104 protein-coding genes, 1 other RNA gene and 3 pseudogenes (1 of these 108 only partly in view) are annotated in these 112473 nt (G+C 61.2%); 52 read left to right on the top strand and 56 right to left on the bottom strand.

Annotated features, from left to right (window positions below):
* On the bottom strand, positions 1-657 hold the beginning of the coding sequence (locus tag M5C56_RS06625) for a NorM family multidrug efflux MATE transporter (RefSeq protein WP_152736681.1). The gene continues 747 nt to the left of window position 1, outside the view; 657 of the gene's 1404 nt are visible here — the first part of the coding sequence; its start codon is at positions 655-657; the stop codon falls past the left edge of the window.
* Positions 658-809: 152 nt separating this feature from the next.
* Between M5C56_RS06625 and M5C56_RS06620 the strand changes: the two genes are divergently transcribed.
* The 3 genes from M5C56_RS06620 to M5C56_RS06610 all read left to right on the top strand — a co-directional run bounded on the left by M5C56_RS06620 (position 810) and on the right by M5C56_RS06610 (position 5240).
* Positions 810-1730: a LysR substrate-binding domain-containing protein gene (locus M5C56_RS06620; RefSeq protein WP_103497704.1), complete on the top strand. Its 921-nt coding sequence runs from the start codon at positions 810-812 to the stop codon at positions 1728-1730.
* A 181-nt stretch (positions 1731-1911) separates the two neighbouring features.
* Positions 1912-3888 (top strand): methyl-accepting chemotaxis protein, encoded by a 1977-nt coding sequence (locus M5C56_RS06615; RefSeq protein ID WP_103497702.1) that lies wholly within the window; start codon positions 1912-1914, stop codon positions 3886-3888.
* 137 nt (positions 3889-4025) lie between these two features.
* On the top strand, positions 4026-5240 hold the full coding sequence (locus tag M5C56_RS06610) for an aldose 1-epimerase family protein (protein ID WP_103497701.1): 1215 nt from the start codon (positions 4026-4028) through the stop codon (positions 5238-5240).
* 66 nt (positions 5241-5306) lie between these two features.
* Here the strand turns inward: M5C56_RS06610 and M5C56_RS06605 are convergent.
* A pseudogene (locus M5C56_RS06605) lies at positions 5307-5852 on the bottom strand (ATP-binding protein); the annotation flags it as partial.
* 39 nt (positions 5853-5891) lie between these two features.
* On the opposite strand from M5C56_RS06605, the gene M5C56_RS06600 reads away from it, so the two are divergent.
* A complete protein-coding gene (locus M5C56_RS06600; RefSeq protein WP_103497697.1) occupies positions 5892-7652 on the top strand; it encodes a recombinase family protein in 1761 nt (586 codons plus the stop codon).
* Between the two features lie 174 nt (positions 7653-7826).
* Here the strand turns inward: M5C56_RS06600 and M5C56_RS06595 are convergent, their stop codons facing one another.
* Together M5C56_RS06595 and M5C56_RS06590 are read right to left on the bottom strand one after the other, a co-directional pair.
* Positions 7827-8663 (bottom strand): metal-binding protein, encoded by an 837-nt coding sequence (locus M5C56_RS06595; RefSeq protein ID WP_103497696.1) that lies wholly within the window; start codon positions 8661-8663, stop codon positions 7827-7829.
* A gap of 156 nt (positions 8664-8819) precedes the next feature.
* Positions 8820-9362: a recombinase family protein gene (locus tag M5C56_RS06590; RefSeq protein ID WP_103497695.1), complete on the bottom strand. Its 543-nt coding sequence runs from the start codon at positions 9360-9362 to the stop codon at positions 8820-8822.
* Between the two features lie 353 nt (positions 9363-9715).
* Between M5C56_RS06590 and M5C56_RS06585 the strand changes: the two genes are divergently transcribed.
* Positions 9716-10396 carry a hypothetical protein gene (locus M5C56_RS06585; RefSeq protein WP_103497693.1) on the top strand — a complete coding sequence of 227 codons (681 nt, stop codon included), beginning with the start codon at positions 9716-9718 and terminating at the stop codon, positions 10394-10396.
* A gap of 710 nt (positions 10397-11106) precedes the next feature.
* A complete protein-coding gene (locus M5C56_RS06580; RefSeq protein ID WP_247263074.1) occupies positions 11107-11691 on the top strand; it encodes a hypothetical protein in 585 nt (194 codons plus the stop codon).
* A gap of 624 nt (positions 11692-12315) precedes the next feature.
* Here the strand turns inward: M5C56_RS06580 and M5C56_RS06575 are convergent.
* From M5C56_RS06575 to M5C56_RS06520, 12 genes and pseudogenes are all read right to left on the bottom strand, one after another.
* Entirely contained in the window at positions 12316-13038 is a 723-nt protein-coding gene (locus M5C56_RS06575; RefSeq protein WP_247263073.1) for a hypothetical protein, read from the bottom strand.
* Positions 13039-13560: 522 nt separating this feature from the next.
* A complete protein-coding gene (locus M5C56_RS06570) occupies positions 13561-15033 on the bottom strand; it encodes a hypothetical protein (RefSeq protein ID WP_103497689.1) in 1473 nt (490 codons plus the stop codon).
* A complete protein-coding gene (locus M5C56_RS06565; protein ID WP_103497688.1) occupies positions 15034-16134 on the bottom strand; it encodes a nucleoid-associated protein in 1101 nt (366 codons plus the stop codon).
* A gap of 123 nt (positions 16135-16257) precedes the next feature.
* Positions 16258-17232: pseudogene (locus M5C56_RS06560) on the bottom strand (YifB family Mg chelatase-like AAA ATPase); the annotation flags it as partial.
* A gap of 335 nt (positions 17233-17567) precedes the next feature.
* Positions 17568-18155: a mobile mystery protein B gene (locus tag M5C56_RS06555; protein ID WP_103497687.1), complete on the bottom strand. Its 588-nt coding sequence runs from the start codon at positions 18153-18155 to the stop codon at positions 17568-17570.
* Positions 18146-18610: a mobile mystery protein A gene (locus tag M5C56_RS06550; protein WP_103497686.1), complete on the bottom strand. Its 465-nt coding sequence runs from the start codon at positions 18608-18610 to the stop codon at positions 18146-18148. The genes M5C56_RS06555 and M5C56_RS06550 overlap by 10 nt, the downstream gene beginning before the upstream one ends.
* A 282-nt stretch (positions 18611-18892) precedes the next feature.
* Positions 18893-19015 (bottom strand): annotated as a pseudogene (locus M5C56_RS06545) (phage antirepressor protein); the annotation flags it as partial.
* A gap of 13 nt (positions 19016-19028) precedes the next feature.
* Positions 19029-20849 carry a monovalent cation:proton antiporter-2 (CPA2) family protein gene (locus M5C56_RS06540; protein WP_103497685.1) on the bottom strand — a complete coding sequence of 607 codons (1821 nt, stop codon included), beginning with the start codon at positions 20847-20849 and terminating at the stop codon, positions 19029-19031.
* A gap of 77 nt (positions 20850-20926) precedes the next feature.
* On the bottom strand, positions 20927-21571 hold the full coding sequence (locus tag M5C56_RS06535) for a hydrolase (protein ID WP_152736695.1): 645 nt from the start codon (positions 21569-21571) through the stop codon (positions 20927-20929).
* A gap of 212 nt (positions 21572-21783) precedes the next feature.
* Positions 21784-23418: a GMC family oxidoreductase gene (locus M5C56_RS06530; RefSeq protein WP_103499029.1), complete on the bottom strand. Its 1635-nt coding sequence runs from the start codon at positions 23416-23418 to the stop codon at positions 21784-21786.
* Positions 23415-23957 carry a sorbitol dehydrogenase family protein gene (locus M5C56_RS06525; RefSeq protein WP_247263072.1) on the bottom strand — a complete coding sequence of 181 codons (543 nt, stop codon included), beginning with the start codon at positions 23955-23957 and terminating at the stop codon, positions 23415-23417. The genes M5C56_RS06530 and M5C56_RS06525 overlap by 4 nt, the downstream gene beginning before the upstream one ends.
* Before the next feature lie 15 nt (positions 23958-23972).
* The gene (locus tag M5C56_RS06520) at positions 23973-25343 is read right to left on the bottom strand and encodes a cytochrome c (protein ID WP_103499027.1); all 1371 of its coding nucleotides are present in this window, start codon (positions 25341-25343) and stop codon (positions 23973-23975) included.
* Positions 25344-25876: 533 nt separating this feature from the next.
* Here M5C56_RS06520 and M5C56_RS06515 point away from each other — a divergent pair.
* Positions 25877-27517: a methyl-accepting chemotaxis protein gene (locus M5C56_RS06515; RefSeq protein WP_103499026.1), complete on the top strand. Its 1641-nt coding sequence runs from the start codon at positions 25877-25879 to the stop codon at positions 27515-27517.
* Positions 27518-27594: 77 nt separating this feature from the next.
* On the opposite strand, the gene M5C56_RS06510 is transcribed toward M5C56_RS06515, so the two are convergent.
* Entirely contained in the window at positions 27595-27855 is a 261-nt protein-coding gene (locus M5C56_RS06510; RefSeq protein ID WP_103499025.1) for an accessory factor UbiK family protein, read from the bottom strand.
* Positions 27856-28271: 416 nt separating this feature from the next.
* On the opposite strand from M5C56_RS06510, the gene glnK reads away from it, so the two are divergent.
* From glnK to sutA, 4 genes are all read left to right on the top strand, one after another.
* Positions 28272-28610 (top strand): P-II family nitrogen regulator, encoded by a 339-nt coding sequence (gene glnK, locus M5C56_RS06505; RefSeq protein ID WP_002555808.1) that lies wholly within the window; start codon positions 28272-28274, stop codon positions 28608-28610.
* Between the two features lie 34 nt (positions 28611-28644).
* On the top strand, positions 28645-29985 hold the full coding sequence (locus M5C56_RS06500) for an ammonium transporter (protein WP_103499024.1): 1341 nt from the start codon (positions 28645-28647) through the stop codon (positions 29983-29985).
* A gap of 212 nt (positions 29986-30197) precedes the next feature.
* The gene (locus M5C56_RS06495) at positions 30198-30623 is read left to right on the top strand and encodes a secondary thiamine-phosphate synthase enzyme YjbQ (RefSeq protein WP_100942141.1); all 426 of its coding nucleotides are present in this window, start codon (positions 30198-30200) and stop codon (positions 30621-30623) included.
* A gap of 102 nt (positions 30624-30725) precedes the next feature.
* Complete coding sequence (gene sutA, locus M5C56_RS06490; protein ID WP_100942140.1) at positions 30726-31058, top strand: transcriptional regulator SutA; 333 nt, start codon at positions 30726-30728, stop codon at positions 31056-31058.
* 132 nt (positions 31059-31190) lie between these two features.
* Here the strand turns inward: sutA and M5C56_RS06485 are convergent, their stop codons facing one another.
* The 6 genes from M5C56_RS06485 to M5C56_RS06460 are packed head-to-tail and all read right to left on the bottom strand — an operon-like array spanning position 31191 to position 35789.
* On the bottom strand, positions 31191-31898 hold the full coding sequence (locus M5C56_RS06485; RefSeq protein WP_103499023.1) for an HAD family hydrolase: 708 nt from the start codon (positions 31896-31898) through the stop codon (positions 31191-31193).
* On the bottom strand, positions 31898-32794 hold the full coding sequence (gene xerC / locus M5C56_RS06480; RefSeq protein ID WP_103499022.1) for a tyrosine recombinase XerC: 897 nt from the start codon (positions 32792-32794) through the stop codon (positions 31898-31900). Before xerC ends, M5C56_RS06485 begins: the two co-directional genes overlap by 1 nt.
* Positions 32795-32796: 2 nt before the next feature.
* Positions 32797-33522: a DUF484 family protein gene (locus tag M5C56_RS06475; RefSeq protein ID WP_103499021.1), complete on the bottom strand. Its 726-nt coding sequence runs from the start codon at positions 33520-33522 to the stop codon at positions 32797-32799.
* A 13-nt stretch (positions 33523-33535) separates the two neighbouring features.
* Positions 33536-34366, bottom strand: coding sequence for a diaminopimelate epimerase (dapF, locus tag M5C56_RS06470; RefSeq protein ID WP_103499020.1), 831 nt, complete (start codon positions 34364-34366; stop codon positions 33536-33538).
* A 4-nt stretch (positions 34367-34370) separates the two neighbouring features.
* Entirely contained in the window at positions 34371-35618 is a 1248-nt protein-coding gene (gene lysA, locus M5C56_RS06465; protein WP_103499019.1) for a diaminopimelate decarboxylase, read from the bottom strand.
* Positions 35619-35627: 9 nt separating this feature from the next.
* Positions 35628-35789: a lipoprotein gene (locus M5C56_RS06460; protein WP_103499018.1), complete on the bottom strand. Its 162-nt coding sequence runs from the start codon at positions 35787-35789 to the stop codon at positions 35628-35630.
* Between the two features lie 214 nt (positions 35790-36003).
* Here M5C56_RS06460 and cyaY point away from each other — a divergent pair, with 214 nt between their 5' ends.
* The 3 genes from cyaY to rnk all read left to right on the top strand — a co-directional run bounded on the left by cyaY (position 36004) and on the right by rnk (position 37156).
* Positions 36004-36360 (top strand): iron donor protein CyaY, encoded by a 357-nt coding sequence (cyaY, locus tag M5C56_RS06455; RefSeq protein WP_103499017.1) that lies wholly within the window; start codon positions 36004-36006, stop codon positions 36358-36360.
* Positions 36360-36584, top strand: a complete 225-nt coding sequence (locus tag M5C56_RS06450) for a DUF1289 domain-containing protein (RefSeq protein WP_103499030.1) — start codon at positions 36360-36362, stop codon at positions 36582-36584. Before cyaY ends, M5C56_RS06450 begins: the two co-directional genes overlap by 1 nt.
* A 158-nt stretch (positions 36585-36742) precedes the next feature.
* Entirely contained in the window at positions 36743-37156 is a 414-nt protein-coding gene (gene rnk, locus M5C56_RS06445) for a nucleoside diphosphate kinase regulator (RefSeq protein ID WP_100942132.1), read from the top strand.
* A 16-nt stretch (positions 37157-37172) separates the two neighbouring features.
* On the opposite strand, the gene M5C56_RS06440 is transcribed toward rnk, so the two are convergent.
* The 3 genes from M5C56_RS06440 to M5C56_RS06430 form a co-directional block, all read right to left on the bottom strand.
* Positions 37173-40019: a class I adenylate cyclase gene (locus tag M5C56_RS06440; RefSeq protein ID WP_103499016.1), complete on the bottom strand. Its 2847-nt coding sequence runs from the start codon at positions 40017-40019 to the stop codon at positions 37173-37175.
* A 176-nt stretch (positions 40020-40195) separates the two neighbouring features.
* Positions 40196-40441: a TIGR02647 family protein gene (locus M5C56_RS06435; protein WP_100942130.1), complete on the bottom strand. Its 246-nt coding sequence runs from the start codon at positions 40439-40441 to the stop codon at positions 40196-40198.
* 176 nt (positions 40442-40617) lie between these two features.
* Complete coding sequence (locus tag M5C56_RS06430; RefSeq protein WP_103499015.1) at positions 40618-40902, bottom strand: hypothetical protein; 285 nt, start codon at positions 40900-40902, stop codon at positions 40618-40620.
* Positions 40903-41027: 125 nt separating this feature from the next.
* Here M5C56_RS06430 and M5C56_RS06425 point away from each other — a divergent pair, with 125 nt between their 5' ends.
* Positions 41028-41687, top strand: a complete 660-nt coding sequence (locus M5C56_RS06425; RefSeq protein ID WP_103499014.1) for a glutathione S-transferase — start codon at positions 41028-41030, stop codon at positions 41685-41687.
* A gap of 184 nt (positions 41688-41871) precedes the next feature.
* Here M5C56_RS06425 and argH read toward each other — a convergent pair whose 3' ends face one another.
* Positions 41872-43266 (bottom strand): argininosuccinate lyase, encoded by a 1395-nt coding sequence (argH, locus tag M5C56_RS06420; protein ID WP_103499013.1) that lies wholly within the window; start codon positions 43264-43266, stop codon positions 41872-41874.
* A gap of 185 nt (positions 43267-43451) precedes the next feature.
* Here argH and M5C56_RS06415 point away from each other — a divergent pair, with 185 nt between their 5' ends.
* The 8 genes from M5C56_RS06415 to rsd all read left to right on the top strand — a co-directional run bounded on the left by M5C56_RS06415 (position 43452) and on the right by rsd (position 50876).
* Positions 43452-44534, top strand: coding sequence for a sensor histidine kinase (locus M5C56_RS06415; protein WP_103499012.1), 1083 nt, complete (start codon positions 43452-43454; stop codon positions 44532-44534).
* The gene (locus M5C56_RS06410; protein WP_103499011.1) at positions 44531-45277 is read left to right on the top strand and encodes a LytTR family DNA-binding domain-containing protein; all 747 of its coding nucleotides are present in this window, start codon (positions 44531-44533) and stop codon (positions 45275-45277) included. The genes M5C56_RS06415 and M5C56_RS06410 overlap by 4 nt, the downstream gene beginning before the upstream one ends.
* A gap of 139 nt (positions 45278-45416) precedes the next feature.
* Entirely contained in the window at positions 45417-46358 is a 942-nt protein-coding gene (hemC, locus tag M5C56_RS06405) for a hydroxymethylbilane synthase (protein ID WP_103499010.1), read from the top strand.
* Positions 46355-47122, top strand: a complete 768-nt coding sequence (locus M5C56_RS06400) for a uroporphyrinogen-III synthase (RefSeq protein WP_247263071.1) — start codon at positions 46355-46357, stop codon at positions 47120-47122. The genes hemC and M5C56_RS06400 overlap by 4 nt, the downstream gene beginning before the upstream one ends.
* Positions 47123-47140: 18 nt before the next feature.
* Positions 47141-48268 (top strand): uroporphyrinogen-III C-methyltransferase, encoded by a 1128-nt coding sequence (locus M5C56_RS06395; protein WP_247263070.1) that lies wholly within the window; start codon positions 47141-47143, stop codon positions 48266-48268.
* Entirely contained in the window at positions 48265-49488 is a 1224-nt protein-coding gene (locus tag M5C56_RS06390) for a heme biosynthesis HemY N-terminal domain-containing protein (RefSeq protein ID WP_103499009.1), read from the top strand. The genes M5C56_RS06395 and M5C56_RS06390 overlap by 4 nt, the downstream gene beginning before the upstream one ends.
* 225 nt (positions 49489-49713) lie before the next feature.
* Positions 49714-50223: a disulfide bond formation protein B gene (locus M5C56_RS06385; RefSeq protein WP_103499008.1), complete on the top strand. Its 510-nt coding sequence runs from the start codon at positions 49714-49716 to the stop codon at positions 50221-50223.
* Between the two features lie 194 nt (positions 50224-50417).
* Positions 50418-50876, top strand: coding sequence for a sigma D regulator (gene rsd / locus M5C56_RS06380; RefSeq protein ID WP_103499007.1), 459 nt, complete (start codon positions 50418-50420; stop codon positions 50874-50876).
* A 63-nt stretch (positions 50877-50939) separates the two neighbouring features.
* On the opposite strand, the gene M5C56_RS06375 is transcribed toward rsd, so the two are convergent.
* Complete coding sequence (locus M5C56_RS06375; RefSeq protein WP_103499006.1) at positions 50940-51605, bottom strand: FKBP-type peptidyl-prolyl cis-trans isomerase; 666 nt, start codon at positions 51603-51605, stop codon at positions 50940-50942.
* 173 nt (positions 51606-51778) lie between these two features.
* Between M5C56_RS06375 and M5C56_RS06370 the strand changes: the two genes are divergently transcribed.
* Positions 51779-52834, top strand: coding sequence for an AlgP family protein (locus tag M5C56_RS06370; RefSeq protein WP_247263069.1), 1056 nt, complete (start codon positions 51779-51781; stop codon positions 52832-52834).
* On the opposite strand, the gene M5C56_RS06365 is transcribed toward M5C56_RS06370, so the two are convergent.
* Positions 52831-53295, bottom strand: a complete 465-nt coding sequence (locus M5C56_RS06365; RefSeq protein WP_103496063.1) for a TIGR02444 family protein — start codon at positions 53293-53295, stop codon at positions 52831-52833. The genes M5C56_RS06370 and M5C56_RS06365 overlap by 4 nt on opposite strands.
* A gap of 50 nt (positions 53296-53345) precedes the next feature.
* Between M5C56_RS06365 and M5C56_RS06360 the strand changes: the two genes are divergently transcribed.
* Together M5C56_RS06360 and M5C56_RS06355 are read left to right on the top strand one after the other, a co-directional pair.
* Entirely contained in the window at positions 53346-55256 is a 1911-nt protein-coding gene (locus M5C56_RS06360; protein ID WP_103496064.1) for an ATP-binding cassette domain-containing protein, read from the top strand.
* An 80-nt stretch (positions 55257-55336) separates the two neighbouring features.
* Complete coding sequence (locus M5C56_RS06355) at positions 55337-55969, top strand: LysE family transporter (protein WP_103496065.1); 633 nt, start codon at positions 55337-55339, stop codon at positions 55967-55969.
* Between the two features lie 108 nt (positions 55970-56077).
* Here M5C56_RS06355 and M5C56_RS06350 read toward each other — a convergent pair whose 3' ends face one another.
* The 5 genes from M5C56_RS06350 to M5C56_RS06330 form a co-directional block, all read right to left on the bottom strand.
* On the bottom strand, positions 56078-56821 hold the full coding sequence (locus M5C56_RS06350; RefSeq protein ID WP_103496066.1) for a penicillin-binding protein activator LpoB: 744 nt from the start codon (positions 56819-56821) through the stop codon (positions 56078-56080).
* Positions 56822-56824: 3 nt separating this feature from the next.
* Positions 56825-57415, bottom strand: a complete 591-nt coding sequence (gene lpoB / locus M5C56_RS06345) for a penicillin-binding protein activator LpoB (RefSeq protein ID WP_100942115.1) — start codon at positions 57413-57415, stop codon at positions 56825-56827.
* Positions 57416-57457: 42 nt separating this feature from the next.
* Positions 57458-57835 (bottom strand): YcfL family protein, encoded by a 378-nt coding sequence (locus tag M5C56_RS06340; RefSeq protein ID WP_103496067.1) that lies wholly within the window; start codon positions 57833-57835, stop codon positions 57458-57460.
* A 17-nt stretch (positions 57836-57852) separates the two neighbouring features.
* Positions 57853-59250 (bottom strand): hypothetical protein, encoded by a 1398-nt coding sequence (locus M5C56_RS06335; protein ID WP_103496068.1) that lies wholly within the window; start codon positions 59248-59250, stop codon positions 57853-57855.
* Positions 59251-59431: 181 nt separating this feature from the next.
* Positions 59432-60778, bottom strand: coding sequence for a hypothetical protein (locus M5C56_RS06330; protein ID WP_103496069.1), 1347 nt, complete (start codon positions 60776-60778; stop codon positions 59432-59434).
* Positions 60779-60981: 203 nt separating this feature from the next.
* On the opposite strand from M5C56_RS06330, the gene M5C56_RS06325 reads away from it, so the two are divergent.
* Complete coding sequence (locus M5C56_RS06325) at positions 60982-62880, top strand: cytochrome c/FTR1 family iron permease (protein WP_103496070.1); 1899 nt, start codon at positions 60982-60984, stop codon at positions 62878-62880.
* A 348-nt stretch (positions 62881-63228) separates the two neighbouring features.
* Positions 63229-64470: a sterol desaturase family protein gene (locus M5C56_RS06320; protein WP_103496071.1), complete on the top strand. Its 1242-nt coding sequence runs from the start codon at positions 63229-63231 to the stop codon at positions 64468-64470.
* Here M5C56_RS06320 and M5C56_RS06315 read toward each other — a convergent pair.
* Entirely contained in the window at positions 64448-65050 is a 603-nt protein-coding gene (locus tag M5C56_RS06315; protein ID WP_100942109.1) for a DedA family protein, read from the bottom strand. The two genes, M5C56_RS06320 and M5C56_RS06315, sit on opposite strands and share 23 nt — an antisense overlap.
* Positions 65051-65257: 207 nt before the next feature.
* Between M5C56_RS06315 and hemB the strand changes: the two genes are divergently transcribed.
* Positions 65258-66271: a porphobilinogen synthase gene (gene hemB / locus M5C56_RS06310; RefSeq protein ID WP_103496072.1), complete on the top strand. Its 1014-nt coding sequence runs from the start codon at positions 65258-65260 to the stop codon at positions 66269-66271.
* Positions 66272-66289: 18 nt separating this feature from the next.
* Positions 66290-68512 (top strand): polyphosphate kinase 1, encoded by a 2223-nt coding sequence (gene ppk1, locus M5C56_RS06305; protein ID WP_103496073.1) that lies wholly within the window; start codon positions 66290-66292, stop codon positions 68510-68512.
* On the opposite strand, the gene ppx is transcribed toward ppk1, so the two are convergent.
* Positions 68499-70001, bottom strand: coding sequence for an exopolyphosphatase (gene ppx, locus M5C56_RS06300; RefSeq protein ID WP_103496074.1), 1503 nt, complete (start codon positions 69999-70001; stop codon positions 68499-68501). The two genes, ppk1 and ppx, sit on opposite strands and share 14 nt — an antisense overlap.
* Before the next feature lie 424 nt (positions 70002-70425).
* Here ppx and M5C56_RS06295 point away from each other — a divergent pair, with 424 nt between their 5' ends.
* The 4 genes from M5C56_RS06295 (at position 70426) to M5C56_RS06280 (ending at position 74967) form a co-directional block, all read left to right on the top strand.
* The gene (locus tag M5C56_RS06295; RefSeq protein ID WP_103496075.1) at positions 70426-71079 is read left to right on the top strand and encodes a DUF1120 domain-containing protein; all 654 of its coding nucleotides are present in this window, start codon (positions 70426-70428) and stop codon (positions 71077-71079) included.
* Positions 71080-71208: 129 nt separating this feature from the next.
* Complete coding sequence (locus M5C56_RS06290) at positions 71209-71913, top strand: fimbria/pilus chaperone family protein (protein ID WP_103496109.1); 705 nt, start codon at positions 71209-71211, stop codon at positions 71911-71913.
* Position 71914: 1 nt separating this feature from the next.
* The gene (locus M5C56_RS06285) at positions 71915-74419 is read left to right on the top strand and encodes a fimbria/pilus outer membrane usher protein (protein WP_247263068.1); all 2505 of its coding nucleotides are present in this window, start codon (positions 71915-71917) and stop codon (positions 74417-74419) included.
* Positions 74416-74967 carry a hypothetical protein gene (locus M5C56_RS06280; RefSeq protein ID WP_247263067.1) on the top strand — a complete coding sequence of 184 codons (552 nt, stop codon included), beginning with the start codon at positions 74416-74418 and terminating at the stop codon, positions 74965-74967. The genes M5C56_RS06285 and M5C56_RS06280 overlap by 4 nt, the downstream gene beginning before the upstream one ends.
* Before the next feature lie 4 nt (positions 74968-74971).
* Here M5C56_RS06280 and M5C56_RS06275 read toward each other — a convergent pair whose 3' ends face one another.
* Genes M5C56_RS06275 through M5C56_RS06260 form a run of 4 tightly spaced genes read right to left on the bottom strand, consistent with a single transcriptional unit; the run spans position 74972 to position 77833 of the window.
* Complete coding sequence (locus M5C56_RS06275; RefSeq protein ID WP_103496077.1) at positions 74972-75709, bottom strand: amino acid ABC transporter ATP-binding protein; 738 nt, start codon at positions 75707-75709, stop codon at positions 74972-74974.
* Positions 75696-76346, bottom strand: a complete 651-nt coding sequence (locus M5C56_RS06270; RefSeq protein ID WP_177101013.1) for an amino acid ABC transporter permease — start codon at positions 76344-76346, stop codon at positions 75696-75698. The genes M5C56_RS06275 and M5C56_RS06270 overlap by 14 nt, the downstream gene beginning before the upstream one ends.
* Entirely contained in the window at positions 76343-77023 is a 681-nt protein-coding gene (locus M5C56_RS06265) for an amino acid ABC transporter permease (protein WP_103496079.1), read from the bottom strand. The genes M5C56_RS06270 and M5C56_RS06265 overlap by 4 nt, the downstream gene beginning before the upstream one ends.
* Positions 77024-77047: 24 nt before the next feature.
* Positions 77048-77833 carry a transporter substrate-binding domain-containing protein gene (locus M5C56_RS06260; RefSeq protein WP_100942098.1) on the bottom strand — a complete coding sequence of 262 codons (786 nt, stop codon included), beginning with the start codon at positions 77831-77833 and terminating at the stop codon, positions 77048-77050.
* A 250-nt stretch (positions 77834-78083) separates the two neighbouring features.
* Here M5C56_RS06260 and M5C56_RS06255 point away from each other — a divergent pair, with 250 nt between their 5' ends.
* The 5 genes from M5C56_RS06255 to M5C56_RS06235 all read left to right on the top strand — a co-directional run bounded on the left by M5C56_RS06255 (position 78084) and on the right by M5C56_RS06235 (position 83331).
* Positions 78084-78785 carry a FadR/GntR family transcriptional regulator gene (locus tag M5C56_RS06255; RefSeq protein WP_103496081.1) on the top strand — a complete coding sequence of 234 codons (702 nt, stop codon included), beginning with the start codon at positions 78084-78086 and terminating at the stop codon, positions 78783-78785.
* A gap of 149 nt (positions 78786-78934) precedes the next feature.
* Positions 78935-79264: a thioredoxin TrxA gene (gene trxA, locus M5C56_RS06250; protein ID WP_103496082.1), complete on the top strand. Its 330-nt coding sequence runs from the start codon at positions 78935-78937 to the stop codon at positions 79262-79264.
* A gap of 244 nt (positions 79265-79508) precedes the next feature.
* Positions 79509-80768, top strand: coding sequence for a transcription termination factor Rho (gene rho, locus M5C56_RS06245; protein WP_100942095.1), 1260 nt, complete (start codon positions 79509-79511; stop codon positions 80766-80768).
* Between the two features lie 128 nt (positions 80769-80896).
* A complete protein-coding gene (gene ubiD / locus M5C56_RS06240) occupies positions 80897-82363 on the top strand; it encodes a 4-hydroxy-3-polyprenylbenzoate decarboxylase (RefSeq protein WP_103496083.1) in 1467 nt (488 codons plus the stop codon).
* Positions 82363-83331, top strand: a complete 969-nt coding sequence (locus M5C56_RS06235; RefSeq protein WP_103496084.1) for a CDP-6-deoxy-delta-3,4-glucoseen reductase — start codon at positions 82363-82365, stop codon at positions 83329-83331. The genes ubiD and M5C56_RS06235 overlap by 1 nt, the downstream gene beginning before the upstream one ends.
* A 169-nt stretch (positions 83332-83500) precedes the next feature.
* Here the strand turns inward: M5C56_RS06235 and M5C56_RS06230 are convergent, their stop codons facing one another.
* The gene (locus M5C56_RS06230; protein ID WP_218586062.1) at positions 83501-83983 is read right to left on the bottom strand and encodes a sn-glycerol-3-phosphate transporter; all 483 of its coding nucleotides are present in this window, start codon (positions 83981-83983) and stop codon (positions 83501-83503) included.
* A 307-nt stretch (positions 83984-84290) separates the two neighbouring features.
* Between M5C56_RS06230 and M5C56_RS06225 the strand changes: the two genes are divergently transcribed.
* From M5C56_RS06225 to M5C56_RS06215, 3 genes are all read left to right on the top strand, one after another.
* Complete coding sequence (locus M5C56_RS06225; RefSeq protein WP_103496085.1) at positions 84291-86687, top strand: TonB-dependent receptor; 2397 nt, start codon at positions 84291-84293, stop codon at positions 86685-86687.
* A 26-nt stretch (positions 86688-86713) separates the two neighbouring features.
* Positions 86714-87361 carry a gamma-glutamylcyclotransferase gene (locus M5C56_RS06220; RefSeq protein WP_103496086.1) on the top strand — a complete coding sequence of 216 codons (648 nt, stop codon included), beginning with the start codon at positions 86714-86716 and terminating at the stop codon, positions 87359-87361.
* A gap of 217 nt (positions 87362-87578) precedes the next feature.
* Positions 87579-88664: an anthrax toxin-like adenylyl cyclase domain-containing protein gene (locus M5C56_RS06215; RefSeq protein WP_103496087.1), complete on the top strand. Its 1086-nt coding sequence runs from the start codon at positions 87579-87581 to the stop codon at positions 88662-88664.
* A gap of 18 nt (positions 88665-88682) precedes the next feature.
* Here the strand turns inward: M5C56_RS06215 and M5C56_RS06210 are convergent, their stop codons facing one another.
* Together M5C56_RS06210 and M5C56_RS06205 are read right to left on the bottom strand one after the other, a co-directional pair.
* Positions 88683-89276, bottom strand: coding sequence for a flagellar basal body-associated protein FliL (locus M5C56_RS06210; protein ID WP_103496088.1), 594 nt, complete (start codon positions 89274-89276; stop codon positions 88683-88685).
* Between the two features lie 110 nt (positions 89277-89386).
* A complete protein-coding gene (locus M5C56_RS06205; protein WP_103496089.1) occupies positions 89387-90364 on the bottom strand; it encodes an NADPH:quinone oxidoreductase family protein in 978 nt (325 codons plus the stop codon).
* 156 nt (positions 90365-90520) lie between these two features.
* On the opposite strand from M5C56_RS06205, the gene M5C56_RS06200 reads away from it, so the two are divergent.
* Entirely contained in the window at positions 90521-90937 is a 417-nt protein-coding gene (locus M5C56_RS06200) for a flagellar basal body-associated protein FliL (RefSeq protein ID WP_103496090.1), read from the top strand.
* A gap of 2 nt (positions 90938-90939) precedes the next feature.
* Here the strand turns inward: M5C56_RS06200 and M5C56_RS06195 are convergent, their stop codons facing one another.
* From M5C56_RS06195 to M5C56_RS06180, 4 genes are all read right to left on the bottom strand, one after another.
* Positions 90940-92058 (bottom strand): ABC transporter permease, encoded by a 1119-nt coding sequence (locus M5C56_RS06195; RefSeq protein WP_103496091.1) that lies wholly within the window; start codon positions 92056-92058, stop codon positions 90940-90942.
* The gene (rbbA, locus tag M5C56_RS06190; RefSeq protein WP_103496092.1) at positions 92058-94781 is read right to left on the bottom strand and encodes a ribosome-associated ATPase/putative transporter RbbA; all 2724 of its coding nucleotides are present in this window, start codon (positions 94779-94781) and stop codon (positions 92058-92060) included. The genes M5C56_RS06195 and rbbA overlap by 1 nt, the downstream gene beginning before the upstream one ends.
* Positions 94778-95743, bottom strand: coding sequence for a biotin/lipoyl-binding protein (locus tag M5C56_RS06185; RefSeq protein ID WP_103496093.1), 966 nt, complete (start codon positions 95741-95743; stop codon positions 94778-94780). Before M5C56_RS06185 ends, rbbA begins: the two co-directional genes overlap by 4 nt.
* Positions 95744-95985: 242 nt before the next feature.
* Entirely contained in the window at positions 95986-96435 is a 450-nt protein-coding gene (locus M5C56_RS06180) for an EVE domain-containing protein (protein ID WP_103496094.1), read from the bottom strand.
* A 184-nt stretch (positions 96436-96619) separates the two neighbouring features.
* Between M5C56_RS06180 and M5C56_RS06175 the strand changes: the two genes are divergently transcribed.
* Positions 96620-96778, top strand: coding sequence for a hypothetical protein (locus M5C56_RS06175; protein ID WP_103496095.1), 159 nt, complete (start codon positions 96620-96622; stop codon positions 96776-96778).
* Between the two features lie 33 nt (positions 96779-96811).
* Here M5C56_RS06175 and M5C56_RS06170 read toward each other — a convergent pair whose 3' ends face one another.
* The 4 genes from M5C56_RS06170 to M5C56_RS06155 all read right to left on the bottom strand — a co-directional run bounded on the left by M5C56_RS06170 (position 96812) and on the right by M5C56_RS06155 (position 98237).
* On the bottom strand, positions 96812-97417 hold the full coding sequence (locus tag M5C56_RS06170) for a 5-formyltetrahydrofolate cyclo-ligase (protein ID WP_103496096.1): 606 nt from the start codon (positions 97415-97417) through the stop codon (positions 96812-96814).
* Positions 97418-97503: 86 nt separating this feature from the next.
* Positions 97504-97682: non-coding RNA, 6S RNA (gene ssrS, locus M5C56_RS06165), on the bottom strand.
* Positions 97683-97713: 31 nt separating this feature from the next.
* Complete coding sequence (locus M5C56_RS06160) at positions 97714-98031, bottom strand: cell division protein ZapA (protein ID WP_103496097.1); 318 nt, start codon at positions 98029-98031, stop codon at positions 97714-97716.
* Entirely contained in the window at positions 98028-98237 is a 210-nt protein-coding gene (locus tag M5C56_RS06155) for a TIGR02449 family protein (RefSeq protein WP_100942079.1), read from the bottom strand. The genes M5C56_RS06160 and M5C56_RS06155 overlap by 4 nt, the downstream gene beginning before the upstream one ends.
* 145 nt (positions 98238-98382) lie before the next feature.
* Between M5C56_RS06155 and M5C56_RS06150 the strand changes: the two genes are divergently transcribed.
* The 8 genes from M5C56_RS06150 to gcvH all read left to right on the top strand — a co-directional run bounded on the left by M5C56_RS06150 (position 98383) and on the right by gcvH (position 107271).
* Entirely contained in the window at positions 98383-98937 is a 555-nt protein-coding gene (locus M5C56_RS06150) for a YecA family protein (protein ID WP_100942078.1), read from the top strand.
* 31 nt (positions 98938-98968) lie between these two features.
* Positions 98969-100303, top strand: coding sequence for a Xaa-Pro aminopeptidase (gene pepP, locus M5C56_RS06145; protein WP_103496098.1), 1335 nt, complete (start codon positions 98969-98971; stop codon positions 100301-100303).
* Positions 100300-101487, top strand: coding sequence for a 2-octaprenyl-6-methoxyphenyl hydroxylase (gene ubiH / locus M5C56_RS06140; protein ID WP_103496099.1), 1188 nt, complete (start codon positions 100300-100302; stop codon positions 101485-101487). The genes pepP and ubiH overlap by 4 nt, the downstream gene beginning before the upstream one ends.
* Positions 101488-101644: 157 nt before the next feature.
* The gene (locus M5C56_RS06135; protein WP_247263088.1) at positions 101645-102862 is read left to right on the top strand and encodes a 2-octaprenyl-3-methyl-6-methoxy-1,4-benzoquinol hydroxylase; all 1218 of its coding nucleotides are present in this window, start codon (positions 101645-101647) and stop codon (positions 102860-102862) included.
* A gap of 108 nt (positions 102863-102970) precedes the next feature.
* Positions 102971-103972, top strand: a complete 1002-nt coding sequence (locus M5C56_RS06130; protein WP_103496101.1) for an extracellular solute-binding protein — start codon at positions 102971-102973, stop codon at positions 103970-103972.
* Between the two features lies 1 nt (position 103973).
* The gene (locus tag M5C56_RS06125) at positions 103974-105590 is read left to right on the top strand and encodes an iron ABC transporter permease (protein ID WP_103496102.1); all 1617 of its coding nucleotides are present in this window, start codon (positions 103974-103976) and stop codon (positions 105588-105590) included.
* Between the two features lie 155 nt (positions 105591-105745).
* Positions 105746-106828: a glycine cleavage system aminomethyltransferase GcvT gene (gene gcvT / locus M5C56_RS06120; RefSeq protein WP_103496103.1), complete on the top strand. Its 1083-nt coding sequence runs from the start codon at positions 105746-105748 to the stop codon at positions 106826-106828.
* 59 nt (positions 106829-106887) lie between these two features.
* Positions 106888-107271 carry a glycine cleavage system protein GcvH gene (gene gcvH / locus M5C56_RS06115; protein ID WP_103496104.1) on the top strand — a complete coding sequence of 128 codons (384 nt, stop codon included), beginning with the start codon at positions 106888-106890 and terminating at the stop codon, positions 107269-107271.
* A 78-nt stretch (positions 107272-107349) separates the two neighbouring features.
* Here the strand turns inward: gcvH and M5C56_RS06110 are convergent, their stop codons facing one another.
* The 5 genes from M5C56_RS06110 to M5C56_RS06090 form a co-directional block, all read right to left on the bottom strand.
* Positions 107350-108489, bottom strand: coding sequence for a DegT/DnrJ/EryC1/StrS aminotransferase family protein (locus M5C56_RS06110; RefSeq protein WP_103496105.1), 1140 nt, complete (start codon positions 108487-108489; stop codon positions 107350-107352).
* Between the two features lie 238 nt (positions 108490-108727).
* On the bottom strand, positions 108728-109048 hold the full coding sequence (locus M5C56_RS06105) for a DUF2388 domain-containing protein (protein WP_103496106.1): 321 nt from the start codon (positions 109046-109048) through the stop codon (positions 108728-108730).
* A 67-nt stretch (positions 109049-109115) separates the two neighbouring features.
* On the bottom strand, positions 109116-109565 hold the full coding sequence (locus M5C56_RS06100) for an NfeD family protein (RefSeq protein WP_103496107.1): 450 nt from the start codon (positions 109563-109565) through the stop codon (positions 109116-109118).
* A 10-nt stretch (positions 109566-109575) separates the two neighbouring features.
* On the bottom strand, positions 109576-110496 hold the full coding sequence (locus M5C56_RS06095) for an SPFH domain-containing protein (protein ID WP_103496108.1): 921 nt from the start codon (positions 110494-110496) through the stop codon (positions 109576-109578).
* A 112-nt stretch (positions 110497-110608) separates the two neighbouring features.
* Positions 110609-112390, bottom strand: a complete 1782-nt coding sequence (locus tag M5C56_RS06090; protein WP_247263066.1) for a GspE/PulE family protein — start codon at positions 112388-112390, stop codon at positions 110609-110611.
* Positions 112391-112473: the final 83 nt, after the last annotated feature.

The raw sequence follows: 112473 nt of genomic DNA, 5'->3' as shown, positions 1-112473 counted from the left end.
CGCCGGATGCCGTTTGATATGCCAGGCCAGCGCCAGGGCCATGCAGCTGGCGACCAGCGCGGTGACCAGGCCGATCCCCACCAGGCCCAGCTTGGGCAGGCCGAACATCCCGGTGATCAGGGCGTAGTTGAGGGCAAAGTTGGCCAGGGTCCCGCACAGGCTGATCACCATCACCGGGGTGGCGCGGCCCAGGGCGCTGGTGAAACCGCGCAGGGCCATGAAGCTCAGGTAGCCGGGCAGGGCGAACGGCAGCACGGTCAGGAACTGCGTGGCGGCGTGCACGTTGCTCGGCGTCTGGCCGAACATCAGCAGCACCGGCTTGAGGTTCCACAGCAGCAGGCCGGCGAGCAGGGCCATTGCCCAGGCCAGCCAGAGCCCGGCCTGGGTCAGGCGGGTGGCGCCTTCGATATCGCCGGCGCCCTGGCGAATGGAGACCAGGGTGCCGACCGCCGCGATCACGCCAATGCAGAAAATCGACACGAACGAATAACTCGCCGCCCCCAGGCCGCCGCCGGCCAGGGCCTCGGGGCTGAGCCGGGCCATCATCAGGGTGTCGGTCAGCACCATCAGCATATGCGCCAACTGCGAGGCGATCAGCGGCCCGGACAGCCGCAGGATGGCCCAGAGTTCGGTGCGTGCTGAATGCTTCATGATCATCAGGCTCGACAGGTGCAAGGCAGTGAGGACCGTTGATTCTCAGGGTTCCCGGGCATTTGCACAAAGGGATAAAACCGATTGCTCGCATGATAAAAACTCATGCAAGGCGCTTTCTGCTAGGGTTGGCGCATTGCGTTATCGGAGCGCTTCCCATGTCCCGTCGTCTGCCTCCCTTGTATGCCTTGCGCGCTTTCGAAGCGGCGGCACGCCATAGCTCGTTTACCCGGGCGGCGGAGGAACTGTCGATTACCCAGAGTGCGGTCAGCCGACATATTCGTACGCTCGAAGAGCACTTCGCCTGCCGGCTGTTCCAGCGCAACGGGCGCAATCTGCAACTGACCGAATCCGCGCGTTTGCTGCTGCCGGGTATCCGCGAGGGCTTCGGTGCCCTGGAGCGGGCCTGCAATACCTTGCGCGCCGAAGACGACATCCTGCGCATGAAGGCCCCTTCGACCCTGACCATGCGTTGGCTGCTGGCGCGGCTGAGCCGCTTCCGGCATTTGCAGCAAGGCAATGAGGTGCAGCTCACCAGCGCCTGGATGGATATCGACAGCGTGGACTTCAACCAGGAGCCGTTCGATTGTGCGGTGCTGCTCAGCAACGGCCATTTCCCGCCCGACTGGGAGGCCAGCTACCTGTTTTCCGAGTGGTTGATTCCGGTGGGAGCACCTACGCTGCTCAATGAGCAGCCTTGGGATGCCGAGCGTCTGGCCAGCGTCGAGCTGCTGCACCCGACGCCCGATCGGCGCGACTGGCGCAGTTGGCTGGGGCGCATGGGTCTGTCCGAACGGGTCTCCCTCAAGGGCGGCCAACTGTTCGATACCCTGGAGCTGGGGATGATTGCCGCTGCGCGGGGTTATGGGGTTTCCATGGGCGACTTGCTGATGGTGGCCGAGGATGTGGCCCAGGGGCGTTTGAGTTTGCCGTGGCCGACCGCCGTCGACAGCGGTGAGAAATATTACCTGGTCTGGCCGAAAACCCGACCGGGCGGGGAGCGTCTGCGGCGGCTCAGTGATTTCCTCCAGGGTGAGGTCGCGGCCATGGTCTTGCCCGAAGTCGAGCGTCTGGGCTGATACGCTGTTTTTGGGGGGCCACTGATATCCGCCCAAATGACTCAAGTATTCGCTGGCGCCGCCGAATCTACCGACATGGAACCGCAGTCCCAAGCGGCTCGTTCATACTTTGTTCATTGGAAATGTTTCCGCGCGGTCTGACAGTCTCCACAGGATTCGCCGCCCGGTCAGGAGCCGTACCATGTCTCGACCCCGTGCTCGAATCGCCTCGCAACTGGGGCTGGCGCTCGCCGTTATCCTGGCGTTGGTGATCAGTGGCAGCACCGTGTTTGCCCTGCGTTCGCTGGATTCCGCCAACCTCGACACCCGTGAAGAGCACCTGGCCAGTGAAGCGCGTTTGCTCGCTGATCAACTGAACACTTTCCACAGCACCCTGCGCGACAGTACCCAGCGCCTGAGTGGGTTGTTCGAAAAGCGTTTCAGCAGTGGCATGAGCGTGCGCCCCGAGCAAATGATCGCCGTGGGCAGCGTGCAAGCTCCGGGCTTGTACCTGGGCAATGAACTGCTGAACAACAACTTTACCGAGGTGGATGCGTTCAAACAGATGTCCGCGGGTGTCGCGACCCTGTTCGTGCGCAGTGGAGAGGACTTCGTCCGGGTCAGCACTTCCCTGACCAAGCAGGACGGCAGTCGCGCCATCGGCACCTTGCTCGATCACCAGCATCCGGCCTACCAGCGTTTGCTGGCGGGCCAGGCGTACGTCGGGCGGGCGCTGCTGTTCGACCGATCCTACATGACCCAGTACACACCGGTACGCGATGCCGGCGGCAAGGTGATTGCGGTATTGTTCGTCGGTTTCGACTACACCGATGCGCAGAATGCGCAGTTCGACAACCTCAAGCGCTTTCGTATCGGCACGGCCGGCTCCCTGGCCTTGCTCGATGAGCAGAAGCATTGGCTGGTGCCGCCAGCCGGGGTGACGGACCCTGCACAGGCGATCCCGGTGATTGTCGATCTGGTCCGGCAACTGGGCCACGGGCGCTTCTGGAGTGACAAGAACGAGGACTTCTACAGCGTCGCGGCGACCTTTGACGGCGGGCCGTGGACCGTGGTGGCGAGCATGCCCAAGGCCGAGATCCGCGCCGTGACCTGGAGCGTCGGCATTCAACTGGTGATCGGCAGCCTGCTGGCGATGCTGCTGGCGGTCGGCGCGGCGATCTGGCTGTTGCGCAGCAAGTTGCGGCCCCTGGGCGATCTGGTACGCCAGGCGCAAGCCCTGGGGGCGGGGGATTTGAGTGTACGGTTGAACGTGTCCAGCCATGACGAGATCGGCCAGTTGGCCGAGAGTTTCAACCAGATGGGGCAGGCGTTGTCCTCCATGGTCGAGCACATTCGCAAGGCGGCTGCCGAGGTCAGCGCGCGTGCCCATGTGCTCACCGGTTTGTCTGGCGGAGCCTATGAAGGGATCGAACAGCAATCCGGCGAGATCAGCAGCATGGCCGGTGCCGTGGAGCAGTTCAGTGCCACCTCGCTGAATATCGCCGACAACATGGGCAATACCGAGCGGCTGGCCCAGGAAAATGCCCGGCAGACACGAATCGGTCGCACCGCCATGGAGGAGGCTTCGGCCTCCCTGGAGCAGATCGCCGGCTCCCTCGGTGGCACGGCAGAGGTGATCAACGCCCTGGGGCAACGTTCCGAGGAAATCGGCGGGATTGTCGGGGTGATTACCTCGATTGCCGACCAGACCAACCTGCTGGCGCTGAACGCGGCTATCGAAGCGGCCCGTGCCGGCGAGCAAGGTCGCGGCTTTGCCGTGGTGGCCGATGAGGTGCGCAGCCTGGCGGGGCGTACCCGTGAAGCCACCGACCAGATTTCCGGAATGATCCAGAGCATCCAGCAACAGACCGGCCACGCCATCAGCACCATGGAAGAGGGCAATCGGCTGATGCAGGAAGGCCTGTCACGCAATGCCAATGTGGCGTCGGCCCTGGCGCAGATCGACGAGCAGAGCCGGTCGGCCGGGCAGCAGTTCGCCGTCATCACCAGTGCAACGCAGGAGCAGAGCAACACCGCGACCCAGCTCAGCGGCAACCTGCAGGGTATTGCCCTGGCCAATAGCGAGCAGCGCGAAGTCGTCTCCAACCTGGCGCTCACGGCCCGGGAGCTGGAGACCCTGGCTACGGAGCTGCGCCAGGAAGTGGATCAGTTTCGCTGAGGCGGCGCCTCGTCACAGGCGCTGAAATACGGGTGGTAGTACATGCGCTCACCGAGCTGACGGGAATTTTTCTGGTCGACTTGCTGAATCGTTTCATCAGCGCTATAAAAGTCGGACAATTCCAACAAGGACCGCCCATGACTTCCCTCCGCTTGCTCTTCGGTGTCACCGCCCTGACCGCTGCTTCCCACGCCATGGCCTGGGACTACGTGCTGCTCGACAGCGACACGCCCGCGCAGAACCGGCAGATCACCAGCCAACAACTGGGGATCAAGACCGACAAACCTTTTTCCGTGACGATGCGCACCTTGCATGGCGGCCGCCAGGAAGGGGTCAGCATCGTCGATATCGACAACGGCACGATGAAACTCTCGGTGGTCCCGACGCGGGGCATGAACGTCCTGCACGCGTCCGTGGGCAATGTGCGCCTGGGCTGGGACTCGCCGGTCAAGGAAGTGGTCAACCCGGCCTTTATCGAGCTCAACGGCCGTGGCGGCCTGGGCTGGCTGGAGGGCTTCAACGAGTTGGTGGTGCGTTGCGGCTATGAGTGGGTCGGGCATCCGGGGCTCGATAACGGTGAACTGCTCACCTTGCACGGGCGGGCGGCGAATATTCCGGCCAGCAAGGTCACGTTGCATATCGATGAAAAGCCGCCTTATGCCATTCGTTTGCAAGGCGAGCTGAAGGAGCAGGCGTTCAAGAAGGTCGACTTCTCGGTGGTTACCGAACTGTTGACGGTGCCGGGCAGCGTGAGTTTTGCGCTCAACGACACGCTGACCAACAACGGCGATTATCCGAAGGAATACCAGGCGCTGTACCACAGCAACTTCAGCACTCCGTTCCTGGAGCAGGGCGCGCGCTTCGTGGCGCCGGTGAAGCAGGTCTCGCCGTTCAACGACAAGGCCAAGGGCGACCTGCCGGACTGGCAGACCTATCGCGCGCCGACCAAGGACTATGACGAGACCGTCTACAACGTCGTGCCGTATGCCGATGCCAAGGGCGACACCTTGGCGGTGTTGCACAACAAGGCCGGCAGTCTCGGGGTTTCGCTCGGGTTCAATACCCAACAGTTGCCGGTGTTCTCCCTGTGGAAAAACACCGATACCCAGGGGCAGGGTTATGTCACCGGGCTGGAGCCGGGAACCAGCTTCTCCTATAACCGCCATTACCAGCGCCCGCTGGGCTTGGTGCCGACCATCGAGGCCGGGCAGAAACGCCAGTTCCAGATCAGCTACAGTCTGCTGGCGGACAAGGCGGCTGTGGATAAGGCGATGCAGCGGGTGACGCAGATTCAGGACGGGCGCAAGACGGAGGTGCGGGGCACGCCGTTGGTGGATTTGAGCAAGGAATAATCCGTTTGGGATGGGCTGGCCGATAACGCAATGTTTCGGCTTGGCCTTGTTCAAGCGATCTCTTGTCTATTGGGACGCTGGCCGATACTGGAGTGCTTCGGCCAAGTGTCCGCGCTCGATATTTTCCACCTGCTCCAGGTCCGCCAAAGTGCGCGCTACCTTGAGCAGCCGATGGGCTGCCCGCAGAGAAAGCGTCAGTCGTTCGCACGCTGTCTCCAGCCATTTTTCATCGCCTGTGGATAACTTGCAGTGCACGCGCAATGCCGGTAAATCGAGAAACGCGTTGGCGCATCCCTGGCGCTGTTGCTGACGTTGTCGAGCTTCGGCGACTCTGGCGGCGGCCTGAGCGGTGTTGTCGCCGTCTTGCCGGCTGGGGCTGAGCGCCGTGGCTTCGCGAGCCACGGTCAGGTGCAGGTCGATGCGATCCAGCAGCGGGCCGGAGAGTTTGTTGCTGTAGCGCTGGATCTGTTCCGGGGTGCAGCGGCAACGTCCACTGGGATCGCCAAGATATCCACAGGGGCAGGGATTCATCGCCGCCACCAGCTGGAAGCGTGCCGGGAAGCGCACCCGGTCGCGGGCGCGGGAAATCACGATATGGCCGGACTCCAAGGGTGATATAATACTCACATATTTTATTCCCGAGTCGGCTCCATGCCAAACGCCTATGCTTATGTCCGTTACTCTTCAACCGTCCAATCCTCGGGCGATTCTGTAGACAGACAAATCAGTCCATTGAAAGCGTTCACCCTTGAAACTGGCGTTGAAGTTGTTGAAACGATCATCGATGAAGGTGTTTCATCATTTCGCGGGGATAACGCGAACAAAGGAAAGTTTAAAGAAATATTGGCTCGTATAGATCGCGGAGTCATTCGGTCCGGCGATTACTTGGTAGTAGAGTCAATCGACAGGATTACCCGGCAACGAGTGCTTGATGGCGTCGAGTTATTGCAAGGTATTCTGAAAAATGGAGTAAAAATCTATACAACCATCGATTTGCGATGCTACTCGTACGAAGACCCTGCCAAAGATTTTGAAAACCTGATTATGATCAGTTTGATTGCCAAGAGGGCAAACGAAGAGTCAGAAATAAAGTCTAAGCGACGGAAGTCTGCTTGGAATAAGGCGAAGTTAGCGGCAAGTGAAAGTAGTAAGAAGTTCAATGTACATAATCCGCCATATGGCTATTGTTATGACGCTGAAACTGATAAATTTGTTATTGTGGAAGAAGAAGCATCAGAAATACGAATGATATTTGAACTATTGAAAACAATGGGTGTGTCTAATGCAACGAGGCGGGTAAATACAAACTCAAAAAGAAAATGGACCGGGCGCCAAGTTTCTTTGATGATAGAGAGCAAGTACCCGTTGGGCATGTTAATGTCACAAAAACGTAATGAGAATGGCAAGAAAATATTCATCGAGTACATAGAAGATTACTATCCAAAGATAATTACTCAGACGGCGTTCAATGAAGCTGTTGTTTCGATGCGGAACCGTAAAGATAGAAAGCACTATGGCAACACGACCATAGGAAGTACGAATATTTTCAGACATGTAATAAAGTGTGCTGATTGCGGCGAAACGATGATGTTTGAGAAACAAACTAACCAGAAAGGTATCCTGTACCCTTATTTTAACTGTTTTACTCGGAAGGAACTAAAAGGACAGTGTGACCAACGGTTCAGATTCGATTTGGCCTTCGGTATGCTTCTACACGCCATGCAGGCCATTACGCCGGAACCCAGGTCAGTCATTCGACGTTTCACGTATACCATGAATGAAGCAGAACGAAAAAGATGGGTAGAAGTAAGGGAGGCGCAATCTCCTACGCAAGGTATTACTTATAAAAAATTTCAGACTGATCCAAAAGAGCGTTCGGAACGCCGGGCGGGTATGGATGTATTCGGTAATGATCTGAATTCGTTTTTGGCGGATGATAAAAACTTACAGGAAACTTTGGGGAAAGAGTTAGCTGCCGCATCGGAGATTCTGGCGGGGTTAAAAGGGACATATGAAAATTATGAAAAGTCGGTTGCCGGGCTTGACGGGAATATTCCCAAAATCATAGTTAATAACATGAATAAATTGGAAGTGGATATTGATAATCAGTCCGAACTGGTGGATAAACTTAGTGGCGAGTACGGCGCGAGCGTTACTGAAATTAAGTTAACTACATATGAAGATGTTATCGAACGGTTCAGTACTGAAAAAGGACGTTTAGAACTGAACCAGTTTTTCAAATCTTCGGGGATTCAATTCAAATTCAGATACGATAAGGTTGCTAGAGGTCTTCACATGTGGGTAAGTCGGAAAGGTCAAGAGATTTTAAGCGTGAGCGGCAAGTTTCCGCTTCATAAACCGCTTGCTCGTTTTGGTATCCAAAGACTGGCGGATCTTTATGAGCAGATATAACTTTGGATTTATGATCGCTATGGTTTCCATCTAAACGGTTTTTACCGTCGTAATTTTTTTGCCGATATTTTCTTATCTCTTATTGCAAGGTACCAAGTACCTAGTACCAGCTAGTAGCTACCGGTTATTGTATGGGACCCTATTTTCTAGTACCCGGCTAGGTACCCCCTTACCCTAGCCCTTACCCTGTATGGGGTAGCTCACGACTGCCATGCTATCGCTGAAAAGCAACATCTGATCACCTGTTAACGGGACCGCAGGGAAGTTTGAGTAATGCATGTTGGCGGATGACAGGTTCAAAAATATAGATTCATCTGATAGGTTCAGTTTCACCGCCCCCGCAGGATAGATACCTCGGTTTTTCTCCGTAACCAAAAATGCTAGCGGGAAGAATGCAAGAATACTCAGGCTGGCGTGGTGTCCTTGGTTTTTCAGACCAAATAGTTTGATGCTCAGGTGATGGCGATGAGGATAAAACCAATAGTAGATATCGTGTGTGTCAGCTATGGCTTGATCGTCCCCGAGCACAAACTTCTTAAGTGGATCAAAATAAGGACTTGGCTGGCTGGGCTTTGCGCATTCTGTAACCGAAGTTGCGGAGATGATATGACCGATCATTGCCCGGCAGTATTTTACAGCATCAAATGGTGTGCTCACACCACTGATTGGGCTATTAGCGTTCCGAAAGAAATGATTGATTTTACGTGTCAGCGCCTTGCAAACGTCGGCCACCTCACGGTCATTATTTTGTCCCACGGCACTGCTGTTACATTTTTTACAAATTGTCTTGAATTTGCTGCCGTTCGTAGATTTGATGCCCCGAACATTGGAATTCTTCAGGTCGAGCATCTCCGTTAAATGAACTTGCTCCACCTTTGTGATGGTGACACTACCTTGAGGGGGCACATGGTCGATACTTAGCGGCCCGTGCTTACCGCAGATCAGGCAGTGACCTGTGGTGATGCGGGTGTGTTTATCTCGTTCTGAGATGGATTTCGCGTAGTCGCCCACGATTGCTCCCTGTCTGCTGGTATTTCAGCGGTTATAGCACGAACAAAGGCCCTTTTCTGGCAATTCCAAACCCGGATGAATTTTATAGACGCAGGCAATATCCTAATCCCAGACATGACAAAGCCCGCCGTAGCGGGCCATTGAGACACAGTACAATCAGGCTTTCATTGCCCTTTGCACGCTGCTCAAACTTACATCCAAAGCCTTTGCCACCTTGCGGAACGATGCACCCTCAGCTTGCATTGCAACCCTGATCGCAGCGTCATCAACTGACTTTGCACGACCTTTGTACACGCCCGCTTCCTTCGCCTTGGCGATGCCCTCCCGCTGACGTTCCTTGATCATTGCTCGTTCAAACTGGGCAACGCTACCCAACAGCGACAGCATCAACTCCTGCATGGGGTTGGCGTCACCTGTGAACAGCAATTGCTCCTTGTGAAAGTGGACGCTGATCTTCCTAGTATTCAAATCCTTCACCAGCTTCAGCAAGTCTTCCAGTGACCGGGCCAGCCTGTCGATAGAGTGGATGTGGACGGTGTCGCCCTCACGGATGAATTTCAGCATCTCTTGTAGGTGAGGGCGATCTGTCGTCGCACCCGACACCTTATCTTCAAACACCCGGTCCAGAGTCACGCCGTCCAACTGGCGAGCGGTGTTTTGATCAACCGATGAAACCCTGACGTAACCTACATTTGCCATTTTCTGTACCTGTTGTATTCATTAGCTTCTAGATGTTATGAGTGTGATCGTATTCATTAACAAAATCAACCCTATTGAACACGATTTAATGGGGGATTCTGTATTCACTGGTCTGTAGTCTCAGGGGTGTACTCAATTGAATGCAGTCTTGCAGCGATTGGAACTCTAGTGGTATAGAGTCCTTTGATAGCGTTCAAGGGGAGAGATACCGTAGATGTCACGGCATCTTGAGTGCCCTACACAGCAGTGACCTGGGCCGGGCCTGCTTTGAATAAGGTTTCCAACTCAGTTGCTGCGCAAGCTGCTAGTGTGGAGGTCGACACAATGCCTGCTAAGACTCGGAATTGACCTGCATGGAACACAATCCTACTAGCGAAAGATCAAACATTCCCAACGATCTCGGCCTCTTCGCGGATGCAGGGATCTTTTATATCCGAGCCTTGCGAGAGCTAGCACAAGACAACGACGCCAAGGGAAGTATTCGCAAAGATTGGGCAACTATTCGTGAGTGGCTGGGGTGCCACGACAACGAGTTGACGACCAAGTACGAAGAGAAAGTAGGCAAAGCATGGCGTGCATATCTCGCTTTAGGGCTTGCACCGTCGCAGATATTACAGTCTGTGTTCGACTTAACTCATGCCCTGTACAAGAACTCCGACCTCAAGCACGACAGGCCCCCCGTAGAAGTCATGAATGTCTTTGATCGTATGTTAGCGACTGACGATCAAATCAGCCTTAAAAGAGTAAACGATTTGGCAACCGAGCGGCAGAAGCTTGCCCAGATCATCCAGAATCTACCCCGCAAGAGCAAGCAAGGCTGGTGGCGAAGACAGAGCCGTTCATTCAGAGGATGGGCATTTGTGTCGATTGCATGGGCAGCAATTGCACTGTTCATCATTATCGTGTTTGATCCCCTGGAACGAGGAAATTGGCACTGGGCAACTGGCCGAGACTATATCAAGGCAATGACGTTTATATTCCTACCCGTCTTGGCAGGACTACTCAAGACGGCATACAGCAGAGCGGTTCAATAAGCAGTACCTAATGGCGTGGAACCGCCATCATGAGGGTGTCCCAGATTTTGCGTAACCGAGATTTCTGTTAAACCGACAGCAACCAATCTTCAGACTGGATACTGAAGCGATTCAAGGCCCGCGCCAGAGCGGTTGGGCCTGATACAGAGAGCAACATGTCGCAGATGGACAGCGAAGCGAAATGCTGAGTCATGAATGCACTAGCAACGATACTAATCGCCACGGACCTTGCGAACCACTCTGATCATCTCCATCAACACCTTGGGGTCTGTGGTGTCGTAAACAATGTCACACAGTTGATGCCTGAGCTCCCCAACGCTCAACGGCTCCTTCGATTCAGATTGAAGAAGTGACACGAGTGGAACGCCCAACGCCCGCGCCAGGTCATGCATGGCGTCAAATCCTGGGCCGTACTCACCACGCTCAAATCTACTTATCGTCATCGGCTCATAGCCCAAGGACTCTGCAAGCTGTGCTTGGGTTAGGCCCTGTGCTTTTCGTAGGGCCCTGATCCGTTGACCGAAATCGGTTAATGCATCCCGCGTCATAAGCGATCCAAATCAAAAGCTGGATGCTCACACTTGAACCGATCGTCCTGAAGGACACACAGGGATAATAATTTTGCTAAAAATATCATCTGATGATATTTTTTGGCATCTGATGCATCCGGATTCAGGCGCACGTAGCTGAAAACACCAAAGGATTATGAAATGAGATCGCACATCGGAATGCTTCTATCGTCATTGAGCCTACAACCGGCCCATCTGGTGGGCGTCAGGACAGCCAAGGTCTCTAAACAACTGCTGTTGTGCGGGTTGATGTGCATTTCAATCAATGCATTAGCCGACGACAACCCGAATCATGATGTTGTGGCCTATCAAAAGCAGCTTTTACACCCTAGAAGCAATTCGGCGGATGTAGGTGGACTTCGGGTGGCTGCGAACGGTTGTGTAGCACGTAGGAAGATCGGAACTCTGAACCCCGTCTTAGATCCTAAATCGTGGACTGGTTCAAAATTCCTGATTCTCGATGCTAGCTTTAAGAACACTTCGACAACTAGCAGGTATCCATCGCCTGGCGCTGTAATAATTAGCAAGAACGGACAGACTTACAAGTTCGACAAATTTGAAATGGTCGCTGGAGACGGATTTGGTATTCTGTCTGAAGCTCTAAATCCATTAATAACCTACCGTACGAAATTAGTGTATCGAATTCCCGCTGATTTGACCGGCGCCGTAGTTTGGCAACCCGATGATAGATCCACTGATGTCATGGTGTCTTGTGGATCAATTTGACCATTTTTATGCCACCCGCGATGTTAGGTCTCACAGGAGTTGGTTACATAATAATGACGTCGTGAACGCATCTGGGATTGTATCTATTTTTTTGTCTGTGGGGGATACGTTATGAGCAAAATCACATTGATGTTCGTTGTAATTCTGACTGGGTATGTACGGTTCGCATTGGCTGGTACTAAAGCTAACCAGGAACCGGGTATCCTATTCTGGGTTTTGGCCGCTATTGTAGCACCGATGGTGATTTATACGGCCAATAAGTGGAGGTTGTGGGGGCTGGGGTTCAAATTCGGCATGGCCAGTAAGTCGACTTTTCTAGGCTCGCTCAAATGGACAGCTGCATCATTGATTGTGACTTTTACGTCGGCTCTAATACTATATAAGTTTGGTTAAAAGTAGAGCTACTGATAGTTCAAGCCCCTGCGGAAAGCTGCCTGGGGCTTGTCTAATTTTATTAGATTATGGTGATTCCCAACCTTGCACGAATGACCGCATCTAGAAACTCCCAAGAGTACGTCGAGTGCCATTAATCACAATGCCACAAGTTAGGGGTCATAGAAGCTCCTGTAGCCACCGCTGAGGGGCCTCAACACAACCCCAGCACCAACCCCATAGGGTGATCGTTTAAGTCGCCACGTGCATCGTATTAGAGGCTGTACGCGACACCATGACCATGGGCGACACGTCAACTAATTGCATGAGCTCAAAAATATCAACAGCCGCACTGCTATCTTTCGATTGTTGATCGAGTAGCTGTTTTCGCAAGTCAGGCTTGCTGGCGAGTTGCCACTGCTTCGATGCGCGACCGACAGCGCGGCAGGGGCTCCAAACTTGGCGATGCTCAGGCTTGGTATAGACCTTCGCCAGATAGCTCATCCATTCAAAGTAGTTATCTTTTTCTTCTATGGTTCGAAGGTGATGCCCATAAGCATCAATGTCAGGGCAGACCACTTGATAGTTGGCTAGAAAACCTCCAGCCAAGAGCTGTGCCATAAAATGCTGTAAACTTGATCTCCGATCTAACCTGTCGTTCAATATTATAGAAAAGTGATGATGTAAGCCTTCATCGTCCTCATCGCATTCCACAACCGTCACGCGTAATGGCACGTAACCAGACTTTCTTTGGAAAAAAGTAGAAAGGCGGGCACTGAATGTGCGGCTAGTCATTTTTTTCGTAAACCTAAGCCTGACATGGTAGCCGCGTGGCCTAGGGTAGGCTTTTGTACCCTCGTAAATCATCACATACAATGCTTCTAGAATATCGGTGAACGATGGGTATAAAGCCCCGCACTTGATTGGAACTCCCATAAAGCTATCTTGGGAGTAATGTTCTTTGTTTTCTGACATGGTAGATTTTTATTCAGACCTATTTCCTAGTTGGATGCATGACAAAGCACCTTTAATATTAGTAACCACCAAGCCGCCCCTGCATTCAACTCCGGCACACTAGATACCATGACACAGAGAAATAAAGATCCCACCCGCGAAACATAACCAACACCCAGCAGTGCATGGGGCCGAGGGGATATTGGGGTGTTTGCAAGTCAAATTTTCCCTGGCCGTAGTCTGGGTGCAGGAAAATCGCGTTTTTGAATTTTATACAATTATTTGCTGAGAGCGCGACCACCCCAGATGAAAGCTAGACATTGCGCATTTGGGGGATGGTTGTACGATCTATTATACGGCCTGCCACACCCAATTCTAAACAAATTTGGATGGGGTTTTTCAATCGCGTTATAAATGTCTATAAATTTGATGCAACCACGATACTGGTGACACAATGGGTAGCTATGGCAGAACTCGTCAAAGCGTCTGTATCCATCCCTGGGGCGCAGGTGGGCGTTCTTTATTATGCTCCGGCGTTTACGACTAATAGCATAGCAATTTGACAACGGTCACGAATAAAAACACAGCCCCCAAAGCACAGCCCCAAAGGACCACCGCACGGAATCGGGAGGCCTTCACATAAGCAACGTCCCGGTTGAATTCAGCGTCATTTTGTAGAATTCGGTCTCGGTCGCTTTTGGCAATAAGGTCATCAAATCTAGATTTAAAGGAGTTATAAATGGATTCAAATCGTTCAAGCTCGGCCGTGCATTCTTTATAAGCATATACCAACGTGCAGACCGAAAGGATAAGAAACATGAGAAATATTATGTATATCCCATGACTGAATGTAACATCTGTGGAGGTTTTTGATATGGAGCGAACAATGAAAGTCGTGATGACGAATGAGTATACCGTAAAGATTGACGTTCTAAGATATCCTCCGATGGACTTAACCATGTCATTGGCTTTTTCAGATTGTTTCTGGATTTGATCGGATAGCTTGTTTTTTATGTCAATATATTGCTTAACATTCTCTTTCAAGTAAATGCTGTAGTTTGATATGATCGCATTCATGCTTCCGTCTTTAACTTTTCGGAAATGATCGTCTTCAATGTGGATTGAAAGTAAATTTCTTGAGATTCCTAATTTATCAGTGGTGCTTCCGTCACCATACGCCCAAATATAAATTTCATAATATGCGAGAGCAGCATTTTGGTCGTCATGGCCATCCAGCATAATAGATCCAGAGACGTGCCGGTAACCTTTTATTGTAGCCGTAAACTCAGAGCTGCTAAGTGAACTTATGTCAGCGATGTAAACAATTGCAAAGACAAGTTGTAGAGTGCCAAACAGGCGTCCAATACCAATGTGGCTAATTGGCGAGCCAAAACTGAAATCTTGTGGTATGAAAGGGTAGGACTTACTTTCGTAGAACAAACATGATTTGTCACGTGTGGATATCAGTTTATGCTTGTTGGGAAGTTCAGGGTTGGTTTGTATCAAATTGTTAGTGTTTGGAGGTCGGAATACAAACAAGCTAGTTGCAAAAGTCTGTTGTAATTCCGCCGATTCAAGTATGTAAGCTTTTTCCGATAGAGAATGAATTTTGTTTGCGGTTTGGCCAATACCACCTAAACGCCAATATTTTTCAATCTGGTCGAGTGAATATATTGTGGCGGTTTTGTCCTTGAATCCTTTCGTTATGGAAATGGTAACGATAGCTGACACTGGCTCATCATCATCACAGTGCAATTCAAGACGACGACAAAAAACATCTATGGCGTTAGATTCGCAGCTTTCCAAACTTGTTGCTTGGTCACTGTCCGAGTATAGAACACCAACCGAAAAGTTATCCCGCGAATTGATCTTGGCTAAAGCGATGTCTAGCGCAGTGCGGTCGACGTTCATTTGAGAAAGGCGAAACCTTTCCCGAACGTTCGTGTTAGTTTCCTCGGTGTCAATGTGTATGACAGACGCCGAAAGTGCATTAGCTATCGCTGTGAAGATCATCATTCATTCTCGTTTCTTGAACGCTTCGTAGCCTTCATCGGAATAAATTTTCAGAAACTTCCGACCGTCGTCATCACCAGTATCAAATGTTTGATCAAAATTAGTGATTTCGCCGGTTATCCTGAGGTCCAAATTAGGTGCAAGATGAATTTGCCGCTTGATTTTATTGCTGATTGTATTTGGTGCAATAGTGAAATGTGAGTCGAAGCCTTTCTTTTTCGGCAACTCCTTAGCTTCTTTCGCAAGCTGTTGCATATTCAGTCCATCATGATGGGCTGGATATTCACTCATTATTTCATCAACCATTTGGTCGAATACACAATTTGGCTTTGTATTGAAGTAGCTTACAAAAGCGTTCCGCAAGGTCCAGTAATCACTTGGGGACGTATTTTCGATCTTCTTTTTAAGGAATCCTTCGATCGCTTTGAAAGCTTTGTATGTATTCTTTTCAGAGTCAGATAGTGTTTTTAGATTCAGGAAGTCACTCCACCAATACTCTGTCAAAGCGCTGTTGCTGTCGCTGATAACAACTGTGGATTCAACTTCTCCATCAACAATCTTGAAGGTTGCGCACTTTTGAGCCCGTTGTTTGTCTGGAAGGCCAGAGGTATGTTGGAAATTGACTTCCTCGATGAATCCTGCATGATCAATTTTAACCAGAATGACGTATTCGGATTCTGCGAGCTTGAAATGTGCGCATAACAGGCTACCCGCGCGCAATTCTTTGAAACCTTCAATCTTCTTTTGGGCGACAATTTCGCACTGAAGCAGTCGCTCGGTCATTTCTAGGGCATAGGATTTAAAGGTGCGCTCATCTGACAATGCACCGACATGTTCCTTTGTGTTGAATCCGTTTTCACAGAACTGAAAACTTTGGCTCCGTGAGATATCAACCAAACTGCGAAGAACCCCTGTGAGGTATTGTCGTATACCTGGCTCATTCGTTCGGTAGAACGGCGCACCCAAGACTTGCCCTTTACAATCAACCTTTTGAATGACCGCGTTGAAAATGATAAGAGGCGGCGGTGGATCACCTACCGCATCTGCATTACCGATTTCTTCAACCGGTTCAGGGGCGTCTTGGTCGTTGGTGGCGGCTTCCATGTTGCACTCCTTAGCAATGCTGGCAAACCGCTATTGTAGCTTGCATAGGCCGGGTTAGTGAGCCTACCACTGTCCGACAATACTGTGAATGCATACAGTGATTGGCGGGAAATAATAATATGTGATTAATAACACACCATTCTCCAACGGTTCGCGCAAGACCTCCAATACCCGGCGGTCGAATTCCGGCAGTTCATCGAGAAACAGCACGCCGTGATGGGCCAGGGTGATTTCACCGGGCTGTGGCCGCGATCCTCCACCCACCAGCGCGGGTCCCGAGGCCGAGTGATGCGGTTGGCGAAAAGGCCGCTGGGGCCAACAGCTCAACGGCACATGGCTGGCGACCGATTGGATGGCCGCGACTTCCAAGGCTTCCTGTTCGTCCAGCGGCGGTAGCAATCCGGGGAGGCGGCTGGCGAGCAGGGTCTTGCCGGTGCCGGGTGGGCCGCTGAACAGCAGGTTATGCGCCCCGGCGGCGGCGATCAGCAGGGCGCGTTTGGCGGCGAGTTGGCCTTGCACTTCGCTCAGGTCCGGGTAGGGCTTGCTCAAGTGCAGCAGGCCGTTGGATTCGAAGGGTTTGATCGGCGCATGTCCATTGAGATGGGCCACCAGTTGCAGCAGATGGTCGACGGCAATCACCGTCAGCCCGGAGGCCAGCGAGGCCTCCTCGGCGTTGGCTTGTGGCACCACCAGCGTACGTCCGGCGGCGCGAGCGGCCAGTGCCGCCGGCAGCACGCCTTGCACCGGGCGAATGGCGCCGGACAAGGCCAGTTCGCCCAGGCATTCCAGGTTGTCCAGTGTCAGGGCGGGCACCTGCACGCTGGCGGCCAGGATACCGAGGGCAATTGCCAGGTCGAAGCGTCCTCCGTCCTTGGGCAGATCCGCCGGAGCGAGGTTCAGGGTAATGCGTCGTGCCGGAAAATCGAGGGCCGAATTGAGAATCGCGCTGCGGACCCGGTCCTTGCTTTCCTTCACGGCGGTTTCGGGCAGCCCGACCAGCGTCAGCATCGGCAAGCCGTTGGCCAGATGGGTTTCGACGGTGACGGCGGGGGCTTCCACGCCCACCTGGGCGCGACTGTGGACGATGGCCAGGGACATGTTCTTTCCTTGAACGCGAAGGGGCCGCTTCCTGCGGTTCTGGAAGATTAGTTGAGCGGGGGAGGGGCTTGGGGGCTTTTATGTGTCCAGACGATTCGATGTCTGTTCGTGGGGGGCGGGAAGCAGGGTTAGCATCGGCCAGCGAGGTCGTCAGAAACGAGTAGGCCCCGCATAGCGGGGCCATATATACCTAGGTTCTTCACCGTTTCAGTAACCCGGGAGTGGAATGGCCAGGGCTGCGAAGAAATTGTATTGGAATCTTTTTTCTCTTGGTAGTGATGGCAACAGCGGGCCGGCGCTCACTGCGCTTGATACGTAGTTCCCAAGGGGGGGGCTCAACTACGTACGAAGACCATAAGTGGGGCGTAATCGCCGGCATCGGCGTCACGGAGGGACCGGATATAGCGATCACGGACCTCATTGGTTGAAACCAGATTCCCATTACCCCAGGAGAAATCAAGGCAACCGCACTGCCTGAGAAGAGCATCGGTCATGTAACGAGCATGGCGGCCATTTCCGTTTGGGAAGGGGTGTATCGACACGAGCTGGTGATGAAAACGAGCCGCTATCTCATCAGGTGTGAAGGTCTTGTTCTCTACCCAGTACGCCACATTGCCTAGAAGCTGATTCAGCTTGATCGAGATCTGTATCGGATCGCAGCCGATATTTTTTTCAGTTCTGCGGAATGTGCCAGCCCAGTTCCATGTGTCACTGAACATTTTCTTGTGAAGGTCGCGGCAGAAGTGTTCGTTAAGCACATCAAGCTTTTTCTGGCGATTCAGCCACTGCCTGGCCTTGAGCAGGTTTTCCGCTTCCCACTCGTCAAGCTCGCCCTGGGTACTGATGTGTTTTGGCTTGAGACCTGCGGCTTCGTCATGGTCGAGAGGGGTTTGCCCGGGTTTCAGTTCGAGTTCTACCGCCATAGTCGAGCCCACGCTCCTGCCAGCAGTTCCTGGCGTCGTTCAGTTACCTTGCGTTCGATGAATGAGTCGGACGGGCGCTGGTCTTCAAGGGCCATCATGTGCGAAACCCCCATGACCTCTTTCCGGGCCAACGATTCTGCGCGCTCTTCGACCATGTCATGCAAAGGCTTCTTCGGTATCAGTGCATAGACCAGCTCGCAGTCCAGCCCGTTGGCCAGTTTTCTCAGTTGACCGAGGGTAATTCGGTCATCTGCCTCCGATTGCTCGGATTTTTGAAGCGTGGCGGGCGCCACGCCGAGCAGAGCAGCCTGACTGCGTACAGTTCTGCCCAGGGATTCTCGAATCGAGCGCAGCCAGCCACCACGAGGGGTAGTTTTCCCTTTGAGGGTTACGAAGGGCTCGAGAGCCCGTTCCACCTGAGCCAGACGCAGGTTGCTGAGTGAGGAATTACGCATGAGATCTCCTTTTTGACAGCCTATAAGCTGTCAAAATAGGCATTTATGTATGCCTATAGGCTAACAATTTATCATTTTTGTTAGCCTGTAGGCTAACAAAATAATGTTTTTGATAGCCCATAGGGATACAAAAATAAAGATTTTGTATGCGTATAGGCATATATTTTATGATTTATGTATGCCTATAGGCTAACAATTTTGACAATGGCTTGGGTGTGAAAGCTGGTGCCGGTGGCTCTGTGCAGTCCTGCGGCGCATCGAGGAGACCCCAGAGCCCCAACCTTACGACAACGATGGAAGTAGGCGTGACGTTCGTTTCCACCACGGCGCGTTTCGCGTGCTACGTGGCTGTTCTCCCTTCGGCAGCATATGGGGAACATCTTGCCGTCTGGTCCACGGCTGATTTATTTGCGCCGATCTACCGGACATCGAGTGGCACCGCCTGTTCCGGCTCCCCTGTATCACTTTCGAACAGCCGGGCCAGCTCCAGGCGGGCTTCCTGCGCGGTCTGCCTGATCTTCGAGGTGTCGTCGCGTACCAGCCGTTGGGCGGCCAGCACCTGCTCATCATGTGCCATGAACTGCTGGATCCGGTGCTCGGCCTGGGTTGGGGAGATACCGAGTCCTTTTAGGGTGCGGCGGGTCATCTCCAGACTCGAATAAAAGGTCTCTCGCACGGGCTCGGCACCGGCATCGAGCAGTTGGTGTACGTGCTGTCGATTGCGGGCCCGTGCCAGGACTTTGACCTGTGGATACAGGCGCTGCACCGCTTGCGCGGTCTTCACGGCTTTCTCCGGGTCGTCCAGGGCGACGATGAAATATTCGGCCTCGCCGACCTTGGCGGCACTCAGGATTTCCGGGCGCAGGGGGTCGCCATAGAACACCGGCGCGTGCTCGAAGCTGCGGGTCATCTCGATGGTATCGATCGAGGTGTCCAGCGCGACGAAGGGAATGTCCTGCGCATGCAGGATCCGCGCAATGATCTGGCCGACGCGCCCCATGCCGGCGATGACCACTCGCGGCCCTTCGCTCTGGATCGCCTTGAGACTTTCCGGCACCTCCCTGGTCGGCTGTGGACGCGTCTTCAGCCCTCGCGCGCAGGCCAGCAGCAGCGGAGTGACGGCCATCGACAGGGTGATGGTCATGATCAGGGTATCGTAGGTGCGGGCATCGAACAGCCCCAGGTTCTGGCCAAGCTTGAATACCACAAAGGCGAACTCCCCGCCGGCGGCCAGTACCAGGCCCAGGCGCAGTGCCGCGATGCGCGACAAACCACCGGCCATGCGTGCGACGAACATCAGCAAGGGCAGCTTGAGGGCGATCAGCAGGAGGGTCAGGCCGACGATCAGGCCGGGATTCTCGAACAGCAGCGCCAGGTTGGCGCCCATGCCCACGCTCATGAAGAACAAGCCCAGCAGCAGACCCTTGAATGGCTCGATCTGTGACTCTAGCTCATGGCGATATTCCGAGTCGGCCAGCAGCAGGCCCGCAAGGAACGCCCCCAGCGCCATCGACACTCCCGCCAGTTCCATCAGCCAGGCGGTACCGAGCACCACCAGCAGTGCGGTGGCGGTGGCGACTTCCGGCAGGCCGGTGCGAGCCACGGCGCGGAACAACGGGCGCAGCAGGTAGCGACCCCCCACCACCACTACGGCGATGCTGCCGAGCACCTTCAGCCCGTGGGCCAGGCCGCTTTCGCCGGTGGCCTGCGCGCCGGTGACCGCCAACAGTGGTACCAGGGCGATGAGGGGGATGGCGGCGATGTCCTGGAACAGTAGGATGGCGAAGGCGAGCCGACCATGGGGGCTGTTCAATTGGCGGCTCTCGGCGAGGCTCTGCAATCCCAGTGCCGTCGATGACAGTGCCAGGCCCAAGCCGAGGATGACCGCCGCCTGGAGGGTCTGGCCGAAGGCGACGATGGCCAGCGTGCCGATCACCAATCCGGTGAGCAGCACCTGGGCCAGCCCGACGCCGAACACCGCCTTGCGCATCAGCCAGAGGCGCTTGGGCGATAGCTCCAGGCCAATGATGAACAGCAGGAATACCACCCCCATCTCGGAGAAGCTCGCGACGTTTTCCGCGTTGCCCAGCAATTTCAGCGCCTGTGGGCCGATGAGTACGCCAGCCAGCAAGTACCCGAGCACGGCACCGAGCTGAAGGCGCTTGGCCAGGGGAACGATGATGACGGCGGCCATCAGGAGAATGACCGAGGCCTGCAGCAGGCTGCCTTCATGTGGCATGGGAGAGCTCCCTTGATTCTGGAAAATACAATGCAAGCCCGCCAGCATGCAGCCTGGCGGGCAAATTGTCGGGAGAATCAGCTCAGGGTGCGCTGCGGTGCGTTGTGCACCATGGTGTAGGCGTAATCCACGCCCATGCCGTAGGCGCCGCTGTGCTCGCGCACCAGATCCATCACCGCGTCGTAGGTTTCCTTGTGCGCCCAGTCACGCTGGAACTCCAGCAGTACCTGCTGCCAGGTCACCGGGACGGCACCGGCCTGAATCATCCGTTGCACGGACATGTCGTGGGCTTCCTGGGTGGTGCCGCCGGACGCGTCGGTGACGATGTACACCTCGAAACCTTCGGCCAGGGCTTCCAGGGCCGGGAAGTTCAGGCACACCTCGGTCCACAGTGCGGCCATGATCAGCTTCTTGCGACCGGTGGCCTTCACCGCTTCGACGAATTTCTTGTCTTCCCAGGAGTTCATCGAGGTGCGCTCGATCGGCTGTGCGCCCGGGTTCACTGCCAGCAACTCAGGCCAGATGTAACCGCTGAAGCTCTTGGTTTCCACCGAGGTATAGATCGTCGGCACGTTGAAGATCTTCGCCGCCTTGGCCAGGCCCACGGTGTTGTTCTTCAGCGTCTGACGATCGATCGATTGCACGCCGAAGGACATTTGCGGTTGGTGGTCGATCAGGATTAGGGTGGAGTTGGTTGGGTTGAGCAGTTCGCGGTTGGACATGATTGATTTCCTTATGAGTCGGGAGTGTTGAGAGATTGAATTCGGCAGCAGCTTGTCGTTTCGGTCAGTGGCTGCGGCATGGGTGTACTTTATTGTTCAATATCTCTCGGGACAATCCGGCAAAAACGGGAATCATTGATTCTAATAAAGATACAATTCGCTCAGTGCCCGAGGGCGCGTGACAAGCCAGGTTGGCTTGTCACGGTAGAGGTCTAGACCTCCCCCAGCAATTGATCGGCGATACGAATGCTCAGCGCGGCGCCGGTCAATGTGGGGTTCACGCAAGACGACGAGGGCATCACGCTGGTTCCGGCGATAAACAGGTTGGCGTGGTCATGGCTGCGGCAGTCGCGGTCGACCACCGAGTTTTTTGGATCGTCGCCCATGATGGTGGTGCCCATGATGTGCTGGCGGTTCTGGAAGTTGACATCGGTGCCGAGGATATCGGCGTCGAGCAGGTGGGCGAACTGCTTGAGATCCTCCAGCGCCTTTTCCTTACCGGCATGCCAGTAGTCAGGGACACTGTAGTAGATCTCCGGCATCGGCAGGCCAATCGCATCGAAGCGCGTCTTGCTCGGTGTGATGCGGTTTTCCGGCAGCGGCAGGGTCTCGAAGTCCACTGCCCAGTTCAGCGAGCGTGCCGACTGCAGGCGTATCTGTTCGTCGAGCTTTGAGCCGAGCACGCCCTTGGCGATCAGGTTGCTGGTGATCTGCGAGGTCGGGACCGTGTTGCGGACCTTGATCTTGTAGCTCGGGTAGTCCTTGCGGAAGGCGCCGTCGCGGCTGTTCAGGTACACCAGCAATTGGGTCGGTCCCTCGCCGGGCCACATGTCCTCCTTGGTCATCACGTTCATGCTGACGCCGGTGTGGTCCATCAGGTTGCGGCCGACCTGGTCGGAAGTGTTGGCGATACCGTTGGGGTATTTCTCGGACGTGGACATCAGCAACAGCTTCGGCGATTCGATGCCATAGGCCGCCAGCACGAAGTAACGGGCGGTCAGGCGATGCTGGGTCTTGTCCGGGCGCATGTACCAGATCGCGGTAATCTTGCCATCGTCGCCGGCCTCGATCTTGTAGACCACCGAGTTGTCCAGGAACTTGGCGCCATGACGCTCGGCCTCGTCGATATGCATCGAACCATCGTACTTGGCGGCAATCGGACAGACCGGGTTGCAGTTGTTGTTGCCTGCGCACGGCGGGCGCTTGCCATAGGGGCGGGTGGCACGGCCATTGGGTTCGAGGATCGGGTGGTAGCCACCCTTGCTCAGCAGGGTCGAGAGGCGCTGGAACATATAGCTCGGCTTCAGGCCCTGCATCGGGTAGGGGATCGAGCGCGGCGGATAGGCCTTGCCACCCTGGCCGCTTTCGTCCTGGCCATCGACCCCGGAGACGCCCAGCTCGGTTTCGGCACGGGCGTAGAAGGGCTCCAGTTCGTCGTAGCTGATCGGCCAATCGCGCCCTCGGCCATAGAGGGCGTTGAGGCGGAAGTCGTTGGGTAGCATGCGCCACAGCGAGGAGCCGAAGTGCCAGGTGGTGCCGCCGACCACGCGCAGGTAGGAGGTGTTGTATTTGACCGGGCCGACCTGCTGCAGGTAGTCGCCATAGGTGGACGGCGCGTGCGGCAGGCTCGGATAGGGCGAGCCGGCACCCTGCAGCTTGGTATTGGCCAGCGACAGTTTGACTGCGGAATTGCGGAAGGTCTCGACGATCTCGCGACGGTTCACCCGCGGGCCTGCTTCGAGGATGATCACGGATTTGTTCGCCTTGGCCAGGTTGCTGGCAATCAGGCCACCCATCACGCCGGAACCGATGACGATCACGTCGGCGTCGTAAGCCATGCTGCTCATAGTTTGAAATCCTGAGTGTCGGCTGGCTTGCTGCCCCAGGAGTCGGGGCCGCCACCGTAAGTTGGGATGATGAGGATGCCGTGGGTCGGGCGGTACATCAGTGCCTCGGCGTAGCTGACCAGCTCGGCGTCGGCGAGCTCGCCGACGGTGCCCAGGTACCAGGCCGAAATGATGCTGGTCGCGGTCGCCTTCAATGATGGGTCGGGGTTGGCCTGGGCGAGGTATTCATCCACATGCTTGAAGCCCTGTCCGACGATCAGTTGTTTGAGGGCAGCGACATTGCCGCTGAAATTCGCCGCGCGCCGGCTCAGGGCGCGGTAGTAGCGTGCCGCCAGGACCGGGTTGACCGGTCGGCTGACCAGGAATTGCGACAAAACGATAAAGTCCTGGTCGCTTTCGGCCATGGCCATGACCGGTTGCCAGGGGCCGAGACCACCGACCAGGGCCGCCAGGCCCAGGGTGACCGAGCCGCTTAGCAGGCTGCGGCGGGACAAGACATGGGAGGGGGCGGATGGAACGGGCACGTGTTTGTCAGTCATCGAAGTTTCCATTGCTCAGGCTTCCCTATACCGACGGCGAACATTGAATCTGAACAGGGCCAGGATGATCAGCAGGCCGAGAATGATCAGGCCTGGCACGCTGAACTGCGCCAGCACGGCGAGCGGCGCCTTGGGGCCGCCTTCGCGTACGCGCGCCACATCGGCGGCGGTCACGCTCGGTTCGGGATTGCCGTAGTGGGACAGGACATAGTTGCTGACATCGGCGATCTGCTGGTCGTCGAGGCGATCGGTGAACCGCGCGTCGGGACCGAAGGCCGGCATATCGATTGCCACGCCGTCGACTTCGCGGTGCACGCCGTAGACGATGGTCGCGATCAGGTTGTCGCGGCGGCTGGTCGCGGTGTTATGGAACAGTGATGGGTACTCGCGGGTGCCCTGGCCGTTGGCCTGGTGGCAGTTGGCGCAGGTGCCGCTGAAGATGTGCCAGCCCGGATTGTCCTGCGGGTTGCCGCCGCGCAGGCTGAGCTCGTCGCTAGACGCCTGGCCGAAGGTATGCCGGGCCTGGCGCTCGTCGCTGGTGATGGGGCGGGTCTGCAACAGGTAGGCCGCGATGGCCTTGAGGTCATCTTCGGCGAGGTACTGCAGGCTGTGCTCGACCGCCTCGGCCATGGGGCCGGCAGCCTGTGCCTTGCCCTCGACATGGCCGCTGCGCAGGTAAGCGACGATCTCGTCGTTCGACCAGGCACCGATCCCGCTGGTCTTGTCCGAGGTGATGTTCGGTGCGTACCAAGTCCCCAGCGAGCCGCCGGACAGCGCCTTGTCATTATCCGCGGCCATCAGGAAGTTGCGCGGGGTATGGCAGGTGTCGCAATGGGCCAGCGCATTGACCAGGTAGTCGCCGCGATTGACCTGCCTGGACTTGCCCGGATCCGCCACGAAGCGTTCCTGGCGGTGGAACAGGAGGTTCCAGCCGAGCATCGAGGTGCGGATATTGAACGGAAAGTCGAGTTCGGTCTTGCGGCTGGGCATATCCACCGGCGCGACTTCCTGCATGAAGTACTGATACAGGGCGGCGACATCGCTATCAGTCAGCTTCGCGTAGGACGTATAGGGCATCGCCGGGTACAGGCGGGTGCCATCCGGGGGCACGCCGTCGCGCACGGCGCGGGAGAAGTCTGCCTGGCTGTAATTGCCGATACCGGCGGTTTTCGAGGGGGTGATATTCGTCGAGTAGATGACACCCATCGGCGAGTTGAGTGGGTAACCGCCGGCAAAGGGCTTGCCTGCGTCGCTGCTATGGCAGGCCACGCAATCAGCGGCCACCGCCAGACGCTTGCCTGGCGAAGCACTGGCATCGAGCGCCTGGCCATGGGCCGCCAGGCTGACCGCCGTCAGGACCAGGCACCCTGCGATCGTAATCTTCATGGGTTTTGCCTTGCGCGCACCTGGCAATGGCTGACCCATCCTCTGCGGATGCATAGGTAACTCCTCATGGTTTGGCCCACACGCGTGATCTTGGTGGGGAGGGCCAAAGTTTTTTCCTAGTCATACGATGTCGTACATTGCGATCAATATTTCACATGAGGTAATCTTTCTCAACAAATATGGCAAATAGCCATTATTTATTTTTTCCAGTAGATGGCTCTGGAATGGGTATTTCAGCGTGGTGTTGGCCGGAAACATCGTGAGTGCGATGGGACGGCAAGAAAGAAAGTTGTCCTTTTTGACTCCCTCATACTTGAGAGCCAGCGGGTGTTTTGGCTTGTGCGTTTGTGGCGTGGTACGACGTCATGTTCAAGAAAACGTGCCAGGCATTGCGCTGGCGGTGCCTGCACTGTCGCCAGGCGGGCCCGAGTGGCGATGGAGTACCGACACGGTCCCTTCACCTGGCATTACGCAGGGCGGGGAAATACACACATAACAGGGCTGTGCGATCAGCACCCTATGAGGAACCACCGATGAACTGGCTCAATGATGCAAAATTCTCGACCAAACTGATCACTTCCTTTGTCCTCTGTGCCTTGATCACACTCGCTGTGGGAATGCTTGGCATCAGCGGTGTTTCCGCGCTGTCGGCGCGCCTGCAGGCGGTGTTCGGCAACAACCTGGTCTCGGTCGCCAACACGTCGCAGACCAAGACCAAGGCGGTTGGCCAGATGCGCGACATGTACCGGCTTTATGTCGCCACCGCCGGCAATGCCCCGCAGAGCATGAAGGATGAGTTTCTCGCCTCGATGAAAGGCAACCAGTTGGCCAGCGAGCAGGCGTTTGCCGCGTATCGCAAAGGGCTCCTGGCTGAAGACGAGCGCATTGCCGGCGACCAGATGGCCCGCGACTGGCCGGTCTACCAGGCGATGGTGCAGCAGTATGTGGCACTGATGGCGGCCGGCGACCTGGAGAAGGGGTACCCCCTGCTGCTGGGTGACCTGCAGAAGGCTTATCGCAAAGTGATGGATCAGTTGACCATCATGATCGACTCCAATGATCGCCAGATCAGTGAAGATGCCAAGGCTGCCAAGCTTCAAGAGGTGTCGGCCAGGACCCTGTTGTACAGCGGCATTATCGCGGCCTTTGTAGCTGCGTTGCTGTTGGGCCTGTTTATCAGCCGCCTGATCAGCCGACCGATTGCCACGGCGGTCGATTGCGCGCAACGCATCGCCCAGGGCAACCTGACCCAGCCCATCACCAGCCAGCGCCGCGATGAAGCCGGCCAGTTGCTCAAGGCCCTGGGGGACATGCAGGCCAGCCTGAAGTCGACGATCCAGCAGATTGCCAGCGCTTCGGATCAGTTGGCTTCCGCCGCCGAGGAACTGACGGCTGTCACCGACGATGGAAGCCGTGCCTTGACCCGGCAGAATGACGAGATCCAGCAGGCGGCCACGGCTGTGACCGAAATGACCTCGGCAGTCGAAGAGGTGGCTCGCAATGCCGTCTCCACCTCCCAAGCTTCGCAATCGACCAGTCTGCAGGCCAGCAATGGCCGCGACCAGGCACGTAACGCGATGCTGGCGATCAACAATGCAACCCTGGAAATCACGTCATCCACCGGCTTGGTCAGGGACCTTGCCGTGCAGGTTCGCGATATCGGCAAGGTGCTGGACGTGATTCGCGGGATCGCCGAACAGACCAACCTGCTGGCCCTCAATGCGGCCATCGAGGCCGCCCGCGCCGGTGAGCAGGGGCGCGGCTTCGCCGTGGTCGCCGATGAGGTTCGCGCCCTGGCTGCGCGCACCCAGGCGTCCACCGGTGAAATCGAGAGCATGATTCGCTCGGTACAGAACCGTGCCGACGGCGCAGTCGAGGCCATGGGCAAGAGCCAGGCGCTGGTGACCGAGACCCAGGGCCTGGCCCAGACCACTGGCGAGGCCCTGGAGCAGATCGCCGACGGTATTGCGCAGATCAATGACCGTAACCTGGTGATCGCCACGGCTTCGGAGGAGCAGGCCCATGTGGCCCGTGAGGTCGATCGCAACCTGGTGAATATCCAGAATCTCTCGACCCAGTCCGCCGCCGGTGCGCACCAGACCAGCGCTTCGAGCCAGGAATTGTCGAACCTGGCCCTTTCGTTCAACACGCTGGTCAGCCGTTTCCGCCTCTGACCCTATGTGCCAGGAATGGTACTGACTTGCCCATGCACCGAATGCGTTCGGGTAGCTACTTAGCGGCCTGATGCTGGTTATTGCTGGGCTGGAGCCAGCCGCGCCTCCAGCTCCGCCACCTTCGCCTCCAGACTCTCCAGCCGCGCGCGAGTCCGGGCCAACACCACCATCTGGCTGTCGAACTCTTCCCGGCTGACCAGGTCCAGCTTGCTGAAGCCGCTCTGCAACAGCACCTTGAACTGGCTTTCGAATTCCTGGCGGGGCAGGGGTGTTTCACCGCTGAACAAACGGGAGGCGTGGCCGCTCAGGGCATCGAGGAAAGCTTTGGGCGCAAGCATGGCTAAGGTTCCGGAAACAGATTACCGACCAGTGTACCACGCAGTGTCTATAGTCATTTCCATGGGGCGGGCGCACGGTTATCGCGCATCGCGCTGGCGCAGTGCGCACCGTTGTTGTGCGTATAGCCCGGGCGCAACGTGCTTTTTCACCCTCCATAGCGACCAAGGGACTGAAATCATTGGTTTTTACGGAGCTGGCAAGCTTTCTGCTTAGTTGCCAGTGACCCATGCACTGATGCAGTCGCTGTGACGAATGCAGTGCGGCAGGCGAAGCTGGGAAGTTTCGCCGGCAGCGGTTAGCTGGCGTCGGGCGGTAGATGTGGACCGACGATGCGTTACAAAGCCAGGCACTGCGCTTAGACTTGAGTCGGGTTTGTTTTCCTGGGGCAAGTCCACCAATTCGGGAGAGAGTTTTCATGAAGCTAGTCACTGCCATCATCAAGCCGTTCAAGTTGGACGACGTGCGCGAGTCGTTGTCCGAGATCGGCGTGCAGGGCATTACCGTTACTGAGGTCAAAGGCTTCGGTCGGCAGAAGGGTCACACCGAGCTGTATCGCGGCGCGGAATACGTGGTCGACTTCCTGCCCAAGGTGAAGATTGATGTCGCCATTGACGACAAGGATCTTGACCGGGTTATCGAGGCGATAACCAAGGCGGCCAACACCGGCAAGATTGGTGACGGCAAGATCTTTGTGGTCAATCTGGAACAGGCTATTCGCATCCGTACCGGCGAAACCGATACCGACGCAATCTAAGCCGCCAAACCCCAACGCCCCAGGAGAAAACAATATGACTCTGCGTAAATTCGCAGGGCTAGGAGCCCTGTTGTCCCTCGTAATGCCGGCCTTGGCCATGGCGGCGGACCCGGTACCTGCTCCAGTCCTCAATTCCGGCGATACCAGCTGGATGCTGACCTCCACAGCCCTCGTGCTGTTCATGACGATCCCAGGCCTCGCGCTGTTCTACGGCGGCATGGTGCGTTCGAAAAACATTCTTTCCGTGATGATGCAGTGCTTCGCCATTACCGGGCTGATCACCGTTCTGTGGTTCATTTATGGCTACAGTCTTGCGTTCGATACCACCGGGATGGAAGCCAACGTCGTCAACTACAACTCCTTCGTCGGCAGTATGGCCAAGGCCTTCCTCGCGGGCATCACGCCGGCCAGCATCACCGGGCCGACGGCGCTGTTCCCCGAGGCGGTGTTCGTCACCTTCCAGATGACCTTCGCCATCATCACCCCGGCGCTGATCGTCGGTGCCTTCGCCGAACGCATGAAGTTCTCCGCGATGCTGGTGTTCATGGGCGTGTGGTTCACCCTGGTCTATGCGCCGATTGCGCATATGGTCTGGAGCGGCCCGGGTTCCCTGCTGGGCGACTGGGGCGTGCTCGACTTCGCCGGCGGCACCGTGGTGCACATCAACGCCGGTGTTGCCGGCCTGGTGGCCTGCCTGGTGCTGGGCAAGCGCAAAGGCTTCCCGAGCACACCGATGGCACCACACAACCTCGGTTACACCCTGATGGGCGCGGCCATGCTGTGGGTCGGCTGGTTCGGCTTCAACGCCGGTTCCGCCTCGGCGGCCAACGGCACCGCCGGTATGGCGATGCTGGTCACCCAGATCGCTACCGCCGCCGCTGCGCTGGGCTGGATGTTCGCCGAGTGGCTGACCCACGGTAAGCCAAGTGCCCTGGGCATCGCTTCGGGTGTGGTCGCCGGTCTGGTTGCCATTACGCCTGCTGCCGGCACCGTGGGCCCGATGGGCTCGCTGATCATCGGCCTGGCGGCCGGTGTGGTGTGCTTCTTCTGCGCCACTACGCTGAAACGCAAACTGGGCTACGACGACTCCCTGGACGCCTTCGGCGTGCACGGTATCGGCGGTATGCTCGGCGCGATCCTGACCGGTGTGTTCGCCGCACCGTCCATGGGCGGCTTCAACACCGCTACCACCGATGTCGCCGCACAAGTCTGGATTCAGTGCAAAGGCGTCGGCTTCACCGTCATCTACACCGCGATTGTCACCTTCATCATCCTCAAGGTGCTGGATGCCGTGATGGGGCTGCGTGTGACCGACGAAGAAGAGTCGGTGGGCCTGGACCTGGCGCAACACAACGAGCGTGGCTTGAACGTGTAACCGCACTGAAAAAAAATGCCCGGCTTGCCGGGCATTTTTTTGCCTGGAGTTTGTCATTGAAAAAGGGACTGAAAGGATTTATCCAAAGGCATTACGGCCAAAACCCCAGGGCGTTTTTGTAAGGGTCGATTGCTTACAGCAAAGCAAGAGGATTAGGCGCTTTGCTTTTTTCCACAGCGCGCTAGAATGCGCGCCGAAGGGCGGAGAACTGTATGTGGCAACAGACCCTGATTACCTTGCGGGCCAGGCCCCGGGGTTTTCATTTGGTGACCCAGGAGTTGCTCGACGGTTTGCCTGAACTCCAGGCGTGCCAGGTCGGTCTTTTGCATCTGTGGCTGCAGCATACCTCGGCCTCGTTGACCATCAACGAGAATGCCGATCCGGCGGTCCGTCGCGACTTCGAGCGTTTTTTCAACCGGCTGGTACCCCAGGTCAAGGCCGATTATGAACACAACGACGAAGGCGCGGACGACCTGCCGGCGCACTTCAAGGCCAGTTTGCTAGGCTGTCAGCTGACTTTGCCGGTGACGGCGGGACGGTTGGCCCTGGGTAGCTGGCAAGGTGTCTATCTGGGCGAGCACCGGGATCATGGCGGTGCTCGTAAAGTCCTTGCCACCCTTTACGGTGACGGGGCATAAGCCGCTGGTATGCAGCGGATGTTGATTTTTTTCCGGCGGCCTTCGACAGTCGGCACAGCTGGGCTATAACTAATCTGCTTTTCGCAAGTCATGAGGTAGAACATGAGCGACGATGATCTGGAAAACGACGACCTCGAGGTCGGTGAAGACGACGAAACCGAAGAAGGTCTGGAAGCGGCGTCAGCTGAAGATGTAGATGTTGCCGATGACGACGGTGGTGATGCACCGGTACCGACTGCCAAGGGCAAAGCCAAGGCTGCGGTGTCGGTTGACGAACTGCCGAGCGTTGAAGCCAAGAACAAGGAACGCGACGCCCTGGCCAAGGCCATGGAAGAGTTCCTGGCGCGTGGCGGCAAGGTGCAGGAAGTCGAGGCCAATGTGGTGGCCGATCCGCCCAAGAAGCCCGATAACAAATACGGCAGCCGGCCTATCTGAGTCTCAGCGTCGGTTTTCTGCTTTGTTGAAAAAGCCCGCCGTCGCTGCGGGCTTTTTCATGGGCGGACAGTGGTGTTTGGCACCGGCTGCGCCGGTGATCGCGAGCAAGCTTGCTCCTACGGGAGCGTGCGCTCAGCCAGGGATATTCCAGCCGGCCAGCAGCGCCGGTAGCTCGCTCAGGCTGCGAACCTGCGCATCCGGCTGCCGCTCTGCTTCCCAGGCCTTGCCCGTCGGGTTGTACCAGATTGCCCGCAGGCCGGCCTGCTGGGCCCCGGCGATGTCGTCCCCGGGGTGATCGCCGATATGCACCGCCGCGCTGGCCGGGACATTGCCGCCGCGCACCAGGGCTTCGTGGAACAGCCGTGCATCCGGCTTGGCAATGCCGATGTCTTCGGCACACAGCGCAAAGCGGAAATAGTCGGCGAGCCCGAGGCGGCGCACGTCGGCATTGCCATTGGTGACCACTCCCAGGGCAAAGGAGCGGCCCAAAGCCTCCAGGGTCGGCTCGACCTCCGGAAACACCTCGATCTGGTGCCTGGCGTGGATAAACACCTCGAAGCTCTCCTCCGCCAGCTGCGAAGCCTGCGCATGAGGATAACCGGCCTCTTCCAGGGCGTGGAACAGAACCCGCCGGCGCAAGGCGCTGATGCGGTGCTTGAGCGTCGGCTCCTTGAGCAATACCCGTTCGCGAATCGCCCACAGGTGTTCCACCGGCACGCCGCCCAGGTTCGGGGCATGCTCGGCCAGCCATTCACGCAAAACGGCCTCCGCGCTGTGGATAACCGGCGCGGTATCCCACAGGGTATCGTCGAGGTCGAAGGTGATCAGCTGAATCGTCATTACTCACTGTCCTTGCTGCGTTTGGCCCGGGGATGGGCGCTGTCATAGACGGTTGCCAGGTGCTGGAAGTCCAGGTGGGTGTAGATCTGCGTGGTCTTGATATCCGAGTGGCCGAGCAGCTCCTGCACGGCGCGCAAATCCTGGGACGACTCCAGCAGGTGGCTGGCGAAGGAGTGCCGGAGCATGTGCGGGTGCAGGTTCTGCCCCAGTTCGCGCTCGCCGGCGGCCTTGACCCGCAGTTGAATGGCCCGTGGACCCAGGCGGCGGCCTTGCTGGCTGACGAATACGGCGTCGTCGGGGGGATTGCTCAGGGCGCGCAACGGCAACCAGCTCTGCAAGGCTTCCCGGGCTTTGCGGCCGATGGGCAGGACGCGGGTCTTGCTGCCCTTGCCGTGGACCTGCACCAGGCCGTCGGCCAGGTCCAACTGCTCTAGATCGAGCCCGGTCAGCTCCGACAGGCGCAGGCCCGAGGAGTAGAACAGCTCGAGGATGGCCTGGTCGCGACGGGCGATAAAGTCGTCCTCCACCCCGCCGTCCAGCAATTGCAGGGCGCGGTCGGTATCCAGGGTCTTGGGCAGGCGGCGTTCGCCCTTGGGCGGTGCCAGGCCGGTGGCCGGGTCGTGGGTGCAGAGGCCTTCGCGGTTGAGGTACTGGTACAGCCCGCGCACCGCCGACAGCAGGCGGGCCAGGCTGCGAGAAGACTGACCCTGCTGGTGCAGGCGGGCGATCAGGCGCCTCAGGCGTTGGATATCCAGGGCGCTCCAGCTGCCGATCTGTTCCTTGGTGCAAAAGCCCAGGACCTTGTCCAGGTCGCGGCGATAAGCCAGCAGCGTATGGGGCGACACCTGGCGCTCACTGCGCAGGTGCTCGCAGTAGGCGTCCAGCTGCCGCTCCATGGCTAGCGCACCGAGCGCAGGGCGGGGGTGAAGCGCGGAACCACGCGGCCCATGACTTCGGCGATGTAGCTGAGGAACAGGGTGCCCACCGAGCTTTTGTAGTGTTGCGGGTCACGGCTGGCCACGGCCAGGACGCCATGTACACCCTGATAGCTGATGGCGACCACCGCGGTGGAGCCGATCTGCTTGCGTTGTTCTTCGCCGAACAGGAAGTCCAGCTCGTGCTCACGCAGGCTGCCGCTGATGCTCTTGCCTTCCGAGAGCAGGCCGCCGATGGCTTGCTGGGCTTCGGCATGGCTGACCCAGCGGCCCACCGGCATGGCGTTGTCGCCGAACAGGATCAGGCTGACGAAGGGCACCTGGAAGTCCTGGCGCAGGCTGTCTTCCACGGCCATGACCAGGTCGTCCAGGCTGGTGGCGTCCATCAGCGCGAGGATCAGGCGGCGGGTCTTCTCGAACAGGCGATCGTTGTCCCGGGCCACATCCATCAGTTGCGACAGGCGATGACGCATCTCGATGTTGCGCTCGCGGAGGATCTTCATCTGGCGCTCGACCAGCGACACCGTATCGCCGCGTCGATGAGGAATGCGCAGCGCCGGCAGCAGTTCCTCGTGCTCGACGAAGAAATCCGGATTGGCCTCCAGATAGGCGGCGACCTGCGCCGCCTCAAGGCTCTGTGCAGGCGACTCGTTGGGCTGTTCGGCTGGAACCTGAGGCTGGTCGGTCATGGTATTGGCTCGCTTATAGACGCACTTGTCCTTCATACACCCGAACGGCAGGACCCGTCATCATCACCGGTTCGCCGACACCCGCCCATTCGATGGACAGGCGTCCGCCGGGCAGGTCGAGGGTCACCGGTGAATCCATCCAGCCCTGGCTGATGGCAGCCACCGCGGCGGCGCAGGCGCCGGTCCCGCAGGCTTGGGTTTCCCCGGCGCCACGTTCCCAGACTCGCAGTTGTCCGCGGTGGCGGTCAATCACTTGCAGGAAGCCGACATTGACCCGGGCCGGAAAGCGCGGGTGATGTTCGATCTTCGGTCCCAGTTCATGCACCGGCGCGCTGTTGATGTCGCTGACCCGCAGCACCGCATGGGGATTGCCCATGGACACGGCGGCCAGGTCGACGTTCTGGCCGTCGACATCCACGGCGTAGCTCGTGGCCTGTTGCTCGGCCTGGAACGGGATTTCGGCCGGCACCAGGCGCGGCGGGCCCATGTTCACGCTGATCTGGCCGTCCTGGCGGACATCCAGCTCGATGACCCCGCTCTTGGTTTCGACGCGGATCAGGCGCTTGGCGGTCAGGCGTTTGTCGAGCACGAAACGGGCGAAACAGCGCGCACCGTTGCCGCACTGTTCCACTTCCGAACCGTCGGAGTTGAAGATCCGATAGCGGAAATCCACTTCCGGATTGCTCGGCGCCTCGACGATCAGCAACTGGTCGAAGCCGATACCGGTGTGGCGGTCGCCCCATTGCTTGGCGTGCTTGGGCTGGATATGCGCGTGCTGGCTGACCAGGTCGAGGACCATGAAGTCGTTGCCCAGGCCGTGCATCTTGGTAAAACGCAGCAGCATGGTCTTACTCCGGCAGCAGGCTTTCGCCGGCATACAACTCGGCGAGCGTCTCGCGACGACGCACTTCGAACATCTGCTCGCCATCCACCAGCACTTCGGCGGCGCGGCCGCGAGTGTTGTAGTTGGAGCTCATGACGAAACCGTAGGCGCCGGCCGAGTGCACGGCCAGCAGGTCACCTTCCTCGAGGGCCAGCTGACGTTCCTTGGCCAGGAAGTCGCCGGTCTCGCAGATCGGCCCGACGATATCGTAGACCCGCCCGGCGGCTTCGCGCGGACGTACGGCGCTGACGCCCATCCAGGCCTGGTACAGGGCCGGACGGATCAGGTCGTTCATCGCCGCGTCGACGATGGCGAAATCCTTGTGTTCGGTGTGCTTGAGGTACTCGACCTGGGTCAGCAACACGCCGGCATTGGCGACGATATAGCGGCCCGGCTCGAACATCAGCCCCAGGTCGCGACCGGCGATACGCTCGCGCACGGCCTTGATGTAGTCGCCGACCAGCGGTGGCTCTTCGTCGCGATAACGCACGCCGACGCCGCCACCGAGGTCGATGTGCTGCAGGTAGATGCCGCATTCGCCGAGGCGGTCGATCAGCGCCAGCAGGCGGTCGAGGGCGTCGAGGAAGGGTTCGAGGGTGGTCAGCTGCGAGCCGATATGGCAATCGACGCCCAGCACTTCCAGGTTAGGCAGCTGTGCGGCGCGGATGTAGACATCCTCGGCATCGGCAATGGCGATCCCGAATTTGTTCTCTTTAAGGCCGGTGGAGATGTACGGGTGGGTGCCGGCGTCGACATCCGGGTTGACCCGCAACGAGACCGGCGCACGCACGCCCAGCTCGGCGGCCACTACTTGCAGGCGTTCCAGCTCGTCGGTGGACTCGATATTGAAGCAGTGCACACCGACTTCCAGGGCGCGGCGCATGTCTTCACGGGTCTTGCCGACGCCGGAGAAGACGATCTTGTCGGCGCTGCCGCCGGCGGCCAGGACCCGCTCCAGTTCACCACGGGAAACGATGTCGAAACCGGCACCGAGGCGCGCCAGGACGTTCAGCACGCCCAGGTTGGAGTTGGCCTTGACCGCGAAGCAGACCAGGTGCGGCATGCCTTCGAGGGCATTGGCATAGGCGTTGTACTGCGCCTCGATGTGGGCGCGGGAATAGACGTAGGTCGGCGTGCCAAAGCGCTCGGCAATGGCGGACAAAGCTACACCTTCCGCGAACAGCTCACCGCCACGGTAGTTAAAAGCTTCCATGGTGATCCCTTAGTAGGTGTCGTGCTGGTGCGCTTTGGCCTGCGAGGACTTGGCCTGGTCGTCCGGGTTCTGGCTGCCATCGGGCAGATACAGCGGACCTTTTTGACCACAGGCGGAGACGAGGCAAGCGATCGCGAGGAGCGCAGCAAGGGAAGAGATCAGGCGCTTCATGGCGAAATCCTTTGAAAAAGCATTAATTGCGCCGGAGTATACCGGCCACCCGGCGGCTTGCCTATGCGGGCCGCTGCCCGTCCGGCGGCACCCGGGCACCGTTTGTGGATTATTGATGTCACTCTTGGCTTCACGTGGTTATGCTTTGCAATCGTCCGGGAGCGCTCGTATCTTGCGGCGCTTGAAGGGACACGCATTTTTCGAGGTTCGCGCAATGAGTTTGACTGAAGCCCGTTTTCACGATCTGGTCGATTCCACCCTGGAAAACCTGGAAGAAGTGTTCGATGAGAGTGGCCTGGATGTGGACCTGGAAAACTCCGCCGGTGTGCTCACCGCGAAGTTCGAAGGCGGCAGCCAGCTGATCTTCAGTCGCCAGGAGCCGCTGCGTCAGCTCTGGCTGGCGACGGCCAAGCCCACCGGTGGTTATCACTTCGAGTACAAGGAAAGCAGCAGCGAGGATGAAGACGGCAGCTATTGGTTCTGTGTGAAGAGCGAAGAGAAGCTCAACGAGATCCTGGCGCGCTTTACCCTGGAACAGGCCGGTGTCGACCTGGACTTCGAAGAGATCTGATCGTGACGCAGCAAACCGCTCCGGCACGCCCCGCCAAGCCGTTGTACAGCAACGTCAGCCCGGCCGTGCCGTCGCCTTGTGTGAGCCTTTGTCGGCTGGACGAGCAGAAAATTTGTATCGGCTGTTTTCGGCACGTCGAGGATATCCGCGACTGGCGCGCGGCGGATGATGCGCGCCGGCGGGAGATCTGCGAGCAGGCCCGGCAGCGCCAGGCGCAGGCCTGACGGATTGTCGGGGGCAAACCCCTTCCGCCTCGGGTTGTGTATTTACGCCGCTGTGGTAGTGTCCGGGTACGCCTCGTGTCGACGAGGCCTGTGAAAACCCCGCCTTTCGTGGCGGGGTTTTGCTTTTATCGTGCAGAAAAAAGGAGTCTGCCTGGATCATGAGCACCGCACCTTCCATCATCCTCACCCGCCTTGACGTGCAACGTCTGGAGCGCCTGATCGACAGCCTGGACGACACGCTGCCCGGTGTCATCGCGTTGCAAGCCGAACTGGACCGTGCCGACAGCGTGGTAGGCCACGAAGAAGTGCCGGCCGGTGTCGTGACCATGAATTCCCGGGTGCACTGCCGTGAAGAGGTCAGCGGCAAGGATTATCGCCTGACCCTGGTGTACCCGCAGGACGCCAATGCCGATGAAGGGCGGATTTCCATTCTCGCGCCGGTGGGCAGCGCCTTGCTCGGTTTGCAGGTCGGCCAGCACATCGATTGGCCCGCTCCGGGCGGCAAGACCCTGAAGCTGAACCTGCTGGAAGTGGAATATCAGCCGGAAGCCGCCGGCGACTTCCACCTCTGAGCCCGCCCTGGCGCCCTCAGACCTGGTCCAGTGCCAGGTTCAGTGCGCTTTCCAGTTCGGCCTTGTAGCGCAGGTAGAGATTGCTCGAACCCTGTCCGTCACCGATCAGCGCACTCAGGTCCAGGTCGGTTATGTAGCAGCGGTAGCGTTCGATTTCCCGGCGCTGCCCGACGATTTCCCGGGCGACCGTGATAAACAACTGGTCGCCGTATTCCAGTTCGGAAAACTCCCGCTGATTGCAGTACAGGGTGACCTGGACCGTATCCGTCCCGGTTTTGCCGACAATCGCCTGGACGTCATAGAACGGCTTGTTGACCGGGGTTTGCGGCGCCGGCCGGGGTTCAACCCGGCGCGCTCGCCCGGGTCCCGAGGGCAGCACCTGGTAGTAGAGGATTTCCAGCGCCGCCGAAGACGCCGTCGTCTCCATGGGCATCAGCGCCTCGCGGCGGTAGAGAATCGACTGCAGGAAGCGTTGCAGCGGCACCAGCAGGCTTTGCTCGTCATGGAACGGCAGGCGCTGTTGCCAGAGGGCATTGAATTCATCCAGCACGTACAGCTCGGCGTAGGTGTCGTTGATCCGGTAGAACACCTGCACGCATTCGGGCTGGCCCATGGGCAGCACCAGCGCCAGGTCGTGCTCCTCCATCGCCCGGATGTCCACGTACAGCGGGCTGTAGGCGGACAGTTCCTGGTTCAGGTAGCTGAGCAACTCCGCCAGGCTGTCCAGGGCGATATGTTTGACACGGCCCTGCACCAGCTCCAGGACGTGATAGTGCTGCTGGACCTGGACCAGATAACGATGATTGAGGTTGCCGAGCAACAGTTCCTGGGCGGTGTTGAGCACTTCCTCGACCCGTTGGGCGATGAACTGCGCGCGGTTGTGGCAGAAGCAGCGCACCCGCAAGCGCGGCAGCTGGCGCCCGACCGGCAGGTGGTTGAGGTAGTTGCACAGGCAGTCGAGCAGCGCGTGAGGACCGTCGTAACGGTTGATCAGCACTTCGTTCCAGCTGTTGAGCGTGACCTGGTCGAGGGTCAGCACCAGGTTTTCCCTGACGCCGGCGTAACTCAGGGAGTCGGTGCGCTCGGTGGTCATCAGGATATTCAGGTCGCGGTGGTGCTTGAGCGGGTCGACCCCGATATTCACCAGGATCAGCACTTCGGCCGCAATACTCGGGCGCAGCAACTGGTCCTCGCTGACGCTGCCCAGGGGCAGGGCGATGGTCTGTTGCAGGCTGCCGAGCAGGTTGAACAGTTCGAACTCGGTCAGGTCGCTGCTGCCGGGGTGCAGCGACAGGCGTGTGGTGGGGTCGATCACACCATTGCGATGACTCCAGGCCAGCAGTTCCAGCAGTTCGCGGCTGCGCTTGATCGGGGCGAAGTTTTCCCATTCGAGGGCGTTCAGGCTGCCGTTGTACAGGGCCCAGTGGGTTTGCCCCGGTTCCTTGCGGTTGGGCGACTGGACCAGGGTAAGGGTGTCTTCGGCCAGGTCCGGGGCGATGCCGGGGTTGATGAACTCGATCTTGCCGGCCTTGCGCTCGAACGCGGCGTACAGACGGCGGCCGAGGACATTCAGGTCGCGCTTGTTGATCAGGCTGACGGCCTGCTCGGTGCGGGCGAACTGGGTCAGGAAGCGGTAGCTGTAGTTGAGTTCGTTGACCAGGGCCCGGCGTTCGGCGCTGACCTGGCGGACTTTCCACTGGCTGCGGCTGTCGAGCAGCGCCAGTTGCCGGCGGTCCCAGCCCCACTCGGCGGCCAGTCGCATCAGCAGCAGGCGCTGCCAGCTCTGGTTGCGCGTGCTCTGGCCGGTAAGCTTGCGGTTGACCTTCAGGTACAGGCTGCGCCGCACCAATTCCAGGCGCTCCGGTTCATTGCGGGCCTTGAGGTACTCCTCGATGCGCCGGTAGACCACGACATAGGGGTCCAGCTCGTCGAGGTCCAGGTGATTGGCGAACACCGCCTGCTTGAAGCGCAGGCTCAGGCACTCGACGTGGGGATGTTCGCTGGCGTAGACCTCGATCAGCAGCAGCTTGAGCACCGATTTGTAGGGCGACTCGATGCCTTTGAACAGTTGCCAGAGCCCGGCACCGATAAATTCCCCCGGCGGAATCCGCGCCAGATGGCCGAGGTCGAGGGTTTCGTTGGCGCGGATAAAGCGCTTGGACAACAAGGTGTGGGTGTACTGGTCGTAGTGCTGTTCCTCATACACCGGCACCAGCCACCACAGCGGCGTGCGCCCGGCGAGCCAGATGGCGGTGCGGTAGAACTCGTCCAGCAACAGGTAATGCTGGGTGGTGCCGCAGTCTTCCGAGCTCAGTTGCGTATCGCGCTCGCCGCGCACGAAGCGGCTCGGGTCGATCAGGAAGAAATGCGCTTCGGCGCCCTGGCTGGCGGCCCACTCCTCCAGCAGCTGGCACTTCTTGCGCAGTTCGGCCAGCTCGCCCTGGCTCAGATCGCTGGCGTGGCAGACCCACATGTCCATGTCGCTCTGCTCGGCCTGGGCCAGGGTGCCGAGGCTGCCCATCAGGAACAGGCCGTGGATCGGCCGCGGTGGATTGCCGTGGCGGGTCTTGTAGGAAAACGAGCGGGTCAGGCGCTGGGCTTCGGCCAGGGCCAGCTCGCCGGGTTCATAGTCCGACAGTCCGGCCGGTGTGCTACCGGAGACATAACCGGGCAGCAACGGGTGATTGACGTGGAAAAACAGCGGCAGCAGGTTGAGCACCACCTGTTGGCGTGGTGACAGACCTTCGAGGGCACGACTCATGCGCCCCTGGTTGAGCTTCAGGAAGCGCGCACGCAGTTGGCTGAGGACTTTGCGATCGATTCCCTCGTCCAGGTTCGGGCGAATTTCGTGGGTACGCGTCATGTCTAACTCAAACCGGCTCGCGGGGCTCGAAAGGAAGGGGTTCGCAAGGGTGGCAGTTTAGCGCCGAAGTGGCAGGACGCTTAAACAGAATTTCTTCTGGACGTCGGTTTTTCAGCGTTTTGTCGTCGGCGCCCGCGAGATCCGGCAGAAGGCGATCCCGTGGGCGCGGCGAAGGGTCAGGCGGCTTCTTTGATGGCCAGGATGGTCAGCAGGCCTTGGGCATGCTCGGCTGCGTCACGGCCCAGGCTGGTCAGGTAACCGCCGTCGGCTTGGGTGATCAGCTCTTTCTCGAACAGGCGTTGGGCGGCGGCGATGGCTTTTGGCGCGGCGGTCTGATGAATTTTCAGGCCTTCCTGGGAATTGCCCAGATTGAACAGTGCAAGGATTTCCAGTTCGGCAACCAACTCAGGGGTATACGACATAAGGACTCCAGACTTTCTAGGAATTATTGGACGACAGCGCCCCTAAGGTGATCGCAGTTGAGCGCTCTGTCCAGTCTTCGATGTGGATGCGGTCGAACGGTGGGGACAGCGCCCCGGGACCGAGTGGTGAGGGGGCGATATCAGTGTAGACAGGGGGCGCTGCAAATCCAGTGGGGTTACTGAATCTCGGGAGGCAGTTCCGGCAGGGCACGCAAGGCGGTCTCGTACCATTCTGTATTGAACGGGCGATCTTCATCCAACATCGCATCGATCTCCACGGCCAGCACGTGGGCCATCAGGTTGAGGATCTCTTCGCGCTCGTAACTCACCAGGGTCAGTTTGTTGAAGATCGCCTTGGCCGCCGGCGGGTTGTCGGTCTCGATCTGGTTTTCGATGGCCTGGACCAGGGTGCTTTCGGCGAACGCTTCGTCGTCGTTGTCGATATCGGTTGGCTCGCTCATGGCGGACTCCTCAAGGAAAGGCGGCCAGTTTAACTGTATTCAGGGGCGTGATGCTGCTGGCGAGAGAGCCTTCGAGGTTCTATAACTGCCGGGGCCAACCCCCTGCACGGCCTGGAGGCTTTGTGATGCTCAAACTTTATGGATTCGCGGTCAGCAACTACTACAACATGGTCAAGTTGGCGCTGCTGGAAAAGGGCCTGCCTTTCGAGGAAGTGCCGTTTTATGCTGGGCAGACCCCGGAGGCCCTGGCGATAAGCCCCCGTGGCAAGGTCCCGGTGCTGGGCGTAGAGCAGGGTTTTATCAACGAAACCGCGGTGATCCTGCCCTATATCGATGACACCCAGCCGGGGGTGAAGCTGCTGCCGGCCGATCCTTTCCAGCGGGCCCGGGTGTTGGCGCTGGCCAAGGAAATCGAGTTGTACATCGAGTTGCCGGCGCGGGCGTCGTTCGCCGAGGCCTTCTTCGGGATGCCGGTGCCGGAGGCGATCAAGGAGAAGACCCGGGCCGAATTGCTGCTGGGTTTTGCCTCGCTCAAGCGTCATGGCTCGTTCGGCCCTTATGTGGCGGGCAGCGAGTTCAGCGTGGCGGATATCTACTTTCTCTACAGCGTCGACCTGGCCTGCGCGGTCGGCCAGAAGCTGTTCGGGATTGATTTGTTGGCCGAGATGCCTGAGGCCAAAGCGTTGCTGGAACGCTTGCAGCAGTGGCCGAATGTGCAGCGAATAGCCGCGGACAAGGAAGCCGGGATGCCGGCGTTCCTGGCGATGGTTGCGGCCAAGAAATAGTTTTGTGGCGCTCATCAGGACGCCATCGCCGGCAAGCCGGGCTCCTGCAAGGAGCGGGGCTCGACGGTATCTCGCGGTGAAACACGGTTCTGTGGGAGCCGGCTTGCTGGCGATTCAAGCGACGCGGTCTATCAGACACACCGCGTCATTGTTCATCGCCAGCAAGCCGGCTACAACACAGGGATCAGCGGCTGGCGAGCAGCGCCTGACCGCGGGCAACGGCCAACTTCACCTGCGCCGGTGCAGTCCCGCCGATATGGTTGCGGGCATTGACCGAACCTTCCAGGGTCAATACCGCAAACACGTCGTCATCGATCTGGTCGCTGAACGTGCGCAGTTCTTCCAGGCTCATTTCCGCCAGGTCCTTGCCGGTTTCCACGCCGTACTTCACCGCATGGCCGACGATCTCGTGGCAATCACGGAACGGCAGTCCACGACGCACCAGGTAATCCGCCAGGTCGGTCGCGGTGGAGAAACCCCGCAGCGCCGCTTCGCGCATCACCGCGTGCTTGGGTTTGATCGCCGGGATCATGTCGGCAAACGCCCGCAACGAATCGCGCAGGGTGTCGGCGGCGTCGAACAGCGGTTCCTTGTCTTCCTGGTTGTCCTTGTTGTAGGCCAGCGGCTGGCCCTTCATCAAGGTCAGCAGGCCCATCAGCGCGCCGAACACCCGGCCGGTCTTGCCGCGCACCAGCTCCGGCACGTCGGGGTTTTTCTTCTGGGGCATGATCGAGCTGCCGGTGCAGAAGCGGTCCGGCAGGTCGATGAACTGGAACTGCGCGCTGGTCCACAGCACCAGCTCTTCGGAGAAGCGCGACAGGTGCATCATCGCGATGCTGGCCGCCGAGCAGAACTCGATGGCGAAGTCACGATCCGAGACGTTGTCCAGGGAGTTGCCGCCGACCGCGTCGAAACCCAGCAACTGGGCGGTGTATTCACGGTCGATCGGGTAGGTGGTGCCGGCCAGCGCCGCGCTGCCCAGGGGCATGCGGTTGGTGCGCTTGCGGCAGTCGACCAGGCGTTCGTAGTCGCGGCTGAGCATTTCGAACCAGGCCAGCATATGGTGCCCGAAGGTCACCGGCTGGGCGGTCTGCAAGTGTGTGAAGCCGGGCATGATGCTGCCGGCTTCGCGCTCGGCCTGTTCCAGCAGGCCTTTTTGCAGGCGGGTGATTTCAGCCAGGATCAGGTCGATCTCGTCCCGCAGCCACAGGCGGATATCGGTGGCCACCTGGTCGTTGCGGCTACGACCGGTGTGCAGCTTCTTGCCGGTGATACCGATACGGTCGGTCAGGCGCGCTTCGATATTCATGTGCACGTCTTCCAGGTCCACGCGCCAGTCGAACTGGCCGGCCTCGATTTCACCCTGGATGGTTTTCAGGCCGTCGGCGATGCTGTCGCGTTCGGCATCGGTCAGCACGCCGACCTTGGCCAGCATCGTGGCGTGGGCGATGGAGCCCATGATGTCGTGGCGATAGAGGCGCTGGTCGAACGTGACGGAGGCGGTGAAGCGTGCGACGAAGGCGTCGACGGGTTCACTGAAGCGGCCGCCCCAGGACTGGTTGGTCTTGTCGGTGCTCATGGATTCGCTCGTGATCTGCTGAAAGTGGGTTGCCGGAAAAGTTGTCACCGATCATAACAGGGTTGCGCCGAGGCCCGTCAGCCGGCCGGCGTGCACAGGGTGGATTTGCGGTCGTGGTGGATTAAATTTCGACCGAATCTGTCGAACGGCTTGTCGGCACGGGCGCGGGCGCAGAGACTGGGCCCATGCCTATTTCACGATCGACCGAAGGGCGTGACGCGCCCGCGACCCAGGAATTCTTCCTTCCGGAACTCTGCCTGCCCGAGGCGCTGCTGGTGCTGGTGGTGTTGGCCGAGCTGCTGGTCATGGTGCTGGTGCTGGCCGAGCCGATGCCCGTCGGTTTCGACTGGGTGCGCCTGGCGCTGACTTCCTTGTATGTGCAGTGGATCGTGCTGTTGTCGGCGGCGTTGTTGTGCAGTGCCCGGGCCTGGTTGGCGCGCTTGCGCCCGGGGCTGGCCGGGGTGCTGTGCTGTGCCCTGGTGGTCGGGTTGAGCCTGGCTTGTACCGGCCTGACCGAGTACTTTTCCCTGGCCGGCCCGCCCTCGGGTGAAGGTACGCTTGGGCACTATCTGCGCCATGGTTTGATCAGCCTCATCATGTCGGCCCTGATGTTGCGCTACTTTTACCTGCAGAGTCAGTGGCGTCGCCAGCAGCAGGCGGAGTTGCAGGCTCGCATCGAAGCCTTGCAGTCGAGGATCCGCCCGCACTTCCTGTTCAACAGCCTGAACAGCATCGCCAGCCTGGTGGTGAGCGATCCGCGACAGGCCGAGCAGGCCGTGCTGGATCTGTCCGACCTGTTCCGCGCCAGCCTGGCCAGGCCCGGCAACCTGGTGACCTGGCGTGACGAGCTGGAATTAGCGCAACGATATTTGTCGATTGAGCAATATCGTCTTGGCAACCGTCTACAGTTGGACTGGAGGGTGGGCACAATTCCAGAGGATTTGCCGATCCCGCAATTAACCTTGCAACCACTGTTGGAAAACGCTCTGATCTACGGCATCGCACCGCGCATCGAAGGCGGCGTGGTCAGGGTCGAAGCCGACTATAAAGAGGGAGAGTTCATATTGTGTATCAGCAATCCCTACGACGATGCCGCACCGCGGCAGGTGTCGGGCGGTACTCAATTGGCACTGGCAAATATCGGTGCCCGACTTACGGCACTTTTCGGGCCTCGCGCTAGTCTTAGCGTGGATCGCCGTGACGGTCGTCACTTCACCTGTCTACGCTATCCTTGTGCGAGACTCACGCAGGAATCCAGTGCAATATGAATGTCCTGATCGTTGATGACGAACCCCTGGCCCGCGAGCGCCTGAGCCGTTTGGTCGGCGAACTCGAGGGTTACAGTGTCCTGGAGCCCAGCGCCACCAATGGCGAAGAGGCATTGTCCCTGATCGAGAGCCTGAGGCCCGATGTGGTCCTGCTCGATATCCGCATGCCCGGCCTCGACGGCCTGCAAGTGGCGGCACGGTTGTGCGAGCGTGAGGCACCACCGGCCGTGGTGTTCTGCACCGCCCATGACGAGTTTGCCCTGGAAGCGTTCCGGGTCAGCGCCGTGGGTTACCTGGTCAAGCCGGTTCGCGCCGAGCACCTGCTCGAAGCGCTGAAGAAGGCCGAGCGTCCCAACCGCGTGCAACTGGCGGCCCTGACACGGCCCGCCGCTGAATCCGGTGCCGGTCCGCGCAGTCATATCAGCGCCCGTACCCGCAAGGGCATCGAGCTGATTCCCCTGGACCAGGTGATCTACTTCATTGCCGACCACAAGTACGTGACCCTGCGCCACGAGGGTGGCGAAGTGCTGCTGGATGAGCCGTTGAAGGCCCTGGAAGATGAGTTCGGCGATCGTTTTGTGCGTATTCACCGCAACGCGCTGGTGGCTCGCGAACGCATCGAGCGCCTGCAACGTACGCCGTTGGGGCACTTCCAGCTGTTCCTCAAGGGCCTGGGCGGTGACGCGCTGATCGTCAGTCGACGCCATGTCGCTGGCGTGCGCAAGATGATGCAACAGCTTTAATCCGTGCCTTGCGCGTGGCGCAAGGTACCGTCTACCCGGTATTTCCAGGCCAGGGAGGCCGCTTATTGGCTGATACAAGTCAAAGCGGGCCGGGCCGAGCTGTTATTATCTGCCGTATCTATTCAGTACGGATCGATCCATGTCTTCTCGCGAAATCCGCATCGCTACCCGTAAAAGTGCGCTGGCCCTGTGGCAGGCCGAATACGTCAAGGCCCGCCTGGAGCAGGCTCATCCCGGTTTGTCGGTGGTCCTGGTCCCCATGGTCAGTCGCGGCGACAAGCTGCTGGACTCACCGCTGTCGAAAATCGGCGGCAAGGGCTTGTTCGTCAAGGAGCTGGAAACCGCGCTGCTCGAGCACGAGGCCGATATCGCCGTGCATTCGATGAAAGACGTGCCGATGGATTTCCCCGAAGGCCTCGGCCTGTTCTGCATCTGCGAGCGCGAAGACCCGCGCGATGCCTTCGTTTCCAATACCTTCGCCAGTCTTGAGGATCTGCCGGCCGGCAGCGTGGTCGGCACTTCGAGCCTGCGCCGCCAGGCACAATTGCTGACCCGTCGGCCTGACCTGCAGATCCGCTTCCTGCGTGGCAACGTCAACACCCGCCTGGCCAAGCTGGACGCCGGCGAGTACGACGCGATCATCCTCGCCGCCGCCGGCCTGATCCGCCTCGGTTTTGAAGATCGCATCACCTCGGCCATCAGTGTCGAAGACAGCTTGCCGGCCGGTGGCCAGGGCGCGGTGGGTATCGAATGCCGCAGCGCCGACACGGAAATCCATGCCCTGCTGGCACCCCTGCACCATGCCGACACCGCCGTGCGGGTCACCGCCGAGCGCGCCTTGAATAAACATCTGAACGGCGGTTGCCAGGTGCCGATTGCCTGTTACGCCGTGCTCGAAGGTGAGCAGATCTGGCTGCGTGGGCTGGTCGGCGATCCCAAGGGCGGCCTGCTGCTCAGCGCCGATGCCCGGGCGCCGCAAGCTGACGCCCAGGCCCTCGGCGTGCAGGTCGCACAAGCGCTGCTGGCCCAGGGTGCGGATGCGATTCTCCAGGCCGTCTATGGCGAGGCTGGCGAAGAGTGAGTGGTTGGCGCCTGTTGTTGACCCGGCCGGCGTCAGAGTCGGCGGAGCTGGCGAGCGCCCTGGCCGCGGCCGGGATGTTCAGCAGCAGCCTGCCGCTGCTGGAGATCGAACCCGTGCCCCTCGACGGTGCCGGGCGGACGATGATCTACGACCTGGCCCACTACAGTGCGGTGATCGTGGTCAGCAAGCCGGCGGCGCGCCTGGCGGTTGAGTTGGTGGACCAGTACTGGCCGCAGCCGCCGTTCCTGCCATGGTTCACGGTGGGTGCCGCGACTGCGGGGATCCTCGCCGATTACGGCCTCGAGGTTGATTATCCCGCCGAGGGCGACGACAGTGAGGCCTTGTTGGCGTTGCCGGCGTTGCAGCAGGCGCTGGCGTGCCCCGAGCCGCGGGTATTGATCCTGCGCGGAGAGGGCGGACGCGAGCTGCTGGCCGAGCGTTTGCGCGGCCAGGGTGCTAGTGTCGACTACCTTGAGTTGTACCGTCGGCTGTTGCCCGAGTATGCCGAGGGCTTCCTGGCCCAGCGCGTCGCGGCGGAACGCCTGAACGCCCTGGTGGTCAGCAGTGGGCAGGGTTTTGAACACCTGCTCCAGTTGGCGGCGACGGCCTGGCCGGAACTGGCGCGCCTGCCGTTGTTTGTTCCAAGCCCGCGGGTGGCCGAAATGGCCCGCGCCGCAGGGGCCCAACATGTGGTGGATTGTCGTGGTGCCAGTGCCACGGCTTTGCTAGCGGCGTTGCGGGAGCATCCCGTACCCGCTCTCTAGAATGCAAAGGATGGACACGTGAGCGAAACAGCCTTGCCGAAAGAAGAAGCCCAGCCGGTGGTCGATACCCCGGTTCAACCGCCGGTGGCGCCCGTGGCGCGTCGTGGCAATGGCCTGGCGCTCCTCGCCCTGTTGCTCGGCGCCGCCGGCGCGGCGGCGGGTGGCTGGGGTGTCTGGCAGGTGCGCAACCTGCAAGCCAACCATCAGCAGCAGAGCGGACAACTGCAAGACCTGGGCAGCCAGGCGCAGTCCCTCAAGCTGACCGAACAGCAACTGGCCGCGCGCCTGGATCAGTTGCCGGGTGCCGGTGAACTGGAGGAGCGTCGTCGCCTGGTGACGCAGTTGCAGGGCGATCAGCAGCGTCTGAACCAGAAGCTGGAAAGCGTGCTGGGTGCCAGCCGCAAGGACTGGCGCCTGGCCGAGGCCGAGCATCTGCTGCGCCTGGCCAGCCTGCGCTTGTCGGCGTTGCAGGACATCACCAGTGCCCTGGCCCTGGTGCAGGGCGCCGACGATATCCTGCGTGAACAGAACGATCCGGGCTCCTTTGCCGCCCGCGAGCAGGTGGCCAAGAGCCTAGCCGCGCTGCGCAGCACCGAGCAGCCGGACCGCACCGGCCTGTTCCTGCAACTGGGCGCCTTGCGCGACCAACTGCCCCAGCTCAACGAGCTAGCGCCGGAGTACAAGGATCGCGGCGACTCCCTGCTCGGCCTGACCGCCGACGGCGATGGCGCCAGCCGTTGGGCCCTGTGGTGGGATGAGATCTCGCGTTATATCCGCATCGACTTCAATGCCAACAAGAACATCCGGCCGTTGCTCGCCGGGCAGAGCCTGGCGCAGGTCCGTCTGGCCCTCGGCCTGGCCCTGGAACAGGCCCAGTGGGCCGCCTTGAACGGTCAGGCCGGGGTCTACACCCAGGCCTTGACCGAGGCCCGAGACGTGCTGACCGGTAGCTTCAACCCGGACAATCCACAGAGCAAGGTCATGCTCGAGCGCCTGGCCGAGCTGAGCAAACAGCCGGTGACCGTGGTCACGCCTGATCTGGCCGGAACCCTGGCGGCGGTGCAGGCCTATCTCGAGCGGCGACATGTCGAGATCGAGACCCCGGTCAGCCCGAGCGTGACCCCGGTCGAGGGGACCAGCCCATGAAGCGCTTCCTCCTGATCCTGGTACTGGTCGTCGCCATTGCGGCGGGCCTCGGCTATGCGATCTCGCGGCACGCGGGTTACGTCCTGATCGCCTATGACAGCTTCCGTTACGAATCGAGCCTGTGGGCCTTCCTGGCCGTGCTGCTGCTGGCATGGCTGGTGCTGTGGCTGGTGAAATTCCTGGTGGGGTTGGTGACCACCTCGGGCTCCGTGGCCAATCCCTGGTCCCGGCGCAATCGCAGCCGGCGCACCCAGGTGGCCATCGAGCAAGGCCAGATGGACCTGGCCGAGGGCCGCTGGGCCAGTGCCCAACGCCATTTGCAACGGGCCGCCGAGGCCGAACGCCAGCCGCTGCTGTACTACCTCGGCGCGGCCCGGGCGGCCAACGAACAAGGCAAGTACGAGGAGTGCGACAGCCTGCTGGAGCGCGCCCTCGACCGCCAGCCCCAGGCCGAGTTGGCGATTGCCCTCAGTCACGCGCAGTTGCAAGTGGACCGTGGCGACAGCGAGGGGGCTTTGAATACCCTGCAGGCCATGCACGAGCGTCATCCCCATAGCATCCAGGTCCTGCGTCAGTTGCAGCGCCTGTATCAGCAACGTGGCGACTGGTCGGCGTTGATCCGTCTGTTGCCGGAGTTGCGCAAGGACAAGGTGCTGGCCAAGGCTGAACTGGCCGAGTTGGAACGCCGTGCCTGGGGTGAGAACCTCAGCCTGGCGGCCCAGCGCGAGGACGGCGAAGCGGGCCTGCAGGCGCTGGAGCGGGCCTGGCAGCAATTGAGCTCGGCCCAGCGCCAGGAGCCGCCATTGGTGCTGGCTTATGCCGAGCAACTACGCCAGCTCGGCGCCGACGCCCAGGCTGAAGAAGCCCTGCGCGAGGCGCTCAAACGCCAGTACGACAGCCATCTGGCGCGTCTGTACGGCTTGTTGCGCGGACGTGACCCGGCCCGACAGTTGCAGACTGCCGAAGGCTGGTTGAAAGACCATCCCGAGGATGCCAGCCTGTTGCTGACGCTGGGACGCCTGAGCCTGCAAAACAGTCTGTGGGGCAAGGCCCGCGACTACCTGGAAAGCAGTCTGCGGGTGCAGCGCCACCCTGAAGCCTGCGCGGAGCTGGCGCGACTGCTGGCCCAACTCGGTGATACCGAGCGCAGCAACCAGTTGTTCCAGGAGGGCCTGGGTCTGTTGGACAAGCGTCTGCTGGCCTCGCCACTACCGGTGTGAGGTGGCCTGGAAGACGGGATGCGGCTTCAGGCATCCCGTCTTTGCGTGTCAGGATGCTTCCCTTGCCGTGACGAAGTCTGATTCCTACTTCTGAATTAATGGTTTCATAGGATGTCCGTCGGTAATTCCTTACAGGCTTAAGGAATTGTCTGCTCTGGCTCGCCTTGAAAGGGCCAAGGGCTTTCCTCTACCGTAACTGCCTGTCTCTCCTGTTACGGATAAGCCATGTTCTTGGCCCGCTCACGTTCTCTGTTCTCCCTGGCCTTGTTGACAGGTGCCCTGGTCATGGGGGCGTCGCTGTACCTGGAGCGTGTGACCGGGCTGGAGCCTTGCTCGCTGTGCATCGTCCAGCGCTTTTTCCTCGCCGGGTTCTGCCTGGTCAGCCTGGTGGCGGTGTTGCACGGCCCGGGTCGTATCGGCCGCTGGGTCTATGGCGGCCTCGACCTGCTGCTGGCCCTCGCCGGTGCCGCCACGGCGGCGCGGCAGGTCCTGTTGCAGCGGGTGCCGGCCGAGCAGTTGATGATCTGCCAGCCTGACCTGCATTGCCTGATCCAGCAGGTACCCACCCTCCAGGCGTTCAAGTTGATGTTCCGGGCCACGGCCGAATGCGCGGAGATCCAGTGGACCCTCTTCGACCTGAGCATTCCCGAGTGGAGCCTGCTGGCTTTCGTGGGTATGAGCCTGCTGATGATCTATCAGCTGGTGGGGCCGGATTCGGTGTCGGGCGGGGCGTAAAAGTAACCGGCAGTCGTGCCTCGGATTAAACACTTGTATGAACTTTCTCTCCTGCGTACCTTGAAGCAGGTGTCGAGCGGGCATAATCTGGCCCGCATCGCGTTATCGCAATCAGCTTGTTCTGTTTGGCCAAGTCAGGAGCCTCGATGTGTCCGAGGCGTCGGTCGGCATGACCCAGAAGGGAAGAGATCACCATGCTCGAAAGTTGTCGGAATGCTCAGGAACGCTGGGGTGGAGTGCATCTGCTGATCGATCGCTGGCTCAAGGAGCGTCACGAGCTCGTGGGGGCCTACGATGCCCTCGGTGCCGAGCCGGGTGCACTGGCGCAGAACCCCAAGCCCTTGCAGGAGTTCTGCGGTTTGCTGGTTGACTATGTGTCGGCCGGCCACTTCGAGATCTACGAGCAGTTGACCGGCGAGGCCAAGGCCTTTGGCGACAAGCGTGGCCTGGAGCTGGCGGAGACGATCTACCCGCGTATCGATGTGATTACCGAGAAGCTGCTGGCCTTCAACGATCTGTGCGATGAAGGCGAGTGTGTGGCGCATAAATTCCAGGAACTGGGCGGCTTGCTGCACGAGCGCTTCGAGCTGGAGGATTGCCTGATCGAAGTGTTGCATACCGCGCACAAGGAAAAGGCTGAAGCCCAGGCCTGATCCCAATGGCTACACATGAAAACGGTGCGCTCAGGCGCACCGTTTTTCGTTCTGGTGCCAGCGTCAGCTGGCCACGCCGAGCAGCTCGATTTCGAACACCAGCGGTGTGTACGGCGCGATCAGATCGCCGGCACCTTCGGCGCCATACGCTTGTGCCGAGGGCAGTACCAGACGCCATTTCGCACCGACAGGCATCTGGGGCAGGGCGCTGCGCCAGCCATTGATCACACTGTCCAGGCGGAACCATTGCGGCTGTCGGTTCTGATCGAACACCGTGCCGTTGGGCAGGCGTCCGACATAGCGCACCTGGACCTTGCCGTTGGCCGCGACTTTTTCTCCGCTGCCAGGCGTCAGTTCCGTCATCAGGATGCCGTCGGCCAATTCGTGGACGCCGGGCTTGGCCTTTTCTTCAGCGAGGAATTTTCGCTCGGCTTCCAGCGCGATTTCGCTCTGGGGTTTGGCCGCTTCCTGGGCGACCTGGGCATCATGCGCGGCGAGAATCTGCTGGATGCGTTCGTCCTTCAAGGCCAGCGGCTTGCCCTGGTAGGCCTGCTTCAAACCGTCGAGCAGGGCCTTGATCTGCAGGTCCGGAGCATCCTGGCGCAGACGCTCGCCGAGGCTGGCGCCGAGGCTGTAGGCCAGGTCGTGGGCGTCATCGTTCGCGACCTCTGGCGCGGCGTGCGCAAGCGACCAGAACACACACAGTGACAGCAGAAAATAACGCGGCATAAGCACTCTCCGACCTCAGGTTCGGAGGATTATGCCAGTGCTCTGGATGAGTTGTTGAAGAAGCATTTTTCAAGGCATGCAACGCGGGCCCTTCGATACTGTCAACATGCCCTAGCGGCGGTAGTCCCAGAGGGCTAGTATGAGCCGCATTCACATCAGTCAGGAGGTACACCATGTCGGCCACCAAGAAGCCCGTAAATACTCCGTTGCATCTGCTCCAACAGTTGTCGGGCAGCCTGCTCGAACATCTGGAAACTGCTTGCACCCAGGCTTTGGCTGATGCTGAAAAACTGCTCGCCAAACTGGAAAAGCAACGCGGTAAAGCCCAGGAAAAACTGCACAAGGCGCGGACCAAATTGCAGGACTCGGCCACTGCCGGAAAAGCCAAGGCACAAGCCAAGGCCAAGAGCGCGGTCGGCGAGCTCGAAGAGTTGCTGGACAAGCTGAAAGCCAGCCAGTCGGACACCCGTGGCTACATCCTGCAACTCAAGCGCGATGCCCAGGAAAGCCTGAAACTGGCCCAGGGTGTTGGCCGTGTGAAAGAGGCTGTCACCAAGGCACTGTCGACTCGTGCTGCTAAACCTGCCGCGGCTAAACCTGCTGCCGCCAAACCGGTTGTCGCCAAGCCTGCTGCAAAAGTGGCTGCTGCCAAGCCTGCTGCAAAAGCTGCTGCCGCTAAGCCAGTTGCTGCCAAGCCCGCTGCAAAAGTGGCTGCCGCTAAACCAGCCGCTGCCAAGCCTGCTGCAAAAGCTGTAGCTGCCAAACCTGCCGCCGCCAAGCCAGCTGCAAAAGCTGCTGCCGCTAAACCTGCCGCCGCCAAGCCTGCTGCAAAAGTGGCTGCTGCCAAACCAGCCGCTGCCAAGCCCGCTGCAAAAGCTGTAGCTGCCAAACCGGCTGCCGCCAAGCCTGCTGCAAAAGCTGCTGCCGCTAAACCGGCCGCTGCCAAGCCTGCTGCAAAAGCTGTTGCCGCTAAACCAGCTGCTGCCAAGCCTGCTGCAAAAGCTGTTGCCGCTAAACCAGCTGCTGCCAAGCCCGCTGCAAAAGCCGTGGCTGCCAAGCCTGCCGCTGCCAAACCGGCCGCAAAGCCTGCTGTCACCGCCGCCAAGCCAGCCGTAGCAGCCAAGCCGGCGGCACCTGCATCGGTCGCGCCCGCCAGCGTCGCCGCAGCCGCACCGGCTGCTCCAGCGCCAGCCGCGCCTGCTGCCGTAACCCCGACCAGCGCTTCCTAAGCCTGGTTCACCGCGACGCGCAGCTGCTGCAGCGCGTCGCTATTCAGGCCTGTGGCCTGGGCGGTCACCGCCTCCAGCCACGTGTCCAGATCTTCCGCGCCGACCTCGGGCCAATCCCGAGCCAACGCTTCCAGTCGCTGCAACAGCTGCTGCTCGGCGGCCAGTTCCAACGCCTTGACCTGATCCCTCAGCACTTTCAACTCGACGTCCTCCAAGGCCGCCGTGCGCCATTGCGTGCGCAACTGCCGCAGTGGCTGCACCACCTGGTCGTGCCAGGGCTCGGCGAGAGCCTGCAATTGCCCCGCGCGTTCGGCCTCGCAGCGCACTCCGCGTTGGCCCAGCCAGGCCGCGCAGAGCAGCAGGCAGACATTCGCCCCCTGGGCCTGGAGCGCCAGGCAGGTTTGTTCCACGCCGGGCTTGGCGTAAGTGTTCAGGGAAAACGTCCACAGGTCAGCATGCATGGTGAGATCCGCGCCAGTTGCGAGGGAAGCTGGTAGACTCCGCCGCCATTATGATTCGACTTCAGAACCTGACTTTACAGCGTGGCCCGCAACGTCTGCTAGAAGACGCCGAGCTGACCCTGCACGCCGGCCATAAAGCCGGCCTGATCGGTGCCAACGGCGCCGGCAAATCCAGCCTGTTCGCCCTGCTGCGGGGCGAGCTGTACCCGGACTCGGGTGATTGCTTCCTGCCGGCCGATTGGCGTATCGCCCATATGCGCCAGGAGGTCGACACCCTCGAACGCCTGGCGGTCGACTACGTGCTCGATGGTGACGTGCGCCTGCGCCAGGTGCAACGCGACCTGGCGGCGGCCGAGGCGGCCCATGACGGCGCCGCCCAGGCCCGTCTGCACTCGGAGCTCGACAGCGCCGACGGTTACACCGCCGATGCCCGCGCGCGCAAGCTGCTGGCCGGCCTGGGCTTCACCAACGACCAGATGGACCATCAGGTCTCGGCATTCTCCGGTGGCTGGCGGATGCGCCTGAACCTGGCGCAGGCGCTGATGTGCCCGTCGGACCTGTTGCTGCTCGACGAACCGACCAACCACCTGGACCTCGACGCGATCATCTGGCTGGAAGACTGGCTCAAGAGTTACCCCGGTACCTTGCTGCTGATCTCCCACGACCGTGACTTCCTCGATGAAGTGGTCGATCACGTGGCCCATGTCGACCAGCGCAAGATCACCCTCTACCGGGGTGGCTACACCGCGTTCGAGCGTGCCCGTGCCGAGCGTCTGGCCCAGCAGCAACAGGCCTACGAGAAGCAGCAGGCGCAGCGTGCGCACATGGAAAGCTACATCGCCCGCTTCAAGGCCCAGGCCACCAAGGCCCGCCAGGCCCAGAGCCGGATCAAGGCCCTGGAGCGGATGGAAGAGCTGTCCGCTGCCCACGTCGATTCGCCGTTCGACTTTGTCTTCCGCGAATCGCATAAGATTTCCAGCCCGCTGCTCGACCTGTCCGACGCACGCCTGGGTTATGGCGACAAGACCGTCCTGGAGAAGGTCAAGCTGCAACTGACCCCGGGTGCCCGGATCGGCCTGCTCGGCCCCAACGGCGCGGGCAAGTCGACGCTGATCAAGAACCTCGCCGGCGAGCTGTCGCCGTTGGCGGGGCGCATGACCCGTGGTGAAAACACCGTGGTCGGCTACTTTGCCCAGCACCAGCTCGACTCGCTGGACTCCAAGGCCAGCCCGTTGCTGCATCTGCAACGCCTGGCGCCGACCGAGCGCGAGCAGACCCTGCGCGACTTCCTCGGCGGTTTCGACTTCCGTGGCGCGCGCATCGACGAGCCGGTGCTGAACTTCTCCGGTGGCGAAAAGGCCCGCCTGGCGTTGGCCTTGATCGCCTGGGAGCGGCCGAACCTGTTGCTGCTCGACGAACCGACCAACCACCTCGACCTGGAAATGCGCCTGGCGCTGACCATGGCCTTGCAGGAGTTCAGCGGTGCGGTGCTGGTGGTTTCCCACGACCGTCACCTGCTCAAGAGCACCACGGATAATTTCTACCTGGTGGCGGACGGCAAGGTCGAAGAGTTCGACGGCGACCTGGAAGACTACGCCCGCTGGCTGGTGGAGTATCGCCAGCGCAATGCGCCGGTGAGCAATACGCCAGTCAATGCCGACAAGACCGACAAGAAAGCCCAGCGCCAGCAGGCCGCCGCGTTGCGTCAGCAACTGGCGCCGCACAAGCGTGAAGCCGACAAGCTCGAAGCCGAGTTGGGCAAGCTGCACGAGAAGCTGGCGAAGATCGAAGCGAGCCTGGGTGACAGCGCGGTCTACGAGGCGGCGCGCAAGGATGAGCTTCGTGATCTGCTGGCCGAACAGGCCAAGTTGAAAGTGCGCGAGTCCCAGCTGGAAGAAGCCTGGATGGAAGCCCTGGAGCTGCTGGAAAGCATGCAGGCAGAGCTGGAAGCGTTGTCCTGAGCGACAAAAAACGATAGTCAATTTCACGCCCACGGATTAGCTTAGAGGTTTGTAACAACTCTTGAGATCCGAGGTGCGTGATGCTGCTTGAGACATGGCTGGCCTTTTTTGCCGCGTGCTGGGTAATCAGCCTATCCCCGGGTGCCGGTGCCATCGCCTCGATGTCCAGCGGCCTGCAATACGGTTTCCTGCGTGGCTACTGGAATGCCCTCGGCCTGCAACTGGGCCTGGCGGCGCAGATCGCGGTGATTGCCGCGGGCGTCGGGGCGATCCTGGCAGCCTCTTCCTCGGCTTTCTACGCCATCAAATGGTTCGGCGTGGTCTACCTGGTGTACCTGGCGGTCAAGCAGTGGCGCGCGTTGCCCAGCAATATGGCCGAAGAGTCGACGATTCGCCCGGTGGGCAAGCCGCTGACCTTGATGTTCCGCGGTTTCCTGGTGAACGTCAGCAACCCCAAGGCCCTGGTGTTCATGCTGGCGGTGCTGCCGCAGTTCATCGATCCCCACGCACCGCTGGTGCATCAGTACCTGATCCTCGGCGTCACCATGATCGCCGTCGACATGGTCGTCATGGCCGGCTACACGGGCCTGGCGGCCAAGGTCCTGCGCCTGTTGCGCACGCCCAAGCAGCAGCGCCGGATGAACCGTACCTTTGCTGGCTTGTTCGTGGGGGCGGCGGGTTTTCTGGCGACCTTGCACAAGGCGACCGCCTGAAGTTCATCGTTGTCTGATCGGACGCTATCGCCGGCAAGCCGGCTCCCACAGGATTTGCGTTGTTGTAGGAGCCGGCTTGCCGGCGATGAACGATAACGCGGTCGCGGATCAGTGCAGAACCCGTGGCGCCTCATCCGGCGGCAGGTTATTACGCAGCGGCGGCGCTGCCCCCGGGCCCATATCCGGCCCACCCAACTGCAGGCTCAACTGCCGCGCCACATCCTCGCCCAGCGCCTTGGACACATCGCGGATCACCCGTGGACGGTTCAGCGACACATGGACATCCCGGCTGTTGACCAGCTTGGTGTCCTGGCCTTCGCCCATGGCGGTGAACGCCGAGGTGATCTCGTAGGTGCGGGTATTGATCAGGCTGAAATCGCCCACCAGGGTCAGCCCCAGCACTGCCGAGTAGCTGTTGGTATTGGCCAGCTCGTTGATGTCCTGGGTGAAGTCGATGTCCGACACCGTACCGAACAGCACGTAGTCGGCACCCTTGAAGTTGCCGCCCTTGATCCGCTTGATGACGTCGTAGACATCGCCCTTGGAACTGGCGGTATAAGGCGTGCCCTGGATCAGCTGGAACATCCCGCTGCGCAGGATCTCGCCCTTGATATCGCCGGTGAAGCGGCGCAGCTCGCCCTGCTCGATATAGCTGTTGCGGCTTTCGTACTCGTCATAGCTCGACGAGCCGCTGGCACCGTAATAACTCTCCTGGTGGTTGTCCCGCGCCGAAATAGTGTGGATGTACTGCTCCACCTGCGCCTGGTACGCCAGGTCCGCCACCGCTACCTTGGGTGCGGCCTGGACGCCGAAGGCGCAGACCAGGCCGATCATGCCAATCCATGCACGCATTGTTCAACGCTCCGTGGTTTTGCGGATCTCTTTTTCGTCCATCCATTCGGCCAGGCCGCTTTCGACGTCGATCAGTTGCAGGCTGAACTTGTAGAACACGTCCTTGTAGTCGCTGCTGCGCTTGACGATCGAGCTGATCGAACCTTCCAGGCGGTACTTGGCGGCGATCATGTTACCGGTCTTGCTGACGGTGCTCTTCTTGTACAGGCCGCTCTGGTTCTGCAGCTTCAACTGGTCGACCTGGCTCTGCATCTCGGTGTTGTCGCTGGCGAAACGAGCGGTGCCGCTCTTCATCAACTGGGTCTTGATCGAAGTGGTGATCTCGCGGGTATCGATGTACTCGCTGGTCTTGTTCTTCACATCGTAGACCTGCACCACCGGACGCCCTTGCAGGACACCGGACTGGGCCAGGGAGCGGGTCATGGACTCGGCGATCATCTGCAGGTCGGTGGAGCCGAACTCGTTGGTCACCAGTTCCACGGCCTTGGTATCGCCGTAGCTGATGTTTCCGCCGCCCAGTACGGGCGAGGTGTTGTTGGCGCAGCCGCTGGCCAGCAGGGCGACGACGGCGAGGAGGGACAGGCGTGCAAACATGGACTGATTCTCTTCAAAAGGACGCGAGAGGGCGGCGTCGACTCAGGGGGTTTTGACTTCAAGACGGAAATCGGTGGCCTTGGGCGTCGGGGCGATGGCCGGCAGGAAGGTGCTCTGGGCGCCATACAGGTTCAGGGTTTTCCAGACTTCATCGTCGGCCACCGGAAAACCGTCGTTGCCCAACCAGGCAAAGCGGTAATACATCATCTTGTTCTTGGTGCGGGTGTTGCTCAGCTGCACCTTGACGGTCAGGAAGCCGTTTTCCCGGGCGACGCGGATGGCACCGACCTCGATGTTCTCCATTTCGCCCATGGCGACGATCTTGCTCGCCGCGCTACCGGGGGCCGGTGGTGGCGGCGGCGGGGTGACGCACCCGGCCAGCAGGGCCAGGGCAACGGCAACAGTCAGTTTGAAACGCATGCACGAGACTCCTTTCTTCAAGGTTGTTTGAGGCTGGCCACGGCCGTTGGCCCGGCATCCGCCATCCGCACGGTGGCGACACCGCTGGTGAACACCTGGTTGCCGACGGCGCGCAGGCTGATCACCTGATAGCGTCGGTCGACGGTGAAGGCCACGCGGGAACCGCCGAGGGCGTTGGGCAGGGTCACCTGATGCTCACCCTTTTTCAGGCGCAGGCGTAGCACTTGGGTGGTGTCCGGCAGGGTCCGCCAGGTGCGGGTGTCGGCGCCTTCTAGGACCGCGGAAGTGATGCCCACGGCCAGGCCGGCCAGCGGATTGGTCTTGTTCAGCTTGGCCTGCGCGGCGCCGCGGCTGATGGCCCGCACGCTGGTGCGCAGGATGATCCCCGGCATGTCGTCACGCAGGGCACGACGGGACATGGCGGTGGTGCTGTTGAGCAGGGTCAGGTTCTGCGGCAGGCCGTCGACGCCGATCTGGGCGAAGGTGGCCGTCGAGGTGTCGGCCTGGATGACCGGGAACGACAGCGGGGTAATGACCAGATGCTTGTCGATCGGCAACGGCAGCGGAATGCTGATGGAGGCACGGGACGGCGCCAGGCCGCTCTGCACCACGATCAGGATGTCGCTGTCGTCATCCTTGCCGGCAGGCTTGTCGAGATTGACCAGTGCCTGCTCCAGCAGCGGCGTGTTCGGGCGCAGTTCGATGGCCTGGCGATAACCGGGGGCGGCGAGATCTTTCTCGCCGATGGCTTCGTAGACGAACCCGGCCAGGTAATGGCTGAACGCGCTCTGGTAGCTGTTCTTCAGGCCGACCACTTCCGGCGCGTCGAGGCTGGCCACCGGATAGCCCTGAAGGTCCTTGTACTGGGTCTTGATGCCTTGCTGGTCGGCTTCGGTTTCGCTCTTGAGGTATTGCTTGTCGCGCAGATCGGCGATCACCGCTTCGCGCTCATGGGTTTTCTTGATCGCGATACGTGCGCCGTCGAAGTCGTTCAGGGCCAGCTGGTTCAGCGCCATCTGCGTGGTCAGCATGACCTTTTCGTAGTCATAGCCTTCGTAGCGGCGGACCTTGTCGTTGATCAGGAAGCTGCCGAACTGGGCGAGGTACCTGGCGCTGTCCAGTTTGACCGCGTCTTCCCACTGACCCACCATCTGGTCGGCGCTGCCCCAGGCTTTCTGGCTACCGGCCAGGTCACCCTTGGCTTGCAGCAACTCGCCTTTTTCGAAGAAATACAGCAGGTCCTTGTCGGCATCGCCGTTGTTCTTTTCCAGCAGGGCCAACGCCCCGTCAACATTGCCCGAGGCCAGTTGCTGGTTGGTTTGCGCCAGTTCGGTGTCGTAGCTGCGCATCATCGAACAGCCGGACAGCAAGGTCGCGGCGCCGAGGGCGAACGAGAGGAGGGCACGGGATGCCATGGGATCTTCCCTGATGAAAAAATCAGCCGAGCATGCTGGTCGGGCTGAGATGGACCCATTGAGAGGGAAAGCGGCTACCCTGCCAATTCCTCATTAAACGAGGAGCTTTTAATGCCATATCGCAATAACGAAGGCAGGGCAGTATAACCATGGCTATTGGCTATGTAATGGCTTTTTAGCGTCATCCGGGCAGGAGGAAGACCTGGTTGCCGATGACCCGCAGGCTCACCACCTGGAAGGGATGTTCGATATTCAGGCTGACCGGTACCGCGCCTTTGACACCTGGCAGCAGCAATTTGTGCGCGCCGGGCTTGAGGCGCAGGCGCACGACCTGGGTGTTGTCCGGCAGGGTGCGCCAGGTGCGGGTGTCGGAGTCACCGGTGAAGCCCTGGTAAACCGACGAAGCCTTGTCCGGCTTGCGTTTGTTCTCCTTGGCTTGCAGTTCGGCATTGAAACGCACGCTCGCAAGGGCGAAGTTGATGATCGCGGGCATGTCGTCGTGCAAGGTGCGCAATGACATGTGGGTCGTGCTGTTGAGCAGGGTCAGCGACTGTGGTTTGCCATCCACGCTGATCTGCTTGAGGGGCGCTGTCGACTTGTCGGCTACCAGCACCGGAAAAGGCTGGTTCACGGTGATCGCCTGGCCGTCCTCGGTTTGCACCTGGATGGGCACGCGCAGCGAAACGAGCGCCGGGGCCAGGCCGGTCTGGACGACGATCAGCACGTCGCTGTCAGGAGAGGTGTCGGCGGGTTTGCCCAGGTTGGCCAGGACTTTTTCCAGCAGCGGTGTATTGGGCCGCAACTCGATGGCCTGGCGGTAACCCGGCGCGGCGAGGTCGCGCTCGCCCAGGGCTTCGTAGACGAAGCCGGCGAGGTAATGGCTGAACGCACTCTGGTAGCCGTTTTTCAGGGCAATGACCTGCGGCGAGTCGAGGGTGGTCACTGGGTAACCCTGCAGGTCCTTGTAGCGCAGCTTGATGCCTTTGGCCTTGGCCTGGTCTTCGACCGCCAGGTATTGCTTGTCGCGCGCTGTGGCGATCAGGGCTTCGCGTTCGTGGCTTTTCTTGATATCGACGCGGGCGCCGTCGAAGTCGTTCCGGGCCAACTGGTTGAGGGCCATTTGCGTGGTCAGCATGACCTTCTCGTAGTCATAGCCCTCGTAGCGATGAAACTTGTCGCCGATGAGTCCGATGCCGAGGATCTGGTCGAGCCCCAGGTTTTTCAGGGTGGCGACGACCTGCGTCCCTTCTTCGTACTGGGACACCTGTTGGTCCGCCCTGCGCCAGGCGTCCTGGCTGCGGGGTAGATCGCCCTTGAGCCGCAGCAGTTCGCCTTTTTCCAGGGAATAGAGCAGGTCCTTGTCGTCCCAGGGGTTGTGTTGCTCCAGCAACTGCAGCGCGCCATCGACGTTGCCCGAGATCAACTGCTCGTTGGTGGCCTGGAGTTCCCGGTCGTAGTTGTGCAGCAGTCCGCAGCCGCCCAGGAGCAACGCACAGGACAGCAGTGTGAGTAAGAGGCGCGAGGGCATGGCGTGTCGTTCCTTTCCTTGGCTGACGGGCAGTGGGACTTGAGGGCGGGGATTATGCACAAAGCCGTGGTCGAGATGGCATTCTCATGGCCATCTCGATACATGACCCAGAGCAAAACATTGAGGAATCGGGCCGATCAGGGTTGAGCCAAACGTATTGAGAGGGAACAATGTGTTACTTCGCATTTAGATTTAGGCTTTCCATGACTTTTCCCTCTCGTTTCCTCGCGTGGCTGATGCTGCCGCTGTTCGCTCTCTGCAGCTTCAACCTGTTGGCCGAAACAGCGGAGGGCGCACCCCAGGCCCTGCATCTGCTGGACTATATCGGCGCCGATTACCCGCCCACGGTGCACGCGGGCCAGGTGGTCGACGATGGCGAATACCGCGAGCAGCTGGAATTTATCAAGGTCCTGCAAGGGCTGGTCGCCGCGTTGCCGGCCAAGCCGGAACAGGCTGAGCTGGTTCAGGGTATCGAGGGTTTGCAGGCGGCCGTGACGGCTCGGGAGGAGGGTGAACGCGTTGCCCGCCAGGCCCGGCAACTGGGGGCGAAGCTGGCCGTGGCCTATGAAGTCAGCCAGGCACCGATCATCACCCCGGACCCGACTCGTGGTGCGCCGCTGTATGCCCAGCATTGTTCGGTGTGTCACGGCGAGGCGGGGGCGGGCGACGGTCCGGCCGGTGTCGGCCTGACACCGCCACCCGCCAACCTGCGCGATGCCGCGCGGCTGGATAGGTTGAGCCTCTACGCGATCTACACCACCCTCGGCCTGGGTGTTGAAGGCACCGATATGCCGGCGTTCGCCGACCAGTTGGATGAGCGTCAACGTTGGGACCTGGCGACTTACATTGCCGGATTCAGTGCCGCTCCTGCCGCCGCCAACGACGGGAAAACCTACAACCTGGCCGACCTGGCCCGTTCGACGCCAGCTGAAGTACAGTCCGCCGAAGGCCCGGCCGCCGCCGTCGCCTTCCGTGCCCAGCGCGCCCAGCCGCCCCAGGTCAAGCGCGGTCCGGGGCAATTGCTCGACTACACCGCGACGACCCTGGACAAGAGCCTCGCGGCCTACCGCGCCGGCGAGCATGAACAAGCCTACGACCTGTCCGTTGCTGCCTATCTGGAGGGCTTCGAGCTGGTGGAAAGCTCCCTGGACAACGTCAATGCCACGGTGCGCAAGGACACCGAGAAGTCGCTGATGGCCTATCGGCAATCGTTGCAGGACGGCTTGCCGCTGGAGCAGGTCGAGCAGCGCCTGGATTTTGCCAAGGGCAAGCTCAAGGAGTCCGCCGATCTGCTGGGCAATGATGGCCTGAGTCAGTCGCTGAGCTTTATCTCCGGGTTGCTGATCCTGCTGCGCGAAGGCCTGGAAGCGATCCTGGTCCTGGCGGCGGTGCTGGCTTTCCTGCGCAATACCGGCCAGCAGTCGGCGGTGCGCAGCGTACATGTCGGCTGGGGGCTGGCGCTGGTCGCCGGGTTGCTGACCTGGGCGGCGGCGGCTTACCTGATCGATGTCAGTGGCGCCCAGCGTGAATTGCTTGAAGGCTTCACGGCTTTGTTTGCCAGCGTCATGGTGCTCTGGCTTGGGGTCTGGATGCATGACCGCCGGCACGCGGCGGCCTGGCAGGACTACATCAAGAGCAGCCTGGTCAGTGGTGGCGGGCGCTTCGGCTTTGCGCTGCTGGCGTTCTTCTCGGTGTACCGGGAATTGTTCGAAGTCATCCTGTTCTATGAAACCCTCTGGTTGCAGGCGGGGCCGGCGGGACATAACGCCGTGCTGGCCGGTGCCGGCACCGCGCTGGTGCTGCTGATCGGCCTGGCCTGGGTGATCCTGCGCGGTTCGGCGAAGCTGCCGCTGGCGTTGTTTTTCGGGATCAATGCCGGGTTGTTGTGCGCCTTGTCGGTGGTATTTGCCGGACACGGGGTCAAGGCATTGCAGGAAGCCGGGATCTTCGGTACGCGGCCGGTGGCGTTCTTTGAATTCGACTGGCTGGGGATTCATGCCGACGCCTACTCGCTGGGTGCCCAGGCGTTGGCGTTGCTGGCGATTGGGGTGCTGTACAGCCGCAGCCGGTTGGCGGAAAAGCGTCGGGTCCAGGCGGCCTGATAGTGTGGGCTTGCCGGCGATGGCGTTCGTATGAGCCGCGCAAGATTCGAGGGCCTCTTCGCGGGCAAGCCCTGCTCCTACAGTGTTGTGTGATACACAAAATCGATGAACGACGGCGTACTGTAGGAGCAGGGCTTGCCCGCGAAGGCGTTCGGATGGGCACCGCAAGGCTCAAGGGCCTCATCGCTGGCAAGCCAGCTCCCACAGGGGCCGCGTGAACCTACAGGGAGCGCGTTCGACGTTCCCTGGTTTCTGGCGTTAAATGTCTACAGCTTTGGCATTCATTGTCAGCGGATTTTCCCGCCATAGCCCCTAATCTTTGCAGATCGACTCTGGAAGGTTGGCCCCATGGACTTCGTGCCTTACGCGGTACCGTTTTTCATTGCATTGATCGTCATCGAGCTGCTCGCCGATCGCTGGCGTGGCGTGAGCAACTATCGCATGGCGGATGCCATCAACAGCATGAGCACCGGCGTGCTGTCGACCACCACCGGGCTGTTGACCAAGGGCGTCGGGGTCCTCACCTACGCCTTTGCGCTGGAGCACCTGGCGCTGTTCGAACTGTCCGCGCAAAAGCCCTGGGTCTGGGTGTTCGCCTTTGTCGCCTACGACTTCTGCTACTACTGGCTGCACCGTATGGGGCACGAGCGCAATATCCTCTGGGCCGCCCATTCGGTGCATCACCAGAGCGAGGACTACAACCTCAGCACCGCCCTGCGTCAGACCAGCACCGGCTTCCTCCTGAGCTGGATCTTCTATCTGCCGCTGGCCGTGCTCGGCGTGCCGCTGGTGGTGTTTATCAGCGTGGCCTCGCTGAACCTGTTGTATCAGTTCTGGGTACATACCCGGCACGTGCCCAAGCTGGGTTGGTACGAGTGGTTCTTTGTCACGCCGTCCAACCATCGGGCGCACCATGCGCAAAACGCGCTGTATATGGATCGCAACTACGGCGGGGTGTTTATTCTCTGGGACCGCCTGTTCGGCACCTTCCAGGAAGAGGACGAGCGCGAGCCGGTGATCTTCGGCGTGACCACGCCGCTGGCCAGCTGGAACCCGCTGTGGGCCAACCTGCAGTTCTATGCGCAGCTATGGGCCGATGCCAGGCGTACGGAAAGCTATTGGGACAAGCTGCGGATCTGGTTTATGCGCACTGGCTGGCGCCCGGTCGATGTCGCGGCCAGATACCCGCTGAACAAGCCGGACCTGAGCCAGTTCCGCAAATTCGAGGTGCCCCTGGAGATCCGTCAGCAAATCTACCTGGCCCTGCAATTCGCGGTCTATGTCGGTTTGGGCAGCTACCTGATGAACTTCGGCGAGCATTTGCCGCTGGCGGCGCTGCTGCTGGGCTGTGGCACCCTGGTGCTGGGGTTGTTCGTGCTCGGCGCGGCGCTGGAGAATCGCCCTTGGGCGTTGCGGCTGGAGCTGGTCCGCCTGGCGTCCAACCTGCCGTTGGTCTGGTGGGCACCGTTGGTCGGGCTGTGGCCAGCCAGCCCATTGGGCTGGATCGGCGTGTTCAGCTACAGCCTGTTGAGCCTGATCGGCCTGTACTACTGCAGCAAGCCGCGGGTCATTCGTCTGGCCGGTTCGTAGTTTCGGCCAGGCGGGCCTCGGCCCGGGCCAGGCGCGCGCTGCGGATGCGTCGCCAGCTCCAGAGCAGCAGGCCGGCCACCAGCAGGCCGCCGAGCACCCACAGCTCGTATTTCTTCACGCTGCCGAGCATCCCTTCGAGAATCGCCCCGAAGTGATAGGCCGCCGCCGCCAGGGCCGCGGCCCAGATCGCCGCGCCGATGCCGTTGAGCAACAGGTAGCGGCCCGGCGGATAACCCGACAGGCCGATCGCCACCGGCATCACCGTGCGCAAACCGTAGACAAAGCGGAAGGTCAGCACCCAGATATCCGGATGGCGGCGGATATGCTCCAGCGCTCGATCACCCATCAATTGCCAGCGCGGCTTGCGTGCCAGAAGTTTGCGGCCATGCTTGCGCCCCAGGAAATACCACAGCTGGTCGCCGGCATAGCTGCCGAAGAACGCCACGATAACCACCAGGTTGATGTCCATGTATCCGCGGAACGCGAGGAAGCCGGCCAGTACCAGAATGGTCTCGCCTTCGAAAAACGTGCCGAGAAACAAGGCGAAGTAGCCGAAATCCTGCAGAAATTGTTGGAGCATTGTCTGGATGCTGGCGAAATGAACGCGCAGCCTAACCCTTCGAGGACAGAGAGGAAAGTGTCGAAATGTGTCTCGACGTTAACATTTCCTACAAGGGTAGCGGCTGTGGCGACGGGTCGCAGGAGTAAGCACAACTGTAATTCCTTCGTCATAATGGCCGCTTATAACTGCCATGCTCGCCCGCCTGTGCGGGCTCAGGAGTCTGCCGTGAGCTTTACCCCCGCCAATCGCTTGTTTCCCGCCACCCGCCTGCGTCGCAATCGCCGTGATGATTTTTCTCGCCGCCTGGTGCGTGAGAATGTTCTGACAGTCGATGATTTGATCCTGCCGGTGTTTGTGCTGGACGGTGAGAATCGCCGCGAAGCCGTGGCGTCGATGCCAGGGGTCGAGCGCCTGACCATCGACTTGCTGCTCGAAGAAGCGGCGAACTGGGTCGAGCTGGGGATTCCGGCACTGGCACTGTTCCCGGTGACACCGCCCGAACTCAAGTCCCTGGACGCCAGCGAGGCCTGGAACCCGGAAGGGATCGCCCAGCGTGCCACCCGTGCCCTGCGTGCCCGCTTCCCGGAACTGGGGGTGATCACCGACGTCGCCCTGGACCCGTTCACCACCCACGGGCAGGACGGTATCCTCGACGAGCACGGTTACGTCCAGAACGACATTACCGTCGATGCACTGGTCAAGCAGGCCTTGTCCCACGCCGAGGCGGGCGCCCAGGTGGTGGCGCCTTCCGATATGATGGACGGACGCATCCAGGCGATCCGCGAAGCCCTGGAACTGGCCGATCACGTCAACGTGCGGATCATGGCCTATTCGGCCAAGTACGCCAGCGCCTACTATGGACCTTTCCGCGATGCCGTCGGCTCGGCCCTGAACCTGGGCAAGGCGAACAAGGCGTCGTACCAGATGGACCCGGCCAACAGCCACGAAGCCCTGCATGAAGTGGCCGCCGACCTCGCCGAAGGCGCCGACATGGTCATGGTCAAGCCGGGTATGCCGTATCTGGATATCCTTTTTCGGGTCAAGGATGAATTCAAGGTGCCGACTTTTGTCTATCAGGTTAGCGGTGAGTACGCCATGCACATGGCGGCCATCCAGAATGGCTGGCTGGGCGAAGGCGTTATTCTTGAATCCCTGACCGCTTTTAAACGGGCGGGTGCCGATGGCATCCTGACCTACTTTGCCGCCCGCGCCGCCCAACTGCTACGAGAGCAGAAATAGCCCTCACAGGAACACTCGATGAATACCGAAGGACTCAGCGAAGTTGAAGTAAAAGACGCTCAAGCGGTGGTCGAGCCGATCGTCGAAACCCCGCCGGAGCTGGAACCCGCGCCGGTGGTGGTCGAAGCCCCCCATGTGGCGGTGCCGTCGGCGGTGGTGATTCCGAGCCTGGATGACAGCAGCCTGTATATCCACCGTGAGCTGTCGCAGCTGCAGTTCAACATCCGCGTGCTGGAGCAGGCGCTGGACGAGTCCTATCCGCTGCTGGAACGCCTCAAGTTCCTGCTGATCTTCTCCAGCAACCTGGATGAGTTCTTCGAAATCCGTGTCGCCGGGCTGAAGAAGCAGATCACCTTCGCCCGCGAACAGGCCGGCGCCGACGGCCTGCAGCCGCACCAGGCCCTGGCGCGGATCAGCGAGCTGGTGCACGGGCATGTCGATCGCCAGTACGCGATCCTCAACGACATCCTGTTGCCGGAGCTGGAAAAACATCAGGTCCGCTTCATTCGTCGCCGCTACTGGACCACCAAGCTGAAGACTTGGGTCCGTCGTTATTTCCGTGACGAGATCGCACCGATCATCACCCCGATCGGCCTCGATCCGACGCACCCGTTCCCGTTGCTGGTGAACAAGAGCCTGAACTTTATCGTCGAGCTCGAAGGTATCGACGCCTTCGGTCGCGATTCGGGCCTGGCGATCATCCCGGCGCCGCGCCTGCTGCCGAGGATCATCAAGGTACCCGAAGACGTGGGTGGGCCTGGCGATAACTATGTATTCCTGTCGTCGATGATCCACGCACACGCCGACGACCTGTTCCAGGGCATGAAGGTCAAGGGCTGCTACCAGTTCCGCCTGACCCGCAACGCCGACCTGGCGCTGGATTCCGAAGACGTCGAAGACCTGGCCCGCGCCCTGCGCGGCGAGCTGTTCTCCCGCCGCTACGGTGACGCCGTGCGCCTGGAAGTGGCCGATACCTGCCCGAAACACCTGTCGGACTACCTGCTCAAGCAGTTCAACCTGAACGAGAGCGAGCTGTACCAGGTCAACGGTCCGGTGAACCTGACGCGGCTGTTCAGCATCACTGGCCTGGACAGTCATCCGGAGCTGCAATACACGCCGTTCACTCCGCAGATCCCGAAACTGCTGCAGAACAGCGAGAATATTTTCAGCGTGATCAGCAAGCAGGACATCCTGCTGCTGCACCCGTTCGAATCCTTCACCCCGGTGGTCGACCTGCTGCGCCAGGCGGCCAAGGACCCGCACGTCCTGGCCGTGCGCCAGACCCTGTACCGCAGCGGCGCCAACTCGGAAATCGTCGACGCCCTGGTGGACGCGGCGCGCAACGGCAAGGAAGTCACCGCGGTGATCGAGCTGCGGGCGCGTTTCGATGAAGAGTCCAACCTGCAACTGGCCAGCCGCCTGCAAGCGGCCGGTGCGGTGGTGATCTACGGCGTAGTCGGTTTCAAGACCCACGCCAAGATGATGCTGATCCTGCGTCGCGAGGCCGGCGAGATCGTCCGCTACGCGCACCTGGGCACCGGTAACTACCACGCCGGCAATGCCCGCCTGTATACCGACTACAGCTTGCTGACCTCCGACGACGCCCTGTGCGAAGACGTCGGCAAACTGTTCAGCCAGTTGATCGGCATGGGCAAGACGTTGCGCATGAAGAAGTTGCTGCACGCGCCGTTCACCCTGAAGAAGGGCATGCTCGACATGATTGCCCGGGAAACCCAGTTCGCCGTCGAGGGCAAGCCGGCGCACATCATCGCCAAGTTCAACTCGCTGACCGATCCGAAGATCATCCGCGCGTTGTACAAGGCCAGCCAGTGCGGCGTGCGTATCGATCTGGTGGTGCGCGGCATGTGCTGCCTGCGTCCGGGCATCGCCGGGGTCTCGCACAACATCCAGGTGCGCTCGATCATCGGTCGCTTCCTCGAACACACCCGGGTCTTCTACTTCCTCAACGGCGGCGAGGAGCAGATGTTCCTCTCCAGCGCCGACTGGATGGAGCGCAACCTCGACAAGCGTGTCGAGACCTGCTTCCCGGTCGAGGGCAAGAAGTTGATCCTGCGGGTCAAGAAAGAGCTGGAAAGTTATCTCACCGATAACACCCACAGCTGGAGCCTGCAGCCGGACGGTCGGTATATCCGCAACACGCCGACCGGCAACCAGAACGCCCGTAGCGCCCAGGCGACCTTGCTCGATCGCCTGAGCAACCCGCTCCTCAGCGTACGTTGAGGGTAATGTTGACTCGGGTCAGCCACTCCGCTTCCAGCGCGAAGTCGGCCTGAGTCAGCTGGTTCTGCTCCAGCCAGTCCTTGGGAAACACCACATCCAGGCTATCGCCGTCGGCACGCAAGGTGACCTGCGGCATTTCCTGGGTGCCACGGATGTGATGGAACAGGATCGCGAAGCGCAGCAGCACGCACAGGCGAATCAGCTTGATGCCTTCATCGCCGAACTCGGCAAACTTGTCCTTGGGAATATTGCGTCGGTGTCCGCGCACCAGCAGGGCGAGCATTTGCTGGTCTTCCCGGGAGAAGCCGGCCAGGTCCGAGTGCTCGATCAGGTAGGCGCCGTGCTTGTGGTACTGGTAGTGGGCGATGTCCAGGCCCACTTCATGGACCTTGGCGGCCCAGCCCAGCAGTTCGCGCCAGACCCCGTCAGTCAGTTCCCAGGCATCCTTCACTTGATCGAAGGCATGCAGCGCCTTGCGCTCGACCCGTGCCGCCTGTTCCAGGTCGACGTGGTAACGCTCCATCAGCGAGCTGAGGGTGCGTTCGCGCACGTCTTCGTGGTGATGGCGACCCAGCAGGTCGTAGAGCACGCCTTCGCGCAGGGCGCCGTCGCAGTGATCCATGCGTTGCAGGTCGAGGGCGTCGAAGATCGCTTCGAGAATCGACAGGCCGGCCGGGAAGATCGCCCGGCGGTCGGGCTTGATCCCTTCGAAATCGATTTTCTCGGCATCGCCGAGCTTGAACAGCTTGCGCTTGAGCCAGGCCAGCCCTTCGGCATTCACTTCGCCGCTGCCCTGGCCGCCGGCCTTGAGGGCCAGGCCGATGGCGCGGATGGTCCCGGAAGAGCCGATGGCCTCATCCCAGGTCAGGCGGTGCAGGGCGTGCTCGATGCTCATGATTTCCAGGCGCGCCGCCGTGTAGGCCTGGGCGTAGCGGGCCGGGGTGATCTTGCCGTCGCGGAAATAGCGCTGGGTGTAGCTGACGCAACCCATTTGCAGGCTTTCGCGCAGCAGCGGCTCGAAGCGCTGGCCGATGATGAATTCGGTACTGCCGCCGCCGATATCGGCCACCAGGCGCTTGCCCGGGGTGTCGGCGAGGGTGTGGGACACACCGAGGTAAATCAGGCGGGCCTCTTCACGGCCGGAAATGACTTCCACCGGGTGACCGAGGATTTCCTCGGCGCGGCGGATGAATTCGCCGCGGTTGCGGGCTTCGCGCAGGGCGTTGGTACCGACGATGCGCACGGCGCCCAGGGGCATGCCGTTGATCAACTGGGCAAAGCGCTTCAGGCAGTCGAGCCCGCGCTGCATGGATTCTTCGGTGAGCTGACGGTCCTCGTCGATACCGGCCGCCAGCTGAACCTTCTCGCCGAGGCGCTCCAGGATCCGGATCTCTCCGTTCTGGGCCTTGGCCACGACCATATGGAAGCTGTTGGAGCCCAGGTCGATGGCGGCGATCAGGGACAGATTCTTGGCTTGGGAATGCGGCATGGTTGAAGGATCTCGGTCGATAACCTCGCCATCGTGCCACGATCAGGCCCTGACGCCAATGTAGGACGCCTGTGAGCATCAGGCCTGGGGCTTGCAGCGAGGGGGGTGGACAATCATTGCTTCAATTTTCCTACATAAATATTTCATATTGATGACCTGCGTCATGAATTGTGACGACAGTGATGTTTATTAAAGTTTGCAGTGTTTGTCTCTGCGTCGCACCCGGAGCGTGGCCTCTTCCGGTTTTCTTGTCAGGTGCCAGCGTGGAAACTAGCGGCCGGCGATTATGCCGGGGTGTTAATTATTTATCGGACTGCGGACGGGAGGCCTAAGCGCTGACTCTTTTTCGGGTGTGAACCTGGATTGAATTCCGCAGTTCTGAATAACAAGCATCTGCTTACACTTGATAATAGGGAGTAGGAAAATGAAGTTGGTATCTGGATGGACGCTCGGTGCTCTGTTGGCTGTACTGGGGGTCAATGCCAACGCGGCGGACTTGTTGGTGAAGGGGACCATCGTCCCGGCCAGTTGCACACTGAGTCTGCACAATGGTGGCGTGGTCGATTTCGGGAAAATCCGTGCCGCTGAACTGAGCGCCAATGCCTATACGCGCCTGCAGCCCAGGGGCGTGCCTTTTACGGTCAATTGCGACGGCGGCACCCGGGTGGGGGTGAAGACGCTCGACAACCGCTCCAGCAGCAAGGTCCCGGGCATCCTGCAGGCGGCTCTTGGCCCGGGCTATAACGATGCCTACAACTACGGCCTGGGGACCACGGCGGTCGGTCAACGGGTCGGCGGCTATGCCCTGAGCGTGAAGGATTCCGTGGCGGATTTCCCGCTGGTCAACACCATTGTCTCGACCAATAACGGTTTGAACTGGAGCCGTGGCAACGGTGCCTTGGGCCAGTATCAGAACATCATGTCCTGGAGCGGCTTCTTCGCTACTCATCCGGCGTCGGTACAGCGGGTCAGCGGTACCCTGGAAGTTCAGCCGGTGATCAATAAGACCTCCGAGCTGGATGTCACCCAGGAACTGTATCTGGATGGCTTGGCTACGCTGGAACTGCGTTATCTCTAACTTTCGTTGATGTCAGTAACTAGGCTGCCGGCACAGGACTCTGTGCTGGCACTCTCTTTCTATGTGTGTTGAATAATAAAAATAGATTCGCAAGGAGCGTATTACTTGAAAGTTGTGCCTCTTATGCCGATGTTCAGTTCATTGTCTATCGGTGTGCTGTTCTTTTTCCTGGGCGTGTTCTGGAGCGCCGCCCGTGCCGATGGCATGCAGCCGGAAACCACGGTGGTGATTCTCTATGAAGAGGAGGGGGAAGCCAGTATCCAGATCAAGAACACCGACAGCGGTCCGGCCTTGCTGCATTCGGCTGTCGAATCGATTCCCGAGGATCTTGAGTCGCTGGTGGTGATCACGCCCCCCGTGACCCGGGTCGACGCCGGCGAGACCCAATTGGTGCGGTTTCTCAGCGCCAACGGCGAGCCACTCAAGACCCAGCGCCTGAAACGCGTCACCTTCGAAGGTATTCCCCAGCGCAAAACCGGGCCCGGCGCTACCGTCGGCGTCACTCTGCGCCAGAACCTGCCACTGATCCTGCATCCCAAGGGACTGGCCCGGCATCCGGCGCCCTGGAAGGAACTGACCTGGCACCTGGAGAAGTCCCGGCTGGTGGTGCGCAATGACAGTCCCTATGTGGTGCGCCTGTCGCCGGAACTGGAACTCAATCCGCACAAGGTCAGCGTGATGCTGAGTCGCGATTATGTCCTTCCGGGGGAGACGCTGGCGGTGGAAATAGACACGACTCAGCCCACGGCCACCTCGGTCACGCTGCAGCCGGCGACTGTCTATGGTTTTGCCGTGGCCCGTCACGAAGCGCCCATTCTGCTCGAGGCGCTGTGACGTGGGATCCCTAGGCAAGCCTGCCCCTGTCTCGAGGCTGGCGAAGGTACTGGCGCCGCGCCGGGGCCTGGTGAGCGGGCTGGGCGTCGCGGTCTTGCTGGGACTGGGCGAGCCGGTCGCTGCCGAGAAAAAGGACGATGCGGCTGACGCGGAGTTTGACCTGTCGGTGCTTTCCGAGCGCGGTCTCGATCCACAGGTGGCCGACTATTTCCGCTCGGCGCCGCGCTTTCGTGAAGGAGCGCAGCGGGTGACGCTGGAACTCAACGGCAAGCGCCTGGGGCTGGCGGAGTTGCGTTTCGACCGGGACGGCGAGTTGTGTTTCACCTCCGGGTTGCTGGACAAGGCCGGCTTGAAGAGGCCCGACGTTGGCGCGGATGCCGATGAGGACGCCTGTCATGCCTTTGTGCGTGAGTACCCGCAGACCCAGGTCATCCTGCGACCCAACAGCGAGGAGGTTGTCCTGCTGGTGCCGACCCAGGCCCTGCGCGGACCGGAGCTCGACAGCGGGGTCTACGCCCGTGGCGGCACGGCCGGACTGCTCAACTACGAGGTGCTGGGTTTCGATACGCGCTCGCGCCAGGGCGGCGGGCGTTTCTTCTCGGCGACCACCGAGGCCGGGTTCAATGCCGGCGACTGGATTGTCCGTAGCCGTCAGTTGCACGTCTCCAATGACGGGCAAGAGCAGACCGAGCATCTGTATGCCTATGCGCAGCGGGACTTCCGACCGTGGCAGACGACCTTCCAGGCCGGCCAGATCAACAGTGCCGGACCGGTGTTTGCCGGGGTCCGGCTTTCCGGTGTGCAATTCATGCCTGATGGCGCGCAACGAGGCCAGGCCGGGCGCGGTGTCCTGGTCGAGGGGGTGGCCTTCGACGCGTCGCGGGTCGAGGTTCGCCAGTCCGGGGCTTTGATCCATACCAGCCTGGTGCCGCAAGGCCCGTTCAGCCTGGGCGGCTTGCCGTTGCTCAATGGCACCAGTGACCTGGAGGTCAGGGTGATCGGCCAATCCGGCGGCGAGCGCCGCTTTGTCGTGCCGGCCGCATCCTTTCCGGGCGCCACGGCGGTCCAGCCCGGTTACTACCTGTCCCTGGGGCGACTGCGCGGCGCCACCGGTCGCGGCGAAGAGCCGCCCTTGCTCGCCACCGGCAGCGGCACCTGGGGACTGGGCGAGGCCACGTCATTCAGCGCCGGGCTGCTGGGCAGCGATGACTACCGTGCCAGCGGCTGGGCGCTCGACAGCCGCCTCTGGCAGCAGGTCGGTGTCGGCCTGCGCAACAGCCTGTCCCATGACACCCGGCGTTCGCTGGCGGGGAGCCAGAACAGCCTGTCGTTGAACAGTCCGTTGGGGGCGGGTGTCGACCTGGACCTCAGTGCCACCCTGCGCAGTGCCGGCTATCGCGATCTGCTGCAAATCGGCGAGGTGGGGCTGGCGGACGATCCCGGCTCACGCTTCAAGCACCAGTACACCGCCGCGCTGGGCTGGTCGGCCCCGCAACTAGGTGGTTTCAGCCTCGGTTACTCGCGCAGTGTGATGTTCGACGGGAGCTTGTCCCGGCGTCTGCACGGCACGTGGAGCAAGAGCTACCGCTACGCCAGCCTGAGCCTCAGCGTGGATTCCGACGTCGGTTCGGGCAGTGGCCGGCATGCCGTCGACTCGGGCCTGGGGCTGCGGTTGGGGGTCAGTGTCCCGCTGGGCGGCGACCGGCGCATCAGCAGCTACCTCAATCGCCGTGGCGAGCGCCTCGATATCGGCGGCGACTACCGCGAGCGGGTCAACGATACCCTCAGTTATGACCTGGGGCTGGAACAGGACCTCAAGGGCGACCGGCAGATCACCCGGGGCAACCTGAACCTGATGCCGCGTTACACCCAGGTCGGCCTGGGGGTGACACGCAGCGACTCCAGCAGTAGCTACAGCGGAAATTTGTCCGGAGGCCTTGCGCTGCACGAGGGCGGCCTGACGTTCTCGCCCTACGCGATCCAGGAGACCTTTGGCGTGGTCTCGGTGGGCGATCTTTCCGGCGCCCGGATCACCACGCCCCAGGGGCCGGTCTGGACCGACTTCAGCGGCCAGGCGGTGGTCGCCGGTCTGCCGGCCTACCGCAGCAGCCAGTTGGAAGTCGACACCCGCTCGTTGCCACGGCGGATCGACCTGCGCAACGGAACAAAAAGCCTTGAAGCCGGGCGCGGCTCATTCAATCGGGTGGATTTCGCGGTGGTGAAGGTTCGACGGCTGCTGCTCAAGGTCACTGATGAAAACGCCGAGCCGTTGCCCCAGGGCGCCTCGGTGTTCAGTGAAGACAAGGCCTTCCTGACCACGGTGGTCGGCGGCGGCATGATTTTTCTGAGCGATGTCGAGGCCGGCCAGCGGCTCACGATCAGGCGGGCGGATCACACGGCCTGCACGCTGCCGGTCGAAATACCCGAATCCGCGGACAGCGATCGGCTTTATGAAACGGCCACGGCGGTTTGCCGGGCAAGTCAACCCTATGGAAGACCTCTATGAACTCTCGTGTCCGCGTGGTTTTACGGCGTTGTTGCGTCGCGCTTGTCCTGTTTTCAGCCCCCGCCGGGGCCAATGACTGCACGCTGTCGCTGAGCCAGTCGCAGATCGAACTGGGTGCACTGCGCCCGGGAGCTTTGGCAATGGCGCCCGGCCAGCCTGACCTGTTCCTCGGGACCCGGCGGCTGAGCCTGAATATTGCCTGTCCCTGGCCGACCTCGATGGTGTTGCGGTTCGATGGGCCGGCGGCGGGGCCACAGGCCTTTCGTTTTGATCGCCAGGGGCGTTTCACGGTCGGCCTGAGCAATGCCCGGCTCGACGGCAAGCCGGTGAGTCTGGCCTCGGCGCAGCGTCCGGCCGAGGCCTCTGCCAGCCACCTGATGGCGCCGGGCCAGAGCCTGGTGGTGCTGGCCCGGGACCTGCCGGCCAAGGGGCGGTTTTTCTCGGCGCAGGTGGAGATCGACACGCACCTGCCGGTCAGCGCGACCCGGGTACGCGACGAGACATCGGTCGAAGGTCGCGGACGTTTCGAACTGCTGCCGGGCGAATAACCACTCAGGCCGGCTGTTCCACGCTGCCGATAAAATTCGCCAGCTCCGGCGTTTGCGGACGGGCGAACAGCTCCTTGGGATCGCCCACTTCATGCACCTTGCCCTGGTGCATGAACACCAGCTTGTCGCCGACTTCCCGAGCGAAGCGCATTTCGTGGGTGACCATGATCAGGGTCATGCCCTCCTTCGCCAACTGGCGGACCACGCTGAGCACTTCATTGACCAGTTCCGGGTCCAGGGCCGAGGTGATCTCGTCGCACAGCAAGACCTTGGGCGACATCGCCAGGGCCCGGGCAATCGCCACGCGCTGCTGCTGGCCGCCGGAGAGACGATCCGGGAAGGCGTCGAACTTTTCCCCCAGGCCGACCCGTTCGAGCATCTGCCGCGCCAACTCGGCGGCCTTGGCCTTGGGCATTTTCTGCACCACCTGGGGGGCGAGCATGACGTTTTCGCCGACGCTCAGGTGCGGGAACAGGTTGAACTGCTGGAACACCATGCCGACCGTTTGCCGCAGGCTGCGCAAATCGGCGCGGGCGGCGTCCAGGTAGTGACCGTCGACCTCGATCACCCCGTCGTTGATCGACTCCAGGCCGTTGAGGGTGCGCAGCAGGGTGCTTTTGCCCGAGCCGCTGCGACCGATGATCGCCACCACCTGGCCTTCCTCGACGCTGAGGTCGATGCCTTTGAGCACGTGGTGATCGCCGTAATACTTATGCAGGGCAGAAACTCTAAGAAGCGGCATGCAGTCTCCTTTCCAGGTAGCGCGCACTGAGGGACAGGGGGTAGCACAGGGCGAAATATCCGAGGGCTACCAGGCCATAGATCGTGAAGGGTTCGAAGGTGGCGTTGGCGAGCATGCCGCCGGTCTTGGTCAGTTCGGTGAAGCCGATGATCGAGGTCACGGCGGTGCCCTTGATCACCTGCACCGAAAACCCCACGGTCGGCGCCACGGCAATGCGCAACGCCTGCGGCAGGATCACATGGCGCAGTTGTTCATACGGGGTGAGCGCCAGGCTCGCCGAGGCCTCCCACTGGCCGCCCGGAATCGACTCGACGCAGCCGCGCCAGATCTCCGCCAGGTAGGCGCTGGTGAACAGCGTCAGGGCGATGGCCGCCGCCAGCCAGGGCGAGATGTCCACCCCGAGCAAGGCCACGCCGAAAAACACCATGAACAGTTGCATCAGCAGCGGGGTGCCCTGGAACAGCTCGATATAGGCCCGGGCGAAACCCCGGGCAAAGCCGTTGTCGCTGATGCGCAGGACCATCACCAGCAGCCCGATCAGTCCGCCGCCGACAAAGGCCGTCAGTGACAGGGCGACGGTCCATTGCAGGCCTGCCAGCAGATTGTTGAGGATGTCCCAGAAGGTGAAATCCATCAGCGGTTCCTCGCGATGTAGCGGCGTCCCAGCCAGTTCAGCAACTGGCGGATCAGCAATGCCATGACCAGGTAGATCAGGGTGGTCAGGGTGTAGGTTTCGAAGGCGCGGAAGTTGCGGGACTGGATGAAGTTGGCGGCGAAGCTCAGTTCCTCGGTGGCGATCTGCGAGCAGACCGCCGAGCCGAGCATGACGATGATGATCTGGCTGCTCAGGGCCGGCCAGACCTTGCCCAGCGCCGGCAGCAGGACCACATGGCGAAAGGCTTCGAAGCGGGTCATGGCCAGCGCCGCCGCGGCTTCCAGTTGTCCGCGGGGGATCGCCTGGATACCGGCACGGATAATCTCCGTGGAATAGGCGCCGAGGTTGATCACCATCGCCAGTACGGCCGCCTGCCACTCGGAGATCTGCAGGCCGAGGGATGGCAGGCCGAGGGATGGCAGGCCGAAGAAAATGAAAAACAGCTGCACCAGGAACGGCGTGTTGCGGATCAACTCGACGTAGACGCCGAAGATCGCCGCGAAGGGGCGGATCTGCCAGGCCCTGACCACCGCCCCGACAATGCCCAGGCTGACCCCGAGCAAGGTGCCGATGGCGGTCAGCTCCAGGGTGAACAGGGCGCCGCGCAACAGCAGGTCGGCGTTGTGCAGCACCGGCAGGAAGTCGAACTGATAAGCCATGGGGCGGACCTCAGGCAAGCGCGATCAGAGATCGGCCGGAAGCGGTTGCTTGAGCCACAGCTGGGCGTTCTTCTCCAGGCTGCCGTCGGCCTTGGCCGTGGCGAGGATCTGGTTCACTTTTTCCAGCAGCGCCGGTTCGTTCTTGTTCACGCCGACGTAGACCGGCGAGTCCTTGAGCTTGACCTTCAGGGCCGGAATGCGTTTCGGGTTGCGTTCGGCGATGGCGACCATCACCACGTTGCCGCTGGCGATCAGGTCGACCTGCTTGGCCAGGTACGCGGCGATAGTGGTGTTGTTGTCCTCGAAGCGCTTGATGGTCACGCCTTCGGGGGCCACGGCGGTCAGCTCGATGTCCTCGATGGCGCCACGGGTGACACTGATGGTCTTGCCCTTGAGATCGGCCAGGCCGTTGATCGGCGCGTCCGGCGGACCGAACACCGCGAGATAGAAGGGCGCATAGGCCCGGGAAAAGTCGATGACCTTCTCCCGCTCCGGGTTCTTGCCGAGGCTGGAAATCACCAGGTCGACCTTGCCGGTGGTGAGGAACGGAATGCGATTGGTGCTGTTGACCGGGGTCAGTTCCAGCTTGACCTTGAGTTGTTCGGCCAGCAGCTTCGCGGTGTCGATGTCCAGGCCACGGGGTTTCATGTCCGGGCCCACCGAGCCGAACGGCGGGAAGTCCTGGGGCACGGCGACCTTGAGGGTGCCACGGGCGATAATGTCGTCCAGGCCATTGGCGTGGGCGGGGGCCTGGCTCAGCATCAGGCTGGCCAGCAAGGCAGTGAGCAGGGCGCTGCGGCGTTTGGTCATGGCAACTCTCCGAATCCAGAAGGCGATCTCTGTCCGGGGCAGTGCACAGCCCATGCCACACTTGCCCCAAGCCGTGCCCCCGCTGCTGTGGCAGGGTTTTTCATGGTCTTACTGGTCTGAACAGTTGCGGGGCTTTCGCACCCTTATCGAGCATGGGTTCGCGGCGTTGAACCAGCGCTGGGCGTGACTTGCCGGATCTTGCCAATAGCTTTACAACTAGCGCTTTCCCGGACTGACAGCTGAAAAAACGATGAATTCGATCTCCCGCGCCGTCCCGGAAGTGGCGCTGCAAGCTATTCGCAAACTGATTGCCGACGAGGGTTTCGGCCCGGGGGACGTGCTGCCTTCGCAGCGCGACCTGGCGCTGCGCCTGGGGGTGAGCCGGGCGTCGCTGCGCGAGGCATTGTCGTCCCTGAGTGCCCTGGGAGTGATCAGCGTGCAACCGGGCAAGGGCGTCTTCGTGCAGGCGCCGGTGGAGTTGGCGCCTGCGGCCGGTGGCCTGGCCTGGCCGTTCGCGGCCCAGGCCTCGGCGGAGGATATCTTCCAGTTGCGCTATGCCCTGGAGGGTTTTGCCGCCGGCCTGGCGGCGGTGACCTTGACCGCCGATGAGCTGGATGCCTTGCAGGACAACGTCGAGGCCTTGCGGCTGGAGCTCAAGGCCGGGGATTTCGAGGCGGCCGCGCGGCTGGATTTCGATTTTCACCGACGCATCCTGCTGGCCAGCGGTAACCAGGCCATGGCCAGTATCCTCAGCGCCAGCGCCGAGCTGTTCCTGGAAAGCCAGAAGTTGCCGTTCATCCGTGCGGAGCGGGCCATGGAAACCTGGCAGGAGCACCGCAAGATCCTCCGCGCCCTGGCGCGTCGCGCCTCGGGGCCGGCACAAAAGGCGATGCAGGAACATGTGCGCAATGCCGCCCTGCGCACCGGTATTGCCTTCGTCACGCCCGGCTGACCGTTGGTATTTGTGTGCGGGGGCCGTATTGGCTATACCCAAACTGATCATTTGTCATAGTTAGACTCAATCAACTGCGGCTTCCTGTACGTAGGAAGGACGGCTATGATGGGCAACGTTTTTTTTGGCTTACAAATCCGGAGACTTCCATGAGCAGCGATCTGATCAAACACGTTAGCGACGCTAGCTTCGACGCTGATGTACTCAAGGCCGAGGGCGCTGTACTGGTCGACTACTGGGCTGAATGGTGCGGTCCCTGCAAGATGATCGCCCCTGTGCTGGACGAAGTTGCCGAGACCTACAAAGGCAAGCTGACTATCGCCAAGCTGAACATCGATGAAAACCAGGAAACCCCGGCCAAGCACGGCGTGCGTGGTATCCCGACCCTGATGCTGTTCAAGAACGGCGAGATTGCCGCGACCAAGGTCGGCGCACTGTCCAAGTCGCAACTGACCGCGTTCCTCGACGCTCACCTGTAAGGTCGGCATCGGCAAAAAAGGCCCCGCAAATAGCGGGGCTTTTTTCGTTGTCAGGGGCTAGACGTTCACAATTGCAGGTGTTACATTCGGCCCCGCACTGGTTTCTCCACTGCCCCCTGCAAGCCGTCGCCGACGCTCTCCTTTTCGAACAAGTACGCGATCCTGTCGCCTTCTCTGCGGCGCGGCCTCATTAAGCCAAAAGCTTAATTTCTCCCCCCTCCATAAATGATTACGTCATTCCTATATGAATCTGACTGAACTCAAGCAAAAGCCGATTACCGAACTGCTCGAATTGGCCGAACAGATGGGCATAGAAAATATGGCCCGTTCGCGCAAGCAGGATGTGATTTTCTCCCTGCTGAAAAAGCACGCGAAAAGCGGCGAGGAAATCTCCGGTGATGGCGTGCTGGAGATCCTCCAGGACGGCTTCGGCTTCCTCCGCTCTTCGGATGCCTCCTACCTGGCCGGCCCGGACGACATCTACGTCTCGCCGAGCCAGATCCGCCGCTTCAACTTGCGCACCGGTGACACCATCGTCGGCAAGATCCGTCCGCCGAAGGAAGGTGAGCGTTATTTCGCTCTGCTCAAGGTCGACACGATCAACTTCGACCGTCCGGAAAACGCGAAGAACAAGATTCTCTTCGAGAACCTGACGCCGCTGTTCCCGACCGTGCGCATGAAGATGGAAGCCGGTAACGGTTCCACCGAAGACCTCACCGGTCGCGTGATCGACCTCTGTGCGCCGATCGGCAAAGGCCAGCGCGGCCTGATCGTGGCACCGCCGAAAGCCGGCAAGACGATCATGCTGCAGAACATTGCGGCGAACATCACCCGCAACAACCCGGAAGTGCACCTGATCGTCCTGCTGATCGACGAGCGTCCGGAAGAAGTGACCGAAATGCAGCGCACCGTGCGCGGCGAAGTGGTCGCCTCGACGTTCGACGAGCCGCCAACCCGTCACGTGCAAGTGGCCGAAATGGTCATCGAGAAGGCCAAGCGCCTGGTCGAGCACAAGAAAGACGTGGTCATCCTGCTCGATTCCATCACCCGTCTGGCCCGTGCCTACAACACCGTGATCCCGAGCTCTGGCAAGGTCCTGACCGGTGGTGTCGACGCCCACGCCCTGGAGAAGCCAAAGCGTTTCTTCGGTGCTGCGCGTAACATCGAGGAAGGCGGTTCGCTGACCATCATCGCCACCGCGCTGGTTGAAACCGGCTCGAAGATGGACGAAGTGATCTACGAAGAGTTCAAGGGTACCGGTAACATGGAACTGCCCCTGGACCGCAAGATCGCTGAAAAGCGCGTCTTCCCGGCGATCAACATCAACCGTTCCGGCACCCGCCGCGAAGAGTTGCTGACTGCCGACGACGAGTTGCAGCGCATGTGGATCCTGCGCAAGCTGCTGCATCCGATGGATGAAGTCGCTGCCATCGAGTTCTTGATCGACAAGCTGAAACAGACCAAGACCAACGATGAGTTCTTCCTGTCGATGAAACGCAAGTAAGTCGAGCAGGGCCGCAAAAGCCGGGGAAACCCGGCTTTTTGCTGTCCGGATGTTGTTCGATTGCGCGGTATCAGGGCGAACCGGGTAAACTGCCCACCCCGAACGCCACGGATCTACGAGGCTCACGCATGCAGTATCGCGACTTGCGCGACTTTATCAGCGGCCTGGAACAGCGCGGCGAACTCAAGCGCATCCAGGTTCCGGTGTCCCCTGTCCTGGAAATGACCGAGGTCTGCGACCGCACCCTGCGGGCCAAGGGGCCGGCGTTGCTGTTCGAGAACCCCACCGGTTTTGATATCCCGGTACTCGGCAACCTGTTCGGCACGCCCGAGCGCGTGGCCCTGGGCATGGGCGCCGAAGCGGTCAGCGAACTGCGGGAAATCGGCAAGCTGCTGGCTTTCCTCAAGGAGCCGGAGCCGCCCAAGGGGCTCAAGGACGCCTGGTCCAAGTTGCCGATCTTCCGCAAGATCATTGCCATGGCGCCGAAGGTGGTCAAGGATGCGCCCTGCCAGGAAATCATCATCGAGGGCGATGACGTCGACCTCGGCAAGTTGCCGGTCCAGCATTGCTGGCCGGGCGACGTTGCGCCGCTGATCACCTGGGGCCTGACGGTCACCAAGGGGCCGAACAAGGACCGCCAGAACCTCGGCATCTATCGCCAGCAGGTGATTGCCCGCAACAAGGTGATCATGCGTTGGCTCAGCCACCGTGGCGGTGCGCTGGATTATCGCGAGTGGTGCGAGAAGCATCCGGGCCAGCCGTTCCCGGTGTCCGTGGCCCTGGGCGCGGACCCGGCGACCATTCTCGGCGCCGTGACCCCGGTGCCGGATAGCCTCTCCGAATACGCTTTCGCCGGCCTCCTGCGGGGCAACCGCACCGAACTGATCAAATGCCGCGGCAATGACCTGCAAGTGCCAGCGTCGGCGGAAATCGTCCTGGAAGGCGTGATCCATCCGGGGGAAATGGCCCCGGAAGGCCCTTACGGCGATCACACCGGCTACTACAACGAAGTCGACAGCTTCCCGGTGTTTACCGTGGAGCGCATCACCCATCGGATCAAGCCGATCTACCACAGTACCTACACCGGTCGGCCACCGGATGAGCCGGCGATTCTCGGCGTGGCGCTGAACGAAGTGTTCGTGCCGATCCTGCAGAAGCAGTTCCCGGAAATCACCGACTTCTACCTGCCGCCGGAAGGTTGCTCGTACCGCATGGCCATCGTCACCATGAAGAAGTCGTATCCGGGCCACGCCAAGCGCGTCATGTTGGGTGTCTGGTCGTTTTTGCGACAGTTCATGTATACCAAGTTCGTTATCGTCACCGACGACGATATCAACGCCCGCGACTGGAACGACGTGATCTGGGCCATCACCACGCGCATGGACCCCAAGCGCGACACGGTGATGATCGATAACACGCCGATCGACTACCTCGACTTCGCCTCGCCGGTGTCCGGCCTGGGTTCGAAGATGGGGCTCGATGCCACGCACAAATGGCCCGGCGAGACCACGCGTGAGTGGGGCCGGGTGATCGTCAAGGATGAGGCCGTGACCCGACGGGTCGATGCCATTTGGAATCAGTTAGGAATAGATTGATGCGTGTGACCTTGCAGCCGTCCGGCGCCGTGCTTGAGATACGGCCCGGCGAGCGGATTCTCGACGGTGCCCGGCGCCTGGGCTATGACTGCCCGCAGAGCTGTCGCAACGGCAACTGCCATGTGTGCGCCGCGCTGCTGGTGGAAGGGCGGGTCGCGCAGGCCGGTGACGTGCGTGACCACGGCGAGTTCTACACTTGTATTGCCGAACCCCTGGAAGACTGTGTGGTGCTCTGGGATGGCGTGCTCGCGCAAGGAGAACTGCCGGTGCGCAAGTTGGCCTGTCAGTTGATCGAATGCGCCGAGATCGGTGGTGATGTCTGGCGCGTGCGCCTGCGCGCGCCGGCGGGCAAGCCGCCGCGTTATCACGCCGGCCAGTACCTGATGATCGAGCGCGACAACGGTGAGAAATCGGCGTTTTCCCTGGCCTCGGCGCCCCATGCCGGGCGCGATCTTGAGCTGCATGTGCTGGTGCGCGAAGCCAGTGCCCAGGGTTTGATCGAGCAGTTGCAGCGCAACGGCATGGCGCGGGTGGAACTGCCGTTTGGCGATACCCACCTGGCCCAACTGCCCGAGGGGCCGCTGGTGCTGATCGCGGCGGGTACCGGCATGGCGCAGATGAACAGCCTGATCGAGCATTGCCGGTCCAGTGGCTTCCAGTATCCGGTGCACTTGTACTGGGGCGTGCGCCGGCCCGAGGACTTCTACACGTTGGAGCATTGGGAGGAGTGGAAGCAACTGCCGAACCTGTTCCTGCACAAGGTGGTCAGTGATCTGTGTGGCTGGGAAGGGCGTTGCGGGATGCTGCACGAGGCGGTCCGCGAAGACATTGCCGACCTGTCTGGGGTGAGTGTCTATGCCAGCGGCTCGCCGGCGATGATCTATGCGACGTTGGACGCCCTGGTGAACGCCGGGATGGATGCACATCAGATGCGTGCCGATGTGTTTGCCTACGCGCCCAGGCCTTAGTGCCTGGCGTTTGATTCTTCTGCGCCTGTTCCATCGCCTTCGCGGGCAAGCCCTGCTCCTACAGTACGGCGTCGATTGCAGATTTTGTGTACGACACAGAACTGTAGGAGCAGAGCTTGTCGGGACGCCGTATCGCCGCGAAGAGGGCTTCAAGACCGCTACAAATCCCTCAGAAACGCACCCCGGCGGTAAGCATCGCCGCATTAAAACCCAGCAACACCACCTCCGCCGCCACCGGCCCGTAATGCGCGCCGACGGAAGGAATGATCACCGGCGCAACGCCCAGGTGATTCAGCGGGATCTTGTCGCGATATTCGCCTTTGTATCCCTGAAGTAAGCCACCTGTGACTTTCAGGTACACCGGATAGTCGGCGCTCTCGAAGCGTTTACCCGCATAGGCGTAATACGAACGCTGGCTGAACGAGTTGCGAAACGTCGCCGCCCCATAGAGAAACCCCGAGGCGTCATTGCGCTCCAGGCCGATCAGGTCCTGGTGATTATTGTGGTCAGGGTCCGGTGAGAAGTGACGGGTAACGACGCTGGTTTGCAGGTACCAGAAGCCCTTGCCAGCCGCGTCCGAATCGTTCGACGCCCAGGCGCTGGGCGCCAGCAGAAACAGGCACAGGGCTTGGATAAGGAGTGATGGGTTCATGGTCATTGGCCCCTGGTGAAAACGTAGCGATTGAAGTAGGCGGCCGTTATACGTAAGTCCAAATCGGATTATCAGATCGTGGCCTCTGAAATATCTGTAGGGGTTTTCCCGTACGCGATGTTTAGCTTATCGTTATATGATTTTGATATTTAATTTATTTGTTACATAACATTAGGCTATATGCCCATCGGACCACCGGCTTTGTATCTGCCAATCAACACCACAATGACCGACACCGTTCGCCACACGGACCGATCGTGCGAACTCGGGGCAAGACGCCTCGACCTTGGATTCAAAGGGGAGCGGTATGGGGAGCAACACGCAACAACGTTTGTACACGGCGATTTTGTCGGCACATTTGCTGACCGCCGCCAGCGCTTTTACCTTCAGTTCGACGGCTGCCGCCGAGTCGGAAAGCGCCGAAGCGCCAAAGCTCGACACCGTTATCGTCACCGGCACGCGCTCCCAGGAGCGCACGGCCAGCCAGTCGCTGTCGCCCATCGATGTGATCAGCGGCGACAGCCTGCGCGGCACCGGCTCGGATGAGCTGGGCACAGTGCTGGCGAAGTTGATTCCGTCCATCAACTTCCCGCGGCCGAGCCTGGTGGATGGCGCCGAGCTGGTGCGCCCGGCGCAATTGCGCGGGCTGTCACCGGACCAGGTGCTGGTGCTGGTCAATGGCAAGCGGCGCCACACCAGCGCTTTCGTCAACCTGGGCGGCGCGGTGGGCCGGGGCTCGGCACCGACCGACCTGAATGCGATCCCGCTGTCGTCGATCGACCATATCGAAGTGCTGCGCGATGGCGCGTCCGCCCGCTACGGCTCGGACGCGATTGCCGGGGTGATCAACATCATCCTCAAGAACGCCGACCATGGCGGTTCGATCTCCAGCAAGTTCGGTGAATACAAGAAGGGCGACGGTATCCAGCGGCAGATCTCCGGCAACAGCGGGTTCGCCATCGGTGACAACGGCTACTTCAACCTGTCCGGCGAAGGTGCCGACAACGATTACACCAACCGTGCCGGTAACGACTACCGTCCCGCCAGCGTCGGTTCCACCACCTATGGCCAGCAAGTGTTCCGCCAGGGGGAGCCGGCCAGCGACGAAGGCAAGCTGGCCTTCAACTCGGCTTACAGCTTCAACGACGCCGCCGAACTCTACAGCTTCGGTGGCTACAGCAAGCGCCGGGGCGAAACCGCCGGCTTCTATCGCGCCAGCAATGCCTCGAACAACCTTCCGGCGATCTACCCCAACGGTTACCTGCCGCTGATTCGCGGCGACCTCGAGGACACTTCCCTGGTGGTCGGCCTGCGTGGCCTGCTGACGGATAACTGGCACTACGACCTGTCCGCCAACTACGGCAAGAACCAGTACGACCTGAGCACCGAGACGATCAACACCTCCCTGGGCCTGAACACCCCGCGCAAATTTGAAAACGGCACCCTGAGCAACGACCAGCGCCAACTGAGCCTGGACCTGTCGCGGGAATTCAGCCTCGGCTGGCTGCCTTATCCGGTGTCCGTGGCGTTCGGCGGCGAATACCTGCGCCAGGGTTACCAGATCAGCGCCGGCCAGCCTGAGTCCTATTACCAGACCGGCAGTTCCGGCCTTGGCGGCTTCCGCGAATCGGATGCCGGCAGCTATTCGCGGCATAACTTCGCCCAGTACCTGGACCTGGAAACCAACTTCACGGAAAAACTCAGTGCCTCGGCGGCGGTACGTCGCGAGGACTACAGCGACTTCGGTGCCAACGTCAGCGGCTCGTTGTCGGCGCGCTACGATTTCACCCCGCAGGTGGCCTTGCGCGGTAGCGTCTCCAACGGCTTCCGCGCACCGTCCCTGGCCCAGCAGAACTTCGCCTTTACCTCCTCGCAACTGATCGGCTCGACCGTGCAGGAGACCGGGGTGTTCCCGGCCAATGGCAAAGTGGCGCGGTTGCTCGGCTCCGATGATCTGAAACCGGAAAAATCCCGCAACTACAGCCTCGGCCTGGTGCTGCAGCCGACGGACAACCTGACACTGACCGCCGATATCTACCGGATCGATATCAGCGACCGCATCAGCCTGTCGTCCAACCTGTCGCTGAACAACGCGGCGATCGCCTATCTGCAGGCCAACGGTGTGGGCAATATCAACTACACCAGCGCCCGCTACTTCACCAATGCCACCAGTACCCGCACCGACGGCATCGACCTGGTGGCCAACTATCGCTACCAGTTGGACAACGGGGTGCGCTGGAACAGCACCCTGGGCTACAACTTCAATCACACCAAGGTCACCGACGTGAAGGCCAACCCGGCGATTCTCAATCAGTTGGGGGTCAATCTGTTGCGGGTCGACCGCCGTGAAGAGCTCGGTCTGCTGGGTGACAGCACGCCGGAGCAGAAACTGACCCTGGGTAACGACTTCAACTACGGCAACTGGACGCTGCACACGACCCTGGTGCGTTATGGTTCCTTCACCAGCTACCAGGCCGATCCGACCTATGACCAGACCTTCAAGGCGGCCTGGCTGCTGGACCTGGCGGCGGACTACAAGCTGAAGAACTGGACCTTTACCCTGGGCGGCGACAACGTCACCGACAAATACCCGGAGAAACTCAATGCCTACGCCAGTAACGGTGGCAACCTGGCCTACAGCACTTTTTCGCCGTACGGTTACAGCGGTGCGTTTTATTACGGTAAAGTGACTTACAACTGGTAATGATCAGGAACCCTGCGCAATTCGTCATGACCGCTATCGATCCCGCGTTGTCGAGTTTGGCCTATCCGCCGCGCCTGGAACTGGGGGCGCAACTGACCCACGAGCAACTGCTCTGCTCCATGCAGGCCACCATGGCCCGGCACAAGGGCGGACCGGTCTGGCTGTTCGCCTACGGCTCGTTGATCTGGCGTCCCGAGTGCTCCGCCGTGGAGCGGGTGCGCGGGCGGGTTCATGGTTATCACCGGGGTTTGTACCTGTGGTCCCATGAACACCGGGGCACGCCGGAGTTTCCGGGGCTGGTGTTCGGCCTGGATCGCGGCGGTTCCTGCAGCGGTTTTGCCTATCGGTTGCCGGACGATCAGCTGGAGGCGTCGCTCTATGCCCTGTGGCAGCGGGAGATGCCGGTGCCGTCCTATCGGCCGCACTGGCTCAATTGCCGCCTGGCCACGGGACAGACGGTTCAGGCGCTGGGTTTCGTGCTCGAGCGGCACTTGCCCAGCTATGCCGGCAACCTGCCGGACCATGTGCTGAACCAGGTGCTCGAAAGCGCCTGTGGGCGTTATGGCACCACCCGCGACTACGTCGAGCAGACCGCCAGCGCCCTGCGCAGCCACGCCATGCCGGATCGCAATCTGGAAGCGCGACTCAAGCGCTGCCGTTCGGCCTCGCATTAATATCACGGCGATGTTTAAAACCATTCAGTGAAATATACCGCCCTATTTTTATAATCTTCAAAAGCGCTATTTGATATCGATGTGGAAGACGTTATCAAAGAGAGAGACTCTTTGTGGGGCCGTTTTTATGTTCAAGAATTGTTTCATTATCCGCGTTCATGAATGAGCTGGGGCAGTGCTATAACGAGTGATCTTTTGCACTCGGGTAAAGCTCCATATGAAACTGAATATAGTGCGTGGGCTATCTGCCATTGTCAGTACCGGCATGCCAATACAACATGGCCGAGCCTTTCAGCGTGTGGCCGACACTCATGAGTGTGTCATTGCCGTGCGGGCCGTGGGGCCTTGCGCCACGGGGTTGTTGTTGGAAAGTTATGCCACCAAGGGCTTTCACAATAAAGCCAAAAGTTGCACCTGGGGGCCGATGGCCGGGTTTGTCCTGGCGGATCCAAGATTTACCAAAAACCCGGATATCGCCAGTCAGCGTAAAGCCTTGCAAGGAGCAGTCAGTTCAGGGGGCGACGAGACGCCGTTGTATATAACCAATGAGCGACGCAAGGCACTGGACACTCAGCTGAAGTGCATGACGCTGGTGGGTGGGAATAACCAGGAAATGCGTTATATGGCGTCTGGTCCAACGGGTGTTTCCATGAGTTTCATATTGAAATATACAACGGGTGTGGCGGGCACCAAGGGCGAGGGACTCTGGGGCGTGTTTTATGGACCGCAGGAAAGCCGCCTGTCCAATAGCCTGACGGGACTCAACCAGGCACAGGATCGGACAAACCTGCTCCCGGTCATGGCCATTGTCGACCCCTATTGCCCGGTGGAGGTGCGCCAGACTTATCGGGCCGCGACCACCTGTGATTATGACCTGTGGGCGGTTTTCCCCCGGCGCAGCAGCTATTCCCGCTCAGGGGCGGACCGACGTCGGGTGCCGGGCAGTGATCGCCTGCGTCAGGGGCTGAAGTCTTTTATCCAGCATGAGGATCCCCACCTGGGCAATATCACGCCACGTATCAATCTACTCCGGACCGCGCTGAACACTGCGGTTCGTACGGAAGGCTATAAGGGCGGAGATGTGGTGCACCACAGCGACGAAGCGGGCCGTCCGCTGGTTTCGGATATCGATTTTCCCTGCCTGTTCTTTATCCCCCATGAAGAGGCCTATTGCGCCCGTAATGTGCACGATGTGAAGCACCTGCTCAGTGTGTTGAGCTTTGACTATGTCCTCGGCCTGAATCCGGGTTGGCATCGTCAATTGGGGCTCTCAGTAAGCCGGGAAGGACACTACGAGGTTTAGCGTCGCTTCCCTTCGGCATCAGCCGGGAAACGCCGGTTCATCGACCTTTTCGCTGCGGGACTCGATCAACTGCCCTTTGTGGTCAAAGCGCAGCACGATCAGCCAGTCATATACATCCTCCGGCCAATGCTTTTGCCCGGTCAGCTTTTTCGCATCGCCACCGAAGGCCTCGATCAGGTTGTCGATATGCCCGTGGTGCCAGGCGATCAGTACCACCGGAACGCTGTTGTCCTTGCCCAGGGATTTGACCAGCTTGTCGACTTCGTCGTCGGCATAGGGTTGTTCGATGGGCAGGTTCAAGCGCTGCGACAGCGGGGTGAGGGTCAGGCGTGGCCGGTCGCTTTCCTTGCTGTCGCTGGTGGCAATCAGGCGTTGCGGGGTCAGTTGTGCGCCGTCCAGCGACAAGGGATCGAAGTAGCTGGCGTAGGCCTGGGCCCGATGTTCACCCGCGGGGCTGAGCCCGCGACCCTGGTCGGGTTTTTCCCCGTGGCGGACGATCAGCACCGTGACATCGCTCAAGCCGACTTCCTTGTGGGCCATGGCCGGTGTGGCGAGTATCAGCGCCGAGAAAGCGAGTACGCCGGGGAGCAGGGTCTGTAGCAGTTTGAGCATGGATTTGCCTCGATGGGATGCAGGGGCGCGCTCGTCATGAGCGCGCCCGGGCCATGGGCAAAATATAGCGGTATTCAGGCAGCGTGCCGGGTGAAGCTGTCGTCAGGTGCTCAGCGCACCTGCACCACCACTTTGCCGACGGCCTTGCGCTGGCCCAGGTCATTGATGGCCTGGGCGGTCTGCGCCAGGGGATAGGTCTGCGATACCAGCGGCTTCAATTTGCCTTCGGCAAACCAGCTGAACAGTTGCTGGAAGTTGGCGGCGTTGTCCTGGGGCTGGCGCTGGGCGAACGAGCCCCAGAACACCCCGATCACCGCCGCACCCTTGAGCAGTGCCAGGTTCACCGGCAGCTCCGGGATTCGTCCGCTGGCAAAACCCACCACCAGCAGGCGGCCGTTCCAGGCGATGGAACGGATGGCCTGGTCGAACAGGTCGCCGCCGACCGGGTCGTAGATCACGTCGACGCCGTTGCCGTCGGTCAGGCGCTTGATTTCATCCTTGAGATTGTCCTGGCCATAGTTGATCAGATCATCGGCGCCGAGGGCCTTGGCCACCGCCAGCTTCTCCGCGCTGCTGGCGGCGGCGATCACCCGGGCGCCCATGGCCTTGCCGATTTCCACGGCGGCCAGGCCCACGCCTCCGGAGGCGCCGAGTACCAGCAGGGTTTCCCCTGGCTGCAACTGCGCACGCTGCTTGAGGGCGTGCATGGAGGTGCCGTAGGTCATGCTGAAGGCGGCGGCGGTGGTGAAGTCCATGGCGGGGGGGATCGGCAGCACGTTATAGCCGGGCACTTTCACCTCTTCGGCAAAACTGCCCCAGCCGGTCAGAGCCATCACCCGGTCGCCGACCTTGAGGTGGCTGATCTTCTCGCCCACCGCGACGACCACGCCGGCCGCTTCGCCACCCGGGGAAAACGGGAAGGGCGGCTTGAACTGGTATTTGCCCTCGATGATCAGCGTATCCGGGAAGTTCACCCCGGCGGCGTGTACCTGCAGCAGGATCTCGTTCTTCGCGGGCACCGGGCTGGCGACCTCTTCCAGCACCAGCGTTTCGGCGGGGCCGAAGGCTTTGCAGAGCACGGCTTTCATCGGGCTATTCCTTTGGGAGTGATGGCCGATAAGTGTAGGTGTGTGAGTCGAAGGGTCAACGAGCATGCCCCACCCTGATAGCCCGCCATAAGCTTTTGCTTGGGCAGGGCGGTGCGGGTCGCTATGCTAGGCCGCAAACCGGATAAGGAGCGAATTGTGAAAGCGTTGATCATGTTGATGTTGGCCTTGTCCCTGCCGTTGGCGGCAGTGGCGGCGGAAGAAGCCAAGGAAGGGGAAGGCGCGGGTCCGAAAGTCAGCTATATCAGCCTGACGCCGCCGTTTGTCGGTAACTATGGTCTTGATGGCAGTCCGAAACTCAAGGTCTACAAGGCCGATGTGGCCTTGCGCGTGACCGGCGAGGAAGCGGCCAAGGCGGTCAAGGCCAACGAGCCGTTGATCCGTAACCAACTGGTGGCGCTGTTCGCCCAGCAGACCGTGGATTCGATGAGCAACGTCGACGCCAAGGAAAAGATGCGCCAGGAAGCGCTGAAGCAGGTTCAGCAGGTGATGAGCGACGAAACCGGCAAGCCGGTGGTCGAGGACCTGCTGTTCAATAACCTGATCGTTCAGTAAACCTAGGACGCCAGGCTCCTGCGGAACCGCGCCAGGGCCACGCTGAAGAACACCAGGCCGATGCCCGCCAGCGCCAGCAGGTCGGGCCAGACCACGCTGACCCCGGCATCGCGGAACAGGATCGCCGACGCCAGGCTGACGAAGTGCGTCGACGGCGAGCCCTGCATCACCCATTGCAGCCAGGTCGGCATGCTGTCCAGCGGCGTGCTGCCGCCGGACAGCAGGAGCATGGGGATGATCACCGGGATCGCCAGCAGGCCGAACTGCGGAGTCGAGCGGGCCAGGGTCGCGAGGAAAATCCCCAGGGCCGTGCTGGCGAACAGATACAGCGCCGTCACCCCCAGGAACAAGCCCAACGAGCCGGCCAACGGCACGCCCAGCGCGCCCTTGACGATCACTTCCAGCGATACCCAGGTGCAGATCACCACCACCAGCAGGTTGCTCCAGATTTTCGCCAGCATGATTTCCAGGGCCGTGAGCGGCAGCACCAGCAGGTGATCCAGGGTGCCGTGCTCGCGTTCGCGCAGCAGTGCGGTGCCGGTGAGGATGATCGCCAGGATGGTGATGTTGTTGACGATCTGGATCACCGCCAGGAACCAGCCGCCCTCCAGGTTGGCGTTGAACAACGCCCGGCTGGTCAGTAGCACCGGCGTCTGGCTCGCGGCGTCGGCCTGGCCGCCGTACTCGAGGAGTTCGCGCTGGAAGATCCGCCCGATATAGCCGGAACCCATGAATGCCTGGCTCATGGCGGTGGCGTCGACGTTGACCTGCACGGTGGGTGAGCGGCCGGCCAGCAGGTCGCTCTGGAAGTTGGCCGGCACATTGATCACGAAGGTGTACTGGCCGCTGTCCAGGGCCGCGTCCAGGCGGTCGTAGGCCAACGGCGCCGGGCGCTGGAATTCCGGCGGTTGCAGGGCATCGCCCAGTTTGCGCGACAGCGCGCTGCGGTCCTCGTCCACCAGGGCGACACTGGCGTTGTGCACGCCGATCACCGAGCCGGCCGCGGGCATGTAGATCGCCACGCTGAAGGCATAGAACAGGAACAGCAGCAGGACGCTGTCATGGCGCAGGCTGGTTAGTTCCTTGATGCCGAGGCGCAGGATATGGGCGAGCTTGTGCATCAGGCCTCCTGCTTCTTGAGCATGAGCAGGCTCAGGCCGGTAAAGGCGACGAAGAATCCGAACAGCGCCAGGCACTGCGGCCATAGTTCGCGCAGGTTCAGGGCCTTGGTGAAGGTGCCGACGGCGATATCGAGAAAGTGCCCGGCGGGGAACAGCATCCCCATCAACGCGGCGCCGCCTTCCAGCGACGAGCGCGGCACGATCAATCCGGAAAACTGGATGGTCGGCAGGCTGGTGATGATCATGGTGCCGAGGATCGCGGCGATCTGGGTGCGGGTGAAGGCCGAGATCAGCAGGCCCATGCCGGTGGTCGCGAGCACATAGAGCATGCCGCCCAGGGCCAGGGTCAGGCCGCTGCCCTTGAAGGGCACGCCGAACAGCCAGCGGTTCATCGCCACCAGCAGGGCCAGGTTGATCAGGCTGACCACCAGATACGGCGCCTGCTTGCCCAGCAGGAACTCCAGGCGGGTCAGGGGCGTGGCATAGAAGTTGGTGATCGAACCGAGCTCCTTCTCCCGAACAATGCCCAGGGCGGTGAGCATCGCCGGGATAAAGGCCAGGATCAGCGCCATGACGCCGGGGCCGATGGCATTCACGCTGACCACGTCCTGATTGTAGCGAAAGCGGGTTTCCAGTCGGGCGGCGGGGCGGGCGTCGTAGGCCGGGCTGCTTTGCGCCGCCAGTTGCTCGAGGTTGGCCTGGTGCACGGCCTCGACATAGTTGCGGCTGGTTTCGGCGCGGAACGGCATGCCGCCGTCCAGCCAGGCGGCGACCGTGGGCTGGCGCCCGGCATACAGGTCGCGGCCGAAGCCCGGGGGGATCTCCAGCGCCAGCTTGATCTCCGAGCGTTGCAGGCGCTGGTGCAGTTGCGCGGCATCGCGGATCGGGGTTTTCTCTTCGAAGTAACGCGAGCCGCGGAAGGCTTCCAGGTAGGCCCGGCTTTGTGGCGTCTGGTCCTGGTCATAGACGGCGAAGGCAAGATTTTCCACGTCCAGGGAAATCCCGTAGCCGAAGATCACCATCATGAACAGCGATCCCAGCAGGGCGAAGGCCAGTCGCACCTTGTCGCGCAGCAGTTCCTTGCCTTCGCGGCTGGCCACGGCCAGCAAGCGTGCCGGACTGAAACCGGTCTTGTTCGGTGCCAGGCCGGACGACGGCAGCGCTGTGTCACCGCTGGCGACCTGCGGTTCCGGCGAACTGCCTTGCGCCTGCTCCAGGCAGCGGACAAAGGCGGCCTCCAGGGTGTCGCCGTGAAACTGCCGTTGCAGGGCGTCCGGGGTATCGCAGGCGAGCACCTGGCCGGCATGCATCAAGGAAATGCGGTCGCAGCGCTGGGCTTCGTTCATGAAGTGGGTGGAGAGAAAGATCGTCACACCCTGTTCCCGGGACAGCTCGATCAGCAGGCGCCAAAAGTCATCCCGTGCCGCCGGATCGACCCCTGAGGTGGGTTCGTCGAGGATCAGCACTTCCGGGCGATGGAGTACCGCCACTGCCAGCGACAGGCGTTGGCGCAGGCCCAGGGGCAGGGCGCCGGACGGCTGGTCGGCGATCTCGCCAAGGTTGAAGCGCTGGATCAGTTCCTCGATCCGGGTCGCGCTGTCGGCCTTGGGCAGGTCGAACAGGCGCGCGTGCAATTCAAGGTTCTGCCGCGTACTGAGTTCGCCGTACAGCGAGAAACTCTGGGACATGAAGCCGACCCGCTTGCGTGTCGCCAGGTCCGCGGCGTCCACCGGTTTGCCGAGCAGCGTGGCGCTGCCTTCGCTGGCGGGCATCAGGCCGGTGAGGACCTTCATCGTGGTGGTCTTGCCGCAGCCGTTGGAACCGAGAAAACCGAAGATCTCGCCGCGACCGATGGCGAAGCTGACCTTGTTCACCGCCGTGAAGTCGCCGAAGCGCAAGGTCAGTTCGTGGGCTTCGATGGCGATATCGGTCTGGCCGGCGTCCCGGGGCGGGATCACCAGGGGCTGGTTGTCGTGGCCGCTGTCGCCCTGGAAATGGGTGAAGGCGTCGTCGAGCTTGCCGCTCGCGGTGCTGGCGGCCAGTTCCTGGCTCAGGCCGGCGGCGATCAGGCGGCCACGGTCGAGCATCAGGCAGTGCTCGAACTGTTCGGCCTCCTCCATATAGGCGGTGGCCACCAGCAGCGTCAACTGCGGGCGCTGGCGGCGGAATTCATCCACCAGTTCCCAGAAGCGCCGCCGCGACAGCGGGTCGACGCCGGTGGTGGGCTCGTCGAGGATCAGCAGGTCGGGGTCGTGGATCAGCGCACAGCACAGGCCGAGCTTCTGCTTCATGCCGCCGGAGAGTTTGCCGGCCGGCCGCTCGCTGAAGTGCTCAAGGTCGGTGGCGCGCAGCAGACTGTGCATGCGCAGGTCGCACTCGGCCTTGCCCAGCCCGAACAGCGTGGCGAAGAAACGGATGTTTTCGCTGATCGACAAGTCGGGGTAAAGGTTGCCCCCCAGGCCCTGGGGCATGAAGGCGATGCGCGGGTACAGACTGCTGCGGTGGCGGCGCTCGTCGATGGCCCCGCCGAGCACCTGCAACTGGCCTTGCTGGAGTTTCTTGACCCCGGCGATCAGTCCCAGCAGGCTCGATTTCCCGGCGCCGTCCGGGCCGATCAGGCCGCAGCGGGTACCGGCGGGCAGGCTGAAGGCGATGTCGATCAGGGCCTGCTGATCGCCGTAGCGATGCTGGATGCCACTGGCTTGTAGCGCCAGGTCACTCATTTCAGGTTGGCCGGCCAGTCCACGGGACTTGTGCGCACGTAACCGGCGCCGGGCATGCCGGGTTTGGCCTGGGGCACGGCGGCGGGTTCGGTCAGGCGCAGTTTGACCCGGAACACCAGTTTCTGCCGTTCGTCGCGGGTTTCCACTTCCTTGGGGGTGAACTGCGACTTGGCGGCGACGAAGGCGACTTTCGCCGGCAGGGGATGTTCGGGCAGGGCGTCGAGCAGGATCCGCGCGTCGTCGCCCTGGGTCAGGCGGCCGACCACGGAGGCGGGCAGGTAGAGGTTCATGTACTGGTCGTTGGGGTCGATCAGCAGCAACACCCGGCCGCCGGCGCCGAGGACTTCCCCGGGTTCGGCCAGGCGCAGCTGGATGATGCCGTCGAGGGGCGCGCGCAGGCTGCTGTCATCGATTTCGCTGGTCAACTGGGCGACCTGGGCCTGGGCCGCGCCGATGGCGGCGTTGGTGGCCGAGACCTGGGCCTTGGCGGCGGTCAGCGCGGCGGTACTGGTGTCGTAGCGGGCCTGTTGCTGGTCGATCACCTGGCCGCTGGCGAAACCACGCTGGGACAGTTCGCGAAAGCGCTTGAGCTCCTGGCCGGCCAGCAACAGTTCACTTTGGCGCAGTTGCACGTTGGCCTGGTTGGCGGCGAGGTTCTCGCGGGCGCGCAGCACTTCGGCTTCGGCCTGGTTGCGCTGGGCTTCGAGGGTGCGGGTGTCGAGGCGGGCGAGCAGTTGGCCCCGGGTGACCTTGTCGCCTTCGTTGACCAGCACTTCGGCCAGCCGGCCCGGGGTTTTGCTGGCGATCTGCACTTCGGTGGCTTCAAGGCGGCCGTTGCCCATGCCGAGGCCTTCGGGCAGGCGGTCGTGAAGGGATTTCCAGTAGCCGAAGCCACCGGCGGCGGCCAGCAGCACGAGCAGGGCAGCGGCGAAAAGACGGGAACTGTGTTGATTCATCGACATTACGGCATCCTGCGTCAGTAGCGTCCAATTTTGACCGGATACGCGGCGAAACGCGTTGATATTGGTCAAATGAACGGCAAGCCTAACCTGAATCGGGTGGGGGATGCATGGTCGGATGATGTGTTGTCAGTGCGGGCCTCTTCGCGGGCAAGCCCTGCTCCTACAGTCCTGCGTCGTTCAGCCCACTTGTGTACGACACAATACTGTAGGAGCAGGGCTTGCCCGCGAAGAGGCCAGTCGCTTCAGCGCAAAGCCAGAACCGCAGCCCACTGTTCAGCTGTGACCGGCATCACCGACAATCGGCTGCCTTTCTGCACCAGCGGCATCTCCGCCAGCTCGGCCTGCTGCTTCAGATAGCCGAGCCCCAGCACCTTGCCAAAGGTCTCGACGTGCGCGACCTGCAACGCGCTCCAGGGATTTTTCTCGGCACTGGCCTTGGGGTCGTGATACGGACTCTCCGGGTCCAGCGCCGTCGGGTCCGGGTACGCCGCCGCCACTATCCGACCAATCCCGGCAATCCCCGGCTCCGGGCAGCTGGAGTGATAGAAGAAAAATTCATCACCGGCCGCCATCGCCCGCAGGAAATTGCGCGCCTGGTAATTGCGCACGCCATCCCAGCGTGTCTCGCCGAGCTTGGCCAGGCCTTCGATGGACAGTTCGTCGGGCTCGGATTTCATCAGCCAATAGGCCATGGTTTTGTTCCTTGGGCAATTTGTCGGGCAATTTCGGGCACTAACCGACGGTCGGTTGACGCCAGTGTTTGCGTAGTGCTTCACATTATCGCAAAATGCCGGGATTTTAAGCTTGACGCTGCTGCACGGCCTATAACGAAAACCGTTGCTGTCATCGTGGATCATTTGCCTAGGGGGGCAATCGATGAAACGCAAACCGGATTTACTATGGATTTTGGTGATTTTGTTCGGTTTGGGCGTAGTCACTACGGGCTATGCCCAGGGCCTCTGGTCCGGCAAGAAAGACGTGCCGGTGGAAATCGTCCAGAAGCAGCCTCAGCAGTCGACTCTGTTCAAGCGCTGATCCCGGCGGTTCTTGCCGGATCCAACCGATTCTTTATTGCGCGAAATACCAGGCGCGGTCGGTGACCGTGCCCTGTAACGGCACATCCCAGCTGGCCTGATTCAACTTCGCGACTTTCTGGCATTCATGGGCCAGCCCCAGCAGCGTCGGCTTGCGCCAGCTTTGACGGCGGGCCAGGTACGCCAGGCTGCGGTCATAGAAACCGCCACCCATCCCCAGTCGTCCGCCCTCCACATCGAAACCCACCAGTGGCAGCAGCACCAGGTCCAGCGTCCAGACCTTGCGTTGCGCGGCCAGCTTGACCCTTGGCTCAAGGATGCGAAAACGATTGGGTTGCAGCTTCTCCCCCGGACGAATGCGCTGGAACACCATCCGCGTGCGCGGCCAGGCGCTCAGCACCGGCAGATAGGTGCGTTTGCCGCGTCGTTGAGCTTCACGTAGCAGCAGGCGCGGATCGATCTCGCCGTCGGTGGGCAGGTACAGGGAAATATGGCGGGCGCGGCGAAACAGCGGGTGTTGCGCCAATTGTCGATACAGGCCGCGGGCCGCCTGGCGCTGTTCGCTGGCGCTGAGCGCGCGGCGGGCTTTGCGCAGCAGTCGTCGAAGTTGCGGGCGGGAAGGCGGCGCAGGTTCGGTCATGGCATCTGGCTTGGGCAATCGAGCGGCCAGGACGGCAACTCGTTAACACCAATGCCGGCAGTGAAAGCCGGCACTGGGTTGAAATCAGGCTCCCCGACGTACCGCTGTCGGCTTAGCCCTTGAACCCGAGAGTTCAAGGTGGAAGTTGCAGGAGGCCTTAAGGCTTTCCGTCTAGCGGACATGCGCACCGGCCCCAACGTGCAACTCCCGTGGTTTTGCGAATCGGCTCAGGGACATCACCAACTGGCAAGCACTCCAGGGAGTGGCATCAGTATACCCGAAACTCGCTGTAGGAATCAGCCTTTGCTGTTGTCCGGATCAGTGGACAGCGCCAAATCGACACGCTCGAGCAGATCACGCACCTGTTCGCGGGTCGAGCCGCTGGCCTGCACGTCCGGGCGTTCCTGGCGGTGCAGCAGGTCGTGGGTAATGTTCAGCGCGGCCATCACGGCGATGCGATCGGCACCGACGACTTTGCCGCTGCTGCGGATTTCGCGCATCTTGCCGTCCAGGTAGCGAGCGGCACTGACCAGGTTGCTGCGTTCTTCCTGCGGGCAAATGATCGAATATTCTTTATCGAGGATCTGCACGGTCACGTTATTGCTTGAACTCATGAGTCTTGCTCCAGGGCTTTGAGGCGCGAAATCATGGATTCGACCTTACGCCGGGCGATTTCGTTTTTTTCAATGAGGGTTGCGCGCTCCTCGCGCCAGGTCTTTTCCTGAGCTAGTAAGAGTCCATTTTGGCTTTTTAGTTGCTCGACCCGGGTAATCAACAGTTCGAGTCTGGCCATCAGCGCGTGCAGGTCGGTGTCTTCCATCGGGTATCCACTGAATATGACTGATGAGCGGTAGTAATCACAGCGCGGAGCAAACGTTTGGACGGCCGATGGTCTGGCTCGTGCGCGAATGCTAGGATACAAGGCCTTCATTCTAGACATTGCGCCGCTTGGCGCCTAGCCGCCCATGCCCATTCAGAATTCCCCGTATAACGCCTTTGCCACCCTGCTGAGCACCAGCGGTCATCCTGTCTCGCCCGCCGAACTTCACGGCCTGTTGCTCGGCCGCAGTTGCGCCGGTGCCGGCTTCGAAGCCGACAGCTGGCTGGTGGACGCCGCCGAGCTGCTCGAAGGCGAACCGCAAGACAACGTGCGCAACGCCCTGATCGGCCTGCAAGAGATGGTCAAGGGCGAGCTTACCAGCGATGACATGACCGTTGTCCTGCTGCTGCCCACCGACGACGCGCCCCTGACCGAGCGCGCGATTGCGCTGGGCCAGTGGTGCCAGGGTTTCCTCGCCGGTTTCGGCCTGACCTATCGCGCCAACGCCCTGAGCGTCGAGGCCACCGAGGTGCTCCAGGACCTGGCGGCCATCGCCCAGGTGCAGGAAGCCCTGGAAGAGTCCGACGACGGTGAAAGCGACTATATGGAAGTCATGGAATACCTGCGGGTCGCGCCGCTGCTGCTGTTCACCGAAATCAACAAACCGGCTGAACCGGCTGCCAAGCCTTCTCTGCATTAAGAAGCCTTCAGACAGGGAGCTCCATCTGCCCATGATCCATATCCCGAAAGCGGAATACGCCCGGCGCCGCAAGGCCCTGATGGCGCGGATGGAACCCAACAGCATCGCGATCCTGCCGGCCGCCGCCGTGGCGATCCGCAATCGTGATGTCGAACATGTCTATCGCCAGGACAGCGATTTCCAGTACCTGAGCGGCTTTCCCGAGCCCCAGGCGGTGATCGTGCTGATCCCCGGCCGGCCCCACGGCGAGTACCTGCTGTTCTGCCGCGAGCGTAATGTCGAGCGCGAGCTCTGGGACGGCCTGCGCGCCGGCCAGGAGGGCGCGATCCGCGACTTCGGTGCCGACGACGCGTTCCCGATCAACGATATCGACGACATTCTCCCGGGCCTGATCGAAGGGCGCGACCGGGTCTATTCGGCCATGGGCAGCAACCCGGAGTTCGACCGGCACCTGATGGAGTGGATCAACGTGATCCGTTCCAAGGCCCACCTTGGTGCGCAACCGCCGAACGAATTCGTTGCCCTGGATCATCTGCTGCACGACATGCGCCTGTATAAATCGGCGGCGGAAGTGAAAGTGATGCGCGAGGCCGCGGCGATTTCCTGCCGTGCCCATGTGCGGGCGATGCAAGCCAGCCGCGCCGGATTGCATGAATTCAGCCTGGAGGCGGAGCTGGACTACGAGTTCCGCAGGGGCGGGGCGAAGATGCCGGCCTACGGTTCCATTGTCGCGACCGGGCGCAACAGCTGCATCCTGCACTATCAGCAGAATGACGCAGTGCTCAAGGACGGCGACCTGGTGTTGATCGACGCCGGTTGCGAGATCGATTGCTACGCCAGCGATATCACCCGTACCTGGCCGGTCAACGGGCGATTTTCGCCGGAGCAGAAGGCGATCTACGAACTGGTGCTGGCGTCCCAGGAAGCGGCTTTTGCCGAGATCGCGCCGAACAAGCATTGGAACCAGGCCCACGAGGCGACGGTGCAGGTGATTACCGCCGGGCTGGTGGAACTGGGGTTGCTGCAGGGCGATGTCGACGAGTTGATCGCCAGCGAAGCCTACAAGGCTTTCTACATGCACCGTGCCGGGCATTGGCTGGGGATGGATGTGCATGATGTCGGCGACTACAAGGTCGGCGATCAATGGCGCGTGCTGGAGGTCGGCATGGCGCTGACCGTGGAGCCGGGGATCTATATTTCCCCGGACAACCAGAACGTGGCGAAGAAATGGCGAGGCATTGGCGTGCGCATTGAGGACGATGTAGTGGTGACCAGACAAGGCTGTGAGATTCTCACCGGCGGCGTGCCCAAGACCGTGGCCGAGATCGAGGCGCTGATGGCGGCTGCCCGGATCCAGGCGGCATGAGTCGGGTCAATCTGGCGATCATCGGCGGTGGCCTGGTCGGTGCCAGCCTGGCGTTGGCCTTGCAGGCCGGGGCCAAGGCCCGGGGCTGGAAGATTACCCTGATCGAACCGTTCGCCCCCGGCGACAGTTATCAACCCAGCTACGACGCGCGTTCTTCGGCGCTGTCCTTCGGCGCCCGGCAGATCTATCAGCGCCTGGGTGTGTGGCAGTCGATCAGCCCGCGCGCCGAGCCGATCAAGCAGATTCATGTGTCCGACCGCGGGCGTTTCTCCACTGCGCGGCTGTCCGCCATGGAGGAGGGCGTGCCGGCCCTGGGGTATGTGGTGGAAAACGCCTGGCTGGGGCAATGCCTGTGGCAGGCCCTGGACCAGGACGTGATCAGTTGGCGCTGTCCGGCCGAGGTCACCCACCTGCAACCGCTGGAAGATGGCTATCGCCTGACCCTGGGGGATGAAACCCAGCTGGACTGCGACCTGGCGATCCTGGCCGACGGTGGCCGTTCCGGGTTGCGCGAGCAGTTGGGGATCGGCGTGCGCAAGCGGCCTTATCACCAGAGTGCGCTGATCGCCAATATCACCCCCAGCGAAGCCCATAACGGCATGGCCTTCGAGCGCTTTACCGACGAGGGGCCGATGGCCCTGCTACCGTTGCCGGAGAATCGTTGTGCGCTGGTCTGGACCCGTCTCGGGATGGATGCCCAGCGTCTGGCCGACCTGGACGAGCGCAGTTTCCTCGCCGAGTTGCAGGGGGTGTTCGGCTATCGCCTGGGCACCTTGCGCCAGGTCGGCGCGCGGCACCTGTACCCGCTGAGCCTGGTGGAAGCCGAAGAACAGGTGCGTGCGCATCTGGTGGTGCTGGGCAACGCCGCCCATAGCTTGCATCCGATTGCCGGGCAGGGCTTCAACCTGTCCCTGCGCGATGCCCAGGCTCTGGCCGAGGCCTTGCTGGCGAGCACGGCACCCTTGGGCGACCTGAGCACCTTGCAGGCCTATCAGGAGCGCCAGCGCCTGGATCAACAGCTCACCGTGGGCTTCTCCGATCAGGTCACCCGCCTGTTCGGCAATGCCCAGCCGCTGGTGGCCCTGGGGCGCAATATCGGCCTGTTGGGCCTGGACCTGCTGCCGCCGGCCAAACGCTGGTTCGCCCGGCAGGCGATGGGCCTGGGTACCCGTTCCGATGTCTAGGACGTTGCCGGGCCTGGAATGCGCCCGTATCCACACCTCGAACCCTGTAGGAGCGGGGCTTGCCCGCGAAGCTTTAGGCGGCCTCAAGGCCCTCTTCGCGGGCAAGCCCTGCTCCTACAAGGTCCGCATAACCTTCACTAAGGCTTAAAGCATGGAAATGCGCGCAGATGTGCTGATTGTCGGGGCCGGAATGGTCGGAAGTGCCCTGGCCCTGGCGTTGAAAGACAGCGGGCTGGAGATTCTCCTGCTCGACGGCAGCCCCCTGAGCGTCAAGCCGTTCGACCCGCAGGCGGCCTTCGAGCCGCGGGTCAGTGCGCTGTCCGCCGCCAGCCAGCGGATTCTCGAACGCCTCGGCGTGTGGGACGGGATCAGCGCCCGGCGGGCCAGCCCGTACCGCGACATGCAGGTCTGGGACGGCAGCGGCACCGGGCAGATTCACTTCTCGGCGGCCAGCGTGCATGCCGAGGTGCTCGGGCATATCGTCGAGAACCGGGTGGTCCAGGATGCCTTGCTCGAACGCCTGCATGACTGCGACATGGGCCTGCTGGCCAATGCACGCCTGGAGCAGATGCGCCGCTCCGGCGACGACTGGCTGCTGACCCTGGCCGATGGTCGCAAGCTGCGCGCACCCCTGGTGATCGCCGCCGACGGGGCCAATTCGGCGGTGCGCCGCCTGGCCGGCTGTGCCACCCGCGAGTGGGACTACTTGCATCATGCGATCGTGACCAGCGTGCGCAGCTCGCAACCGCACCAGATGACCGCCTGGCAGCGTTTTACCGATGACGGTCCGCTGGCATTTTTGCCCCTGGAGCGTGATGGGCAGCAGGACTGGTGCTCGATCGTCTGGTCGACCACGCCGGAGCAGGCGCAGCGCCTGATGCTGCTGGAAGAGGAGGCCTTCTGCCGGGAGCTGGAGCGGGCCTTCGAAGGTCGGCTGGGGACCGTGCTGTCGGCGGACTCACGGCTCTGTGTGCCGCTGCGTCAACGCCACGCCAAACGTTATGTGGCCGAAGGGCTGGCGCTGATCGGCGATGCCGCGCACACCATTCACCCGCTGGCTGGCCAGGGTGTGAACCTGGGCTTTCTTGATGCGGCGGTGCTGGCTGAAGAACTGCTGCATGCGTGCGAACGTGGCGAGCGGCTGGCGGATGTGCGGGTGCTCAGCCGTTTCGAGCGGCGGCGCATGCCCCACAACCTGGGGTTGATGGCAGCGATGGAAGGTTTCGAGCGGCTGTTCCAGGCGGACTCGCTGGCACTGCGCTGGCTGCGTAACACCGGGTTGAAAAGCGTCGAGCAGATGCCCGAGGCCAAGGCGCTGTTCGTGCGCCAGGCGCTGGGGCTGACGGGCGACCTGCCGGAGCTGGCCAGGGCCTGACGGGCCTCGTGCAACATCTGGTAACTCCTCCGTCCCCGGTTAGGTTTGAGAAGCGAAATGTGAGTCACTATCATTTCGCGCTCATTTCGAAATCGAGAGACCGCTCCCATGTTGGCACCGAAGCGTCTACTGACTGCCCTGGCCCTTTCCCTCATGGCCGGCACTGCCCACGCCGCCGACGAAGTGGTGGTCTACTCCTCGCGCATCGACGAACTGATCAAGCCGGTCTTTGACGCCTACACCGCCAAGACCGGGGTCAAGATCAAGTTCATCACTGACAAGGAAGCGCCGCTGATGCAGCGGATCAAGGCCGAAGGCGAAAACGCCAGCGCCGACCTGCTGCTCACCGTCGATGCCGGCAACCTCTGGCAGGCGGAAAAGATGGGTATCCTGCAGCCCTTCACGTCCAAGGTGATCGACGCCAATATTCCGCTGCAATACCGTTCGTCCGCCCATGCGTGGACCGGCCTGAGCCTGCGTGCGCGGACCCTGGCGTATTCCACCGAACGGGTCAAGCCGGCCGACCTGAGCACCTACGAAGCCCTCGCCGACAAGCAGTGGGAAGGCCGCCTGTGCCTGCGCACGGCGAAGAAGGTCTACAACCAGTCGCTGACCGCCACGCTGATCGAGGTGCATGGCGACGAGAAGACCGAGCAGATTCTCAAGGGCTGGGTCGGCAACCTGTCCACCGATGTGTTTTCCGATGACATCGCCGTGCTGGAGGCGATCAATGCCGGGCAGTGCGACGTCGGGATTGTCAACACCTACTACTACGGTCGCCTGCACAAGCAGAACCCGAACCTGGCGGTCAAACTGTTCTGGCCGAACCAGGGCGACCGTGGTGTGCACGTGAATCTCTCGGGCATCGGCCTGACCCGGCACGCGCCCCATCCGGAAGCGGCCAAGGCCCTGGTGGAGTGGATGACCACCCCCGAGGCGCAGCGCATCTTTGCCGACGTGAACCAGGAGTTTCCGGCCAACCCGGCGGTGCCGCCGTCGGCGGAAGTGGCGAGCTGGGGCAAGTTCGTGCCGGATACCTTGCCCGTCGAGATTGCCGGCAAGCGCCAGGCCGAGGCGATCCGCCTGATGGATCGCGCCGGCTGGAACTGACTTGGCCCATCCCGCTCAACGCCGCTGGTACCTTCCGGTATTTGCTGTCGCCGCCCTGGTACTGCTGCCGCTGAGCGTGCTGCTGTTGTCCTGGCAGTCGATCGACCTGCAGATCTGGTCCCACCTCTGGGATACCCAGCTGCCGCGTCTGCTGGGCAACACCCTGACCTTGGTGCTGGGCGTCGGCCTCGGCGTCACCCTGCTAGGGGTGAGCCTGGCCTGGCTCACCAGCCTCTGCGAATTCCCTGGCCGGCGCTGGCTGGACTGGGCGCTGATGCTGCCGTTCGCCATCCCGGCCTATGTGCTGGCGTTTGTCTTTGTCGGCCTGCTGGATTTCTCCGGCCCGGTGCAGAGTCTGTTGCGCGAATGGCTCGGCAGCGGCCTGCGATTACCCCGGGTGCGCTCCACCGGCGGGGTGATCCTGGTCCTGGTGCTGGTTTTCTACCCCTACGTCTACCTGCTCGCGCGCACCGCCTTCATGGCCCAGGGCAACGGCCTGATGGAAGCCGCCCGGGTGCTCGGGCAATCGCCCTGGCAGGCGTTCTGGCGGGTGGCGTTGCCCATGGCGCGTCCGGCCATCGGTGCCGGCGTGGCCCTGGCACTGATGGAAACCCTGGCGGATTTCGGTGCCGTCGCGGTGTTCAACTTCGACACCTTCACCACCGCCATCTACAAGACCTGGTACGGCTTCTTCAGCCTCTCCAGCGCCGCGCAGCTGGCCAGTCTGCTACTGCTGGCGGTGATGCTGGTGCTCTACGGCGAACGTCGCGCCCGTGGCGCCGTACGCAGCGGCAATGAACGCCCGCGGGCCCAGCCGCTCTATCATCTGCACGGGTTCAAGGCACTGGCGGCCAGCGCCTGGTGCCTGCTGGTATTTGCCTGCGCCTTTGTCATCCCGCTGCTGCAACTGCTGGTCTGGTTCTGGCAGCGCGGTCGCTTCGATCTAGACGAGCGCTACACCGGCTTGATCCTGCACACTTTGTACCTGGGCATCATGGCAGCGCTGATCACCGTCAGCGTGGCCCTGCTGCTGGCCTTTGCCCGGCGCCAGGCGCCGACCCGGGTGATCCGCTCCGGGGTCAGCCTGGCCAACCTCGGCTACGCGCTGCCGGGCTCGGTGCTGGCGGTCTCGATCATGCTCGCCTTCAGCTATCTGGACCGGGTGCTGGTGATCCCGCTGTCGGGCTGGCTGGGCGGGGCGGGCAAGCCGTTGCTGCTGGGCAGCCTGTCGGCCCTGCTGCTGGCCTACCTGGTGCGGTTTATCGCCGTGGCCCATGGTCCCTTGGAAAACAGCCTGGCGCGTATCCGACCGTCCTTGCCCGAAGCGGCGCGTAGCCTTGGGGTCAGTGGGCCAGTACTTTTTTGCAAAGTGTATCTGCCGTTATTGTTGCCCGGTGCCTTGAGCGCGGCGCTGCTGGTGTTCGTCGATGTGCTCAAGGAAATGCCCGCGACCCTGCTGATGCGCCCGTTTGGCTGGGACATGCTGGCGGTGCGGATCTTCGAAATGACCAGCGAAGGGGAGTGGGCGCGGGCCTCGCTGCCGGCCTTGACCCTGGTGCTGGTCGGCCTGTTGCCGGTGATCGGTTTGATTCGCCGCTCGGCGCATCGAATCGGCTAGGTGTCATGGCTCCCCCTTGCGGCTACAATGCGCGGCATTCGGTGCGGTCCGTCTGACAGACCGGGTACGAAACAGGACTCAAGGCCCCATCCATAAAGGGCTCAAGCCGGTTTCCTGCCTGTCCGCGCCTTCGCCACGCCCGGAAGGAGAAACCCATGGGACAGCGTACGCCTCTCTATGACCTGCACCTCGCCCTCGGCGCGAAGATGGTCGATTTTGGCGGTTGGGATATGCCACTGCATTACGGCTCGCAGGTCGAGGAGCACCATCAGGTGCGACGTGACTGCGGTGTGTTCGATGTCTCGCACATGACCGTGATCGATATCACCGGCAGCCAGGCCAAGGCTTGGCTGCGCCATCTGCTGGCGAACGATGTCGAGCGTCTCGACGGCCTCGGTCGCGCCTTGTACAGCGCGATGCTCAATGAGCACGGTGGGGTGGTCGACGACATGATCGTCTATCGCACCGAGAGCGGTTACCGCCTGGTGGTCAATGCCGCGACCCGTGATCAGGACATGGCCTGGATGCAGGCCCGGCTCGGCGGCTATGACGTGCAACTGCACGAGCGCCCGGAGCTGGCGATGCTGGCGATCCAGGGGCCACAGGCCCGGCACAAGATCGCCGAACTGGTGAGCCAGTCCCGCGGCCAACTGATCCAGCAACTCAAGCCCTTCGAAGGCCGCAGTGACGGCGACTGGTTTATTGCCCGCACCGGCTACACCGGGGAAGACGGTCTGGAGATCATCCTGCCGGCCGACCAGGCCCCCGGCTTTTTCAACGATCTGGTGGGCGCGGGTATCTCGCCCATCGGTCTGGGCGCCCGGGATACCTTGCGCCTGGAAGCCGGCATGAACCTGTACGGCCAGGATATTCACCAGGACGTTTCGCCGCTGGCGGCCAATATGGCCTGGACCATTGCCTGGGAACCGGCTGATCGCGACTTTATCGGGCGTGGCGCCCTGGAGGCGGAAAAAACCGCCGGCGCCAAGCTCAAGCTGGTCGGCCTGGTGCTGGAAGAGCGCGGCGTTCTGCGGGCTCACCAGGTGGTTCGGATCGCCGAGATTGGCGAAGGAGAGATCACCAGTGGTAGTTTCTCTCCTACGCTAAGCAAGTCGATTGCGCTGGCGCGTGTTCCCGCCGCCACGGCTGATCGCGCTGAAGTTGAAATTCGCGGCAAATGGTACCCGGTTCGCGTGGTAAGGCCGACGTTCGTGCGTCATGGTAAAACCCTGATCTGAATTTTCCGGCGGGCCCTCAATCGCTCCGCCACTGATACTTAAATGTGAGGACACTGAATATGAGCGATATCCCTGCTGATCTGCGTTTTGCCGAAAGCCACGAGTGGGCCCGCCTGGAAGCTGACGGTAGCGTCACCGTCGGCATCAGCGACCATGCTCAGGAAGCCTTGGGGGATGTGGTGTTCGTGGAACTGACTGAAGTCGGTACCGTGTTCGCCGCCGGCGAGGCTGCCGGTGTGGTCGAGTCGGTGAAGGCGGCTTCGGATATCTATTCGCCAGTGTCGGGCGAAGTGATTGCGGTCAACGAAGCGTTGTCCGGCGAGCCTGAGCTGCTGAACTCCGATCCGCACGGCGCGTGGATCTTCAAGCTCAAGCCGAGCAATGTGGCGGAGCTGGAGAAGTTGCTGGATGCGGCGGGTTACAAGAAGGCTATCGGCGAGTAATTCGTCAGGTTGACCGCGTTATCGTTCATCGCGAGCAAGCTTGCTCCTACAAGAGCAGGCGTGCTCGCGATCACGGTGTTACGGCTTCAGGACTGCCTTGACCGCCGCCACCGAACGCTCGACATCGGCCTTGGTCATGGCGTTGAACATCGGCAACGACACGATCAGGCGCCCGACGCGCTCTGCGATCGGGAACATGCCTTCCTTGAAGCCGCGTTCGCGGTACAGGCTCAGCAGGTGGATCGCCGGGTAGTGATAACCGATGCCGATGCCGCGCTGCTTCATCTCTTCCATGAAGGTCGCCCGCGCCGGCTGGCCGTCCTGACGCTCCGGCAGTACCAGCTGGAACATGTGCCAGTTGCTGTTGGTGAAATCCTTCACCGGTAGCTGGGCACCGTATTTCTCTTCGAAATCACTGCCAAAGCACTCGAAATAGTACTCGGCCAGCCCGCGGCGGTGCGGGGTGATGGCATCGATATGGGCAAACTGGCCCAGGCCGATGGCGGCGGCGACGTCGGTCATGTTGAATTTGCCGCCCAGCACGTCCACGTCCAGGCCGTCATGGCCGGTACGGGTCACGCCCTGCAGGCGGTACTTCTCGGCCAGACGGGCCTCTTCGGCGTTGTTCAACACCAGGCAGCCGCCTTCGGACGAAGTGATGTTCTTGTTCGCCTGGAAGCTGAACGACACCAGGTCACCCAGGGCGCCGATCTTCTGGCCGTTCCATTCCGAACCCAGGGCCTGGGCCGCGTCTTCGACGATGCGCAGGTTGTGTTTCTTGGCGATGGCGTACAGGCGATCCATGTCCACCGGCAGGCCGGACAGGTAAACCGGGATGATCGCCTTGGTACGCGGGGTGATGGCGGCCTCGACCTTGTCCAGGTCGATATTGCGGGTCACCGGGTCGATATCGGCGAACACCGGGGTCGCGCCGACTTCGATGATCACGTTGGCGGTGGCGACCCAGGAGATCGGCGTGGTGATCACTTCGTCGCCCGCGCCGATACCGGCGATGCGCAAGGCGATTTCCATGGTGCAGGTGCCGGAGTTGAAGGTGCGCACCGGACGCCCGCCGAAATATTCCGACAGTTGCGCTTCAAAGGCCGCGACCTTCGGACCGCTGGTGATCCAGCCGGAACGCAGGACATCGCCCACGGCGGCAATGGTCGCTTCGTCGATGGTCGGTTTGGAAAAAGGCAGGAAAGGAAGTTCGCTCATGGGGTCGTGACGTCCGATGTGAAGGCCGACAGTGCTCTACCGGCAGTGAAGAGTAGACAGCAAGGCTGCAATGCTGGCGATGATACTGTTTTAAGGTGAAAATTCGGTGCTTTTTTTGCTGTCCGGACGCTGAACGAGCACGTCGGGCCGGTGCCTGGGTGTCGATCGGCGGTTTCTGCCGGGCAACGCAAAACGCCGCGGGTGAGCGGCGTTCTGGTTTGTGGGTGAAGTGTTTGAATCAGTCTTCGGCGACGGTGTTCTTCGCCAGGATGGCGTTGGCCAGTTGCATGTCGGTGACCTTCAGGTCCGGGTTTTCGGCCCGCAGTTTCTGCATGGCGGCTTCCAGGTAAGGGCCACGGATGCCGCCATTGCTGGCGACGAAGCTGCTGGCATCGTCCTGGGCGGCGGCCACCAGCTTGTGGTCCTTCCTGAAGGTCAGGTAGGTGGAGCCGGTGGTGGCGCCAGAGGAAAGGACGTTGCGCCAGAACTCGTCGGCCATCGCTGCGCCGACGGGAAGGGTAAACAAGGCCAATGCGACAACTGCTGTTTTGAGACGCATGAGAGTGACTCCGGTGTGGGTATCTGAAAGGTTTGATTACCGTTGCCTCACCGGAGTTCCATCGCCTTCACTCAATCCTTTCCACCTGCAGGGTACTGCCGTCCTGGCCGACCACCCGGACTCGGGTACCCACTTCGCTATCCGGCCCGGTGGCCATCCAGACACTGTCGCCGACCTTGATCTTGCCGCGCCCGGCGACAATGGCGACATGCACCATGAACGTCTTGCCGAGCAGATCATGACCGCGCTCATTGAGCCCTGGCTGGTCGCTGGGCCGGGCATTGCTGCGCTGGCGCTTCCACCAGAGCCATGCGGTCAGAATCGACAGCACGCCGAACAGCACGAACTGCAAGGCCCAGTGCAGGCCGGGAATCAGGTAGGTCAGGACGCCCACGGCCGCGGCGGCAGTCCCCACCCAGAGCAGGTAACCGCCGGCGCCGAATATCTCGAAAATCAGCAACAGCGTGCCGAGGGCCAGCCAGTCCCAGAACGACAGGTGTTGCAGGAATTCCCACATGGGTGTTGCCTCAAGGTTTCTTGCTGTCGAAGGTGGCCTTGACGATCTCGCCGATGCCGCCTACCGCGCCGATCACCTGGCTGGCCTCCAGCGGCATCAGGATCACCTTGCTGTTATTGGCCGAGGCCAGCTTGCCCAGGGCGTCGATGTATTTCTGCGCGACAAAGTAGTTCACCGCCTGCACGTTGCCCTTGGCGATGGCCTCGGAGACCACCTGGGTCGCCCGGGCTTCGGCTTCGGCCTGGCGTTCACGGGCTTCGGATTGCAGGAAGGCCGACTGCCGGGCGCCCTCGGCTTCGAGGATCTGCGCCTGCTTCTTGCCTTCGGCGGTGAGAATCGCCGAGGCGCGCAGGCCTTCGGCCTCGAGGATTTGCGCGCGTTTGACCCGCTCGGCCTTCATCTGCCCGGACATGGCCGCCATCAGGTCGGCGGGCGGGCTGATGTCCTTGATCTCGATGCGGGTCACCTTGATGCCCCACGGCGCGGTCGCTTCGTCGACGGTGCGCAGCAGGCGTTCGTTGATGGCGTCGCGCTGGCCGAGCATGGCGTCCAGTTCCATGGAGCCGAGCACGGTGCGGATATTGGTCTGCAACAGGTTGCGGATGGCGTGCTCGAGGTTGTTTACCTCGTAGGCCGCCTGGGCGGCGTTGACCACCTGGAAGAAGCACACGGCGTCGATCTGGACCGTGGCGTTGTCGGCGGTGATGACTTCCTGGGGCGGGATGTCGAGCACGCTTTCCATCACGTTGATCTTGCGCCCGATGCGGTCCATGACCGGGATGATGATATTGAGGCCCGGCTTGAGGGTGTTGGTGTAGCGCCCGAAGCGCTCCACCGTCCATTGATAACCCTGGGGCACGACCTTGAAGCCCATGAACACCAGGGCAATGGCCAGGCCGACGAAGAGCAGGAGTACGCTACCGATTTGCATGACGATTCCCTGTTGCAAGTGTTGATCGAGAAGGCTGTTACCTTGAGTGTAACGGGGCTTGCCGGGATAAAAAGTGTTTACTCGGCAATGGACGCATGTCGTGACACTTTCATCAGCGCTGCTCGCTCTGCGGCGTGACCCGCAACACCTCCTCGACGGTGGTCAGCCCCGCCGCGACCTTTTGCGCGCCGGACAGGCGCAGGCTGCGCATGCCGTCCTTGAACGCCTGGCGACGCAGGGCCAGGAGGTCGGTATCGGCGTGGATATGCGCTTTCAGGCCGTCGTTCAGGACCAGGATCTCGTAGACCCCGGCGCGCCCGTGATAACCGGTGTCGCGACATTCCAGGCAACCGACGGCGCGCTGGGCACCGCTGGGCATTGGCGCCTGCCAGGGTCGGGTCAGGCTTTGCCAGTCGTCTTCTTCCAACTGGGTCGGCGCCTTGCAGTGCGGGCACAGGGTACGCACCAGGCGCTGGGCCATGACCCCGAGCACGGTGGCCTTGATCAGGTAATGCGGCACCCCCAGTTCCAGCAGGCGGCTGATGGCGCTCGGCGCGTCGTTGGTGTGCAGGGTCGAGAGCACCAGGTGGCCGGTGAGCGCGGCCTGGATCGCCATTTCGGCGGTTTCCAGGTCGCGGATCTCGCCGATCATGATGATGTCCGGGTCCTGGCGCATCAGCGCGCGCACACCACTGGCGAAGGTCAGGTCGATATTGTGCTGGACCTGCATCTGGTTGAAGGCCGGCTCGATCATCTCGATCGGGTCCTCGATGGTGCAGAGGTTGACCTCCGAGGTCGCCAGTTTCTTCAGGGTGGTGTACAGCGTGGTGGTCTTGCCCGAGCCGGTGGGGCCGGTGACCAGGATGATGCCGTTGGGCTGGCGGGTCATGTCCTGCCAGCGGCGCAGGTCGTCGGCGCCGAAGCCCAGTTGGTCGAAATCCTTGAGCAGCACCTCCGGGTCGAAGATACGCATCACCATCTTTTCGCCAAAGGCGGTGGGCAGGGTCGACAGGCGCAATTCGACTTCGCCGCCGTCCGGGGTCTTGGTCTTGACCCGTCCGTCCTGGGGTTTGCGCTTTTCCGCGACGTTCATCCGGCCCAGGCTTTTCAGGCGGCTGACGATCGCCATGGTCACCTGGGGCGGGAACTGGTAGACGTTGTGCAGCACGCCGTCGATGCGAAAGCGCACCGTGCCCTGTTCGCGACGCGGCTCGATATGGATATCGCTGGCCCGTTGCTGGAAAGCGTACTGGAACAGCCAGTCGACGATATTGACGATATGGGCGTCGTTGGCGTCCGGCTCCTGGTCGCTGGCGCCGAGGTTGAGCAACTGCTCGAAGTTACTCGGATTATGGTTTTTCTGGTCGACCAGGCTGGCCCCGCTGACCGACTTGGCCAGGCGGAAAAACTCCACGGTGAAGCGCTGGATATCCACCGGGTTGGCCACCACCCGGCGAATCGGCAGCTTCAACACATGGCTGAGGTCGGCTTCCCAGGCCCGCACATGGGGCTGGGCGCTGGCGATGGTCACGCCGTCGCGGTCGACCGACACCGCGAGGATCTTGTGCCGCTGGGCAAAGGCGTAGGACATCAATGAAGTCACCGCCGCCACGTTGATCTTCAGCGGGTCGATGCGCAGATACGCCTGGCCGGCATGGCGGGCCAGCCAGAGGGTGAGGTTTTCCAGGTCCAGGGGTTTGCCGGGACGACTCAGGTCGGCCAGTTGCTGGCTGGCGATGAACTCCAGCGGATGCTGCTGGGTATCGCGCGCGGTACGCCGGGTGGCCAAGGCCTGTTCGGCCGCCTCCTGGCTGATAAAACCCTGGGTCACCAGTTCGCGCAACAGCTCGTTGAGATCCAGCCAGCGGTCCTGGGGAAGGGGGGCGACGGGCATGCGGGCTCCTATTCGGTCGGTCCTGCAACCAGCGATTCAGACGTAGTCCCTGTCTGATCGTCAATTGCCAAGAATAGACGCGA

The organism is Pseudomonas sp. MWU13-2862, assembly GCF_023242495.1.
GTDB lineage: Bacteria > Pseudomonadota > Gammaproteobacteria > Pseudomonadales > Pseudomonadaceae > Aquipseudomonas > Aquipseudomonas gingeri_D.
Note: the sequence above shows the minus strand (reverse complement) of the source record. Positions and strands in the feature narration are given on the sequence as shown.

Bases quoted from the DNA above. Each gene is read 5' to 3' on its own strand.
- M5C56_RS06620 (WP_103497704.1), top strand. From the start codon at position 810: ATGTCCCGTCGTCTGCCTCCCTTGTATGCCTTGCGCGCTTTCGAAGCG.
- M5C56_RS06615 (WP_103497702.1), top strand. From the start codon at position 1,912: ATGTCTCGACCCCGTGCTCGAATCGCCTCGCAACTGGGGCTGGCGCTC.
- M5C56_RS06610 (WP_103497701.1), top strand. From the start codon at position 4,026: ATGACTTCCCTCCGCTTGCTCTTCGGTGTCACCGCCCTGACCGCTGCT.
- M5C56_RS06600 (WP_103497697.1), top strand. From the start codon at position 5,892: ATGCCAAACGCCTATGCTTATGTCCGTTACTCTTCAACCGTCCAATCC.
- M5C56_RS06590 (WP_103497695.1), bottom strand. From the start codon at position 9,362: ATGGCAAATGTAGGTTACGTCAGGGTTTCATCGGTTGATCAAAACACC.
- M5C56_RS06585 (WP_103497693.1), top strand. From the start codon at position 9,716: ATGGAACACAATCCTACTAGCGAAAGATCAAACATTCCCAACGATCTC.
- M5C56_RS06580 (WP_247263074.1), top strand. From the start codon at position 11,107: ATGAGATCGCACATCGGAATGCTTCTATCGTCATTGAGCCTACAACCG.
- M5C56_RS06575 (WP_247263073.1), bottom strand. From the start codon at position 13,038: ATGTCAGAAAACAAAGAACATTACTCCCAAGATAGCTTTATGGGAGTT.
- M5C56_RS06570 (WP_103497689.1), bottom strand. From the start codon at position 15,033: ATGATGATCTTCACAGCGATAGCTAATGCACTTTCGGCGTCTGTCATA.
- M5C56_RS06565 (WP_103497688.1), bottom strand. From the start codon at position 16,134: ATGGAAGCCGCCACCAACGACCAAGACGCCCCTGAACCGGTTGAAGAA.
- M5C56_RS06555 (WP_103497687.1), bottom strand. From the start codon at position 18,155: ATGGCGGTAGAACTCGAACTGAAACCCGGGCAAACCCCTCTCGACCAT.
- M5C56_RS06550 (WP_103497686.1), bottom strand. From the start codon at position 18,610: ATGCGTAATTCCTCACTCAGCAACCTGCGTCTGGCTCAGGTGGAACGG.
- M5C56_RS06540 (WP_103497685.1), bottom strand. From the start codon at position 20,849: ATGCCACATGAAGGCAGCCTGCTGCAGGCCTCGGTCATTCTCCTGATG.
- M5C56_RS06535 (WP_152736695.1), bottom strand. From the start codon at position 21,571: ATGTCCAACCGCGAACTGCTCAACCCAACCAACTCCACCCTAATCCTG.
- M5C56_RS06530 (WP_103499029.1), bottom strand. From the start codon at position 23,418: ATGAGCAGCATGGCTTACGACGCCGACGTGATCGTCATCGGTTCCGGC.
- M5C56_RS06525 (WP_247263072.1), bottom strand. From the start codon at position 23,957: ATGACTGACAAACACGTGCCCGTTCCATCCGCCCCCTCCCATGTCTTG.
- M5C56_RS06520 (WP_103499027.1), bottom strand. From the start codon at position 25,343: ATGAAGATTACGATCGCAGGGTGCCTGGTCCTGACGGCGGTCAGCCTG.
- M5C56_RS06515 (WP_103499026.1), top strand. From the start codon at position 25,877: ATGAACTGGCTCAATGATGCAAAATTCTCGACCAAACTGATCACTTCC.
- M5C56_RS06510 (WP_103499025.1), bottom strand. From the start codon at position 27,855: ATGCTTGCGCCCAAAGCTTTCCTCGATGCCCTGAGCGGCCACGCCTCC.
- glnK (WP_002555808.1), top strand. From the start codon at position 28,272: ATGAAGCTAGTCACTGCCATCATCAAGCCGTTCAAGTTGGACGACGTG.
- M5C56_RS06500 (WP_103499024.1), top strand. From the start codon at position 28,645: ATGACTCTGCGTAAATTCGCAGGGCTAGGAGCCCTGTTGTCCCTCGTA.
- M5C56_RS06495 (WP_100942141.1), top strand. From the start codon at position 30,198: ATGTGGCAACAGACCCTGATTACCTTGCGGGCCAGGCCCCGGGGTTTT.
- sutA (WP_100942140.1), top strand. From the start codon at position 30,726: ATGAGCGACGATGATCTGGAAAACGACGACCTCGAGGTCGGTGAAGAC.
- M5C56_RS06485 (WP_103499023.1), bottom strand. From the start codon at position 31,898: ATGACGATTCAGCTGATCACCTTCGACCTCGACGATACCCTGTGGGAT.
- xerC (WP_103499022.1), bottom strand. From the start codon at position 32,794: ATGGAGCGGCAGCTGGACGCCTACTGCGAGCACCTGCGCAGTGAGCGC.
- M5C56_RS06475 (WP_103499021.1), bottom strand. From the start codon at position 33,522: ATGACCGACCAGCCTCAGGTTCCAGCCGAACAGCCCAACGAGTCGCCT.
- dapF (WP_103499020.1), bottom strand. From the start codon at position 34,366: ATGCTGCTGCGTTTTACCAAGATGCACGGCCTGGGCAACGACTTCATG.
- lysA (WP_103499019.1), bottom strand. From the start codon at position 35,618: ATGGAAGCTTTTAACTACCGTGGCGGTGAGCTGTTCGCGGAAGGTGTA.
- M5C56_RS06460 (WP_103499018.1), bottom strand. From the start codon at position 35,789: ATGAAGCGCCTGATCTCTTCCCTTGCTGCGCTCCTCGCGATCGCTTGC.
- cyaY (WP_103499017.1), top strand. From the start codon at position 36,004: ATGAGTTTGACTGAAGCCCGTTTTCACGATCTGGTCGATTCCACCCTG.
- rnk (WP_100942132.1), top strand. From the start codon at position 36,743: ATGAGCACCGCACCTTCCATCATCCTCACCCGCCTTGACGTGCAACGT.
- M5C56_RS06440 (WP_103499016.1), bottom strand. From the start codon at position 40,019: ATGACGCGTACCCACGAAATTCGCCCGAACCTGGACGAGGGAATCGAT.
- M5C56_RS06435 (WP_100942130.1), bottom strand. From the start codon at position 40,441: ATGTCGTATACCCCTGAGTTGGTTGCCGAACTGGAAATCCTTGCACTG.
- M5C56_RS06430 (WP_103499015.1), bottom strand. From the start codon at position 40,902: ATGAGCGAGCCAACCGATATCGACAACGACGACGAAGCGTTCGCCGAA.
- M5C56_RS06425 (WP_103499014.1), top strand. From the start codon at position 41,028: ATGCTCAAACTTTATGGATTCGCGGTCAGCAACTACTACAACATGGTC.
- argH (WP_103499013.1), bottom strand. From the start codon at position 43,266: ATGAGCACCGACAAGACCAACCAGTCCTGGGGCGGCCGCTTCAGTGAA.
- M5C56_RS06415 (WP_103499012.1), top strand. From the start codon at position 43,452: ATGCCTATTTCACGATCGACCGAAGGGCGTGACGCGCCCGCGACCCAG.
- M5C56_RS06410 (WP_103499011.1), top strand. From the start codon at position 44,531: ATGAATGTCCTGATCGTTGATGACGAACCCCTGGCCCGCGAGCGCCTG.
- hemC (WP_103499010.1), top strand. From the start codon at position 45,417: ATGTCTTCTCGCGAAATCCGCATCGCTACCCGTAAAAGTGCGCTGGCC.
- M5C56_RS06390 (WP_103499009.1), top strand. From the start codon at position 48,265: ATGAAGCGCTTCCTCCTGATCCTGGTACTGGTCGTCGCCATTGCGGCG.
- M5C56_RS06385 (WP_103499008.1), top strand. From the start codon at position 49,714: ATGTTCTTGGCCCGCTCACGTTCTCTGTTCTCCCTGGCCTTGTTGACA.
- rsd (WP_103499007.1), top strand. From the start codon at position 50,418: ATGCTCGAAAGTTGTCGGAATGCTCAGGAACGCTGGGGTGGAGTGCAT.
- M5C56_RS06375 (WP_103499006.1), bottom strand. From the start codon at position 51,605: ATGCCGCGTTATTTTCTGCTGTCACTGTGTGTGTTCTGGTCGCTTGCG.
- M5C56_RS06370 (WP_247263069.1), top strand. From the start codon at position 51,779: ATGTCGGCCACCAAGAAGCCCGTAAATACTCCGTTGCATCTGCTCCAA.
- M5C56_RS06365 (WP_103496063.1), bottom strand. From the start codon at position 53,295: ATGCATGCTGACCTGTGGACGTTTTCCCTGAACACTTACGCCAAGCCC.
- M5C56_RS06360 (WP_103496064.1), top strand. From the start codon at position 53,346: ATGATTCGACTTCAGAACCTGACTTTACAGCGTGGCCCGCAACGTCTG.
- M5C56_RS06355 (WP_103496065.1), top strand. From the start codon at position 55,337: ATGCTGCTTGAGACATGGCTGGCCTTTTTTGCCGCGTGCTGGGTAATC.
- M5C56_RS06350 (WP_103496066.1), bottom strand. From the start codon at position 56,821: ATGCGTGCATGGATTGGCATGATCGGCCTGGTCTGCGCCTTCGGCGTC.
- lpoB (WP_100942115.1), bottom strand. From the start codon at position 57,415: ATGTTTGCACGCCTGTCCCTCCTCGCCGTCGTCGCCCTGCTGGCCAGC.
- M5C56_RS06340 (WP_103496067.1), bottom strand. From the start codon at position 57,835: ATGCGTTTCAAACTGACTGTTGCCGTTGCCCTGGCCCTGCTGGCCGGG.
- M5C56_RS06335 (WP_103496068.1), bottom strand. From the start codon at position 59,250: ATGGCATCCCGTGCCCTCCTCTCGTTCGCCCTCGGCGCCGCGACCTTG.
- M5C56_RS06330 (WP_103496069.1), bottom strand. From the start codon at position 60,778: ATGCCCTCGCGCCTCTTACTCACACTGCTGTCCTGTGCGTTGCTCCTG.
- M5C56_RS06325 (WP_103496070.1), top strand. From the start codon at position 60,982: ATGACTTTTCCCTCTCGTTTCCTCGCGTGGCTGATGCTGCCGCTGTTC.
- M5C56_RS06320 (WP_103496071.1), top strand. From the start codon at position 63,229: ATGGACTTCGTGCCTTACGCGGTACCGTTTTTCATTGCATTGATCGTC.
- M5C56_RS06315 (WP_100942109.1), bottom strand. From the start codon at position 65,050: ATGCTCCAACAATTTCTGCAGGATTTCGGCTACTTCGCCTTGTTTCTC.
- ppk1 (WP_103496073.1), top strand. From the start codon at position 66,290: ATGAATACCGAAGGACTCAGCGAAGTTGAAGTAAAAGACGCTCAAGCG.
- ppx (WP_103496074.1), bottom strand. From the start codon at position 70,001: ATGCCGCATTCCCAAGCCAAGAATCTGTCCCTGATCGCCGCCATCGAC.
- M5C56_RS06295 (WP_103496075.1), top strand. From the start codon at position 70,426: ATGAAGTTGGTATCTGGATGGACGCTCGGTGCTCTGTTGGCTGTACTG.
- M5C56_RS06290 (WP_103496109.1), top strand. From the start codon at position 71,209: ATGTTCAGTTCATTGTCTATCGGTGTGCTGTTCTTTTTCCTGGGCGTG.
- M5C56_RS06280 (WP_247263067.1), top strand. From the start codon at position 74,416: ATGAACTCTCGTGTCCGCGTGGTTTTACGGCGTTGTTGCGTCGCGCTT.
- M5C56_RS06275 (WP_103496077.1), bottom strand. From the start codon at position 75,709: ATGCCGCTTCTTAGAGTTTCTGCCCTGCATAAGTATTACGGCGATCAC.
- M5C56_RS06265 (WP_103496079.1), bottom strand. From the start codon at position 77,023: ATGGCTTATCAGTTCGACTTCCTGCCGGTGCTGCACAACGCCGACCTG.
- M5C56_RS06260 (WP_100942098.1), bottom strand. From the start codon at position 77,833: ATGACCAAACGCCGCAGCGCCCTGCTCACTGCCTTGCTGGCCAGCCTG.
- M5C56_RS06255 (WP_103496081.1), top strand. From the start codon at position 78,084: ATGAATTCGATCTCCCGCGCCGTCCCGGAAGTGGCGCTGCAAGCTATT.
- trxA (WP_103496082.1), top strand. From the start codon at position 78,935: ATGAGCAGCGATCTGATCAAACACGTTAGCGACGCTAGCTTCGACGCT.
- rho (WP_100942095.1), top strand. From the start codon at position 79,509: ATGAATCTGACTGAACTCAAGCAAAAGCCGATTACCGAACTGCTCGAA.
- ubiD (WP_103496083.1), top strand. From the start codon at position 80,897: ATGCAGTATCGCGACTTGCGCGACTTTATCAGCGGCCTGGAACAGCGC.
- M5C56_RS06235 (WP_103496084.1), top strand. From the start codon at position 82,363: ATGCGTGTGACCTTGCAGCCGTCCGGCGCCGTGCTTGAGATACGGCCC.
- M5C56_RS06230 (WP_218586062.1), bottom strand. From the start codon at position 83,983: ATGAACCCATCACTCCTTATCCAAGCCCTGTGCCTGTTTCTGCTGGCG.
- M5C56_RS06225 (WP_103496085.1), top strand. From the start codon at position 84,291: ATGGGGAGCAACACGCAACAACGTTTGTACACGGCGATTTTGTCGGCA.
- M5C56_RS06220 (WP_103496086.1), top strand. From the start codon at position 86,714: ATGACCGCTATCGATCCCGCGTTGTCGAGTTTGGCCTATCCGCCGCGC.
- M5C56_RS06215 (WP_103496087.1), top strand. From the start codon at position 87,579: ATGAAACTGAATATAGTGCGTGGGCTATCTGCCATTGTCAGTACCGGC.
- M5C56_RS06210 (WP_103496088.1), bottom strand. From the start codon at position 89,276: ATGCTCAAACTGCTACAGACCCTGCTCCCCGGCGTACTCGCTTTCTCG.
- M5C56_RS06205 (WP_103496089.1), bottom strand. From the start codon at position 90,364: ATGAAAGCCGTGCTCTGCAAAGCCTTCGGCCCCGCCGAAACGCTGGTG.
- M5C56_RS06195 (WP_103496091.1), bottom strand. From the start codon at position 92,058: ATGCACAAGCTCGCCCATATCCTGCGCCTCGGCATCAAGGAACTAACC.
- rbbA (WP_103496092.1), bottom strand. From the start codon at position 94,781: ATGAGTGACCTGGCGCTACAAGCCAGTGGCATCCAGCATCGCTACGGC.
- M5C56_RS06185 (WP_103496093.1), bottom strand. From the start codon at position 95,743: ATGTCGATGAATCAACACAGTTCCCGTCTTTTCGCCGCTGCCCTGCTC.
- M5C56_RS06180 (WP_103496094.1), bottom strand. From the start codon at position 96,435: ATGGCCTATTGGCTGATGAAATCCGAGCCCGACGAACTGTCCATCGAA.
- M5C56_RS06175 (WP_103496095.1), top strand. From the start codon at position 96,620: ATGAAACGCAAACCGGATTTACTATGGATTTTGGTGATTTTGTTCGGT.
- M5C56_RS06170 (WP_103496096.1), bottom strand. From the start codon at position 97,417: ATGACCGAACCTGCGCCGCCTTCCCGCCCGCAACTTCGACGACTGCTG.
- M5C56_RS06160 (WP_103496097.1), bottom strand. From the start codon at position 98,031: ATGAGTTCAAGCAATAACGTGACCGTGCAGATCCTCGATAAAGAATAT.
- M5C56_RS06155 (WP_100942079.1), bottom strand. From the start codon at position 98,237: ATGGAAGACACCGACCTGCACGCGCTGATGGCCAGACTCGAACTGTTG.
- M5C56_RS06150 (WP_100942078.1), top strand. From the start codon at position 98,383: ATGCCCATTCAGAATTCCCCGTATAACGCCTTTGCCACCCTGCTGAGC.
- pepP (WP_103496098.1), top strand. From the start codon at position 98,969: ATGATCCATATCCCGAAAGCGGAATACGCCCGGCGCCGCAAGGCCCTG.
- ubiH (WP_103496099.1), top strand. From the start codon at position 100,300: ATGAGTCGGGTCAATCTGGCGATCATCGGCGGTGGCCTGGTCGGTGCC.
- M5C56_RS06135 (WP_247263088.1), top strand. From the start codon at position 101,645: ATGCGCGCAGATGTGCTGATTGTCGGGGCCGGAATGGTCGGAAGTGCC.
- M5C56_RS06130 (WP_103496101.1), top strand. From the start codon at position 102,971: ATGTTGGCACCGAAGCGTCTACTGACTGCCCTGGCCCTTTCCCTCATG.
- gcvT (WP_103496103.1), top strand. From the start codon at position 105,746: ATGGGACAGCGTACGCCTCTCTATGACCTGCACCTCGCCCTCGGCGCG.
- gcvH (WP_103496104.1), top strand. From the start codon at position 106,888: ATGAGCGATATCCCTGCTGATCTGCGTTTTGCCGAAAGCCACGAGTGG.
- M5C56_RS06110 (WP_103496105.1), bottom strand. From the start codon at position 108,489: ATGAGCGAACTTCCTTTCCTGCCTTTTTCCAAACCGACCATCGACGAA.
- M5C56_RS06105 (WP_103496106.1), bottom strand. From the start codon at position 109,048: ATGCGTCTCAAAACAGCAGTTGTCGCATTGGCCTTGTTTACCCTTCCC.
- M5C56_RS06100 (WP_103496107.1), bottom strand. From the start codon at position 109,565: ATGTGGGAATTCCTGCAACACCTGTCGTTCTGGGACTGGCTGGCCCTC.
- M5C56_RS06095 (WP_103496108.1), bottom strand. From the start codon at position 110,496: ATGCAAATCGGTAGCGTACTCCTGCTCTTCGTCGGCCTGGCCATTGCC.
- M5C56_RS06090 (WP_247263066.1), bottom strand. From the start codon at position 112,390: ATGCCCGTCGCCCCCCTTCCCCAGGACCGCTGGCTGGATCTCAACGAG.